Annotated in this window: 81 protein-coding genes and 1 tRNA gene; 47 read left to right on the top strand and 35 right to left on the bottom strand. The window is 52.9% G+C overall.

Annotated features, from left to right (window positions below):
* From QET40_RS03525 to QET40_RS03515, 3 genes are all read right to left on the bottom strand, one after another.
* A partial coding sequence (locus QET40_RS03525) for a hypothetical protein (RefSeq protein ID WP_280125798.1) occupies positions 1-198 on the bottom strand: 198 nt, incomplete at its 3' end.
* Between the two features lie 157 nt (positions 199-355).
* On the bottom strand, positions 356-1,663 hold the full coding sequence (gene hflX, locus QET40_RS03520) for a GTPase HflX (RefSeq protein WP_280125797.1): 1,308 nt from the start codon (positions 1,661-1,663) through the stop codon (positions 356-358).
* Between the two features lie 301 nt (positions 1,664-1,964).
* Complete coding sequence (locus tag QET40_RS03515; protein WP_280125796.1) at positions 1,965-5,474, bottom strand: DEAD/DEAH box helicase; 3,510 nt, start codon at positions 5,472-5,474, stop codon at positions 1,965-1,967.
* Between the two features lie 291 nt (positions 5,475-5,765).
* Here QET40_RS03515 and QET40_RS03510 point away from each other — a divergent pair, with 291 nt between their 5' ends.
* The 4 genes from QET40_RS03510 (at position 5,766) to QET40_RS03495 (ending at position 9,831) form a co-directional block, all read left to right on the top strand.
* Complete coding sequence (locus QET40_RS03510; RefSeq protein ID WP_280125795.1) at positions 5,766-6,251, top strand: Lrp/AsnC family transcriptional regulator; 486 nt, start codon at positions 5,766-5,768, stop codon at positions 6,249-6,251.
* A gap of 21 nt (positions 6,252-6,272) precedes the next feature.
* Positions 6,273-7,445, top strand: a complete 1,173-nt coding sequence (locus QET40_RS03505) for an aminotransferase class I/II-fold pyridoxal phosphate-dependent enzyme (protein ID WP_280125794.1) — start codon at positions 6,273-6,275, stop codon at positions 7,443-7,445.
* 74 nt (positions 7,446-7,519) lie between these two features.
* Entirely contained in the window at positions 7,520-8,173 is a 654-nt protein-coding gene (locus tag QET40_RS03500) for a YdcF family protein (RefSeq protein WP_280125793.1), read from the top strand.
* 80 nt (positions 8,174-8,253) lie between these two features.
* Positions 8,254-9,831, top strand: coding sequence for a glycine--tRNA ligase (locus QET40_RS03495; protein ID WP_280125792.1), 1,578 nt, complete (start codon positions 8,254-8,256; stop codon positions 9,829-9,831).
* A gap of 73 nt (positions 9,832-9,904) precedes the next feature.
* Here the strand turns inward: QET40_RS03495 and QET40_RS03490 are convergent, their stop codons facing one another.
* From QET40_RS03490 to QET40_RS03480, 3 genes are all read right to left on the bottom strand, one after another.
* Positions 9,905-12,082: a hypothetical protein gene (locus QET40_RS03490; RefSeq protein ID WP_280125791.1), complete on the bottom strand. Its 2,178-nt coding sequence runs from the start codon at positions 12,080-12,082 to the stop codon at positions 9,905-9,907.
* A gap of 110 nt (positions 12,083-12,192) precedes the next feature.
* Entirely contained in the window at positions 12,193-12,903 is a 711-nt protein-coding gene (locus QET40_RS03485) for a pirin family protein (RefSeq protein WP_280125790.1), read from the bottom strand.
* Between the two features lie 85 nt (positions 12,904-12,988).
* The gene (locus QET40_RS03480; RefSeq protein WP_280125789.1) at positions 12,989-13,807 is read right to left on the bottom strand and encodes a MerR family transcriptional regulator; all 819 of its coding nucleotides are present in this window, start codon (positions 13,805-13,807) and stop codon (positions 12,989-12,991) included.
* A 269-nt stretch (positions 13,808-14,076) separates the two neighbouring features.
* Between QET40_RS03480 and QET40_RS03475 the strand changes: the two genes are divergently transcribed.
* Complete coding sequence (locus QET40_RS03475; RefSeq protein WP_280125788.1) at positions 14,077-15,228, top strand: efflux RND transporter periplasmic adaptor subunit; 1,152 nt, start codon at positions 14,077-14,079, stop codon at positions 15,226-15,228.
* A 22-nt stretch (positions 15,229-15,250) separates the two neighbouring features.
* Positions 15,251-18,349, top strand: a complete 3,099-nt coding sequence (locus QET40_RS03470) for an efflux RND transporter permease subunit (RefSeq protein ID WP_280125787.1) — start codon at positions 15,251-15,253, stop codon at positions 18,347-18,349.
* A gap of 156 nt (positions 18,350-18,505) precedes the next feature.
* Here the strand turns inward: QET40_RS03470 and QET40_RS03465 are convergent, their stop codons facing one another.
* The 18 genes from QET40_RS03465 to ispE form a co-directional block, all read right to left on the bottom strand.
* Positions 18,506-19,291: a hypothetical protein gene (locus QET40_RS03465; protein ID WP_280125786.1), complete on the bottom strand. Its 786-nt coding sequence runs from the start codon at positions 19,289-19,291 to the stop codon at positions 18,506-18,508.
* Positions 19,292-19,446: 155 nt separating this feature from the next.
* Positions 19,447-21,657 (bottom strand): glycoside hydrolase family 3 C-terminal domain-containing protein, encoded by a 2,211-nt coding sequence (locus tag QET40_RS03460; RefSeq protein WP_280125785.1) that lies wholly within the window; start codon positions 21,655-21,657, stop codon positions 19,447-19,449.
* A 426-nt stretch (positions 21,658-22,083) separates the two neighbouring features.
* Positions 22,084-22,593: a flavin reductase gene (locus tag QET40_RS03455; protein ID WP_280125784.1), complete on the bottom strand. Its 510-nt coding sequence runs from the start codon at positions 22,591-22,593 to the stop codon at positions 22,084-22,086.
* Between the two features lie 29 nt (positions 22,594-22,622).
* Positions 22,623-23,954, bottom strand: a complete 1,332-nt coding sequence (locus QET40_RS03450) for an MFS transporter (protein ID WP_280125783.1) — start codon at positions 23,952-23,954, stop codon at positions 22,623-22,625.
* A 70-nt stretch (positions 23,955-24,024) separates the two neighbouring features.
* Positions 24,025-24,100: transfer RNA gene (locus QET40_RS03445), tRNA-Glu, on the bottom strand.
* A 203-nt stretch (positions 24,101-24,303) separates the two neighbouring features.
* Positions 24,304-26,283: a hypothetical protein gene (locus tag QET40_RS03440; RefSeq protein WP_280125782.1), complete on the bottom strand. Its 1,980-nt coding sequence runs from the start codon at positions 26,281-26,283 to the stop codon at positions 24,304-24,306.
* Entirely contained in the window at positions 26,280-28,283 is a 2,004-nt protein-coding gene (locus tag QET40_RS03435) for a hypothetical protein (RefSeq protein WP_280125781.1), read from the bottom strand. Before QET40_RS03435 ends, QET40_RS03440 begins: the two co-directional genes overlap by 4 nt.
* Positions 28,284-28,286: 3 nt before the next feature.
* On the bottom strand, positions 28,287-30,278 hold the full coding sequence (locus tag QET40_RS03430) for a hypothetical protein (protein ID WP_280125780.1): 1,992 nt from the start codon (positions 30,276-30,278) through the stop codon (positions 28,287-28,289).
* Positions 30,279-32,258: an SEL1-like repeat protein gene (locus QET40_RS03425; RefSeq protein ID WP_280125779.1), complete on the bottom strand. Its 1,980-nt coding sequence runs from the start codon at positions 32,256-32,258 to the stop codon at positions 30,279-30,281.
* 15 nt (positions 32,259-32,273) lie between these two features.
* Positions 32,274-34,250, bottom strand: a complete 1,977-nt coding sequence (locus QET40_RS03420; protein WP_280125778.1) for a hypothetical protein — start codon at positions 34,248-34,250, stop codon at positions 32,274-32,276.
* A 23-nt stretch (positions 34,251-34,273) separates the two neighbouring features.
* Positions 34,274-36,244: a hypothetical protein gene (locus tag QET40_RS03415; RefSeq protein ID WP_280125777.1), complete on the bottom strand. Its 1,971-nt coding sequence runs from the start codon at positions 36,242-36,244 to the stop codon at positions 34,274-34,276.
* 28 nt (positions 36,245-36,272) lie between these two features.
* Positions 36,273-38,264 (bottom strand): SEL1-like repeat protein, encoded by a 1,992-nt coding sequence (locus tag QET40_RS03410; RefSeq protein WP_280125776.1) that lies wholly within the window; start codon positions 38,262-38,264, stop codon positions 36,273-36,275.
* On the bottom strand, positions 38,264-39,115 hold the full coding sequence (locus tag QET40_RS03405; protein WP_280125775.1) for a hypothetical protein: 852 nt from the start codon (positions 39,113-39,115) through the stop codon (positions 38,264-38,266). Before QET40_RS03405 ends, QET40_RS03410 begins: the two co-directional genes overlap by 1 nt.
* Positions 39,116-40,272: 1,157 nt before the next feature.
* On the bottom strand, positions 40,273-40,548 hold the full coding sequence (locus QET40_RS03400) for an SEL1-like repeat protein (protein WP_280125774.1): 276 nt from the start codon (positions 40,546-40,548) through the stop codon (positions 40,273-40,275).
* A gap of 722 nt (positions 40,549-41,270) precedes the next feature.
* The gene (locus tag QET40_RS03395; RefSeq protein ID WP_280125773.1) at positions 41,271-42,200 is read right to left on the bottom strand and encodes an alpha-1,2-fucosyltransferase; all 930 of its coding nucleotides are present in this window, start codon (positions 42,198-42,200) and stop codon (positions 41,271-41,273) included.
* Between the two features lie 168 nt (positions 42,201-42,368).
* Positions 42,369-44,360, bottom strand: a complete 1,992-nt coding sequence (locus QET40_RS03390) for a helicase C-terminal domain-containing protein (RefSeq protein ID WP_280125772.1) — start codon at positions 44,358-44,360, stop codon at positions 42,369-42,371.
* 14 nt (positions 44,361-44,374) lie between these two features.
* Positions 44,375-44,911, bottom strand: a complete 537-nt coding sequence (locus QET40_RS03385) for a hypothetical protein (RefSeq protein ID WP_280125771.1) — start codon at positions 44,909-44,911, stop codon at positions 44,375-44,377.
* 23 nt (positions 44,912-44,934) lie between these two features.
* Positions 44,935-45,798: a 4-(cytidine 5'-diphospho)-2-C-methyl-D-erythritol kinase gene (ispE, locus tag QET40_RS03380; RefSeq protein WP_280125770.1), complete on the bottom strand. Its 864-nt coding sequence runs from the start codon at positions 45,796-45,798 to the stop codon at positions 44,935-44,937.
* 336 nt (positions 45,799-46,134) lie between these two features.
* Between ispE and gmd the strand changes: the two genes are divergently transcribed.
* The 18 genes from gmd (at position 46,135) to QET40_RS03290 (ending at position 62,207) form a co-directional block, all read left to right on the top strand.
* Complete coding sequence (gene gmd / locus QET40_RS03375) at positions 46,135-47,202, top strand: GDP-mannose 4,6-dehydratase (RefSeq protein WP_280125769.1); 1,068 nt, start codon at positions 46,135-46,137, stop codon at positions 47,200-47,202.
* A 12-nt stretch (positions 47,203-47,214) separates the two neighbouring features.
* Positions 47,215-48,285: a GDP-L-fucose synthase gene (locus QET40_RS03370; RefSeq protein ID WP_280125768.1), complete on the top strand. Its 1,071-nt coding sequence runs from the start codon at positions 47,215-47,217 to the stop codon at positions 48,283-48,285.
* Between the two features lie 128 nt (positions 48,286-48,413).
* Positions 48,414-50,255 carry a DNA topoisomerase IV subunit B gene (locus QET40_RS03365; protein ID WP_280125767.1) on the top strand — a complete coding sequence of 614 codons (1,842 nt, stop codon included), beginning with the start codon at positions 48,414-48,416 and terminating at the stop codon, positions 50,253-50,255.
* A gap of 38 nt (positions 50,256-50,293) precedes the next feature.
* Positions 50,294-51,016, top strand: coding sequence for an isoprenyl transferase (locus QET40_RS03360; RefSeq protein WP_280125766.1), 723 nt, complete (start codon positions 50,294-50,296; stop codon positions 51,014-51,016).
* A 27-nt stretch (positions 51,017-51,043) separates the two neighbouring features.
* Complete coding sequence (locus QET40_RS03355) at positions 51,044-52,105, top strand: sugar phosphate nucleotidyltransferase (protein ID WP_280125765.1); 1,062 nt, start codon at positions 51,044-51,046, stop codon at positions 52,103-52,105.
* Positions 52,106-52,114: 9 nt separating this feature from the next.
* Positions 52,115-52,525: a Holliday junction resolvase RuvX gene (gene ruvX, locus QET40_RS03350; protein ID WP_280125764.1), complete on the top strand. Its 411-nt coding sequence runs from the start codon at positions 52,115-52,117 to the stop codon at positions 52,523-52,525.
* 77 nt (positions 52,526-52,602) lie between these two features.
* Positions 52,603-52,959: an arsenate reductase family protein gene (locus QET40_RS03345; protein WP_280125763.1), complete on the top strand. Its 357-nt coding sequence runs from the start codon at positions 52,603-52,605 to the stop codon at positions 52,957-52,959.
* Between the two features lie 23 nt (positions 52,960-52,982).
* Positions 52,983-53,750, top strand: a complete 768-nt coding sequence (gene truA, locus QET40_RS03340; protein WP_280125762.1) for a tRNA pseudouridine(38-40) synthase TruA — start codon at positions 52,983-52,985, stop codon at positions 53,748-53,750.
* Between the two features lie 73 nt (positions 53,751-53,823).
* Complete coding sequence (locus QET40_RS03335) at positions 53,824-54,495, top strand: M23 family metallopeptidase (RefSeq protein WP_280125761.1); 672 nt, start codon at positions 53,824-53,826, stop codon at positions 54,493-54,495.
* A 12-nt stretch (positions 54,496-54,507) separates the two neighbouring features.
* On the top strand, positions 54,508-55,080 hold the full coding sequence (nadD, locus tag QET40_RS03330; protein WP_280125760.1) for a nicotinate (nicotinamide) nucleotide adenylyltransferase: 573 nt from the start codon (positions 54,508-54,510) through the stop codon (positions 55,078-55,080).
* Between the two features lie 55 nt (positions 55,081-55,135).
* Positions 55,136-55,909 (top strand): phosphoribosylformimino-5-aminoimidazole carboxamide ribotide isomerase, encoded by a 774-nt coding sequence (gene hisA / locus QET40_RS03325; protein WP_280125759.1) that lies wholly within the window; start codon positions 55,136-55,138, stop codon positions 55,907-55,909.
* Positions 55,906-56,181 carry a DUF167 domain-containing protein gene (locus QET40_RS03320; protein WP_280125758.1) on the top strand — a complete coding sequence of 92 codons (276 nt, stop codon included), beginning with the start codon at positions 55,906-55,908 and terminating at the stop codon, positions 56,179-56,181. The genes hisA and QET40_RS03320 overlap by 4 nt, the downstream gene beginning before the upstream one ends.
* Positions 56,182-56,249: 68 nt before the next feature.
* Positions 56,250-56,816 (top strand): nucleotide exchange factor GrpE, encoded by a 567-nt coding sequence (locus QET40_RS03315; RefSeq protein WP_280125757.1) that lies wholly within the window; start codon positions 56,250-56,252, stop codon positions 56,814-56,816.
* A 15-nt stretch (positions 56,817-56,831) separates the two neighbouring features.
* The gene (gene dnaJ / locus QET40_RS03310; protein ID WP_280125756.1) at positions 56,832-57,995 is read left to right on the top strand and encodes a molecular chaperone DnaJ; all 1,164 of its coding nucleotides are present in this window, start codon (positions 56,832-56,834) and stop codon (positions 57,993-57,995) included.
* Between the two features lie 31 nt (positions 57,996-58,026).
* On the top strand, positions 58,027-58,764 hold the full coding sequence (locus QET40_RS03305; RefSeq protein WP_280125755.1) for a 16S rRNA (uracil(1498)-N(3))-methyltransferase: 738 nt from the start codon (positions 58,027-58,029) through the stop codon (positions 58,762-58,764).
* 14 nt (positions 58,765-58,778) lie between these two features.
* Positions 58,779-59,768, top strand: a complete 990-nt coding sequence (locus QET40_RS03300; protein WP_280125754.1) for an HAD hydrolase-like protein — start codon at positions 58,779-58,781, stop codon at positions 59,766-59,768.
* A gap of 109 nt (positions 59,769-59,877) precedes the next feature.
* Positions 59,878-61,344 (top strand): Asp-tRNA(Asn)/Glu-tRNA(Gln) amidotransferase subunit GatB, encoded by a 1,467-nt coding sequence (gene gatB, locus QET40_RS03295; protein WP_280125753.1) that lies wholly within the window; start codon positions 59,878-59,880, stop codon positions 61,342-61,344.
* 89 nt (positions 61,345-61,433) lie between these two features.
* Positions 61,434-62,207: a class I SAM-dependent methyltransferase gene (locus QET40_RS03290; protein ID WP_280125752.1), complete on the top strand. Its 774-nt coding sequence runs from the start codon at positions 61,434-61,436 to the stop codon at positions 62,205-62,207.
* Positions 62,208-62,273: 66 nt separating this feature from the next.
* Here QET40_RS03290 and QET40_RS03285 read toward each other — a convergent pair whose 3' ends face one another.
* The 3 genes from QET40_RS03285 to QET40_RS03275 all read right to left on the bottom strand — a co-directional run bounded on the left by QET40_RS03285 (position 62,274) and on the right by QET40_RS03275 (position 65,367).
* Complete coding sequence (locus QET40_RS03285; protein ID WP_280125751.1) at positions 62,274-62,867, bottom strand: DUF417 family protein; 594 nt, start codon at positions 62,865-62,867, stop codon at positions 62,274-62,276.
* Between the two features lie 73 nt (positions 62,868-62,940).
* Entirely contained in the window at positions 62,941-63,969 is a 1,029-nt protein-coding gene (gene cydB / locus QET40_RS03280) for a cytochrome d ubiquinol oxidase subunit II (RefSeq protein ID WP_280125750.1), read from the bottom strand.
* A gap of 21 nt (positions 63,970-63,990) precedes the next feature.
* A complete protein-coding gene (locus QET40_RS03275; RefSeq protein ID WP_280125749.1) occupies positions 63,991-65,367 on the bottom strand; it encodes a cytochrome ubiquinol oxidase subunit I in 1,377 nt (458 codons plus the stop codon).
* Positions 65,368-65,551: 184 nt separating this feature from the next.
* On the opposite strand from QET40_RS03275, the gene QET40_RS03270 reads away from it, so the two are divergent.
* The 3 genes from QET40_RS03270 (at position 65,552) to QET40_RS03260 (ending at position 70,351) form a co-directional block, all read left to right on the top strand.
* Positions 65,552-66,436, top strand: a complete 885-nt coding sequence (locus QET40_RS03270; RefSeq protein ID WP_280125748.1) for an SDR family oxidoreductase — start codon at positions 65,552-65,554, stop codon at positions 66,434-66,436.
* Between the two features lie 33 nt (positions 66,437-66,469).
* On the top strand, positions 66,470-67,753 hold the full coding sequence (locus QET40_RS03265) for a class I SAM-dependent rRNA methyltransferase (RefSeq protein ID WP_280125747.1): 1,284 nt from the start codon (positions 66,470-66,472) through the stop codon (positions 67,751-67,753).
* 129 nt (positions 67,754-67,882) lie between these two features.
* Positions 67,883-70,351, top strand: coding sequence for a hypothetical protein (locus tag QET40_RS03260; RefSeq protein WP_280125746.1), 2,469 nt, complete (start codon positions 67,883-67,885; stop codon positions 70,349-70,351).
* Here the strand turns inward: QET40_RS03260 and QET40_RS03255 are convergent.
* The 7 genes from QET40_RS03255 to nspC all read right to left on the bottom strand — a co-directional run bounded on the left by QET40_RS03255 (position 70,348) and on the right by nspC (position 82,188).
* Positions 70,348-73,314 carry an ABC transporter permease gene (locus QET40_RS03255; RefSeq protein WP_280125745.1) on the bottom strand — a complete coding sequence of 989 codons (2,967 nt, stop codon included), beginning with the start codon at positions 73,312-73,314 and terminating at the stop codon, positions 70,348-70,350. The genes QET40_RS03260 and QET40_RS03255 overlap by 4 nt on opposite strands.
* Complete coding sequence (locus tag QET40_RS03250; RefSeq protein ID WP_280125744.1) at positions 73,311-74,069, bottom strand: ABC transporter ATP-binding protein; 759 nt, start codon at positions 74,067-74,069, stop codon at positions 73,311-73,313. The genes QET40_RS03255 and QET40_RS03250 overlap by 4 nt, the downstream gene beginning before the upstream one ends.
* Positions 74,070-74,086: 17 nt before the next feature.
* Complete coding sequence (locus tag QET40_RS03245; RefSeq protein WP_280125743.1) at positions 74,087-76,153, bottom strand: TonB-dependent receptor; 2,067 nt, start codon at positions 76,151-76,153, stop codon at positions 74,087-74,089.
* 292 nt (positions 76,154-76,445) lie between these two features.
* Positions 76,446-78,185, bottom strand: a complete 1,740-nt coding sequence (gene recJ, locus QET40_RS03240; protein WP_280125742.1) for a single-stranded-DNA-specific exonuclease RecJ — start codon at positions 78,183-78,185, stop codon at positions 76,446-76,448.
* A 127-nt stretch (positions 78,186-78,312) separates the two neighbouring features.
* Positions 78,313-78,699 (bottom strand): hypothetical protein, encoded by a 387-nt coding sequence (locus QET40_RS03235; RefSeq protein WP_280125741.1) that lies wholly within the window; start codon positions 78,697-78,699, stop codon positions 78,313-78,315.
* A gap of 297 nt (positions 78,700-78,996) precedes the next feature.
* Entirely contained in the window at positions 78,997-80,931 is a 1,935-nt protein-coding gene (speA, locus tag QET40_RS03230) for a biosynthetic arginine decarboxylase (protein WP_280125740.1), read from the bottom strand.
* 45 nt (positions 80,932-80,976) lie between these two features.
* Entirely contained in the window at positions 80,977-82,188 is a 1,212-nt protein-coding gene (nspC, locus tag QET40_RS03225) for a carboxynorspermidine decarboxylase (protein ID WP_280125739.1), read from the bottom strand.
* A 183-nt stretch (positions 82,189-82,371) separates the two neighbouring features.
* Here nspC and QET40_RS03220 point away from each other — a divergent pair, with 183 nt between their 5' ends.
* The gene (locus tag QET40_RS03220) at positions 82,372-83,229 is read left to right on the top strand and encodes a hypothetical protein (protein ID WP_280125738.1); all 858 of its coding nucleotides are present in this window, start codon (positions 82,372-82,374) and stop codon (positions 83,227-83,229) included.
* A 163-nt stretch (positions 83,230-83,392) separates the two neighbouring features.
* Here QET40_RS03220 and QET40_RS03215 read toward each other — a convergent pair whose 3' ends face one another.
* Positions 83,393-85,258 (bottom strand): 4-alpha-glucanotransferase, encoded by a 1,866-nt coding sequence (locus QET40_RS03215; RefSeq protein ID WP_280125737.1) that lies wholly within the window; start codon positions 85,256-85,258, stop codon positions 83,393-83,395.
* Between the two features lie 328 nt (positions 85,259-85,586).
* Between QET40_RS03215 and larC the strand changes: the two genes are divergently transcribed.
* The 19 genes from larC (at position 85,587) to QET40_RS03120 (ending at position 112,592) form a co-directional block, all read left to right on the top strand.
* Positions 85,587-86,813 carry a nickel pincer cofactor biosynthesis protein LarC gene (gene larC, locus QET40_RS03210; protein ID WP_280125736.1) on the top strand — a complete coding sequence of 409 codons (1,227 nt, stop codon included), beginning with the start codon at positions 85,587-85,589 and terminating at the stop codon, positions 86,811-86,813.
* Positions 86,803-87,621 (top strand): ATP-dependent sacrificial sulfur transferase LarE, encoded by an 819-nt coding sequence (gene larE / locus QET40_RS03205; protein WP_280125735.1) that lies wholly within the window; start codon positions 86,803-86,805, stop codon positions 87,619-87,621. Before larC ends, larE begins: the two co-directional genes overlap by 11 nt.
* Positions 87,618-88,361, top strand: a complete 744-nt coding sequence (larB, locus tag QET40_RS03200) for a nickel pincer cofactor biosynthesis protein LarB (RefSeq protein ID WP_280125734.1) — start codon at positions 87,618-87,620, stop codon at positions 88,359-88,361. The genes larE and larB overlap by 4 nt, the downstream gene beginning before the upstream one ends.
* Before the next feature lie 108 nt (positions 88,362-88,469).
* A complete protein-coding gene (locus tag QET40_RS03195; protein WP_345783051.1) occupies positions 88,470-89,441 on the top strand; it encodes a bifunctional helix-turn-helix transcriptional regulator/GNAT family N-acetyltransferase in 972 nt (323 codons plus the stop codon).
* A 124-nt stretch (positions 89,442-89,565) separates the two neighbouring features.
* A complete protein-coding gene (locus QET40_RS03190) occupies positions 89,566-90,516 on the top strand; it encodes a DUF362 domain-containing protein (RefSeq protein ID WP_280125732.1) in 951 nt (316 codons plus the stop codon).
* Positions 90,517-90,650: 134 nt separating this feature from the next.
* Positions 90,651-92,522, top strand: coding sequence for a 4Fe-4S dicluster domain-containing protein (locus tag QET40_RS03185; protein ID WP_280125731.1), 1,872 nt, complete (start codon positions 90,651-90,653; stop codon positions 92,520-92,522).
* A 12-nt stretch (positions 92,523-92,534) separates the two neighbouring features.
* Positions 92,535-92,873: a multidrug efflux SMR transporter gene (locus tag QET40_RS03180; protein ID WP_280125730.1), complete on the top strand. Its 339-nt coding sequence runs from the start codon at positions 92,535-92,537 to the stop codon at positions 92,871-92,873.
* A 305-nt stretch (positions 92,874-93,178) separates the two neighbouring features.
* The gene (locus tag QET40_RS03175) at positions 93,179-94,585 is read left to right on the top strand and encodes an anthranilate synthase component I family protein (RefSeq protein ID WP_280125729.1); all 1,407 of its coding nucleotides are present in this window, start codon (positions 93,179-93,181) and stop codon (positions 94,583-94,585) included.
* Positions 94,569-96,161 (top strand): anthranilate phosphoribosyltransferase, encoded by a 1,593-nt coding sequence (trpD, locus tag QET40_RS03170; protein ID WP_280125728.1) that lies wholly within the window; start codon positions 94,569-94,571, stop codon positions 96,159-96,161. Before QET40_RS03175 ends, trpD begins: the two co-directional genes overlap by 17 nt.
* Entirely contained in the window at positions 96,151-96,936 is a 786-nt protein-coding gene (locus QET40_RS03165) for an indole-3-glycerol-phosphate synthase (RefSeq protein WP_280125727.1), read from the top strand. The genes trpD and QET40_RS03165 overlap by 11 nt, the downstream gene beginning before the upstream one ends.
* A 7-nt stretch (positions 96,937-96,943) precedes the next feature.
* Positions 96,944-97,606, top strand: coding sequence for a phosphoribosylanthranilate isomerase (locus QET40_RS03160; RefSeq protein WP_280125726.1), 663 nt, complete (start codon positions 96,944-96,946; stop codon positions 97,604-97,606).
* Positions 97,599-98,771, top strand: coding sequence for a tryptophan synthase subunit beta (gene trpB / locus QET40_RS03155; protein WP_280125725.1), 1,173 nt, complete (start codon positions 97,599-97,601; stop codon positions 98,769-98,771). The genes QET40_RS03160 and trpB overlap by 8 nt, the downstream gene beginning before the upstream one ends.
* Positions 98,772-98,796: 25 nt before the next feature.
* A complete protein-coding gene (gene trpA / locus QET40_RS03150; RefSeq protein ID WP_280125724.1) occupies positions 98,797-99,579 on the top strand; it encodes a tryptophan synthase subunit alpha in 783 nt (260 codons plus the stop codon).
* Positions 99,580-99,790: 211 nt separating this feature from the next.
* On the top strand, positions 99,791-102,385 hold the full coding sequence (locus tag QET40_RS03145; protein WP_280125723.1) for a hypothetical protein: 2,595 nt from the start codon (positions 99,791-99,793) through the stop codon (positions 102,383-102,385).
* A 143-nt stretch (positions 102,386-102,528) separates the two neighbouring features.
* Positions 102,529-103,740 (top strand): efflux RND transporter periplasmic adaptor subunit, encoded by a 1,212-nt coding sequence (locus QET40_RS03140; RefSeq protein ID WP_280125722.1) that lies wholly within the window; start codon positions 102,529-102,531, stop codon positions 103,738-103,740.
* Positions 103,741-103,770: 30 nt separating this feature from the next.
* The gene (locus QET40_RS03135; protein ID WP_280125721.1) at positions 103,771-106,875 is read left to right on the top strand and encodes an MdtB/MuxB family multidrug efflux RND transporter permease subunit; all 3,105 of its coding nucleotides are present in this window, start codon (positions 103,771-103,773) and stop codon (positions 106,873-106,875) included.
* Positions 106,876-106,888: 13 nt separating this feature from the next.
* Positions 106,889-110,011, top strand: coding sequence for an efflux RND transporter permease subunit (locus QET40_RS03130; protein WP_280125720.1), 3,123 nt, complete (start codon positions 106,889-106,891; stop codon positions 110,009-110,011).
* Positions 110,008-111,399, top strand: coding sequence for an efflux transporter outer membrane subunit (locus QET40_RS03125; protein WP_280125719.1), 1,392 nt, complete (start codon positions 110,008-110,010; stop codon positions 111,397-111,399). Before QET40_RS03130 ends, QET40_RS03125 begins: the two co-directional genes overlap by 4 nt.
* Positions 111,400-111,491: 92 nt before the next feature.
* The gene (locus tag QET40_RS03120) at positions 111,492-112,592 is read left to right on the top strand and encodes a DNA alkylation repair protein (protein ID WP_280125718.1); all 1,101 of its coding nucleotides are present in this window, start codon (positions 111,492-111,494) and stop codon (positions 112,590-112,592) included.
* Positions 112,593-112,813: the final 221 nt, after the last annotated feature.

Below are 112,813 nucleotides of genomic sequence, written 5' to 3'. Positions count from 1 at the left end.
CCCCTTTTTCGGAACCTTTTCCTTCGCTCTCACCCGGCCGGCCAGCCCTCCGTCCCTCTCGCTTTCTTCAAGCTCCGGGTCGTTGCGGGTCTGCCCTTTCGGCGTGATCCCCTCGGTTGGGGTGCCGAGAAATCTACATGAATCCCGGAAAACGTCAACATCTTTTGAAAGTTTTTTCTCCACCAAATCTTCAATCACCGCAAAATACTCTCGATATCAATCAGATATAAAAAAATTATTTTTCTCCAACAACTCTACCGTTTATACGATTCAGGACGATCATGAACAGGCAACTCGCATACAAAAAAGGGAGAGGCATCCGCCCCCCTTTTTATCCATTGATTATCAATATTTATTAAACCTTCCAGTCATCCAGTTTACTATCCAGAGCTCTCGGCAAAATGGCCTGGACGATGATGTCGTTCTCCTCGTATTCCGTACTTAGGACCTTGCCTTCACGATGCATAACCGCCACAAGATCACTACGGTATTGAGGAATTTTATAAATGGAGGTATGAACGCGATGGGAAAGCATTTCCACACATGCCTCCATGAAGTCATCCATTCCCCAGGATTCACGTACGGACATGGATACCGTAGGCATCTGCATTTTCCGGGCCAGAGTTTCTGCGGTTTCGCAACGGACGGATTCCTCCAGCTTGTCCAGTTTGTTGAACACGACAACCATAGGTTTGTCCACAGCACCCAGCTCGGCAAGAACCTCAAGAGTCGTCTCAAAATGCCGGTAAGCATCCGGATCGGATACATCGACCACCTGAATCAGGAAATCCGCCAAAACGGCTTCTTCCAGAGTCGATTTGAAGGCTTCCACCAGCCGATGGGGAAGATTGCGGATAAATCCGACTGTATCGGTCAGCAAAAGAGCTTGCCCATCAGGCAGCGATATCTTTCTGGTCGTCGTATCCAGCGTTGCAAAGAGCATATCCTTCGCCATAACGTCCGCTCCGGATACAAAACTGAGCAAGGAAGACTTGCCCGCATTGGTGTAACCCACAATGGCAGCCGTCGGCATCCCCTGTCGTTCGCGATCCTTGCGCTGGGTTGCACGCTGGCGTCTGACATCTTCCAGTTCCTTTTGAATAGCCTCAATACGGGAACGAGCCAGCCGACGATCTACTTCGATCTGCTTTTCACCTTCGCCGCGAGCAGCGCCAGAGCCCCCCTTTCCTCCGCCGGAGCCACCGCCCTGTCTGTCCAGATGCGCCCACATGCGAGCCATTCTTGGCAGGGAATATTGCATCCTTGCCAAATCTACCTGCAGGGTCGCTTCGCGAGTGCGGGCACGCTGGGCAAAGATATCAAGAATCACTTCTTCACGGTCGATAACGCATACGTCGATGAGGCGTTCCCATTCGCGTTGCTGGGACGGAGCCAGCATATTGTCGAAAACTACACAGTCCACGTCAAGGGAATGAGCCAGATCACAGATTTCCTGAGCCTTGCCTGTACCACATAAAAACTTGGCATGGATTTCCCGTGAACGGACAAGCTCCTTGCCAACGACCTGAATATCCAGATTGGAAACAAGATCGTCCAATTCTTCCAGCATTGCCCGAGTTTCAGGCAAATCCTTCTCGTTGAAATAAATGGAAACAAGCAATGCTCGTTCCACTTTCTGCGGTTTTTCTCTAATTTCAAACATGCATACTCCTGGCGAAGTTCACTCCTTACTGGAACTTCTGGGTTGATGTAGGCTTATAATCGTTCAAAAGATCTTTGTTGATTTTATTACAGTTGCAAGAACAGGAGCTCAGCAGAGCAATCCCCAGGGAAGCGATCAGTAAAGATGTCAGTTTCATTATTTCCATTTGCTCCTGCAACCGGCTTTCAAGCAAGCAAAAAGCAAGCCATCCACCCATGGAAATAAAAGACAGGGCCGGTCCGGCATTTCTCCGGTCCGGCCCTTAGGAGGAAACTCAACGTTCGTTCGCAGAGCGCAAGGCTTAACCTTCTTCTTCGTCCCCGTGGTTAAGAATGAAGTTGAGGTCGTCTATACCCAGAGTAGAAGCAAATCCTTCGTCTCCCAGGACGTTGGCAACAAGCTGGTTCTTCTGGTGCTGGAGAATACGGATCTTCTCTTCAACGGAATCCTTCGTCAAAAGCCGGTAGGCGATAACCTTGTTCTTCTGGCCGATTCGGTGCGTACGGTCGATAGCCTGACTTTCCACGGCGGGATTCCACCACGGATCGTACAGGACAACATAGGACGCGGAAGTCAGGTTCAAACCGGCACCGCCAGCCTTGAGGGATAGGAGGAAAACGGAAGGTTCCTTGGAAGTCTGGAAGCGTTCGATTTCTCCCTTTCGGTCCTTAGTCTGACCGGTAAGATAGTTGAGAGGACGCGCTTCGGATTCGAGCCTGTTCTTGATGATTTCCAGCATGGAAACGAACTGGGAGAACACAAGCACCTTGTGCCCTTCCTCACGCAACTGATCCAGCAGGTAGAAAAGAGCGTTGAGTTTGGCGCTCTCTTCCTTGGCATACTTGGCATCTATCAAGCCCGGATGGCAGCAAATCTGACGAAGGCGCATTAATCCCTGGAGAATGGCAAAACTGTTCTTTTTAACCGATTCATCGGAGTCTATTCCCAGCAAGGCCTTCTGAATTCGGCGCAATTCCGCCTTGTAGAGCTGGTTCTGGATACCTTCCATCTTGGCAAACACTTCTTCTTCCGTTCTCGGCGGAAGATCTCGGGCAACCTGGGATTTGGTACGACGCAAGAGGAAAGGCTTCAAGCGTGCCGCCAGACGAGTCTGGCTTTGCGGATCCTTGCGTTTGTCAAAACGTTTCTTGAAGTAAGCGCGAGATCCGAGAACTCCCGGCATGGAGAAGGCCATAAGAGACCACATGTCAAGCAGGCGGTTTTCAATCGGCGTGCCGGAAAGAACCAAGCGATTGTACGACGTGATTTCCCTGGCAGCCTTGGCAGCCTTGGAGTCGGGATTCTTAATCTGCTGGCCTTCGTCAAGAATCACGGTAAGCCACTTGATGGAATTGAGATTTTCCCCGCATACGCGCAACTGAGCGTAGTTGACAACAACCATGTCGTAGTTGGCAAGAATGTCATCCACCACAGCCTGATCCTTGCTACGAATCACAAGGACGCGAATATTCGGAGCAAACTTCTGCGCTTCACCCGCCCACACATCTAGCACTGATTTCGGGCAAACAATCAAAACAGGTGGCAATTTAACTTTTTTACGTCCCTTCTGCCTGTCGACAAAGTCATGACGCAGCCACAGGATATAAGCAATCGACTGAATCGTCTTACCCAAGCCCATGTCGTCAGCAAGAATACCACCGAAGCCGTTGGTTGCCAAATAGGCCAGGAATTGGAACCCTTCCACCTGATAAGGACGCAAGGTTGCCTGAAGTTCAGAGGGGACATCAGGCTTCACATCGATTTTAATCTCGGCAGTACGGTCTTTGATTCGCTTCCAGGCACGGGGATCAAACACTTCCGCCGCCTTCGGATCGGCCAGCTGCATGGCATGCATGCGGTGGGTTTCTCCGGAAAGATCGAAAGGATCCAGACCAAGACGAGTCACTGCATCGCGCTGGTCGTTATCCAGCTTGATTTCCAGACGCATCCATCCCCCATCATCCATACGAACATAGCCGCCGCGAGCGGCAACAAGAGCTCTAATCTGTTCCTTGGATAATTCAACTCCTTCTACGTCAATAACAATACGAAGATCAAACCAGTCAATTTCCTGATTGACGACTTCAAAGCGAATCGCAGCCGCCACCGGATCAGCCAGCAGAGTCTTGAGCTTTTCATCCATTTCCACGGTAAGATCCGAGGGAAGCACTTTGGCCCATTCGGCAAATTTTTCCGGGAACTGCTTGGTTACACGAGCTTTGAAGGCATCCACCTGAGGATCGTAAGAGAAGCCCATTTCCTCCAGAAGACCAGGAATGGAATAAAGATGTTCCCGGATGAAACGAAGAAGCACCTTGTCTCTCATCGGTTCCTGGTGGGTGACCTCCCAACCGTCCTTGCCCATTTTTTCGACACGACGTCCCAGATTGTCGGACGCCGTCACTTCGCAAAGGACATGTTCCGTTTCTGCCGATGTCAACCCGCGGACAATCTTCATCTTGAAGCTTCCCATCATCTCAATGTCGACCACGCGTTCTTCCATGCTCTGTGGCAGGGAAGCTCCGATTTTCCGGAGAAATTCAACCCCTTCGAGACTGTCGATCACCTGTTTGGGGATAGAATAACGCGGTTCTACTTCCGTGGTTTCCAACCATCGGGGAGGACCGGGGAAAACAGTTTCGTCCGATTGGTACAACTCCTGAAGCCCCGGAAGCTGACGGACGGAGTGAGATACATTGATTCCGCCGGACGTCACCAGTTGCAAAGCAAAACAATCCGGATTAATCGGATCGTCATGGCATACCCACTGGAGAGGCTCCGTCACAACCTTGAAGTAATTTTCATCCAGATTGACGAGATACCCTTTCAGGGCGCTTTGATGGAAAAGCCTGTTCATCAGGCCACAGGCCGATTCCAAATCCAAATCCAGTACGAGGGAACCTTCCTGCTCCACATACTCAATCAGCATCTTCAGCAGCAATTCCGACTGAACATCCATTTTCAGGGCGGCACGCTGATACGCGTCGACGATATGATCCATGTCCGATTTTTCACGGAGAGGAATCCATTCCTGTTTCAAATTGTAGCGGTACTCGAAATGCCCTTCGTTAATCGTCGAGACAAGGCGCATGTAGAAATCTTCACGCGGAGGCTGCGGCGGGCGTTCGTTAATGGATTGGATACGATCATACCAAATTCCAACTTCGCGATCACGTTCCCAGGCATGGATTTTACTCTGCACCTTTTCCAGATTTGTCACGGCTTCCATGAAACTCGGGAACGGAAGCCGCCTCTTACTGAATGCATAGGCGATGTAGTTCCAGAATTCCAGAATGTTGGTAGGAGGCACCGGCCAGAGTTCCAACGGTTCGTAAGTCGTAATTTCCCAGCGGGGATTCAGACGCACCATGTCGTGATCATGGATTTCCTGCTCAATGGCGAACCGGCGGTAGCGCTTTTCGAGCTTGGTGACATATTCGGCTTCCTTGTCATCCAGTTCGCGTTTCAGCTTCTCTTCGAGAATATCCAGAAGAGGAACATCGTTAAGTTCATTTGGGGATTCGGGGAGATCCTGACCGCGGTACATACGCTCCATCATCGTCGCATACATCGCCGCTCCCGCTACGGAAGCATCGTCCGTCGAGCAGGATCCGAACCAACGGTTCCCCTGCAAACGAAGGCTTACACGGTGGATTCCATGTTCATCCTCCACGCGGCCTTGAATAAAGAGATGGTTTCCGAAAATTTGCGTTACGGCGCCATCTTTCTGTAATTTTTCGCCACGCGCCCGCACATCCTCTGGGAATGCATTCAGGAAATTGAGCGTCGCGCGGTCTGGATTAAGAGCCATGCTCATTGCAGTAATATATTGGGAAGTTGTTTACACATAAAGACAGTAGTCCCATGGACATACATTTTATGTTTGGCATAGTAGCACATAATCTGCCAGCTTTCAACATTTCTCTGAAAAAAATATGAGATAGAAACTCAGTTCACCAGAAGAGGGATGACACTGCCAGGCAGTTACCGAAATGGGATGTCTCCCATTTTTCGTGAAATATTTCCGTTCAAATTCACGGACGATGCGCCTCTTCCGGCTTGACAGACGCAGGAACACCCCCCCTTCTATACGGGTAACCCTATGTCTGCAGCATCCTTATTACAGCTTCTTTCCACCAATGCCCGCCTGAGCGACACCGAACTGGCAGAACGCCTCAACATGAGCGCCAGCGAAGTAACTGCCCTGAGGCAGGACTTGGAACAGGAACACCGTATCCTTGGCTACCAAGCCATTGTCAACGATGAGGATTTTCACGACGCCGGCGTCACCGCCTTTATTGAAGTGAAAGTAACTCCCGAACGAGAAGGAGGCTTCGACCATCTGGCCACGCGCATCGCGCGGTTTGACGAAGTGTCCTCCTGCTATCTGGCCAGCGGCGGCTTCGACCTGCTAGTCATAGTTGAGGGCAAGAGCATGCGCGATATTGCCAATTTCGTTTCCGGCAAGCTTTCCACATTGGAAGGGGTGCTTTCCACGGCTACTCACTTCCACCTTAAAACTTACAAGAAAAACGGATTTATCTTCGAGGCTCCTGCGGAAGACAACCGCCTGATCGTCTCCCCGTAATTCCGACCACCGATCAACACAATGGACTGGTCATCAAAAATAGCTAACCAAATTGCCGATATTCCCCGTTCGGGGATCCGGGAATTTTTCGATCTTGTCACCGGCCGCAAGGACATCATCTCCCTGGGCGTCGGCGAACCTGATTTCGTTACCCCCTGGCACATCCGCGAAGCCGCTATCTACTCTCTGGAAAAAGGGCACACCACTTACACATCCAACTACGGGTTGGAAAGCCTCCGCAAAAAGATTGTCCAATACGTCGAAAACTTTTTTCACGTCTCCTACGATCCCCTCCACGAAGTTCTCGTCACCGTCGGTGTCAGCGAGGCCCTGGATCTTGCCTTGAGAGCCATCCTCAATCCCGGAGACGAAGTCCTCTACCACGAGCCCTGCTACGTATCCTACTCCCCCAGCGTCACCATGGCGCACGGTACGGCCAAAGCCGTTCCTACGACCAAGGCCGACCTTTTCGCACTCAATCCAGAAGCACTGGAAGCCGCTATCGGCCCCAGGACAAAAGCGTTAATGCTGAATTTTCCGACGAACCCGACAGGAGCCGTTGCTCCGGTAGAAACGCTGGAAGCCATCGCACGCATCTGCATCAAGCACGATCTCATTGTCTTGACCGACGAAATCTACAGTGAACTCCGTTACGACGGCATTCCCCACGTCACTATCGCCTCCCTGCCCGGCATGCAGGAACGCACCGTTCTTCTGCACGGATTCTCCAAGGCATTCGCCATGACCGGTTTCCGCCTCGGATACGCTTGTGGACCGGAACCCATCATCTCTGCAATGATGAAAATCCACCAGTATTCCATGCTCTGTGCGCCGATCAGTTCCCAGGAAGCAGCCATCGAAGCACTCTCCCACGGTACGGACGCCATGCTTAAAATGAGGGACAGCTACCACCAGAGGCGCGACTACCTTGTCAATCGGCTCAACGACATGGGTATCGACTGCCACATGCCGGGCGGCGCTTTCTACGTATTCCCGGACATTTCCAAATTCGGATTCAGCAGCAAGGAATTCGCCACCCGCCTCCTGATGGAACACCAGGTAGCAGCCGTTCCCGGAGATGCTTTCGGACCAAGTGGAGAAGGCTATCTGCGCTGTTGCTACGCCACGGCCTTCGAGCAAATCAAGGAAGCATGCAACCGCATGGAAAGCTTCATCAAGGATCTAAAATCCTAAGAATCCCACAACACGTCCCCCTCCGGTTGTCCTTGCCGGTATCCGGAGGGGGCTCTTCCCTCTCTACCCATCTCATGACCGAAGACGCAGCCATCGACATTCTGTGGGATTTTCATCACGTCGGTCATATCCCGGCTCCCTGCGACTTGATGTTCGTTCTGGGCAGCAACGATGTCCGGGTTGCAGAATATGCAGCAGAACTTTACCACCGCGGACTAGCCCCCCTTATCGTCTTCTCCGGCGGAGCCGGACGCTTCACTCAGGGATGGGAATTGACCGAAGCGGAAATTTTTGCACGAGCAGCAAAAGCAAAAGGAGTCCCTGCCAGTGCCATCCTTCTGGAAAACAAGGCTACCAACACCGGGGAAAACATCATCTTCTCCCGCCAGATCATCAGCCAGGCAGGATTGCCGACCCCCACACGCATCCTCGCCCTGCAAAAACCCTACATGGAACGCCGAACCCTGGCCACACTGGAAGCCCAATGGCCCGGTCCCTCCTTCCTGGTATCCTCCCCCTCTTTTAGTTTTAAGGCGTATTTGACGGAAACGCTCACACGATCCTTCGTCATCAACGCCATGATGGGGGATTTCCAACGTATCATCGAATATCCCAAACAGGGCTTTTCCACTCGGCAACACATCCCTCAGGAAGCCCTGGAAGCCTTCCGTCTGCTGGTTCAAGCCGGTTACACCACACAGCTTCTTCCGGGAGTTCCCCTTCCCTGAACCGTCTGAAGTCAGTTTTTTTTCTTTTCCGGTCTTCATTCCGGATCCACAATCAAATCCACCAACAACCCAAGCTCATTATGGCTGACCGCAACAACACAGATCCCGCCCGTATGGAAAAAATCGTAAGCCTCTGCAAGAGGCGCGGTTTCATCTTCCAATCCGCCGAACTTTATGGAGGCTTGAACGGTTGCTGGGATTACGGTCCCCTCGGAGCAGAACTCAAGCGCAACGTCAAAGAATACTGGTGGCGTAAAAACGTTCAGGAACGCGACGATATCGTCGGCATGGACGGCTCCATCCTGACGCACAACTCCGTCCTTGTCGCCTCCGGCCACGTTGGAGGATTCACTGATCCAATGTGCGACTGCCTCCTCACCAAGGAACGCCTCCGCGCCGATCAGGTACCGGCCCAGAACGGTACGGTTTTCTGGTACACAGGTGCCTCCCGTCATGAAACAGCATGGTCCGTTGAAAAAACATTCGCCGTTCTCGTTCCCTCTGAAAAAAATGCCGACAAGGCGCGCAAAACAGCCTCCCAGTACTACGCCCAGCTCGCGGGCAAGGATGTCTCCCCCAAGGAAATCATCCTCACCGGAGAACGTACGGAAGAAGTCACCGGCACCACACGCTTCAATCCCGCCAACGGCTCCCTGTTGACTGAAGCACGCGAATTCAACCTGATGTTCAAGACAAAGATCGGTGCGACCTCCGACGATGACGATCCCGCCTCCACTGGATGGCTCCGTCCGGAAACCGCCCAATCCATCTTCTGCCAGTACAAAAATATTCTGGACAGCTCACGCGTCAAAATCCCCTTCGGCATCGCCCAGATCGGCAAGGCATTCCGCAACGAAATCAATCCGCGCAACTTCACATTCCGCTCCCGCGAATTCGAGCAAATGGAAATCGAATACTTCTGCCGTGAAGAAGACGGGATGAACCTGACCGAAGAATGGCTGGAACGCCGCCTCTGCTTCTACGATGAGATCGGTATCCCGCGAGAACACATCCACATCCTCGACGTACCTGCCGAAGAACGAGCTTTCTACTCCAAGAAAACCTATGACCTGGAATACGAATTCCCCTTCGGCATTCAGGAACTGGAAGGCATCGCCTATCGCACGTGCTACGACCTCTCCCGTCATCAGGAAGGCTCCGGAAAAACTCTGGAATACTTCGACGAAGAAACCAAGGAACGTTTCATTCCCCATGTCGTCGAACCCTCCTCCGGCTGCGATCGTACCATTCTGGCCCTCATCTGCGAAGCCTTCGAAGAAGAACAACTCGTCGATGACAAGGGCAAGCAGGATATCCGCACAGTCATGCACTTCCACCCGCGGATGGCTCCTATCAAGGCAGCCATTTTCCCCCTTCTCAAAAAGAACGAAGCCCAGGTCCGCATCGCACGCGACATTGAGAGAACTCTCCAACCCTGGATGAATGTCTTCTATGACGAAGCCGGAGCCGTCGGTCGTCGCTACCGCCGCCAGGACGAAGTCGGCACCCCCTTCTGCATCACTGTAGACTTTGAAACACTCGGCGAAAACGATCCGTCTCTTCAGGGCACGGTGACCATCCGCCACCGCGACTCCATGGAACAGGAACGCGTCGCCATCGACGACCTCCTTCACTGGCTCATCAAGAGAATCCGCTGAAGCGGGATCTCCGCGCTACCCTCATTTTCTACCCCGCAAGCTCTCCGGTCTCAATGCCGGAGAGCTTGTTGTTTTACTCGACATACCGATAATACATAGAGAGCACCAGCGTCCAAAACGCATGTGTCAAGGGAGGCATATCGTCACCGAAGGATACTTCCTCTCGTCCTTGAGCAGTCTTGCTTCTCTGCGTCTGACGCATAACATTGCCCATGACCCGACGCTCGAATCCCTGCCACTGGTTCCCTCCCTGCAGACGGGCAATCTGCCCGTGGTAATAGTTCACATACGCATTGGGAGGGATCGAATGGTAGTCCGATTTATTCACGTTGACCTCGGGAACGGATGCCACCAGCTTCTTCATGGTATTTTCCTCCGCCGGGGAATATTTCACCCCCAGCAGTTTTCCGCTGTAAACGCCGACGAAGGGAATGCTGCAATTCGTCGATCTTTCCTGGGTTCTGTAGTGGAAGGTTCCCCGTTTCGGTAGCCAGCAGGAACGTACGTAACCGGCAGCTTTCGCCATGGCCTCATCATACCCGTCCGGATCAATCCCCGCCCTTCTGAGAGCACACAGGGCCTGGATGTTCCAGCAGGAAATGGAAATATCCCCCGGAGTCATCCCATACTGATAATCCCAGGAGCCTTCCCGGTTCTGACATTTGAGGATGTACTCCGCAAATTGCAGCAAAATCTTTTCATCCAGGGGAAACTCCTCCCCTTTTTCATGACTGAGCCCATATGACTCCGCCAGAGCATAAACCGCCATCGCATATTCATACCCGGGCAAATAGACGCATGTCTTCCGGCTCGGATTCATACATGCCGTCGCCAGATAGGCAATAGCCCTGGCAACCGTCGTCCCGAATTCCTCAGACGTGACCGTTTCACAATGGGCGGAGAAAGCCAGCAGGCAAATTGCCGTCGTACCGACCGGATAGGCGGAATTGACAACAGAAGATCCCCCTTCGCCCCAGGCACCGGAATTCCCCTGTTTTCCCTTAAGCCACCGCAACATCCCAATAACCGTCTTCTCCACCGCTTCCGGATTCCCGCCTCCCTCGCGGATGCGAGCCATACGGCTCCCCGGAGAACAACGGCTTTCCACGATCGATGCAATCCCACCGGAAGAAGCCCCCCCTCCTAGCGATTCACCGAACATCATCTCCTCACTCCCGACCATGCCGGATACATCTACATCCAGATTCGGCAGAGAAACGTCCGCTGCCGCCTCCGCCGTCAACACGGGAGCAGAGGAAACCTCCGGCATGGAGACCGTTTCCTCCTGTGCTGCGTGGTTCACCCGGGTAGATGTCATTTCGGGAACCGCTTCGCTTTCATCCTCCGATACCATGTACACGGAAATTTCTACCGGAGGTAACGGCACGGGAAGAATTTTCACGACAGAAAACACAAACAGTAAGGCAGCGAGAATTCCCCCCGTCACATACAGAGTCGTCCGGCGCCTCTTCCAGACACTGGCGGCATTTTCTCCCGGCGGCGCCACCAGGCGTTCTACCGGACGAACGCTGGGCTGCAAGTCCTTGTGAGGTCTTGAAGAAGATCTTCGTTTCCGTTCCCGGGGGAGAATCTTCTCTCCCCGAGCATTCTTCACCCCCTGGAACGGACGCACCGGCAAGGGTACCTTTTCCCTTTCACCGGGAGAAGAATGGACAGACAGAGCCGAATCCGTCTGCACCCCGCCCTCTTCCTCCGGGGCATCCTCTCCGACCACCCGTCCCCGTTCATCCAGAAACAAGGTCCGACAGCTCCCATCCTCACCATACTGGCAGACGAAAGCCGCATACCCGTGGGAATTCCTGCACCTCTTGCCGTCCAGTCCGTAACAAACCTGTTTCTCCAGACGACCTTCATCGTCATAGGAAAATTTCATGCAGTAGTACCCGCTATCTCCTAGAGCGGGACTCCCATCGGAGGATACATACTTCCTCTCTCCGACCTCCCCCCGGGCATTCCTCTTCACAATGCGGATACGGCCATCGCTCAAATACTCCTCTCTCCGGATTTCCTCACCGTCCGGATCATAAGAAAAAGCTCTTTTGACAATCCCCGCCGCATCCACACATGGCAACCCCTCCCCGCTATAATACGATTCCGACGCCACACGCCCCTCGGCATCATACTCATAGACGACCTTATGCCACAAATCCGGTCCGGCGACGGCATCCCCCGCCTGGCTGCAGTAAAACGCAGAGGCAACCCTGCCGCTGTCGTCGTAGATCTTGCGCATAGTCGGGGTATCCATAGGGGAAACCCTCCCCCGGTCCAGGGAGGGCGCCCCTCTTTCTACCACACTTCCAAGCATTTACAATCATACATTGCGCTTGGAAACGATGCACATCATTCTTCGGGGGAATATGGGACCTCAATAAGAAGGACATCCGACGGCACCAAGGCGGAAATACTCAACGACGATGTGTCATAGATGCCCGCTCCATCACGGGCGTGAAGAACGGCGTCTCCGACTTTCACCTCTCCCTTGATGACGAATACATACACACCCGTACCATGCCCCTTCAACGAGTAGGAGGCCGACACTCCTTCATCAAGGACCCCCCAGGAAAACCACGCCTGCTGGTGCAAACGAATCCGGCTGTCAGGAGCAATAAACACGGAAATTTCATTCTTCTTCAAAAGCGGCCTGATATTGTAATCGGCATATTGCGGGTCGATATTCATCTCGTCGGGAATCACCCATATCTGGAGGAACTTCAAGATTTCATCCGGATCCGGATTGTATTCACTGTGGAAAATACCCGTTCCCGCACTCATGATCTGAATTTCTCCGGGCTGGATAACATGGTTGTTCTGCAAGCTGTCTCCATGGCTCAAACGTCCATGGAGAGGGATGGAAACAACCTCCATATTCTTGTGCGGATGACGGTCAAACCCACGCCCCGGAGCCACCGTGTCATCATTTAACACCCGGAGAGAGCCAAAGCCCATTCTGTCCGGATTGTAATAATCGGCAAAACTGAATGTATGCCATGTATCAAGCCAGCCATGATTGGCGTGCCCCCTTGTTGCAGAGCGATCAATGATCATTTTCATATTTGGTCCTTCTTTCTGGTAAATATTGGACAAATCTCCATCTGGAACAGTTCAGCATCATGACTGCATCATGCCTCTGGAATTGTCATAAGCCATTCCCTCCTCCAGGGAGCGAACATCTGATCTCGTACTGGGGATGGGAAAAATCGTAGTGATCGGTAAACAATTCCGTTTCCATCACCACTTTGTCGTAATCCTGAGAAAACAGATCGGGGAAAAGTCCGCGTGCGTGTTCAATGTCATTGACGTCCGTCTTCATGCACGCAAAGGAAGAGGCCGGAAGCCGGAGCACGTCTCTTGGAAGCGGGACGGGCGCGCCGTCTCCTTCGATAGCGATGTATAGAAACCTTTCTTCTGCATCTCCCCGGTACAGCATCATAATCCCGCCCTCAATGCACATCCCTAGCTCCTGTCTGATAATTTCGTCAATTCCCTTCGTAAATTTCAGGTGATACTCGGAACTGCGCAATGCCCCCTTGTACGGGATTGTCCACAACAGCATATCCGGGAAATCCACCTTGATCGGACCATTGTGAAAGCGGTAATTCTCCGCATACTGGATGTGCTCCCGGATTTCGTCGAGCATGCGGAGCCGGGCATTAATTGCCTTGATCTTCTCATCGGCCAGCATCGTGCCATATGTAATCAACTTGCCGATGCGGATATTTTTCCTGTCCTCCGTCATAAACTCCGGGAAGCGATTTAAGGGAATGTCCAGTTCCACACATAATTGAATGGCCTGAACCAACGGGATCTGGGAATAGTCGTAGTAACGGTAGCCCGTCTCCGAGTCGATGTATGCCGGAGTCAGAATACCGATCCTGTCGTAGTAACGGAGCGATTTGACGTGTACTCCCGTTTGCTGGGAAATGTTGCCGATTGTCAGTAATTGTCTTTTGTCCATATTCAGCAAAATACGTCAAAGGGAAAATCGGAAACAGTCCACAGCAAAAAAATTATAAACGATTCGCAATCAACACAATGAATATTCAAACCCAAATCTCATCTCAAGGTATCCTTCGTACTTGACGGAAGATTCACTGGCATGATTCCGATTTCCTATTGACTCTCCCATTATGGGATAGTAGCATGATATCTTATCGGCGCTCCAGAGGAATGAGAGGCAATGACACAAGACCTCACCCCGGTTTGCCCAACAATCCGTTTCACCGAATGAAAATAGCATCTATCCTGCCCGTCCTTTTCGCAACGGGAATCACTCTTTCCTCCTGCCGTCAAGAAGACCAGGCCACACCTCAAATGCCTCCGCCCGAAGTGACTGTCGTCACGGTGAAGGGAACACAGGAACCCGTTACCACCAACCTCCCCGGACGGATGGAAGCTTTTCTACAAGCCGAAGTCAGAGCCCGCGTCACGGGCATCATCCAGGAACGCTGCTACCAGGAAGGACAAAATGTCAACGAGGGGGATATCCTCTTCAAAATCGACCCTGCCCCTCTTCAAGCAGCCCTCGACGGCTGCCAGGCCGCACTCGACCGGGCCAAAGCCATCCTGGACGACGCCAAGGACAAAGTGGACCGCTACTCCGCCCTCGTCACCAAGGGTGCCGTCAGCGGACGGGAACACACGCTCGCCCTGGCCGAACAAGCCAAGGCAAAAGCCGATTACGACGCAGCCGCTGCAGCCCTCGAACAAGCCAAACTCGACTTGGGATACGCCAACGTCACCGCGCCGATCAACGGCCGTGTTCGCCGAGCCCTCGTCACCAAAGGTGCCCTGGCCAACAAAAACGAATTCACCCACTTGACGACCGTTGAACAGATCAATCCCATTTACGTCCGCTTCAGCCAGCCTTCCACTCAGCACAGCAAACTCCGGCGCGCCGTCCTGTCCGGAGAATGGGAGGGTATCCCCCTCGACCAGGTCAAAGTCAAACTCCGCCTTCCGGACGGAGACGAGTATCCCCTCCCCGGCAAGATACTCTTCAGCGACATGGCGGTAGATCCGAACACGGACACGATCGAAATGCGCGCCCTATTCCCCAACCCCGACCACGAACTCCTGCCTGGAGCATACGTCCGCGTCGTCTTCGACAAAGCCATCCGCAAAAACGTTTTCAGCATCCCGCGCGACTCGCTGATGCGAACATCGCAGGGAGCTTCCGTTTACGTCGTCGGACAAGATGACATGCTGGAAGTACGCCCCGTCACCGCTGAAACCATGAAAGGGAAAAACTGGCTCATCACCTCCGGACTCAAAGAAGGCGACCGGGTCGTCACCGGCAAACTCACCATGCTGCGCCCAGGGATCAAAACCATCGTCCGAGAAACATCCGCCCAGTCCCAGCAGCCGGACACCCACTAAACGCCCAGCCCCACATTAGGCTATGCCCGACTTTTTCATCCACCGCCCCATTTTCGCATGGGTTGTCGCCCTCCTGATCTCGCTGATCGGGACATTGGCCATCCCGATGCTGCCCGTCGCCCAGTATCCGGACATCGCGCCGCCCGTCATCAACATCCGTACGACCTATCCGGGCGCTTCCGCCCAGGTCACGGAAGAAGCCGTTACCGCCGTCATCGAAAAGGAAATCAACGGAGCCCCCGGCCTCCTTTACATGACAGCTACCAGCGATTCCAACGGCATGGTCGACATCGCCGTCACATTCAAGCAGGGCACCGATCCCGACATCGCCGCAGTCGAAGTTCAGAACCGTATCAAAATCGTCGAATCCCGCCTTCCCGAATCCGTCCGACGCGAAGGCGTATTCGTCGAAAAATCCTCCAACAACATCCAGGCCGTCATTTCCCTGTCTTCCACCGGGACATTGGACGGGACGGAACTCGGTGAACTGGCTTCATCACGCATCATCCCGGAACTCAAACGAGTCAAGGGTGTCGGTCGCGTCGATCAGTTCGACGCGGAGACATCCATGCGCATCTGGCCGGATCCCGAAAAACTGGAGGCTCTTAAGCTGACGCCCAACGACATCGTCACGGCCGTCGCCTCCCAGAGCGAACGCATCATCGTCGGAGACATCGGCGGAGCCGCCGTCAACAAAGACGCCCCGATCAACGCCAGCGTAGTAGCGGAAGAAGCCTTCAGTACCCCGGAACAATTCGAATCCATCGCACTCCGCACGCTCGAAGACGGTTCGTCCGTCAAACTCAAAGACGTGGCACGCGTCGAACTCGGAGCCAACAACTACTCCTTCTTCTCGCGGTGCAACGGGCAGGTCTCTTCCGGCATGGCCATCAAGATGGCGCCCGGTTCCAATGCCGTGGAAACCATGGGACTCCTTCAGGACAAAATGAACGAACTGTCGCGGGACTTTCCCGCCGGCGTCTCCTACCAGATCCCCTACGAAACCACCCACTTCGTCAAGATCTCAATCCAAAAGGTCATTTCAACTCTGCTGGAAGCCATCGCCCTGGTCTTCATCGTGATGTTCCTGTTTCTTCAGAACTTCCGGGCCACTCTCATCCCGACACTCGTCGTCCCCGTCGCCCTGCTCGGCACATTCGCCGTCATGTGGGTATCCGGATTCTCCGTCAACATGCTCACCATGTTCGGCATGGTGCTGAGTATCGGCATTCTGGTAGACGATGCCATCGTCGTTGTCGAAAATGTGGAACGCATCATGATGGAAGAAGGGCTGGATGCCCGCCGTGCCACCGTCAAAGCCATGAAACAGATTGGAGGAGCTATCGTCGGCATCACGGCAGTTCTCATTTCCGTTTTCATCCCGATGGCATTCTTCAGTGGCGCCGTCGGCAACATCTATCGTCAATTCTCACTGACGCTCATTGTGTCCATCGCCTTCTCGGCCTTCCTCGCCCTTTCCTTGACGCCGGCCCTCTGCGCCAGCCTCCTCAAACCTTCTTCCGTAGAACATCAGGAAAAGAAAGGCTTCTTCGGACTCTTTAACAGAACAGTCACCCGCGCTACCAACAGCTACGGCAAATCCGTAGGAGGCATCATCAAACGCCCCGTCCGCTCCCTCTTGATCTACCTGCTCGTCATCGCCGGAGCCGGCTACCTGTATGTCACCCTCCCCACCTCCTTCCTGCCGGAAGAAGACCAAGGCAACTTCCTCACCGTCATTTCCCTGCCCGCTGGAACTCTTCAGGAGGAAACCAGTGAACGCCTGCGCGAAGTGGAAGACTATCTGATCCGGAACGAACCCGTCGAATATACTTACTCCGTCGGAGGGTTCAGCTTCTTCGGCTCCGGAACCAACATGGCCATGCTCTTCATCGGCCTGAAGGACTGGGAACACCGGACGGAGCCCGGCATGGGCGTCAAGGACATCGTCGCCAGAGTCAATGCCCGGTTCGCGGCAGATCCTCAAATGAACGTCATGGCCATCAACATGCCCTCCCTGCCCGAACTCGGCAACACATCCGGGTTCGACTTCCGCCTTCAGGACAAGGGAGACATCGGATACGACCGCCTCGTCGAGGCACGCGACGAACTACTCGCCAAGGCCAACACCACAAGCCCCGACCTCAGCGGCGTATACTTTGCCGGTCAGCCCGACACCCCGCGCCTCCGCGTTGCCATCGACCGAGAAAAAGCATTCTCCATGGGAGTTCCCATCACGGAAATCAGCAATTCTCTGGCTGTCATGTTCGGTTCCAGCTACGTCGGTGACTTCATGCACGGCAACCAGGTTCGTCGCATTATCATCCAGTCCGATGCCAAAAGCCGCCTCGACGGAGATGACATCGAAGACCTGCATGTCCGCAACTCGGCCGGCAATCTCCTGCCCCTCTCATCCTTTGTCGATCTCGAATGGACGGCAGGCCCCCCTCAATTGACGCGCTACAACAACTATCCCGCGTTTACCATCAACGGCTCCGCCGCACCCGGCAAAAGCAGCGGCGACGCCATGAAAGCCATGGAGCAAATCGCCTCCACTCTGCCCCAGGGAATCGGGTTCGAATGGACCGGGCAATCCTATGAAGAACAACAGGCTGGTTCCCAGGCCACCATCCTGTTCTCCCTCTCCATCCTCATCGTCTTCCTTGTACTGGCAGCCTTGTATGAAAGCTGGTCCATTCCGTTCGCAGTCATCCTGGTCGTACCCCTCGGCCTCATCGGTGCCTTGCTGGCTGTCTTCTTGCGGGAAATGCCCAACGATATCTACTTCAAAGTCGGCCTCATCACCACCATCGGCCTCTCCGCCAAAAACGCTATCCTCATCGTCGAAGTCGCCAAAGACCTCTACCGGGACGGCATGGACGTCATGCAGGCCACCATCACCGCCGCCAAACTCCGCCTCCGCCCCATCCTGATGACATCCCTCGCCTTCGGCGCAGGCGTTATCCCCCTTGCGTTTGCCCATGGTGCAGGCGCAGGAGCCCAGAAAGCAGTCGGTACCGGCGTACTCGGCGGCATCATCACCGCCACCGTCCTCGCCATCTTCCTCGTACCCCTCTTCTTCCGCCTCACCGCAGGCAAGCGCAAGAAGATAGAGGAATAAGGCCTTCTTCCAAAAACAGGTTATCCACATCATCAAGCCTCACTCAGGAATTTCATCCCGGGTGAGGCTCTTTTCATCACTGGATATCAGTCCATCAAAAGGGTTGCCCCATACTGGATGAAGACAGCCCCATGTACGTTGATTGGTCAGATAGACTTATTTGTATTCTTCCATCATTTGACGGACTTTTTCCCGAATTGCATCATCGTTTGATTGCTCCATCTTTTTGTAAAGGTCAGTCACATCAAAATAGATTATCTGTGTATTCCCGGAAGACTTATCCCGTCCCACAATAAGCTGCAAATACAGCCCATACTGGTACATTTTATTTACACTATCGCTTTTCAAAAGATTAGGATAATTCTTCGCTATGTATTCATCTTGGGCTGCTTCAATTCCTTCCAAACTCGTCACATAGCTTAAATTAACTGCCTTGGACAACCGTCTGAATATCTCCTGCTCCGTTGAAACATTTGAGCTAACATTCGGAAATAGTATCAAGGAATCATCTGAAGCCATGGGTTTGCACCCCACACAGGAACAATCCGATTTCAGACAATTACAAGAAAATGACGCTTGCCCGCATTCCTCTCTTAGCATGCACATCGCTGCCAATTCGACAATGCGCCTGGCTTCCGCAATAGCTTGTTTTTTGCGTTCTTCCTCAGACAAACCTAATTTACCATCAATGGAAAAGACATCCACTACGATGGGAAATAACGATTTGGTATATTCCCTTTCAAGTCCGTATACTCCAGAATGGTGACGGCATTGCATCCGGCATGATGCATGAACCGTATACACACCAGCAGTCCCAGGCAACAGTACTGCTTCCATATGCAGATTTTTAACATCTACCGAACATTCTCCAGCGTTCATCTGTCCAGTCCAAGTCACAGATGCAAGCATCACGCCCAACAGTAATCGTAAAATTGATTTCATACCTTTTTCTCATCATAGCTACTGTCTTTCATCAGGGAAAGACCGGATAGTAAATACTTGATCTGTTGTACTACTGGTAGCACGGTATAACAAAAAAAGGGCTGTCCCAGAAAATTCCGGAACAGCCCCTGCATTCAATGAATATGCGGCAACCCTTATTTCCAGGAATACTGGACGGGAAGGTTGCGGGAAGAATTCCCAATCGAAACCTTGTATTCACCGGGCATCACATCCCAGGACTTTTTCGCTTCGCTCCAGTATTTCTTCTCTTCATCCGTCAGTTTGAAGGTAACGACTTCCGACTGACCGGGTTTAAGATTCACCTTCTTGAATCCGGCAAGTTCCCGAACGGGCATAGGCACTTCTTTTGATTCGGGTTTGGTGATGTAGCACTGCACGGTTTCAGCTCCTTCGCGGTCTCCCGTATTCGTCAGCTTCACGGAGAACTCACCTGCTCCGGGATTGGTACCGGCGGGGTCCATGGAAAACGTCGTGTACGACAAGCCGTAGCCGAAGGGGAAACGGGGTTCAATTCCTGCCTTGTCAAAGTGCCGGTAGCCTACCCATATATCATCGGAGTAGAATTGAACGGGATTGTCCTTGCTCCAGCGGATATCGCCCGGGTAGGAGAGGAATCCTTCCGAATGGCTCTTCCAATCGTTCAAGCGTTTGCCGAAGGTACAGGGCAGTTTACCCGAGGGGTTCACCTTGCCCGTAACCACTTCAGCAAGCGCCGTACCGGCATCCATGCCACCATACCATAATTCCAGAAGAGAAGGCACTCGGTCAATCCATTCCTCTACCTGGACAGGAGCGCCGTTGACAAGGGCTACCACCGTTTTCGGATTAGCGTCCAAAACCCTATCGAGCAAGGCTACCTGGTCTCCCTTGAGGTTCAGATCCGGCTTGTCACCGCCTTCCAAGACCCCCCAACCGGCACATTCGCGGTCATAGGTATGATCGGTGCCCCCCACAAAAATGACCACGTCCGCCTCCTTGGCAGCTTCGACGGGATCCCATTCTTTCATGTCCGGGAAACTCTTTTTCTTCGGATCTTCGAAGCGGAATCCGGGAGCAAACAGGACGCGATCCTTGCCGAAGAGCTCCACAATACCGGCCAGCGGCGTCTTCTCATAGGGGGGACGTCCTGCCGCAGCACCGCCACGCTGATGGACGCCGGAACCATCCACCATGGTCTGGTACTGGTCGGCATTAGGCCCGATCACGGCGATCTTGCCGATTTTTTGCGGATCCAGAGGAAGGAACTGCTTGTCATTTTTCAGCAAGACCACCGCTTCGCGGGCAACCTGGCGGGCAACCTCCTGATGTTCGGGAGCATTCAACCGGCCTTCCAGAGGCTCGGTAAACGCGCCGACACGCATCGCAAAACGGATATTGCGTTTGACGGCATCCTCAAAAAACTTGCGATCAATCTTCCCCTCATTGACCAGCTTGACAATATTCTTGTCCTTGTCCGCATTCTTTCCGCTGGGCATTTCCAGATAGCAGCCCCCGTTGACGGCATCCGCATCGCCATGCCATGCTCCCCAGTCGGACACCATAGTTCCATCCCACGTCCAATCGTCATAAAGAATATTGTTAAGACGATCTCTCTGGTGGCTCGCCCACTTGCCGCGCACCTTGTTGTAAGAGCACATGATCGTCCAGGGATTGGCCTCGCGTACGGCGATTTCAAACGGCTTGGCATAAATCTCGCGCAAAGCGCGTTCCGGAGCATCGACGTCGATAACCGTGCGGGACCATTCTTGATCATTGAAAAGCCAGTGTTTCAAAGATGTCGAAACACCATTGGCCTGTACGGCATTAATAAACGAAGCGGCTATCTTTCCGGCCAGGAAGGGATCTTCCCCGAAATATTCGAAGCTACGTCCGCCCAAAGGCGTACGCATCAGGTTGACTGCGGGGCCCAGAATAATGCGTGAGTTCGTCGCCTTGCACTCGCTGGCAATCACCTCGCCGACTTTTTTAATCAAATCCTGGTTCCATGTAGACGCCATGGCCGTCCCGCAAGGGAAATACGTTGAACGATTGTCTCCTCCGAGGCGTACTCCCAGCTGTGCATCCGACATAATGAACTTCGTGAGTCCGATGCGCGGCACATCACCGTATTCGTATCCGCTGCAGCCGTGAAGCAAGGAAGCCTTTTCCTCATCCGTCAACCGTTTGAAAAGATCCTCCACCCGCTGTTCCAGAGGCTGATTCTTGTCACGATACGGAGCATTGACCATGGAAACATCGGTCGGCGGTTCAATCTTACTCCGGACTACATCCTTGCTGCCCTCGGCATATTGCTCCGCCCAACCGGACGAACATACGGCACACAGCCCGAAGGCAGCAATTCTCATGAGGCTTCTTCCATTCATAAATCTATTGAAATGTATATGATTACCGTTGAGATACGTATACTCGCCAACCGTTCTTTCACAGAATACCTGTATTCGGGACAAAGGCGCGGCAACTTCGCCCCACGCCACTGAACATACCAAGCGGACGGGAAGAAAGGCCCCCCCTCGTTGGATCCATGCGATCCCCGCCATGCTACGATTTTCTGGAAGCACGCTTATCCTCCGAGGCGGAGCCGGAGTGACCACGATCATCCTTGAAAAGCCTGACGAGGAATTTGAACAAATAACGATTTCTCATCTCAATGAGATTTGGATACCTAAACCGCTTTCTGCTTAGGGAAGAAACCATTGCCATGAAGCGGCTTCAACTTTTGAGACTCATAACCGCTGCGAAATGTTCACGATACAGGAAAGAATGTCCATGTATCACTCCTTGATCCATGCATGCATGATTTCCACCACATACATGCGATGCAAGGGATTATCCTCTGCGTACCACTTCTCCAGACAGGACTTGTCCACGAATCCGGACTCCTTCAGGGCATCGCTGTACAGTTTGCGACATTCCAACACGAGATCGGCGCCTTCGACAGCCACATTGCCCATCTCCGTCACTATGGGCGACAATCCGGCAGCGGCCATCTTGTCTCCGTTGCGCCCGGATGTCGTCCCACACACGCGCAAGGCCGAACGGAACTCTTCCCCCATGAAGGAGAGGGTCAGGTACTCCTTCTTTTCGATGAACTCATACGTATAGCGGTTGGGGCGTACCACCACAAAAGCTACAGGCTTACCCCACATAAACCCGATACCACCCCAAGAGGCCGTCATCAGATTGAAGGATTCCTGCTCCCCCGCCGTAATCAGCATCCACTTGTGACCGATTAACTCAACGGCATTATCCGTAATGTTTACAGGATTTATTTCTTTCATCATCTTTTTTCTACAGAATTTGAATAATGAGATTATGACCGCATGGAACGGCCGATTTTCAACACGAAAAGAGTCATACCCAGGCTCATGACTCCCATGACAACAAACTGCCATGCCGGGGAAATCAACAGCATCATGACGTACTGGAACCCCACCGCCAGCAATCCCAGAAAGCAATCCACAAGATTCCCTGCCGCAATCACGTCGCCGCGCCTTCCGTTCTCCGCACGATCCTGAAGACAAGCATTCAACGGCACCAGATAAGCCGAGGCAAAAGCTCCCGCAAAAATCAGGAGTACCTGGAACAACCAGACATTCGGAGGCACGAGGCTCAATCCCAGGCATCCCAGCGTCATCCCCAGCCCTCCCCAAAAGGCTACTCCCATGCGAATGCCGTTGCGGCAAATGGAGGAAGCCACCACGCCACCCAGCACCATGCCGCCGCTCATCCAGGCCATGAGTTCAGCCCCCTGAGAGCCAAAATCATCTCCTGCACCCGATACCTCCTTGGCCAGCTGAATCGTCATCAAAATGATCGTTCCTCCGAAAAACCAGAAATATCCGATACCGGCCTCGCAACGCCGCAGGACTTCATGCCGCCATAAATACCCCAATTGCTTAAAATGTTCGTACAGCAAACTCCACGCAAACGGACGCGCCTCATACGGACGATAGGCAGGCAGAGTAAACGTCCCAATCGCCGTCACCACGGCCAGCAGGAAAAACATGAAACAAGGAAACGATGCCGCATACCACCCGTCATTGATCCCGTTCGGTTTGAAAACACCGTCAAACCAGGCAAAAAAACCATCCCCAAGCATTCGGTGCCAGATCGTATTCGTCCCCGGCTCCAGCAGATATGAAAACCAGACAAACACCCCCAACTGGCCGATCAGCAGAGCCAGCACAGAAGCCATCTCCACAATTCCGCTGGCAAAGCCGATTCGTTTCGTACCTACGATATCCTTGATAATCCCCTTTTTGGACGGACTGAACACCGTCGCCTGTACGGCAAACACGCAAAACCACCCCAGCGCGGCATCAAGGTTGTGCCCTCTCAAGCTAAAAAACATCCCCATCAACACCACCAGCTGAGTCACGGCCATGGCCCGGATAATATACGTCTTGCAAAACCTGTCCGACAACCAGCCAGCCAGAGGGGAAAACAAAATAAACGGCAGGACGATAATCGCCCCCAGGGGATACTCCAGATTACCCTCTTCACGGTACAACCATACCCCCAGAGGAATCAGCAAAAACTGGGCGCCTTTTTCACTGAAGGAGTTCTGCGCCTGGATCAACACGAGCTTCCAGAACGAGAACCAGTCGATACGCTGCGGATCCGCGGTATTTGCCTCCTGCATGCCGCGCATTGTAGCCGTCCTCAAACGGGATGCCAGCATTATTCCGGCAAAACCATCACCACAAGAGAAATGGCACTCCCAGCCGGAGTTGAACCGAGCCTTTGCCGTTGGAGAGACGGCCTTCCTATCCGCTAGAAGATGGGAGCATCAATCAGAAACTCAGGTCCGAAAACCTGATGTGGATTCATCAATACCACTTTCCCTCACGCAGTCAACTCCAAATTCGCCCATCAATTTTCGGGACAACATACCGTCATTTTCCTTTGCCATCATGGTCTTGAGAGAGTATTGCCAAGCTGTTTTTTGCTTCTGTGCCAACGGCATCTTTCCGTTGAAGAAGATCATCAGCTTACTTCTGCGACAAACGCTCCACTCCTTCCCCACAACCGGCATGATAGAAAAACCTGCTTTTTGCCCCACGTTTATAATACTCCAAGGCTTTATCACGATCCACAGGCGTCCCGATCCCGTCCTCATATACCTTTCCCAGAAAATAATTCAAACCGCCCGCCGTGTAGGACTGGGTATATTTGTCCAATTCTTGGGCTAAATCATACAGTTTTTTTTCATCCCTTCCCGGCAGGTCTGCATGCCGGAACGCAAGAGTTAACATGAAAACCGACGGAGCAATCTGCATATTGACATTGTTTCGTTTCCCTCCATTGAAAGGGTCGGAATAGAGAACCGAGCTACCTCCAAACACCCCCATGGCCTCCTTAGCTTCTGAATAACAATCCCAAGCCTTTTTCAAATCACGGGACACCCCCATACCATGCTCGTTGAGATAGCCCAGGACAAGTTTGCCGAGAGGATCACCTTCGCCTGCCAACTCCTTCACCTTATCCACATATACGCTGGTAACGCCAGGAGAAACATCCCAACAGGCAGGTTCTTCCAACAATTTGAGCAACAGACGATCAGCTCCGCACAGAGCAACCAGTTCATCCAACTGCCGGCGGGCTTTTTCAGCATTCTTCCCATCAATCAACTTCACAACGTCACACCAATACACCTCCTTTCTCCAATCCAGCTTTTCCAAAGCTTTGCTCATGGCTTGCCTCAAAAAACGGGGACGATAAAAACACTCCATCAACTTTGTTTCCATGGAGTCCAACTTGGAACGAAAAGCCATTCTCTCGATAAAAGGCACATACCTGCACTCCAGCAACGTGCGATAGTAACGAAACGCCTCTTCCCAGTCCTCACGGGTAAAATAATTCAAGCTCGACAACCCATGTGCAAGCCAGCAGTCCATACCGGCAAGGCTCCCCCTCCGGGCTGCCTTTCGGGCACAATCCACCCCCTCGTAGAATTCGTTCATCTCCTTCGCATCTTCGGCTTTCAGCCCCCCCATCCGGACAAGACCATTCCACGCCTGGTCACTCGCTTCGTCAGGAAGCATCAGGATAGCTCTGCCCCAAAACGTTTCCTCCATCCCTTCCAGTATTGCCCTCTGTCTATCGAAAGAATCTTTGGGAGGGGAAAAAGTCAGGGTTGCCATTTTTTCCATCGCCCTCACATCCCCGGCTTTCACCTGCTTCCTCAGGGCATCCTGCAACAGGGATCTCTCCTCGTTGGAAAGAATCAGGTGGCAGGCGATCCGGCACATCAGGTTATAAGCCATCAAATCACCTCCGCGAAGACCATTCAGAAATTCATGATAACCAGGAAGACCCGTATAATCAGGACACTTTTTTGGGGAAATAAAGAGTGAACTACTACCCGTAATTTTAACAACATTCCTGTTTTCCGGAAGAGTCAAATGCACAAATTCCCTTAAAAAGCGAGCCCCCGGATGCTTAAATTCCTCTGCTTTCCCCAGCCAGTAATCCACATCTCTAGCTTGCCTCCAGCTTAACATTTCAGGAAAATCTCCCTTTTCCCATCCAAGATGCAACGCCATCGCCAGGCAAGCCTCCGCATCTCCGCTGTTTGCCCGGTGCAAACATTCCTCAAGCAACACCTGATCCGCAGGAAGTTTCCCGTGGGAAGTTACCGGATCCAACGTCACTTCATAGGGTAGATTCTCCTTGTCCCGAAGCTTGGCCTGCATCTCAGCCAAAGTCTTCTCTCGCTCTTCCCTTCGCGCAAATTCCTCCTTCACCGATGTCGCGTCCTTACCCGTAATCCGGCTTAAATACTTGCCGCCATCATTGCATCCACGTGCGATCTCCCACGTCAACGGGAAAAGAGCACGGCGTTCGTTCCACAATTTCCGTTGCTGCTCGGAATAGCTATCCCCATACTCGGAAACCGCTGGCCACAGAAACACGCTCGTCACCACTGCCAGTAGGACGGCAGTTATTGAAATCCACACTTTCTTTTTCATGGGTTATTCTCCTTGGAAATTCCTTTTGTTTCTTCTTGCAACAAGCGTTCAACGCCATCCGTACATCCGATATGATTCTTGCCTTTTTCGTAAAACTTCAAAGCCTTTTCCTTGTCTACCGGAGTTCCGATACCGTCCTCATACACACGACCCAGAAGATAACTCACATTTCCAGGAAGTGAAGAAGATACCGAATCTTCCAATTCCTGAGCCAGCGCATACATCAATTTTTCATCCCTGCCCGGGAAATCCGTGTGCCGGATTCCGAGAGACAAGAGGAAAAGACCAGGAGCATCCTGCATACTCGCAGAGCAAATTTCCTCTCCATTGTCAGGATCCATATAACCATCGGGCAACCTTTTAACAAAAAAACCGACAGTATCTCTCGATTCGAGATAATACCTCCAGGCCTTGCCTAAATCGCGTGGCACCCCCAATCCGTGTTCATGACAATATCCCAGGACAAGTTTTCCAAAAGGGTCTCCTTCATCAGCCAATTCCTGCACCTTATCGGCATAAATGCGGGCAAGTTCAGGGGAAACATTCCAGAAGGATGAATCTGCCAGTAACTTGCTCAAAATGGCATCTGCCCCACTCACAGCAATCCATTCATCCAATTGGCGACGCACGGTATCTGCATCCCCGATATCCGTTCGTTTATTGATATTTTTAAACAGGTCTGCACCATCATATTCCTGTTGACCACGAATCTCTTTGATCGCATTTTCCAGTAATTTATAATCGTAAAAACCTATGACCAGATCCAGATCCGATCTATCCTGACAAAACAAGTCATACCTGAGAGGCTGAAAAGAAATATAGTTGCGTTCCAATAGCGTGTGATAGTAGCGGAACACCTCATCCCAATCTTCTCGAGTATAGTAATCCGAGCAGATGACACCATTCCACAGGCAACAATTCATACCTGCGAGGCTACCTCTTCGGGCAGCCTTACGGGCACAGTCCATGCCTTCTCTCAATTCTTTCATCGTCTCGGTATCTTCCACATCAAGCAACCCAATCCTGACAAGACCATTCCATAAACTCCCCTGAGCCTTGAACGGAAGGAAGCCGACAGCTCGCCCCCAAAACGAGTCTTTCATTTCCCGGATCATATCGAAATTGCATCGATAGGTATCCTGTGAAACAAAGAAAATCAAATCAGACAGCTTTTCCATCGCTCTCACATCTCCTGACTTGACCTGTCGCCGAAGAGATTCCAGCAATAACATCCTTTCCTTGTCAGGAAGAGTGAGATTCCAAGCCATTTTTACTATCAGGGAATACGCCACCAAATCGCCATTCCGCATACAATTCAGGAACCCTTCATAACCCGGCAGATCTTCATAATTCGGGCAAGCTTTTCGCACACAATATATCGTAGAACCCGAAATTTCAGTAATTGTTTTTCTGCTTTCCGGCAATGTCATTCGTAGGAATTCTTTTAAGAAACGCGCCCCCTGATGATTCAACTTCTCGGCCCTGTCCAACCAATAACCGACATCTCGAGCGCCTCTCCAGCCCAACTCTTCAGAATACTCTCTGTTACCCCACCCCAAGTGGCATGCCATCACCAAACAGGCCTCTGCATCGCCGCCATTTGCACGACGTAAACATTCCTGAATCGGTACTTGCTCTGCCGCCAAAGATGCCCAGTCTTCATGAATAACAGAAGGTACGGGATAGGCTAACTTCTCTTCCCATTTAATCTTAATCCTTTCATTATCGATCGATTTTATACATTCCTTTCGCCGTTTCCATTCATCCTTCACCCACATTTTATCCTTGCCCAACACACGACTTAAAAACTCAGCATCAACATCCGGGATACCATCTGCCAATGCCCAGATCCAAGGTAAAATAGCCCGACGCTCATTCCACAGCTTCCGCTGTTGCTCGGAATAGCTGTCCCCATACTCGGGAGCCGTCGGCCACAGGAACCAGCCTGCCACCGCTGCCAACAACACGGCAGCTATTGATATCCATACTTTCTTGTTCATGGCTTACTTTTCCCCGGAATTTCCTTTTGCCTCCCGTTGCAAACGTTCCGCCCCTTCTGAGCAACCGAGGTGACCACTTACGAGACATTGATAATACTTCAAGGCTTTTTCATGATCGACAGAAGTACCGATGCCCTCCTCATAGACTCTCCCCAAAAGGTAGCGCAAATGACCAGTATAGGGGGAATTATCAACGAATGGTTCCAATTCCTGAGCAAGCTCATACAATACGTGTCCATCTCGCCCCGGAAACTCCTTATGGTGGATCCCCAGAAACAGTATGAACACTGCCGGGGCATTCGGCATACATGTTGTACTCGATTTTCCTTCATTCGCGGAATCCTTGAAGCTAACAAACCCTCCTCCATAATTCACAGCAATCTCCCGGGCTTCCCGATAACAAGCCCAGGCTTTCCCCAAATCACAAGGGACGCCTGTTCCATGCTCATAGCAAAAACCCAGCACCAACTTGCCAAGGGGATCCCCCTCGGCAGCCCATTCCTTCACCTTGCCCACATAGGCATCGACCTCATCCGGAGAATCTTTCCATGAATCATACAAACGCAACATTTGCCGTAAAACAGCATCCGATCCTCTCTCAGCTATCTTTTCTTCCAATTCGCGCCGAATTCCCTCAGCATCCTCAGCATGCGTTAATTTCTTTTCGCCGCCATCTATCCACCAATACTCGCCGCTCATATAGAGTTTTACAAAATCAGAGCTCACCTTATTCAACGACTCCGGCTCGTAATAACATTCCAGCAAATTCCTGTCCAGGGTAGGAGACCACTTTCCCGACTCCCATCGATCAAAGGCAGGAACATACCCGCTCTCCCACAAGGTGCGATGAAATCGAAAAACCTCCTCCCAATCTTCTTTCGTATAATAATCCACGCTCGCCAATCCATTCGCAAGCCAACAATCCATACCAATCAAACTCCCTCGCCTTGCCGCCACTCGGGCACAATCCAAACCTTCGCGCCATTCGCGGTCTGCCACCGTATCGGTCGGATTGATCAATCCCATTTGTACCACCCTCTTGCCAAGAGGCAGGTGCATGGACCTTGGAAGTTTCTGAATCATCTCATACCAGAATGATGCCTGCATCTCCTTCCAAACATCACTTCGCCTCCTTCTGGTCTCTCTTGTACAAATAAGCTGAGCCATCTTCTCCATCGCAGCTACATCGCCGGCTTTCACTCCATTCCTCAGTGTTTCCATCAGCAAAGCTCTTTCTCCCGGCGGGAGATCATGAGTTCCAGAGACAAAACTCATCAGGCGGAATGCCATCAAATCCCCCTTGCGCAGGCAATCCTCAAATTCTTCGTAGCCGGGAAGCCCCGTATAATCCGGGCATGTAGCACTACGACTAGCACTTGTCGCGTATTCATCAAGACTGAGAGCCTTCCTGCTTTCCGGCTGCATCATCTGGAAAAAATGTTTGAGAAACAGGGCTCCCGGACGCCCCAAATCCGTTGCCTTGTTCAACCAATAGTCCACATCACGAACCTCACGCCAACTCCACACCCCGATGCCCAGAACAGAATTCTCACCAACTCTCCATGCCATTGCCATGCACGCGTCAGCATCACCATTCCGGGCTCGCCTCAGACATTCCCTGAATGGAACCAAATCAGCGGGAAGCGACGCAAAATCCGGTTGGGCAGGCAGATCCCCCTGGAAAATGAGTTCCTCCTGATTGCGAAGAACATTCTGGGCGCTGGCTAATTGTTCATCCTGTTCCTCCTTCTGCGATCGAAGTTGATCAACCTCTTTCCAATCCAGTCCTGTCATGAATCCCAAATATGCAAAACCGAACGCAATACTGTTCCCATCCATCCAATCCCACGGCAAACGCGCCCGCCGTTCATTCCACAGCTTCCTCTGCTGCTCGGAATAGCTGTCCCCATACTCCGGCGGAGATAACCACAGGAACCAGCCGGCAAACGCCGCCAACAACACGGCAGCTATTGATATCCATACTTTCTTGTTCATTCACTTTCCTTTTGACGATTCGTCATCCTCCAACTGCCGCAACAAGCGTTCTGCACCTTCGCTACACCCGGCGTGGTTTCCACCACGTTTGTAACAACTCAATGCTTTTTCCTTGTCCACGGGTGTACCAATACCATCCTCGTATATTCTTCCGAGCAGGTAACTCAAGTCAGACAATCTGGAACCCAAGGTCGGTTTATCCAGACTTTGAACGAGATCATACAATTCCTTCCCATCCTTCTTCAGTTCATCCGCATGCCGTATCCCCAGCGACAGCATGAAAATTGTCGGCGTAAACTGGAGATAGGAACTGGAATACTTCCCCCCATCCGTTGGGTCGGGATACGAAACCGATATACATCCATAAGAACCCACTGCATCCTTCGCGGCAGAATAACAGTTCCATGCCTTGTTCAAGTCGCGAGGCATACCCCGCCCGTATTCATTCAAGTATCCCAGAACGAGCAGAGCCAACGGGTCCCCCTCGTCTGCCAGCTCCTTCACTCGGCTGGCATACATACGGGCAATTTCCGGGGCAACATTCCAGCATCTTTCATCCTTAATCAACTTCAGCAAAACAAAATCAGCCCCCATCGTCGAGATCCGTTCATCAAGCTCGCGACGCGCCTGTTCCACATCGATTTCCGACGTCAATTTGTCGAAACAAAACCAGGAAGCCTCCTCCTTCAACTTCAGCTTTTCCAAGGCATCATCGTAGGACTTCCTCAGTGCAGCAGGTGGATAAAAGCAAGCAACCAGTTCGTCCCCGATGGGCTTCGGAAAAGATTCCCATAACTTTCTCCTAACAAAAGGTATATAGCCATGTTCCATCAAAATCCGATGGTAGCGAAGCGCATCTTCCCAATCTTCCCTGGTAAAATACCTCAGACTTGACATCCCCCATAAAAGCCACCAATTCATCGCGATCATGCTGCCAGACTGCGCCGCCTTCCGGGCATATTCCGCCCCTTCACGGAATTCTTTCATCGTCGCTGTCTGCTCAGCATCCCATACACCTAGCCAAATGAGAGCATTCCACAACTGAAGCTTCCTTTCTTGAGGGAGCTTGACCATAGCCTTGCTCCAAAATGAATTTTCAAGCTCACCAAACATCTTTTTGAGTCGATCCTCATTGTCCCTCGGGAAGGAAAATACCAGTTCCGCAATCTTTTCCATCGCCTTCGTATCTCCAGCCTGAGCCTTTGTCCTCAGCGCATCCAGCAACACAAGGCGTTCCCGGTCAGGAAGTGTCAGGTTTCCAGCCAATGCCACCAACAATCTGTAAGCCATCAGGTCCCCACTGCGAAGGCAGGTCATAAAATCCTCGTACCCCGGGAAACCGGTATAATCCGGACATGGGCTGTCTCGCAATACGGCAATATTTCCGACAAGTTTCATCGTGCTTCTACTTTCCGGCTGCATCTTCCGTGCAAAATACCTCAAAAAGTGTGCTCCCGGATGCTTCAGGTCTTCCGCCTTGCCTAGCCAATAATCCACATCTTGAGCTGCCCTCCAAGTCAATATGTTACCTTGTTGTAACACAATACAGACCATCGCCAAACAGGCATCCACATCGCCCGCCCGGGCTCGCCGCAGGCATTCCTTCCGAGACACATGGTATGCAGGAATATCCTCCTGCAATACATCTTCCGTCAGAATTGTCGGGCAAGGCCTGCTCTCCTGATTGGCAAGCTCAAGCTGTTGTTTTTCCAGGCCAGAATCCTGCTGTTTCTTCATCTCCATCGTCTTTTGCGTCCATCCTGCATCTTTCCCCAAAAAACGACTCAAAAACGTAATATCAACATCTCCGCGGACTCGAGCAAACTCCCACACACCGGGAAAAAGTGCCCTCCGCTCATTCCACAGCTTCCGTTGCTCCTCGGAATACCCCGTACCATACTCCGACGGAGAAGGCCACAGGAACCAGCCTGCCACCGCCGCCAACAACACGGCAAGCAACACGATCTTTTTCTTCTTCATCTCGACTCCACTTCATCAATTTTGTTCGGAAGAATCAAGTTCGTCTTCCCCCAATTTCTCCAATCGTTCCGCACAACCTGTATAACTGCTCCTGCCCCGTTTATAATACTCCCGTGCTCTCCCCTTATCAACAGGCGTACCAATCCCATCCTCGTACACACGCCCGAGAAGGTAATTCAATTTGCCCGCATGATCGGATTTCGAATACTGATCCAAATCCCGAGCCAGCGTATACAATTTTGCTTCATCCCTGCCCGGAAAATCCGCAAAACGCACCCCTAGGGAAAGCAAAAGCACTGAGGGGGCCAGTTGCATATAATAGAGTTGATATTTGTCGTCACTGGTTGGATCCCAATAAAGAACCAACTCTAATCCGAATATCCCCACGGCATCCCTGGCCTCCGAATAACAGTTCCACGCCAATACCAAATCGCGCGATACGCCCAGCCCATTCTCATAGAGATAGCCCAAAACGAGCTTTGCCAAAGGCCCCCCCTCTCCGGCAAGTTCCTTCACCTTCACCACATAAGCCTCTGCAACTTCGTGAGTCACGTTCCAACAGTTGGGATTTTTCAACATTTCATACAAGACAGCATCCGCCCCCATCAAAGCAATCTGTTCATCCAGCAATCGAAGAACTTCGTCCTTATGTTTTGTCTTCGGCAAAAGAACATCCGTCCTCCATGGTAGTTCATCTTTCAATCCAGACCGTGTCAAAGCCCAATTATGGACATCCAACAAGGTCTTGGGAGGATAATAGGATTCCAACAGCTCCCTCTCCAATGGATATTTATAACCTCTATCCCAATTCCAAATGAAAGGAATATAGCCACGTTCCAACATCATGCGATGGTAAAGAAAAACTTCTTCCCAATCATCTCGCGTATACGTATTCAGGCTCGCCTGCCCATATTGAAACCAATAGTACATGCCAGCGAGGCTTCCGCGCCGGGCCGCCTCATGCGCATACACAGCAGTTTCCCGGAACTCGCGCATCGTTTCGGTATCCTCCGCAGATACGATCCCCATACGCACAAAAGAAAGAAAGGTGCTTTCCCTCATGGAATCAGGAAGCATGCCAATCATCTTGCCAAGTCTCGTTTTAATCATTTCATCATCAATATACTGACTCCAGTCCATATCGAAATACTGATCAAAAACCAGAGAGCACATCTTCTCCATCGCCGAGACATCGCCTGATTTTGCCTTTTTCCGCAACGCCTCCATCAACAAGCTTTTCTCTCGTTTCGGAAGTACATGATCTGCCGCAAGCAATTTGAACAGATAGTACGCAAGCAAATCACCATTCCGAAGGCATTGCTGCCATTCAGCATAACCGGGAAGTCCCGTATAATCCGGGCAAGGATACTCAGTACTCTTACCTTTCCCAATGACCTCCCTCTTCCGGTTTTCCGGGAGAATCATCGTCATGAAATTTCTCAGGAAACGAGTCCCCGGACGCTTGAAGTCTTCCGCCCGCCCCAGCCAGAATGATACATCTCTCGCTCGCCCCCACGACAATAATTCCTGATTTGTCAGACCATTCCAACCCAGGTGGAAAGCCATCATCAGGCAGGCATCCGCATCACCTCCCCGAGTTCGTTTCAGACACTCCCGAACAGACACCTGACTCGCGGGAAGAGATGAAAAATCCAACGGTACATTCCGATCCAGCTGAAAATCCAGCTTCTCTGCGTCGCGAAGTTGCATCTGTTCCGCAGCCAATTCTTTATTCCTTATTGCCTTCTGCTTCGCGAAACTTTCGGCATCGTCTCTGTTCTTCCCCGTCAGGTAACTCACGGTCCAGTCTGATAAATCATAACCCCGCTCTTTTCCCCACGAAAGAGGATACAACGCCCGCCTCTCATTCCACAGCTTCCGTTGTTGCTCGGAATAACTATCCCCATACTCTGGTGCTGTCGCCCACCAGATCATAACCGCAGCCATGGCAAGCAAAGAGACAACGATAATCCGGACAATTTTCTTTCTCATCGCCAATTCTCATCATCCTACGATTATTTTGCAGAAATGGAAGCCTGCAATTTTTCCCAACGTTCGGCACAATGGGAATTATCATCCTTCCCTCGTTCATAATATTTCAAAGCTTGGGAAAGATCGACAGGTACCCCGATACCATCCTCATACACCCTCCCCATCAAATAACAAAGAGAACCTGAAGAATCATCTTTCGTAAAATCCTCCAGTTCATGAAGAAGGTCCGGCACCCGGCTCAAATCTCTGCCCGGAAATTCCGGATGTTCCAGCAACAAGGAAAGCATTGCCATCCTGATAGCTTCCGGGAGCATAACAAGGAAATTTCCACTTCTTCTTTTATTCGCCACATTAGGCACACATGTCATATCCTTGGGATCTACACGTTCCAATGCTCGTTCATAGCACCTCCATGCCTCTCCATGATCAACATGCAGCAATCGTTCCTGTTCAAGCAAATATCCCTGCACAAAAGCAGCACAGGGATCTCCCTTATCCGCCTGCTGCCGAACCTTTTCAATGTAGGCGCCGGCCAATTCCGGACGGATTTCCTCCGTTCTCATCATCAAGTAGCTCAACACCTGATCTGCTCCATATACGGCAACGGCATCATCCCACTGTTTTTCAATATCCTCAGCATTTTTTGCAACATACAAAGGAGAAAGATCATAGCCTGTCACCCGTTCCTGGAATAATTGTTGTCCTCTGGCAAATCTCTCATTCCAATTCTTTTGATCTATATAATAATAATTCAGGATTTTCCCATTATAGTTGTCCAAACATATCAGAACATTGAGCCGGCAGATATACGGAGCATACCCGTGTTCCACCAGCAAACGACTGTACCGGAATACATCTTCCCAATCCTCACGAGAAAAATAGTCCAAACCATTCAATCCATACCCCAGCCAAGAACTCATACACGCCAAACTTCCCCTCCGGGCTCCCAGCCTAGCGTATTCAGCCGCTTCACGGAAGTTGCGCATGGCAACCGTATCCTCGGCATCCAGCACCCCCATGCCAACACATGCGTGCCAAACGCTTTCCCTCGCAAATCCCGGCAACAACTTGATTATTCTGGAGCATAACGATGCTTTCATCTCTCTTTTGATCTCCCTGCTATACTCATCTATCTGTCCTCCTTCAAAAGCGATTGCCGCTAGATCCTCCATTGCCCTGAGATCACCTGATTTCGCTCGTTCCCGCAAAACATTCCATAAAATATCCCTCTCTTTTGGAAGAATTGAGGCAGAAAACACGATATCCCTCATCATCCTGTACGCCGACGCATCTCCGTTCCGTATACATTCCATGAAATCTCCATATCCGGGGAGCACCGTGTAATCGAAACCTGATGGAGTCGTGTAACTGCATCCGGACATTGACCGAGTAAGGTTCTTTCTGATTTCCTTTTGATAAATGGAAGAACAATTCTTCAAGAACTTTGCCTCCGGACGCCCCAATGACTCCGCTTTGTCCAGCCAGTAATGGATCGTCCGTGTCCGGTTCCAACTCCAAACTAATTCCGGAACCATGCCTCCCCCTCCCATTCTCCACGCCATCACCATGCACGCTTCCGCATCACCTCCTCGAGCTCGCTGCAGACATTCTCGGATACTGATCTCATCAAGACGCAAGGATTCTGTATCCGGCAGTTTTACCTCCATCTCCGGGTAGGGCACTTTCTCCCGGTCACGAAGGTCTTCCTGCTGTAACGCCAACGCATTATCTTCCTCTCTCTTCCGCCTCAGCACATGTTCCAGTACCTCTTTCCGCATGGGAGTAATCGTACAAATAGCATCTGCATACTCCGGCCTTACATCCCCTATCATTATATTCCAAGCAGCCGGATAAAGAGCTCGGCGCTCATTCCAGAGCTTCCGCTGCTGCTCGGAATAGCTGTCCCCATACTCGGGAACCGCAGGCCACAGCACCACGCCTGCAAGCATTGCCAGCAGAAGCAACAGGGAAATCAATATGGATTTCTTCTTCATTGATACTCTTTCATCATGAATGGGGTTTTCATTCGGACTTCGCCTGGGATTTTTGCAGGCGATCATAGCCATCGGAACTGTCGGCATACGAGCTGCCACGTGCATAATATTCCAGCGCTTTTTTCCTGTCGGGGGGCACTCCAATGCCATCTTCGTAGATACGTCCCAGAATGTAACATATCAACCCATCGGTTTTCGACAAATGCTTGTCACTCATATTCAAAGCAAACGCAGTAGCCACCTCCTCATCTCTCCCTGGAAAATCGGGATAACGCACAATCATCGACGCTTGCATCACAATGCCCATTCTTTCCAGCCAGCTACTGATATACTTATTCTTGTCCTCCGGATCCCAAAAACTTATTGGCTTAATCCCGAATGGTCCCAGATTCTTTTTCACCTTCCCATAACAACTCCAAGCCTTTCCCAAATCCCGAGTAACCCATCTCCCCTCCTCGTACAATTTTCCCAGCACAAGCCAAGCCAGTGGATCCCCTTCATCAGCCCATTCCTTCACCTTCTCGGCATAAATAGCAGCAACTTCGGGGGAGGCTTTCCAATAATGCCTATGGAGTAGCATTTGGTTGAGAACGGCATCGCTCCCATGAACCATCAATATATCATCCAATTCCCGTATGGCGGAATCAGGAGTCGTTCCATGCGTCAAATTCAAGACATCAACCGAAACATCTCCCCGTACCTTCAATGACTTTATGGCGCGCGTACAGGCATCATCCAAGACTGATGCAGAATAGTAAGAGGCCATCATTTCACCATCGAAACGCCTTGGCGAAGGATAATAATCACGCCCATACAAATACGGTGCATACCCGCGTTCCCTCAGAATGCGATCATAGCGAAACACATCTTCCCAGTCCTCTCTCGTCCAGAAATTCATGCACCACTGACCACACTGGAGCCAATAGTCCATCCCCATTAAACTCCCCTGTTTGGCAGCCATACGTGCATACTCGGTCGCTTCCCGGAACTCCTTCATCGCTTTCGTCGAATCGGCATCAATCAAGCCAATATCCATGAGAAGCACACGAACATTATTCTGCATGGTTTCCGGAAATGCCCCCACTACCCTCATTCCCCATGATTGCTTGAGATCTTCGCAAACATTTTCCCTTTGCGCGTACAGAGAACAATCAAAAAGCAACGATGCAATATTTTCCATACTCGTCACATCACCAGTCTTCGCACGAGATCGCAAAACCTCTCTGATCCGAGATTCCTCAAGATCGGGCATCTTAAAACTGCCCAACATCCCTCGCATCAACCTGTACACCATCAAATCCCCATTTTGAAGACATTGGCTGAATTCATTATACCCAGGGAGGTATTTATAGTCAGGGCACCGATTTGACCATACCAGAAATCCATTTCCAGGGGCTATGTCTAAATTTTTCCTGATCTCCTTCGCCATCATGGCACTGAAATGTCGCAGGAATTGAGTCCCAGGCCGTCCCAATGACTCCGCCTTCGCCAACCAGAAATCCATATCCCGCGCCTGACGCCAACTCCAACCATACTTACTCACATAACCATAGTCCCTCCAGTAGTTAAAACATATCTGATGCCACGCCATCACCAGGCAGGCATCGGCATCCCCGCCTTGAGCCCGTTGAAGACATTCGCGTACTGTCATGCAATCCACACGCAAAGAAGAAATATCATCCGGTATGCCAACAAGCAGATCACAAGGAGGCTTCTCCTTCTCGCAAAGAGATCTCTGCTGTTGTTTCAAGATAAGTTCCTGCTCCCCTTTCTTCTCCAGTACCTCATCCAGTCGGGCTTTATCCAAGGAGGAAATTGCTGCCAAATAATCATCATTCACAGGAGTCAGTCTACAAAATGTCCACGCCATCGGATACAACGCCCGGCGCTCATTCCAGAGCTTCCGCTGCTGCTCGGAATAACTGTCCCCGTACTCCGGCGAAGAAGTCCACCACAGCCCCACGCCTGCAAGCACCGCCAGCAGGAGGGCAAACACTGTGATGATCATTTTCCTGTTCATTATTCTTCCTTCTGGTCTGGAGGAGCAAACTCCGCCTGTAACTTTTCCCAGCGTTCACTACATGGAGCGTATGTTCTACCTTGGGAGTAACAATCCATCGCCTTCTTTTTATCCGGCTGGATACCAATGCCATCTTCATACACCCGCCCAATCAGGTACAACAAGACGCCAAGCTTATCCCATTTCACCAATGTTGACAAATCTTCCGTTACATCAAACACAAACGAAGGATTCCTGCCCGGAAACTCGGGATGTCTGATCGCCATAGAAATCAACGCCATTTTCGCGGCCTCCGGCAATCTGGCCATTGAAAGATGTCCATTTACACAAAAATCACGGTAAAAAAGATTCGTTAAATCTTTGTTTGAACTCCTGCGCGTCGCTTCCACATAGCAATCCCAGGCTTTCCCCAAATCGCGGGTTCTCCATATACCCTCCTCCAAAATGCAACCCAGAACATACAATCCGAAGGGGTCTCCCTCATCAGCCAAAGCCTGTACCTTATCCGCACAAACAGCAGATACATCTGCGGGAATAAATGAGGCGTTGTTCTGAATCAATTGAAGCAAAATCTGCCTCAATACGACGTCACTTCCCCGCCAGGAGCACCATTCCGCCAGCTTCTTTTTTGCATCACCGTTTTTCTTAACGTCTTCTAAAAAATCTTGAAACCAGATCTCTTCCCCTCGAATAAATGCATCCTGCTTCCCCAACAAGCTTTTCCCCACGGCATCGGAACCATAACAACACTCCAGTATCTCACGATCCAGCTTGGGACCTTGCATGACTCTGGATATTGTGAGATAAGGCATATAGCCCTTCTCTATCAACGTACGGTAATAACGGAACACATCCTCCCAATCCTCACGGGAATAGAAATTCCGGTTCCAAAGTCCATAACTCAGCCAATAGGACATCCCTGCCAAACTCCCCAATCGGGCAGCCCTCCGTGCATTTTCGACACCCTCACGGTAATTTTGCACCGTTGATGTGTCCGCAACATCCAACACCCCCATGCGAACGAGTATATTCCGCCCGTCTTCCTGCCACTTCCCCGGAATATTCCTCTCCAAAAACCTACTCCAGGTAGAATGATCAAGTTCCCATGAAATATCCTCCTCCCAATGAATATTGATCTGATCCAAGGCTAAAGCCGCCAAATCCTCCATCGCCTGTACATCACCCGTTTTCACTTTCCGTCTCAATCCCTCACGCAGGAGGTCGATATCCCGGTCGGGCAGTCTATGGCAAAACACAATGTCCCGCACCAAAAAGTAAGGCAGGATATCCCCCTGACGCATACTCTCCTCAAATTCCCCATAACCCGGCAAGCCCGTATAATCCGGGCAAGCCACATTCGAGTAACCATATCCGGTAAGAGAATCCTTTTCAATCAGTTTGCTGGATTCAACTTGAATCATTCGGCAAAAGTTCTTCAAGAACAACGCCCCGGGACGTTTCAATGCTTCCGCTCGGGAAAGCCAGGCATCCAAGTCTCGCATACTTCGCCAACTAAGCAGATTTTCTGAATTATTCGTGATAGACCTCCATGCCATCACCATGCAGGCATCAGCATCGCCCCCCTGCGCCCGTTGCCAACATTCCCTCCTGGAAAGTTCAAAAGCCCGTAGAGAAGCCAGATCCAACTCCTAGCTGGGAGTACATTGAAAGACGGGCTTCTCGCGATCCCGAAGCGCCACCTGCTCCTTCTTCAATCCCTCATCCTTTGCCTTCTTTTGATCTCGAATACCCGTCCATGAGGCATCATCCTTTGGGGCAATCATGTTCAGATAACGGGTTGAGTTCAGCTCAAGCGTCCACATTGACCAAAGAGCCGGAGAAAGCTGTCTCCTCTCGTTCCACAACCTCCGTTGTTGCTCGGAATAGCTATCCCCATACCTCAGGCTATCGGCATAAAACAGCCATCCCGCCGCCACGGCGACAAGTAACACTCCGCAGAGGATAAGAATGAATTTCTTCTTTGTGGAATACATTAATATTCACCCTATCACGATTTTCCCGAATGAACAGATTTTTGCAACCGTTTCCAGCCTTCTTCGCAACCGGTAGAGTTCCCCTGCCCCTTATCGTAATATTCAAGAGCCTTTTCCTTGTCCACGAGAACACCAATACCATTCTCATAGACACGGCCAAACAGAAAGTCCACATCGGATGGGCAGGAAGCCTCCTTCAATTGCTCCAAATCCCGCAATAGAGATGGAACGAGCTTCGGATCCCGTCCCGGGAATTCCTGGTGAAGGCAAAGCAAACGTAGCAATCCCATTCTGGCGGCATCCTGGAGCCTGCAATCAACTGTTTCAAAAAACAGGCTCCCGGCCTCCCCAATGACTCCGCTCTGGATAGCCAATACTCCCTATCGCGCGTTTGCCTCCAAGTCAATATATCAGCAAAAATCAACTTGGAAGACGAGACATTGGTAACCATGGCAAGACAGGAATCCGCATCTCCTCCCCTGGCCCGCTCCAAACATTCCAGGGACGATATCCTATCCGCAGGAAGAGAAGATAAGTCCGGTTCCCTTGTCAAATCGAACATAAAAGGCGTTTTTTCAGAATCCCTCAGATCGAGTTGTTTCTTTCTCAGCACTTTATCGCGCCTTATGGTTTGTTCAAATTCTTCTTTCTCGACAGGGAGGAAGCCGCCACTCCTCAGAATGTCAAGGAATACATACACCTCCGAACTTTTACCGTCGTATTGAGTATCTCTGCCATCGTATTGCCAGAATACCGGGAACAAAGCTCTCCTCTCGTTCCAAAGTTCCCTCTGCCTCTCCGAGTAGCCATCGCCGTATTGAGGCCGGCATAACCAGCACACCATACCCGATATCGCGCCCAGCAGAACGATCGATGCAAACAACACGGTCTTCTTCATTCCTTCTCTCCTTAACACCCACTCTACCATATCTTTTCGAATTGAATACATTTTAAAGTTCCTGACACGATCTTATCCATGAGTACCAATAGGGGAGAAAAAACAAAGGATCGCCTATTGATCGTCAATAATCAGTAATTCTCCCTTTGTCGCGGCACGGTAAAAGCCTTCTTCATTGCCGGATAAATGGCAGGAAGGATTGTAAAGCTGTTTCGGAAAACACACCGTATGACGGTCCGATACATAGCGGTGCAGGAACGATGCCCACCAACTGAAAGTACTGGGCGCCCCAACCAAATGGTCGTAGGCAGTCAAACGAACAAAATCATCCAGATCGCTGCCATCCCGAACAACTTGAATATCCATCCCCATCCCATGTAAGGCGCGATCGACAAGACAGCAAGCCATCTCCACGGAATCCCTGTCGGTAAACACATCCACCCTGCGTGAAGCTCCCCGTTTCAACTGAAAACTCACGGCACGCCGAATGTAATCCGGCGTCACCAGGTGAAAACGGTTCCTTAATTTGCAATAATCACCCAGCCGAAGATGGAGTCCGATCCTTTCTGTTTCCTGAGTATCCGCCGCAAGAGAAGCAAATTGCTCGGCCACGAAGTCAAGGTCACTCGAAAAGTATCCTACATTTTGCCAATACCCATCCATCAGAATCAGTTTTTCAGCACAGTCCGGGATGTCGATATATTGTTTAGAGTGTAACTGTACGATACGGCACGTACTCGTTTCTTTCCTGTTCCAAAGAATAAAACGGCTCCGGACGATACGCCGGACAGCCTCATCCGTACTGTGCTGGTGCGAGTGAAATATATTGCCGGGCTGGACAACAAACAGACGCTTTAATTTCAAGGCTGTCCCCAATCCGGAAGCAAGTTGGAAAAGCTGGTTGCCCAGACCGCAGTACAATTTGACAGTTAAAAGCTTTTCCGACAAACAAGACTCCGGGGCATGATCATCTTTCCTCTCTGAATTCAGACTTCCCGATATGGTCGGACATGCTGGCGTAGAATAAATTTCTTCTTTCATCATTCTTGATTCCGGTATAGCCCGTTCACGACCATACCCAATCACAACATGCCCCAATCGTCCGAACATTCAACACGTGTAACACGGTCAAAACCACCAGGACGAATAAGCGGCTTCTTCACAGATGGAACAAAAAAAAAATGCCACCCGGCAACATCGGATGATAAACCTTTACACAAATTCAACGGTAGCGTCGGGCAAGGCCTTGAGGAAACGGAGACCGTACCGGCGCGTCGAAACCCGGGAATCAAGAATCACGACCATCCCTTTGTCTTTTTTGGTACGAATCAGCCTTCCAACACCTTGCCGGAGTTTGAGAATGGCCTCCGGAACAGAATATTCCATGAAGGGATTGCCTCCGCGGGCAGTAATACGCTCGAACCGGGACTCCACCAAAGGGTGATCCGGTACTTCAAACGGCAGACGCGTCACGATCACGTTGGAAAGAGCTTCGCCAGGCACATCAACCCCTGTCCAAAAACTATCCGTACCAAACAGGATACTATGAACATCGCGACGGAACTCCTGCAATAAGGCATCGCGGCTCATTCCCTGCCCCTGCACCAGAAGGCGCCAGCCGCGGGATTCGCAAAACGCCGCGACCTTGTCCGCAATCTCGCGCATCAGCCTGTAACTCGTAAACAGGACAAATGCACGCCCCTGCGACTCATCCAGATAGCGGGTAATCCAACCGGGAAGTTGTTCGGCATATTCCGGACGGTCGGGCTCCGGCATCGAACGGGCAATAACCAGGCGCATTTGTTCTCGGTACTCAAAAGGACTGCCGATCTGCACGCTTTCCACATTTTCGGCGCCGACACGCCCGGCAAAATATTTCATCCCGGCATCGCCCGTACCGAGAGTCGCAGACGTCAGCACGACGCCTCTTCCCACGGAAAACAATTTCTCCTTCAGGATGGCAGCCACTTCAACGGGAGCGGAACTGACAATCGTATTCTTACCTTCCATCCCGGTCTTTTCAGCCCAATAGACGGAATCTTCGTCCCCTAGTTCCAGTAGGCTCTTCAACGCAACGCGGTACTCTTCCATCTTGATGGCGTAATCCTGAAGTTCAGCCTTTGAAATGTCGCTTTCCATCTCTTCCGACGCTTCTTTGAGGGCGACTACAAGTTCAGCCAGAGGCAGACTAAGGAGATCCTGGGACCAATCCGGCGTCATTAACCGCAAGGGACGGGACTTGTTTTCCAAACCCAGATCCTGCCGGACATTTTCAAAAAAGAGATCGCAGGCATCCAGCGTCTCCTGAATACAGGTGAACAGCCCCACATTGCCAGTCGGACGGAGCAGCCCCTTTCTGGTCTTAGGGTTGAAAAGACGCATCAACTCGTACTTCAATTGAGCCTGCGACACCTGGACGCCAAGTTGTCTGGCAGCAATATTTTCAATCGTATGGGCTTCATCCAGGATGACGAAATCTCCCGGATAGATGAATCCTCCCGGTCCGTCTTCCTCTTCATCGCCTTGTCCCAGAAGGCCGAAAAACAACGTATGGTTCAACACAACTACCTTTGCTTCCTGAACCATGCGGCGGGCAGCCTGATACGGACAATTCGGACCGCAATTACGCATCGTACAAAGATGGGGTTCGCTGCACACCATCGACCAAACTTTCGGGGAAGGCTTGAATTTAAAATCGCTCAGGCTTGTGTAATTTCCCTCACGGAACAATTCGTAGATACGGCGGACTTCTTCCGTTTCCGTAGATGAAAACAAGTCGTCCGTCTGCTGCAGGGCGCGTCTCAGGCGAGTATGGCACAGGTAATTCTGCCTCCCTTTCAGCAAAGCGGCGGAAAAATCCTCTCCCAAGGCATCCCTCAAAATAGGAATGTCTTTGCCGAACAGCTGTTCCTGCAAATTAATCGTATGGGTTGAAATAATGGCCTTCCGGTCATAGTCCAAAGCAAACCGAAGGGCAGGCAGCAAATACCCCAGCGATTTGCCTACGCCGGTACCGGCCTCTACAAGCAACGGAGAATCCGTAACCAGAGCCCGGGCGACAGCCTCCGCCATCCGCTGCTGCTCCGGGCGGTACTCAAAATCCTGAGCTGCGGAGAACAGCCCATTCGGAGAAAAGGCATCGTGAACGTATTTCTCCAATCCGGCAGTCGGCCCACCGCAAAAAACATCATGGATTCCGATCACCGGAAACGAAAAAATCAGGGAAGAATCTTCTGGGAAACCGGCGGCTGAACAATATTCAACGGAACATCGTAGATCAGATTCCGCAAGTCATTCAAATTAATCGTCGTACCATCGATAAACGACCAGGCATCAGTCCCGATTTTAGCAATGGCATACAGGAATCCTTTTTTTTCCACGCGTACCGTTTGTCCCGTCTGGGGGTTCTTGACGGAAACCACCGTGCGCGTCGGAAGAACAACCAGTTTCTCCGTATTCCCCTTCACGGAATATTCACCGACCGGAGACATGACATCGAAAGCCTCAAGCTTGATTCCCTGCTGCTTGATGGTCTCGCCCATCTTGCGGTAGGTATCCTCCAATTCCTTCATTCCTCCGTTGAGATTATGGGCCAGCTTGTTTTTCAACGCCGGATACATTTTCTCCACCATCCACATCATGTCACCTGTTTTCACGGCGCCCGACAACTCGCGGGCCGCTTTCTGAGCGGAAGCGGCATCCTGTGCCAGAGAGAGCCCGGCGAACATCAACATACAGAAAAAAACCTTGATCATAACCATGGGAACTACCCTGTTTCTCATTCGGAGTCAAGAACACAGCCCGCACCGCACATTCCGCACCATGTCCACAACGTAGGATCCAATTCTTCCAGAGCCTTCCCGGCGATCTCACATCCCCGCTCTACAGAATCCACCAAGGCGAACATTGTCGAGCCTGAACCGGACATCATCGCCACGCGCACACCCTCCCGAGCAAGCAGCCAACGCTTCACCTCGGCAAGGAATATAAACTTCTCAAAAACAGGACGTTCCAAATCATTAACAAACTCCACCCCCTGCCAATCCACAGGGCCATACGGTATCCCCGGCAAATATGAAGAAGACGCCCAGCGCCTGTATGCATCAGGAGTGGAAACTCCAAAGGACGGTTTCAACAAAAGAACGGGAGAGGAAAAACCGCACTCGGATGCCGATGCTTTTTCCACAATTTCCCCACGCCCTGTACAACGGCATATTGATTTCAGAACAAAAAATCCGACATCGGAGCCCAATTCCCCCGCCAGCCCGACGAGATGTTCATCGGACATTCCAGCGTTTTCCAAACGGTTCAACGCCATCAACACAGCAGCAGCATCACTGCTGCCTCCTCCCAATCCCGCACCGTGGGGAACGTTTTTCATGAGAGAAACCGTCCAATTCAGTGTTCTCCCCAATTCCTTTTCCATCATGCGGGCAGCCTTCATCACCAAGTTGGATTCATCCACCGGCACACCGGGCGTATCGCACACGAGCCGCATTCCCCCCAAAGAATGTTCGAACGCAAGTTCGTCAGCCAGTTGCAACGGTGCCATCAGCGTGTCAACAGCATGGAAACCGTCCCCTCGCTTACCCAGGACTCGCAGGGATAGATTGATTTTACAGGGGGCCTTGCAACGGAACATGCTTCTTGTTTGACCTCCCGCAACGCTTCCGTCAAGCCTGCAATGCACGCAGATTCTCCACAAAACGTCACCAAGACAATCTATTCCTCAACACGGAAACACCTATGTCATACGCTCACAATCAGAGTATTCCGCCTTTCCTAAACATGTACCGTACATGAAGCCTTATTCATACTTCCTCAGAAAAAACTACGAGAAAAATACCCGTAAGTCCAATTTTTCAAAAACAATAAGATTATTTCATAATATGCTTATTATTATGTTTTTATCAAAAAAAAAATATTTTTAACTTATTGACAATTTCAAACAAGAAAATAATCATCATCCCCATCAGTCATGCAAAAAGTAGCACTCATCTCCGGCATCACGGGTCAGGACGGATCGTTCCTGGCGGAATTTCTTCTTGAAAAAGGTTACGAAATCCATGGGATCATGCGACGTTCGTCCTCCTTCAACACGGGACGCATTGAGCATATGTATCTCAATGAATGGGTTCGGGACATGAAACGCCACCGTGCCATCAACCTTCATTACGGCGACATGACCGACTCCAGCTCCCTCATTCGCATCATCCAATCCATCCAGCCGGACGAAATCTACAACCTGGCCGCTCAAAGCCACGTAAAAGTCAGCTTTGACGTTCCGGAATACACCGCGGAAGCAGATGCCATCGGCACGCTCCGCATGCTGGAAGCTATCCGCATGCTCGGCATGGCAGACAAGACAAGAATCTACCAGGCATCCACCTCGGAACTCTTCGGCCTCGTCCAGGAAGTGCCGCAAAAGGAAACGACTCCCTTCTATCCCCGGTCCCCCTACGGCGTCGCCAAGCAATACGGCTTCTGGATCACAAAAAACTACCGGGAATCGTACAATATGTTCGCCGTCAACGGAATCCTCTTCAATCACGAAAGCGAACGTCGAGGGGAAACATTCGTCACCCGTAAAATCACACTCGCGGCAAGCCGTATTGCCCAGGGATTGCAGGAAAAACTCTACATGGGAAACCTGGATGCCAAACGCGACTGGGGTTACGCCAAAGATTACGTCGAATGCATGTGGCTAATGCTCCAGCACGATGACCCGGAGGACTTCGTCATCGCCACGGGAGAAATGCACAGCGTCCGGGAATTCTGTACACTCGCCTTCCGCGAAGCCGGTATCGACCTGGCGTGGATCGGGGAAGGAATCCCCGAACAGGGTATCGACCGGGCCACAGGAAGAATCCTCATCGAAGTCGATCCGAAGTATTTCCGACCGGCGGAAGTGGAACAACTCCTGGGAGACCCCACCAAGGCAAAAACGCTCTTGGGATGGAATCCCAGGAAGACCTCGTTTGAAGAATTGGTTCGCATCATGATGAATCACGACATGGATTTTGTCGCACGCCAGCAACGCGTCTAAGCCTCCGAAACCATGGACAAAGACAGTAAAATCTACGTTGCCGGGCATCGTGGCCTGGTCGGCTCCGCCATCTGGAATAACCTCCGGCAAAAAGGGTTCTCCAACCTGGTTGGAAAAAGCCACGCCGAATTGGATCTGATGGATGCCTCCGCCGTCAGGGAGTTTTTCCTCCGGGAGCGTCCCGAATACGTATTCCTGGCTGCCGCCTATGTCGGAGGGATCATGGCCAATAGCACCTACCGGGCGGATTTCATCTACAACAACCTGCAGATCCAGCAAAACGTCATCGGAGAAAGCTTCCGAACGAATGTCAAAAAGCTCCTTTTCCTAGGTAGTACCTGTATCTATCCCCGGCATGCGGAACAACCTATCCGCGAAGATGCCTTGCTCACGTCACCTCTGGAATACACCAACGAACCCTATGCCATCGCCAAAATCGCAGGGCTGAAAATGTGCGAAAGCTTCAATATCCAGTACGGTACCAACTACCTGGCAGTCATGCCGACCAACCTCTACGGGCCTCATGATAATTTCGATCTGGAACGAAGCCACGTTCTACCGGCAATGATACGTAAAATCCATCTTGCACGATGCCTGGACAAAGGCGACAGGGATGCAGTCAAGCATGATCTGGACAAACGCCCCGTCAACGGCGTTACCGGACAATCCTCCGAATCGGACATCCTCCAGGCTCTTGCCGCCCATGGTATCACTCCCGGAACACTCCAATTGTGGGGAACGGGTTCCCCCCTCCGCGAATTCCTCTGGAGCGAAGACATGGCGGACGCCTGCGTCTACATCATGGAGCATATCGATTTCCCCGATCTGGCTTCCGGTCGTACAGAAATCCGCAACTGCCACATCAACATTGGCTCCGGCCATGAAATCACTATTCAGCAACTCTCCGGTCTCATCTCCCAAACTCTCGGATACACAGGTGAAATCATTTTCGATTCATCCAAACCGGATGGCACCATGCGCAAGTTAACGGATGTTTCAAAACTCCATCATCTCGGGTGGTGCCATACTGTTGACATAGAGGAAGGCATCCGGAGACTTTGCCGATGGTATCTGGACAACTGATTCCTTCGTTTGTCGAAAGAGCAGGGAAACGGCTTGTTTTTTTTATTTCGTTCCATCCCGGCGGACAGTGATTTTGCTTCTCAATGCCAAGTCTTACAGATATATTCAGCCATCCCATTACGTAATTCATGGCCTATAACGAAGACAGCATTCGCACACTCGACTGGAAGGAACATATCCGGTTGCGCCCCGGCATGTACATCGGCAAACTGGGCGATGGTTCCTCCCCCGACGATGGCATTTACGTTCTTCTCAAGGAAGTTCTCGACAACTCCATCGACGAATTCGTCATGGGGTTCGGCAAGAAAATCACCATCGACATCTCTCCGGACGGCACCTGCGAAGTCCGGGACTTCGGACGCGGTATCCCTCTGGGCAAACTCTTCGACTGCGCCTCCCAAATCAACACCGGAGCCAAATACGACAGTGAAGCCTTCAAAAAATCAGTCGGCCTCAATGGTGTCGGCATCAAAGCAGTCAACGCTCTCTCCTCATTCTTCGAAATCCAGGCCTACCGGGACGGAGAAACGCGTTCCTTCCAGTTTTCTCTAGGAGAAGAAATCCCCGAAGCCAGTAAGGAAGGCCCCACAGACGAACCGGACGGTACACGCGTCGCCTTCCGCGTCGACACCACCACATTTCCCGTCGGCACCAACATCCGCATGGAATATGTGGAAAAAATGTGCCGCTACTACAGTTATCTCAATACTGGTTTATCCCTCATCCTCAACGGCAAAAAGTTCACATCCAAAAACGGCCTGCTCGACCTTTTGGAAGAAGCCATGAGCGACGAACCGCTCTACCCCATCATCCACCTGTCCGGCCCCGACATCGAAGTCGCCTTCACCCACGGAGGACAATATGGGGAAGAATACTACTCTTTCGTCAACGGTCAGCACACCACACAGGGAGGAACCCACCAGGCGGCCTTCCGCGAAGCCATCGTCAAAACCTTCCGGGACTTCTTCCACAAAAACTACGAAGCGAGCGATATCCGCTCGTCCATCGTTGCTGCTATCTCAATCAAAGTTACGGAACCCGTCTTCGAATCCCAGACGAAAACCAAACTCGGGTCCAACACCATCTCGCCGGGAGGCGAAACCATCCGGACCTTTGTCGGCAACTTCATCTCACACGAACTCGATAACTATCTCCATAAAAACCCGGATACGGCCAAGGCTATCGAAAACAAGATCAAAGATGCCGAACGAGAACGCAAGGATCTCTCCGGTATCCAGAAACTTGCTCGGGAACGTGCCAAAAAAGCGAAAATCCACAATAAAAAGTTGCGAGACTGCCGAGTCCACTACGATACCAAGCACAAAAGGGCGGAAGAGACAACTCTCTTCATTACGGAAGGCGACTCCGCATCCGGCTCCATCACCACCGCCCGCGATGCGGAAATCCAGGCCGTTTTCTCCCTGCGGGGCAAGCCTCTCAACTCCTTCGGACTGACCCGGAAAGTCGTATACGAAAACGAGGAATTCAACCTTCTCCAGCACGCGCTCAACATTGAGAACGGCTTGGATGACCTCCGCTACAACCGCGTCGTCATCGCTACCGACGCCGATGTAGACGGCATGCACATCCGTTTGCTGCTCATGACCTTCTTCATCCAGTTCTTCCCGGAACTCCTACGCGAAGGCCATCTCTATATCCTGCAGACTCCCTTGTTCCGCGTCCGCAACAAACAAACGACCCGCTATTGCTACACAGACGAAGAACGGGAAACAGCCATCGCACAGCTGGGCCGCAACCCGGAAATCACCCGGTTCAAGGGACTGGGGGAAATTTCGCCGTCAGAGTTCAAATATTTTATCGGAGAAGACATCCGGCTGGATAAAGTCCGGCTGGAAGACTCCCACTCCATCAAACAGACATTGTTGTTCTACATGGGCAAAAACACACAGGATAGACAGGACTTCATCGTCCGCAACCTGCGTGTAGAATCCGATCCCGTCGGTGCCTGATCTCCCCCTTCTTCCTAAGCCCCCTGTTCCTTACCCTCATGGACAACCGTCTTCCAATCCCTTCTCCCCTCCCCCGGCATGTCGCCTGTATTATGGATGGAAACGGACGATGGGCCAAAAGCAGAGGAATGATGCGTCATAAAGGTCACAGAGCCGGAGCGGATGCCGTCAATCGGATTCTTGATTCCTGCCTGGAAGCCGGGATCCCCTGGTTGACTTTGTACGCCTTTTCCTCAGAGAATTGGTGCCGGCCGCGCGTTGAAGTAGAAGCACTCATGCACCTTCTGCACGAATTCTTGAAAAAGGAAATCAAAACACTCATGTCCAAGGACATCCGCCTCCACGCCATCGGAGATTTGTCCCGCCTTCCAGAGAAAACCAGCATATTGCTTCAGAATACCATCGACCAGACAGCCGGCAATACATCTCTCAACCTCGTTCTGGCCCTCTCCTACGGTTCCCGCGCGGAAATCCTCCGAGCTGTTCGAAAAATCGCCGAAGAATCCCGGAACGGCAAGCTGGACCCATCCGACATCACCGAAGAACTTTTCTGCTCCCACCTCTACACGTCCGGCATGCCGGATCCCGACTTATTGATCCGTACATCCGGAGAAAACCGCATTTCCAATTTTCTCCTCTGGCAAATCAGCTATTCCGAGATTCACGTTACTGACACGCTCTGGCCGGATTTCACTAAAGAAGATTTTTTTGAAGCCCTCCGGGACTATGCCGGCAGGCAGCGCCGTTTCGGCGGCGTTTGATTCCCGACTGTATCCTACCAATATTCCATGAATAACTACGCCCTGATTCTGGCTGGCGGCAGCGGCACGCGCTTTTGGCCTCTCTCCCGTAATTCCCGCCCCAAACAACTCCTGAATCTACTCGAAGACACGAGCATGCTCCAACAGGCGGTCAACCGCCTCCAGGGACTCGTAGACCAGGACAAAATCTTCATCCTCACCAACGAGCTCCAGCTCGAAGAAGTCCGGAACCAGCTCCCCGGCATCCCTCAGGATCACATCATCGCCGAACCTTGCCGCCGCGATACGGCGCCGGCCATTGCCTTGGGCATCGGCCTCATTGCTTCCCGGGATCCGGAAGCCTGCATGATGGTTATTCCCTCCGACCAATTAATCCGTGACGAAGTTTCCTTCCGCGGGTTGATGAAAGAAGCCCTCATGATGGCCTCCCGCGAGCCCGTCCTGATCACCGTCGGCATCAAGCCGACATGGCCCTGCCCCTCGTACGGTTACATCGAAACCGGAGAACAGGCAACCGCGCCCTTCCTGACCAAAACATGCCGTACCGTCAAACAGTTCCGTGAAAAACCCGATGAAGAAACGGCACGCGACTACCTCGCCCGCGGGGGATTTCTTTGGAATGCCGGCATGTTTGTCTGGTCGGTTCCCACCATCCGGCAGGAACTGGCACGGCACTGTCCTCAGCTTGCAACGTTCATCGCCTCGTTAACGACGGCCAGTTCCAAAGAGAGACTGATCCAAGCCCAATTCCCCGGACTCGTCCCCATTTCCATTGATTTTGCCCTGATGGAAAAAGCGGAACGCGTGCTGACCTTTGAAGCCGCATTCGATTGGGATGACGTCGGTTCCTGGATATCCGTCGCTTCCTATCTGCCCCAAAAAACAGGTAATGCAACCAACGCCCCCATCATTCCCAGAAACAGTTCGGGCAACATCGTCTTCACCACGGACAAGGGTAAAACCGTCGCTCTTCTAGGCGTCAAAGACCTTATCGTTGTCGATACCGGAGATGCCATCCTCGTCGCTAACAAACACCAGGCGGATTCTATCAAAAAAATTGTGGAACAACTTCCCCAGCAACTTCTCTGATCCCCCTCCATGCAACACCCAGCCCTCGGAATTGATTACGGAGACGCCCGCATCGGCATTGCCGCCACGGATCCGGAAGGCATTCTCGCCTATCCGGTAGAAACCGTCCAGCAAACCCGGAGCAAACCGATGGAGCGCATTGCTGAACTCGCACGTATCAAACAGGCACGAACCCTCGTACTCGGACTTCCCGTCCGGATGGACGGCACAGAAGGAACCGCCGCCTCCAAAGTGAGAGCGTTCGGAGATCAGCTTCAATCTCTCATCCCAGACATCCCGCTTGTCTATGTCGATGAATGCTTGACTACCGTTGCCGCACAAACAAAACTGCGACAGGCGGGAAAAAAGGCGAAAAACCAGCGCCAAATCATCGACCAGGCCGCTGCCGTCGAAATCCTCAACGCCTGGATGGGTTACTAAATGAGAACCTTCATCATTGCGGCAACGAACCTTCTTTTCACTTTTCCCCGTATTCGCCCGCTGATAGCATGATGGACGTGAAACAGCTCCTTTTCATCGAATACCCCAAGTGCTCAACCTGCCAGAAAGCAAAACAGTGGCTGGATGACCACTGCATCGCTTACGAAGATCGCCATATCGTCGAAAACCGCCCGAAACGTGACGAACTTGCAGCCTGGTTCTTCCAAAGCGGCCTTCCCCTGAAAAAATTCTTCAATACGAGCGGGCTTCTTTACAAAAGTATGGGACTGAAAGACAAGCTCCCCTCCATGACGGAAGACGAACAGCTCGACCTCCTAAGCACCAACGGCATGCTTGTCAAACGCCCCCTGGTCGTCAGCAATTCCCGTATCCTCGTCGGCTTCAAGCCCAAGGAATGGGAAAGCCTCATCTAATCTCTCTTCCCCGGCCTTCCGACATGCCCCGCATCCGCTTCACCGTTGCTTACGATGGACGTCCCTACGCCGGCTGGCAAATTCAGCCCAATGCGCCTACCGTCCAGGCAACCCTGCAGCAGGCTCTAGCCATCGCTCTGGGCAGTCCGATCACCGTCCACGGTTCCGGCAGAACGGATGCAGGAGTCCACGCCTGGGGACAGGTCTTCCACATTGAGACGGAGCGAGCCTCCATCCCGGAAAACCGATGGCCTGCGGCACTCAATGCCCGCCTCCCGCATACCATTAGAATTCTGGACGCCCGGTATGTACCAGACGACTTCCATGCCCGGTTCAGCGCAACAAGCAAAACATACTGCTACAAGATACGGAGAACTCCCTTCCTGAATCCATTCGAGCCGGGCCTCATCTGGCATTGCCCGCGTCCCATGGACGAATCCGTTATGGAAGACTGCCTCGGCCTGTTGCAAGGAGAACACGACTTCCGCGCCTTCGCCGCCCTTCGGGGCAACGAACCGACTCCCCTGCCGGACAGCTACTTCGTCCGCACCATTTACAAAACATCCTTTTCCAAAGAGGAAGATTGCCTAACGCTGACATTCACAGGCAGTGGATTCCTGTACAAAATGGTGAGGCTTATGATCGGGGGACTCTACACTGCTGCAGTCGGAAAAATCACGCGACAAGAATTCAAACGTCTCCTCAACACTCCGGCCACAGGAGACAAAAGCCCGCTTTGCGCTCCGCCGGACGGCTTGTACCTCATGCAGGTTTACTACGGAGAAGAGTGAAATTGTGTCTGTTCGCGCCGATTGGACTTGATGATTACCAGGGTCTCTTTAGAATAATTTTCCATAGTCCTGCATGTCTCGGTTTCTACTCTATATCCTTATTCTGGTTTTCGGTGCCTTTTTCACACCGGAAGCGGAAGCCGTCTTCATGGCAAAAAGAACCAACGAATGGGCTTATGTCCCTCTTTGCGATGGCTTTGACTTCCCTGTCGGAAAACCCAATGCCGATGGATATTACCGTTCCCGCGGACTGCGTTTGAAAAGTCCCCGCCATCTCGGAGAAGATTGGAACGGAATAGGTAAAGGGGACAGTGACTTGGGAGATCCCGTCTATTCCGTCGGTCATGGAGTCGTCACCTATGCTGCAGATGCCAGAGGAGCCTGGGGTAAGGTCGTCATTGTCCGCCATGCCTTCCGCGATCCGAAATCAGGCAAGGTTCTTTGCTGTCAGACTCTTTACGCCCACCTTCAAGATATCAACGTCATTCTCGGGCAACTCGTCCTCCGTAGCACTCAAGTAGGCACAATCGGAAATAACCGAGGTATGTACGCAGCCCACCTCCACGCCGAACTCCATTTCAATATCAGTGTCAATTGCGGACAGCAGGGCATCCCGAAAACGGCTCAGAACTACGGGGATCTTTCAGCCTTCATTAAGCGGTTTCGTCGTCTGCCAGTCGAACGACGGATGGCTCGCGTTCCCATCGGCACCTTCCTTCCCTATAAAGGTACGGAAGGTATGTAAATTCTACCGGAGATGAATATCTGTCTTTTCGGAGGATCCTTCGATCCCGTTCATGCGGGGCATTTAGCCATTGCTGCCAAAGCCGTTGAAGCTTGTTCCCTGGACAAAGTCATTTTTCTGCCCTGCTCCCTCTCTCCTCTGAAAACAGACACCCCGGATGCCACCGGAGACCAGCGCATGGATATGCTCCGTCTGGCAACGGCATATCTCCCCTGGGCCGAAGTCGACGCAACGGATCTTTCCCTGCCCCCTCCGTCCTGGTCCTGGCGGCTCGCCGAACACTTCTCTCTCCAAAATCCGGGTGCCCGTCTTTTCTGGCTCATGGGGACGGATCAATGGACAGACCTTGAAAAATGGAACAACTGGCAACACTTTGTTTCTCTGGTCACCCCGATCGTTCACCACCGCGGAACAATCCCCCAACCCCGCTCACGCGTGCAGGCTGCCTTTATCGACGGTTACCATCCGGCATCCTCTACGAAAATCCGCCAGGATCTCGCCGGGCATCGGCTCCCGCCGGAGGGATGGCTCTCCCCTGATGTTCTGGAATACATCCTTCGCGAACACTTGTACGCCGTCTGTTAACACGTTCCCTTCAAGCTCGCTTGACGGAATCTCCCGAACATGTAGGATGCCTTACGTGACAAGATTCCGTCCCTGCATCGACCTCCACCGCGGCCAAGTCAAACAAATCGTCGGAGGAACACTCTCCGATTCCGGTCAATCCCTGAAAACCAACTTCGTCTCCGACCATAGCGCCGGATGGTTTGCCGAACTTTACCGCAAAGACAACCTCACCGGGGGACACGTTATCAAACTCGGCCCCGGCAACGACACCGCAGCCCGCGAAGCCCTCACTGCCTGGCCCGGAGGCCTCCAGATCGGAGGAGGCATCGACATCGGCAACGCGGGAGAATGGATCAACGCAGGAGCCAGCCACGTCATCGTTACCTCATGCCTTTTCTCCACTGACGGCATCTTCCGGGAACGAAAGCTCAGAGAGCTCGTCCAGGCCGTCGGCGCCGATAAACTCGTTCTGGATCTCAGCTGTCGCCGGCTCGGTTCCGGCTGGGCCGTCGCCATGAACCGCTGGCAAACCATCACATCGCTACGCATCACGCGCGACACTCTTGACTCCCTCGCCGAACACTGCTCCGAATTCCTCATTCATGCCGCAGATGTCGAAGGTCTCTGTCTGGGGATTGATGAAGAACTTGTCGCCTTCCTCGGCGAATGGAAAGGTCGCCCCATGACCTATGCGGGGGGCATCGCCTCCCTCAAAGATTTCGACCGAATCAATACCCTCAGTCAGGGTTCTATGGACGCCACCGTCGGCAGCGCGCTTGACATCTTCGGCGGAGAAAGCATCCGCTATGCCGACCTCGTCCAACGCCAGTCTGTTTCCGCCTCATGAAACTGGCCCTCAAAGTCACCCCCAACGCCAGGAAAAACGAATGCCTCGGCTGGGAAGACAATCCCCTTGCCGGCCGTGTCCTTAAGCTCCGCATCGCCGCTCCGCCGGTCGAAGGCAAAGCCAATAAGGAAATCATCTCCTACCTGTCCAAACTCCTGGGCATTCCGAAATCCAGTCTGGAATTCTTCCGGGGAGAAACAGGCCGCCTTAAAATCGTCGAAATCCCCGATACTGCCGGAAAAACACTCGAACACCTGGAATTTCCAAAGTAAGAGTCAGATATGTGCCATGTCTCAGGGAGCCATTGACTGCAATTGACGAGAATACTAAAAATCGGGGTATGAATAACGACCCGCAGAACCCCAATCTGGACGAGGAACTCCCCGCCGCCGAAACGGGAACGGAAACTCCCGAAACGCAGATGCCCGAAGAAGAAAGCATCCCCGGAATTGAAGAGGAGATGCTCAAGTGGCGCGATACAGCCCTGCGCACCGCTGCGGAATACGACAACTACCGCAAACGCATGGGCAAGGAACGCGAAGAATGCATCCGCTACGCCAACCAACGCCTCATGGAGGAACTCCTTCCCGTAATCGATAACTTTGAAATGGGCATGCAAGCCGCCAGTGCGGACACATCGTCCATGATCTACATCGGAATGAGCATGGTACAAAAACAACTCGACTCTTTCCTTGCCGACCAGGGTGTATCCCCCATCGACGCCGAACCCGGCACGGCATTCGACCACAACCTTCACGAAGCCATCCAACGCGAAACGTCCGACCAGCCGGAAGGCACAATTCTCCGAGTCATCCGCAAGGGATACCGCATCAAAGACCGCCTCCTTCGCCCGGCCAATGTCGTCGTCGCACATAACGAACAACAGGCCGGAGAACAAAACGCCTAATCCACACCTCGCGATATGGCTTCAAAAAAAGATTACTACGAAATCCTGGGCGTTGCCAAGGATGCCTCCGATTCCGATATCAAAAAGGCATATCGGAAACTCGCCCTTAAATACCACCCGGACCGCAACCCCAATGACCCCGGAGCCGAAGAAAAATTTAAAGAACTCGGAGAGGCCTATGATGTTCTCTCCGATGCCGACAAGCGTGCCGCTTACGACCACTATGGTCACGCTGCCTTCGAAGGTGGCGGTGCAGGCGGCCCGGGAGGATTCGGCGGAGGCGGATTCCAGGATCCGATGGACATTTTTGCCCAGATGTTCGGAGGCATGGGAGGATTCGCCGAAGCCTTTGGCGGCAGACAGGGCCAGCAACGCCGGAAAGCCTCCGGAAAACGCCCAGGTTCCGACCTCAGGTACGACCTTGACATTAGCCTCGACGAAGCAGCCGCCGGTTGTATCAAGGAACTTGAAATCGAACGCCTCGTCCCCTGTTCCACCTGTCATGGATCCGGCAGCAAATCCGGCAAGCCCGATTACAAAACCTGCCCCTCCTGCCAAGGGCGTGGTGTCATCACCCGCCAATCCGGCTTCTTTATCCAGCAGACGGAATGCTCCAACTGCCACGGTACCGGGGAAATCATCGCAGACCCCTGTCCTTCCTGCCACGGTGAAGGCCGCGTCCGGGAAGATTCCCACATTTCTATCCGCATCCCTGCCGGGGTTAACTCCGGTGACAAACTCCGCTCCTCGGGCAATGGAGATGCCGGCATCCATGGCGGCGCCACGGGCGACCTCTACGTTTTCATCGACGTCCTGCCCCATTCGATCTTCACGAGACAAGGTGGAGACTTGAACTGCACCGTCCCCATCCCGTTGACCACCGCCATCCTGGGCGGCAAACTGACAGTTCCCTCCCTATCCGGTTCTCAAACCATCAAGATTCCTTCCGGTACGCAATCCGGCATGATCTTCCGGCTCAAAGGCAAGGGAATGAAAACCCTCGGTAGCGACTCGACGGGAGACCTGCTGGTAGAAATCGAAGTTGAAATTCCCAGTAATCTCAGCAGCGACCAGCAATCCAAACTGGAATCCTTCAGCTCATCCATCGTTCCCGAAAAAAACCAGCCAGAATGCCAGGCCTTCAAGGAAAAGGCCAAGCGTTATATGTCCCCTCAATAATCAACTGCGCCGCCCTCACTCATTCCGAGCCATGCCACGCTTCTACCTGCCCAAAAACCGCTGGAACACTTCCATCTGGGAATTGGACGGAGACGAAGCGAAACATGCAGCCAAAGTACTGAGGATGAAAGAGGGAGACGCATGTACGGTCTTCGACGGAGAAGGGAGGGCCTCCCGCGCCATCATAGCGGCTCCTCCCTCCTCCTCATCCGTTCTCTTGAAACCCGACGGAGAATGTTCCGCCGCTCCGGGCATTGCTTCGCTTACCCTCTGCCAGTCCATTCCCAAAGGCAGCAACATGGATTTGATCATCCAAAAATCCGTGGAACTCGGAGTCGGTAGAATCATCCCGCTGATTACGGAACGCACCATCGTCCGACTTACGCCCAAAGATGCTGAAACTAAACAGGCCAAATGGCAAAGGACCGCTCTCGAAGCCTGTAAGCAATGCGGACAAAACACTCTTCCCTCCGTCGAACCTCCCCGCTCGTTCCGCGAATGGTTGAATGAAACGAAATTGCCGGAAGTCCCTATCATCGCCTCTCTGGCTCCGGGAGCTCTCCCCATTCGTAACGTCCTGGAAGAAGCTCGTTCCAAAGGCTGCCGTAGTGCGGCCGTCCTCGTTGGTCCGGAAGGAGATTTCACGGCCGGGGAAACGACTCTGGCCCTTGACGCGGGCTTCCGTCCCGTGACTCTCGGTCCTATCGTCCTGCGGGTCGAGACAGCCACCTTTTTTTGCCTTTCCGCTATGCGGTACGCGCTGGACTAACCCTCGATTCCATCATGTTCAAAAATCTCATTTTCGATTGGTCAGGTACCCTCGTCGACGACCTGGACCTGACGTTGGAAGCCTCCAATTACGTTTTCTCCCAGTACGGCAAGGCCAATATGGACCGCAATGAATTCCGCTCGGAATTCCAGCTTCCCTATCCGGATTACTACGCCCGCGTCCTCCCGGAGGCGGATCTCAATGAGCTGGAAGACCACTTCCGCCATGCCTTCAGAATCTCGCGGGAACCCGTCTGTGTCCTCCCCCATGCTCGTGAATTTATGGAATTTTGCCGGTCCCGAGGCATCCGCTGTTTCGCTCTAACCAGCGTCGATGCTAAGGAATTCGACATTCAATGCCGTTCCCTAGGCATGTTCGACTACTTCGAGGCCATCCATGCCGGCATCCGCCACAAAACGAGCCACATTCACAAGTTACTCGACCAACACGGCCTCATCCCCTCGGAAACGGCCTTTATCGGAGACATGCAGCACGACATGGAAACCGCCCACCACGGCGGCATTACCTCCATTGCCGTCCTCACCGGCTACAACGATGCCTCACAGCTGGAGAAATCCCAGCCGGACATGATGGTGCCCCATCTCGGAATCCTTCAGAATCTGTTGCGTAAATTCCCCTCCGCCACTGCCTGCGACCACCAGGATTCCATGAAGATTAAGGGACTCGTCCTGCTCTGCCGCATCGGCGTGCCGGACGAAGAACGGGCCGTCCCCCAGGAAGTACGCGCAGATATTACTCTGAAACTCTCTCATCCCCTTTCCGGGCTGCAAGAAGATCTTGCCGCCACAGTTAATTACGACACTCTCGCCCGAAACCTTACGGAAGAAGCCGCCCGCACTCCCCGGAAGCTCATCGAAACGCTTGCGGAAGACTTGGTTGCCGTCTGCATGGATACGCCTCATGTCTCCTGTGCCTCCGTCACCATCCGTAAATACATCCTTCCCCAGACGGAACATGTCTCCGTCACCGTCCATTCGCACTGACACAGCTTCGTCAATCCGCAAGTAACGGGCTTTTTGCTCGACACTCCGCTGGCTGCGGCCTAGGTTAACGTCATCGTTTTCAGGTATCCTCAAGCAGACCATTTTCCCCATGCCACTCTCCGATTACATTGTTACCATAGGTCTTGAAATCCATTGCCAGATCAAAACACAGAGCAAGATGTTCTGTTCCTGCAAGGCAGGAGCGGGCGACGAACCCAACACCAACATCTGCCCCGTCTGCATGGGACTCCCGGGAGCCCTGCCCGTCCTCAATAAATACGCCATCGAACGCACGGTATTGACCGGCCTGATGCTCGGCTGCCATTCTCCGGAAATTTCCAAGTGGGATCGCAAAAGTTACTTCTACCCGGACATGCCGAAGAACTACCAGACCACCCAGCTGGACCTTCCCCTTTGCATCGGAGGCGGCATCCCTCTCTATCCCTGGTGCTACCCCAGCGATATCGTTAAAAAAGGCTTGCCCGAACTTCGCACTGCCAAACTCGATCACATCCATCTGGAAGAAGACGCCGGCAAGCTCACCCACTTTTCAGGCTATTCGCTGATCGACTACAACCGCGCCGGGACGCCTTTGATGGAGATCGTCACTGCCCCGGACATGCATACGCCGGAGGAAGCGTACGCCTGCCTCAAATCACTTCAGCAAATCGTTATTTATGGCGGCGTCTCCGATGCCGACATGGAAAAAGGCCAGATGCGCTGCGACGTCAATGTCTCCATCCGTCCCAAGGGCCAGGAAGAACTTGGGGAACGCATTGAAATGAAGAACATCAATTCCACCGGAGCCGTCCGCCGTGCCTTGGAGTATGAAATCCGCCGTCAGTGCAAAGACCTCGATCGAGGCATCACCCAGGTACAATCCACTCGGCGCTGGGATGACGAACGCGGGGAAAGCATCCTCATGCGTACCAAGGAAAACGCACATGATTACCGTTACTTCACCTGTCCCGATCTCGTTCCCATCCATACGGCATCTACGGTGGAGGCTATGCGAAAAATCGTCCCCGAACTGCCCCTTGAAAAACAGCACCGCTTCGTCCATGAATTCGGTCTGAGCGACTACGACGCCAACGTACTCGTCTCCGATGTGAAACTCGCCCGCTACTTCGAAGAAGCCGCATCCGATCCCAAGCTCGGTAAAAAAGTCGCCAACTGGGTCATCAACACCATCCTCGGCATCCTCAACGAAAAAGGCATGACCCCGGACGAATGTCCGGTACAACCCCAGGCTATCACCGGATTGATTACGATCATCGAAGACGGTACGGTCTCCAACAACCAGGCCAAGGAGGTCTTTACGCTCCTCTGGGATCAACCGGAACTCTCGCCTGCCGAAGCAGCGAAAAAACTCGGTTTTGAAAAAGCCGACACATCCTTTCTCGACGCTATTGTCGAAGAAGTCGTCGCTGCCAACCCGGAGAAAGTTGCTGAAATCGTCGGAGGCAACGATAAGCTCCTCAACTGGCTTACCGGCCAAGTTATGAAAGCAGCCAAAGGCAAAGCCAATCCTAAAATCGTCACGGAAGCTCTACGCGGAAAGCTCGGACTTTCTTGACCCTTGTTTCTGCCACCTCGAATTTTCCACCATCAGCCATTCGGTGCCGTCTCGGGTCCGAATGGCTTTTTTGTCCCTCTACTCCCACCATGAACAACAATGGAAAAACAATGAAATGGGATTCCGCATTCTATCAGGACAAACACGGATTTGTCGCGGAATACGGAAAAGAACTCCTGAAATACATCTTCGATAGCGCTCCCGGGCATATCCTTGATATCGGATGCGGCACGGGTACCCTCACCGGCATCATGTCAGGCCTGGGGCACCAGGTAACCGGCATCGACGCCTCCCCGGATATGGTTCTCAATGCCCGGAACCATCACCCTGCCATCGACTTCTTGGTTATGGACGCTTGCGATATTCCTTGGGAAAACACTTTTGACATCGTTTTTTCCAATGCCGTCTTCCACTGGATCTCCAACCAGAAAAAATTACTGTCCAGCATTTACCGAGCATTGAAACCCGGAGGAAAACTCATCGCCGAAATGGGAGCCAGCGGAAACATCGAAAGTATCCAAAAAGCGTTCGAAGCTATCTCCAGGCAGTACGGCTATCAATATCAATCGCCTTTTTTCTTTCCTTCCTCCACAGAGTACGGTTCCATGCTTGAACATGCAGGATTCCATGTAATCTTCCTCGAAGAATTCGATCGCCCCACCCCATTGGAAGAAGCCGGAGATGGGCTGAAAAACTGGATACGGCAATTTTTTGCAAACGATCTGGAACACTTCACCCCCGAAATATGTAACGCCATCATCCGGGATGTCGAAGAAACATTGAAAGGCAAGCTCTGGAATGGTACCCGCTGGATTGCCGATTACAGGAGGCTTCGCATCATTGCGGAAAAGCCTGTTCCATAAGAATGCGGGGGCGGAAATCCATCTTTCATGGACTCCACTCCCTATGATTCACAAAAAGATGGCGATTTAGGCCTTATGCCCGCGTGCAGCCAGAATGCGGCCCGCATCCACGGACAACAGGATAAACGCTCCGGCCATCATCACGATATCCTTAATAACAAGACGTCCGGCTCCAGAAAGATACGGAAATCCATGATCCGGTCCACCCAGGTTCGGAACCCAGGTTTCCGGAGTTGTCACTAAAAACGACAATGTCCCCGCTGTCATGCCAATCACCAAAAGATCGCCGACAAGACCTATTTTCGAAGAAAAAAGCCCCAATAGAACAAGCGTACCGATTCCGACAATCAGTGTCCCCAGCCCATAGGCAAAACCATAAGTATTGTTTTTCTCGTGCCACTCGATATTGGTCGGAACAACCTCGCCTTCCTTGTTCATATGGCTCTTATAAGCCGGGGCTTTTTCCGTATAGAAAAAGCTCATGAAGGGGCTGTTGGCGACAAACGGAACGATACCGTCTGCTTCATATTGAGCTACTTTTAATCCTCCGATCCAGGCAAAAACGATGAAGATGGCAATACGGAGAAAACTCACTCCGAACCAACGGCATGATGCAGCTGTTTTTAAAAATACTTCCAGAAGTTGGGATGTTTTGGACATAAAGCCATGGAACACTCAACAGGAAAAATTGCAAGAACTTTTTATAATGATTTTAAATTTTATTCATTCAATCCTAGTAGCTCGATTCATTAATGTGGACTTTCCCGCGGAAAATCCAGTAAATCGCCGCAGAATAAGCCAGGACAAGCGGCACCCCGATCAAAGCTATAACCGTCATGATTTCCAGGGAAAACCTCGTTGAAGCCCCATTGTAAATGGTGAGGGAATACTGTGGATTCGGCATGGAATAGAGCAGATTCGGAAACATGGATGCCCCGAACATCGCCATCAGGCATGCCATCAGGGAACAGGAAGAAATAAACGCCCAGCCTTCGCGATGTTTCTTCAACAGAGGGGGAATGAACGCCACACTGGCAACTGCCAAAACGAGGACGGCAAACATCCAGGGCCTATTCTCCAGAGCAACACGCACATGGTCAATGTACAAGAGTGTCGCCGCAGCATGACAGATCAGCAGGAGGATAAAAAGCACCATCGTCGGTCTCAGGATGCGGCGCAGATGCATCTGCACATCACCTTCTGTCTTCATCACCAAGTAAATAGTACCGTGCATGGCGAACAAGGCGACCGTCGTCACCCCCAGCAACAGGGAATAAGGGTTCAGCAAACTCCAGAACGTCCCCGTAAAGTTGCCGTCGGCATCAATCGGAATCCCTCTGACAACATTGCCCATAGCAACTCCAATTAGCAAGGCGGACAAAAAACTGCCAACGGAGAAGCAAATATCCCACAAGGATCTCCACCACCCCATCGGCTGTTTACTACGGAATTCAATGGAAACGGCCCGCAAGATCAAAGCCAGCAACAAAAGCATGAACGCCAGATAAAATCCGGAAAAAACGGTCGCGTACACATACGGAAAGGCAGCAAAGAGAGCTCCGCCCCCGGTAATCAGCCATACTTCATTGCCGTCCCATACCGGGCCGACGGCATTAAGGAGGATACGACGATCCATGTCCTTCTTGAAGAAGAGATGGACGATGCCCGTTCCCAGGTCGAAGCCATCCAGAATGGCATATCCTGCAAACAGAACCCCCACGATGATGAACCAGAGAGCATTCAAGTCAATTCCTTCAAACATAATATATCGATGGGTTGGTAGTTATTCCTTGATGAATGGGATATGCAATCTTCCCTGCCCGGTGTCGTCGAATTCGTCCACACCGTCCGGCCCCTTGTGGATCTTATGGCTGATCTGGTAAATGAACAGGGCTAGAAGAAGGGCGTAAATCACGCCAAACATCGCCAGAGAAGCAATCGCCTGCCCGGAAGTCAGCGTCGGAGAAACGGCATCTTTCGTCCTCAGCATACCGTAAACAATCCAAGGCTGCCGGCCCAGTTCCGCCACGGCCCAGCCGACCTGATTGCCGATCTGAGGAGCCAGCACGGAGAACACAAAACACCACATCAACCACTTGCTCCGAAAGAGCCAGCCTTTCCACCACCCCAACAGCCCCAAGGCCATCAGACCGGCCAGCATGCAACCGATCAGGATCATGATATGGAACGAATAGAAAACAGGAGCGACAGGAGGTAAATCCTCTTGGGGGAAGGCATTCAACCCCTTGATCTCCGCATCTGCGCTTCCGTGTGTCAGGATACTCAGCATATCGGGCACGGAAAATCCCGTAAAATCATGGTTTGGTCCGTGAAGAATACCGAAAATATGGAGAGGAAGATGAGAGCCTGTCTCAAACACCCCTTCCATAGCAGCAAACTTGGTCGGCTGCTGGAGGGCCACTTCGCGGGCGCTGGAATCCCCTGTCAATCCCATGCCGGCAACTGCGATCATTCCGATCACCAAGGCTATCTTCATTCCGGCCTTCGCAAACGGAACAAAACGTCCGCGCAGAATGTACCAGGCGCTCACACTCAGGACGAGTGTCGCGCCAGCCAGCCAGCAGCCAGACAAAGCATGAGTCAGACGGTCGACCGTGGACGGATTGAGCACGACATCCACGAAACTCGTCATCTCGGCACGCGGTCCCGCCGCCGTCTCAACAATCTTGTAACCGTCCGGCGTCTGCATCCAGGAATTGGCAACGATAATCCAAATCGCACTGAAGTGAGCCCCCAGGCTGACCATGCAAGTCGAGAAAAAGTGCAGCTTCTTTCCCACCTTGTCCCATCCGAACAACAGCAACGCCAAAAAGCCCGATTCCAGGAAAAAGGCAAAGATCCCCTCCGCTGCCAAGGCACTCCCGAAAATGTCCCCCACGTACCGTGAATAATCGGCCCAGTTCGTCCCGAACTGGAACTCCATCACAATGCCGCTCGCCACCCCTAGGGCAAAAATAATCCCGAACATGCGCGTCCAGAACTTCGCGAGTTTATGATACAGGTCATTGCCTGTCTTCAACCACATGCCCTCCATGACTACCAGCAACACTCCCAGTCCAATTGTCAACGGGGGGAAAATGTAGTGGAACATGACCGTCAGGGCAAACTGCAACCGTGAGAGAATAACGGGATCGTCCATAATATGATTTACATTACTGCGCGCTCATTCGTTCAACGCAATCTAAAAATAAAAAAAATTTAATTGGTTCAATTATCGTCCCTATCAGGGAAACACACGTGAACGATTCTCTCACGATTTCAAATATCGTTCCGGGAGAAGGATAAGGCTCGCTTCCTCCCGGGCGAACCCCTATAACGTGCGCATGAACTTGTGCCTTGTTCTTGGCGCGCGCGGACGCGTCGGCAGTTACCTGGTCCGGATGTTGGAGGAAAATGACATTCCCTTCATTGCCTGGGGCAGAGCCGACTGCGATATGTACAACCCCGAAGCAGCCGGAGAACTCGTTGCCAACAGCCCGGCAGGTACAATCATCAACTGCGCCGCCGTCAGCGGAATTGAGGAATGCCTGGACGATCCCGTCTCCGCCCACTACATCAATGCCATGTCTCCCCAGCACATAGCACGGGCTTGCGCACGCCAAGGGAAAAAATTCATTCACCTGAGTACGGATTATGTCCTGGACGGTACCCGGCCCGGTCTTAAGAATGAATCCTCCATCTGCAAGCCTGCCAACACGTACGGGGAAAGCAAATGGGAAGCCGAAATGCGCATTGCCGACGAAATGCCCGATGCTTTGATTGCCCGAGTATCCTGGGTATTCGGTAACATGACCCGGCCTTCCTTTCCGGAAATGGTGTTGAAAAGAGCCATGGAAGGCTCCCCCCTGTCCATTATCGGAGACAAGGATTCCATGCCGACCTTCATAGACGATCTCTGCCAATGGCTCATCACGCTGGCCCAAGGAGACACTCCGCAGGGAATCCTCCATCTGTGCCAGTCGGGCACACCCGTCACTTGGGCGGATTATGCCCGGGAAACCATTCTGGCTGCCGATGAAGCCGGTCTCCCCCTCCGTTCGAAAGAAGTCACGGAAACCCGGCTCGACGATCAGGCCGGATTCCGGGAAACGCGTCCTCGCCATACTGCCATGGATTCCGGGCGCCTGGCCAGCCTTCTAGGCCATCCCGTACGCTCCTGGCAGGATACCCTCCGCCAGTACATCCGTACCTACGCCCAGAACTTGTAACTTTTCCCTAAATTTTTCACTACCTTTTTTATCATGTACAACGACAAAAAGCCCTTCCGCCGCGATTCCCGCCCCCCGCGCCGAGACAACACTCCGCCCGCCCGCAAGCGCCTTACCTACCGGGACGGTACACCACTTGGCAGCGAAGCCTGGATATCTCCCTGGGTGGAATTGAAATACTTTTCCTACAATCCGGCCGTCTTCCCCCGCATGATCGGCGCAATCAGTCCGGAAGCCGGTCCGGGAGAATTGGTACACGTATATGATAAAAACGGAGAACTCTTCGGAGCCGGATTCTGGAACGAACCCAGCCGGACACCGCTCCGCATGGTATATCACGGCAAAGACGCCTTTTCGGAAACCGGACTGGACAAGGCCATCGCCGCCGCCGTACGGCTCCGCCGAGAAGTCTTGAGACTGGATGAAACCACCAATGCCTACCGTGTCATCCACGGGGATTCCGACGGTATCGGCGGTCTGATCGTGGATCGCTACGCAGATGTTCTCAGCCTCGAAGTCAGTACGCTGGGTGCATGGCAACGCCTTGAACGCTGGCTGCCTATGCTCCACAAATTGTGCGGTACCAGCCGTCACGTCATCCAGGTAGACGAAGACATCGCCCGCATGGAAGGCATTGATGTCCGCAATCTCCCCTGCCCATCCGCCCCCGTCCGTATCGTTAAAATCCACGAAAACGGCATTACCTATGAGGTAGACTTCGCCCAAGGACATAAAACGGGATTCTTCTGCGACCAGCGTGACAACCGTTTGAAATTTTCCACGATGGTCAAAGGAGCCTCCGTTCTGGATCTTTGTTGTTACAGCGGAGGATTTTCCATTGCCGCCAAAATGCTTGGAGAAGCAGGAGACGTCACTGCCGTCGATCTGGATGAAAAGGCAATTGCCATGGCCAAACGCAACGCCAACATCAATAACCAGCGAATTAACTTCGTCCATGCGGATGCTTTCGTATACGCCCGCCAGATGGTGAGGAACGGCACTCTATTCGATGCCGTCCTGCTGGATCCTCCCAAATTCATCATCGGCCGCGACGGCTACGACGAAGGCATCAAAAAATACCATGACTTGAACATGCTGGGTCTGCAATGCCTGCGCCCGGGGGGCCTGTTCGTCACGTGTTCCTGTTCCGGCCTGCTGACTCCGTCCGACTTCGAGAGAGTCATCATCAAAGCAGCCCAGCGCCAGGGACGCAAGCTTCAGATTATGGCCATGACAGGGCCCGGTTGGGATCATCCCTTCCTCAGTACCTATCCGGAAGGACGCTATCTGAAAGTCCTCTGGGCAATTGCCCTGTAAGGCAGCAACCATCCTTCAGTCCCCGGTCCGGGCAGGAGTTTCTCCGTCCGGGCCGTTTGCTGCGGGCACATATTGCGCGCTCCGTTTATCCATTGCCCATTTCGGCAACCTTGCGGTAAACAGGCAGGAATGACTACGCAACCATTCCCGAGAATCAACTTTTCAGCGGGGGAACTGACACCCCGCCTCCAGGCCCGCCAGGACGTCGAAACTGTTTCCCACGGAGCCTCGCACCTGAAAAACATGATCGTTACTCCCTTCGGTGGACTGGAAAGGAGAAGAGGAACTCGACTTGTCTACCGGGCGGGCAAGGATACAGGCGGCATCCGTCTGATTCCTTTCATGTCGTCGGAAAACGACCAGCTCCTCCTTGAACTGGGGGCTGGCTACATGCGTTTTATCATGGAAAGCGGCCCTCTGCTGTCTCCGACCGGCACCCCTCTCTCCATCACCACGCCCTGGCTCACGGAAAAAGTACTTTCCGAACTCCAATACCAGCAGATCAACGATTACGTTTACTTCACACACCGCGATATCCCGCCCCAGCTTCTCGTCCGCAAAAACAACTACAACTGGGAATTGGGAGACCTTGTCCTCAACACTCCCCCCTGCGAATCCATGCTGGAAAGCGAAGCCCTGCTGACATTTTCTCCCGATACGGGAGCATCCGGTGCCTCCTATAAACTCCAGAGTTCCCTCCCTTTGTTTTCGTACGCCATGTTCGACCACGAGATCGTCAGAATCACCACCTTTCATGACGAACAGCTCGTCACTCCGACCTGCGGGGTCCCTCCCTGTTTCAGCACGCTGAACGCGGTTATCCTGGCCGATACCGCCTTTTGCGTCGAACGCGACGGATGGTCCTACTGCTACCGGGCTATCCGGCATTTCGTCCCCGGCAATTATACCGGATCGGACAACCCGGCGGACTATCCGGACTTTTTCCAGCCCGGAGTAATCGCCCATGATCCCATCACCGTACAAGGTAAATGGAGCCTGCAGACATTTGAGGAATGGACGGCGGAATGGGCCTTGCAAAAAACGCAGCTTTTCGGGTCGCAAGGTACCCCGGCCAATTGGAAAAGCGTTAAAAAATTGGTTCAGAATTCCGATCGGAGACAGAATTACTCCATTTCCGGGGAAGAAGAAGTACCTACGGCCCTACGCCTTCTCCTCATCTGTTGGAAAACCGGACAAAAAACCGGAGTTCCCGAACTCCGTGCCGAAGAATGTTCCCACGATCATTTCCTTAACATCGTCTTCATCTCCGATGATTACACCGCCTATGCCGCTCCCTGCCGGAAGCCGGAACTCTTCCCCCTGGGATCCGGCTCGACGACGAATTGGAGTTTCGGTGCTTTCGGCTTCCGCAATGGTTATCCCGGATGTGTGGAATTCCATCAAGGCAGGCTCTGGTTCGGGGGCACCCGCCGGCAACCGCAAACAGTATGGGGAAGTGCCGTAGACGACTTGCACAACTTCACACCCGGAACGGCTGACGATGCCCCCTTAACGTTGACTCTCGCTGCCTCACAGCAGAACAACATCACATGGATGCTCTCCATGAAGGGACTCCTCATCGGAACGAACGAAGGAGAATGGGTCCTGAAAACAACGGATTCAGCTCCCGTCAACCTGCGCAACTGCGCATTTGAACGACAGTCAGGGCTGGGATCGGCCTGCCGCGATTCCATCCAGGCGGAAAACTCGGCATTCTTCATCCAACGGGGCAGCAATAAAATCCGTGAATTCATCTACTCTCTGGAATCCGATGGCTACATGGCCCAGGATGCCAGCCTGCTGGCCGGGCACATGCTTGAGAAAGGCGTTACAGACTGGACCTCATGCCAGGCGGAATCCCTTCAAATATGGTGTCTTCTTCAAGATGGAACGCTGGCCTGCATGACCCATAACCGAAGTCAGAATATCGTCGCATGGCATCCCCATGAAATTGCCGGAGGCAAAGTTCTGGCTCTTGCCCGCCTTCATCAACAGGACTCGACTATGGATAACTTGTGGATGGCTGTCCTCCGGCAAATGGACGGACAGCCTCTCGTCTGTCTGGAACGCATTTCCCCGTCCTCTCTCTGGCTGGACTGTCACATGACGCTTGCGGCCGAACAAGGACAATTCTCCACGCTCAAACACCTGGCCGGTATGACCGCCAGAGCAATCCCCAGTTCCAACCTGCAGGAGTCCGTTGATATCACTGTCGATATCAACGGTCATGCGCTTCTTCCGACACCCTATGCCAATTCATCCGGCTACTGGACGGTAGGCATACCGTATTCATCGGAAATCGTCACGATGCCTCTGGAATCGGCGGAACTCGCCGGTATCCGCAAACATCAGGTCAAAGCCAATATCCTTCTACTGGAAAGTTGCCTGGATTTCTACTTCGGAACAGGAAACGACGATGACTGGCTGCCCTTCGAAGCAGAACGCCACAACATGACATCCCGGTTCTCCGGCTATGTCCCCGTGACACATGCCCACCCGGGCGGCAGGCAAATCAGGCTGGGATTGAAAACCGACTCCTCCGGCCCTTTCAACATTCTGGCCGTCGTACCCGACATGTCGCTGATCCTGGAAGGCTAACCGGGAATATCTTTCATCAGCTGATCCGGAGGCCGCCGGACAATCCGCACCGCGGCAACCGTCCCCGCAAGAAGACACAGGAACAGAGTCATCACAGACCCGAAAAGAATATGCAGCCAGGGAATATGCAACGGAGGAACAATCGTTCCGAAGACAAAACCGAAACGCTGAATCTCCAAAGCCCCCCACGACACCAGGGAAGCAAACGCAAAGCTCAGGAGAATAGCGGCTCCGCCCAGCAAAAGACTTTCGGCCCACACCATGCGCACCACCATGCCCCGCGTCACGCCCACGGCACGCATTACACCAATGGCATGACGACGGGATCTGACGGAGGCCATCACTGTGTTCATCACAGCCAGCATGGCAATTGCCAGGGCAATCAACGGCAAGCGACTCATGGCATCCAACACGCTGTCCGCTCGCGCTCCAACGCTTTGAGTCAACGTTTCACGCGAAGAAACTTTAACCATGGGTTTAATCTCAACACCTCTGCCAACAATCTCTCCGGCCTTCCCGTGGTTCCGTTTTTCCAAGACACCTTCCAGGGCAAAACGGAACATCTCCGCCGACATATCCTCCGGTGCATCCCCCCAGAAAAAACGGACGCGATCCACTCCATACGTTTCCCGGACGCGGGCCTCGTCGGCAATCAGCAAACCAGCAATGAAGCTCCCCGTCCGCACCCGGATACCACTCGTCTTGGTCAGCCAATGCCATCCCGGCATGGCTACAACTCCCGCCACTTCCCAGGGCTTGATCTCGCCGGGGGAAGAAGGATTATCCAGCATCAACATGTCCCCTACCTTCAAATGAGCCGTATCGGCAAAAGTATTCGGAATCAGGACAGCCCGGCCGGACTCCATTTTCTTGAGCGCCTCGTCCCTGCCACCCTGGATAAACTGCAGATTCAACGAGGCATCCGGGCCATCCATCATGTCGCGAAGCGGAACTCCGGCAACGACGACCGTCTTCTGCTTCACTGCGGCAAAAGCGGGAGACGCCAACTGGGCTTCGGCAATCGAAGGTTCCTCAACGTAAATGGGATATACCTTGTCCGGATCCATCCCTATTTCACGAATCACCTCCCGACACTCGTCAGATGCAAAATCCGCATGCAGTACGGAAACAAGCGTATTGGGCAAAGTCCGGTCGGGAGTAAACGGAACCAGCATGGAATATCCCCACATCTGAATCGCCATAAACAGCCCCAACCCTACCGTCATCGAAATGACCGTCCCCGCACTCTGCGCCAGATTACTCGTCAACTGCAAACGCAAAAACGCTCCAGGCAGACGAAGAAGATACGCCGTAAACGGAGCCAGCACTCGCTCCGCGACAATTGCAAACGCCGGGGCAAGACACAAAGCCCCCAAGATGAGGCAAGGATATCCCGCCAGCGTAAACACGGGTTTGACAATCTCCTCGCCCAAACCGGGAATAAGCAACACCACCGGCTGGACACTCCATGCCAAAATCCCGATGACGAATAAAAGCGGCAGGAAATTCCTTCCTGAGCGGGCGGCCGATTCAAAGGGAGACTCGCACATCTCCATCGGAGAAAGACGAGTCGACCTCCATGCCGGAATCACGGCAGCTATCAAGCCTCCGGCCAAGGCACACGCCAGTGCAAGCAGGACGGCATCCCACGACGGACAGGATGCCCACCATCCGTGGCGGGTATCCATAACGGCCAGCAATACCCACCCGGCCAAAAGGCCTCCGACCATGGCGGGAATACTCAGCATCAGGCTCTCTCCGAACACAAGTCCCGCTATTTGGCGCTTACTGACACCCAGGGCCCGCATCAAAGCCAGCTTCCGGGAACGCTCGCGGACACCCATGCTCAGAGTCGTAAAAATAATGAAGATACAAGAGAACAGAACGAGGCCGACTGCTGAATTGGCACTGCTCTTCATCATGGAAACGGAGCGGTTCCTTTCCATGGAACGACGAACTGCTTCCGTATCGGCAAAAGCCGCCCCGGATGATTCGAGAACAGGTTGCCATTTTCTCATGAACGCAGTCTTGTCCACGGATTCCCGAAGGCGCAGGTACACCAAATTGGGCTGCCATTCCTCCCCGGTAATTGCTTTGAACACAGGGCGGGGAATAAAGAAGGAAGCCAATGCCGGGCCAGCCGACCCCGTCCCGACTCCGACACTGCCCTGAGGTTGTTCGACAATGCCGACCACCTTCACATGACTCACCCTTTCTCCGGACCGGATGGACAGCATGTCCCCAACGTGAATATCGAACATCTTCGCACTGCCACTGCCAAGAACCCCTTCCATCGCATGAGACACCGCCATGTCCGGCCAACGCCCAGTCTCCATTTCAAATGGACACCAGGAAGCATCGGAAGCAACCAGCATGGGACTGGGGGAAGGAGTTCCCATCCTGGAACGGATAAAATCATCGAAAGTTTGTCCGGTACGGGTATCATTCTTGCCGATAGGCACACGCACCTGGCAGGCAAGATGCATGGTTTCTATGGAAGGTTCCTTCTTCAACTCTGCCACCAGACTGTCGGGCAACGTTCTGCCCAGAGACGGAGCTGACGAAAAAGCGGCGCTTTCCCTCCCCGGCTTACCTCCGGAGCGGCCAGATCTTTCCGGACGCCCTTGTCCCGGCATGCCGGAACCGGTCTTCCGGGCAGCCTCCTTGTCTTTCAATCCCGTACCCGTACCTAAAAAGCCGAATCCCAAGCCATCTCCATCCTCCCCTTTGGCGCGGCTACGATTGCTTCCGGGCATACCTCCTCGAGAAACCGGGCCGATACAAAGATCATACACCCCCATATAGGAATCCGCCTCTTCATCGAAGCTGCGAATCATGCTGTCGTAACTGCCGACAAGCCACACGATCAAACACACGGACACCAGCATGGCACCAATACCCGTCAACATGCGTCCGGGCTGATCCACAGACTCTGCTCTCAGGAGGCGTAGCAAGAATCTCATATCTGATCCTTCTGCAAAACCTGTTGGTAAAAAGCGGACAACTCGACCGGGGAACTGAATTGCCCGGATCCGACATCGGCAGCAATCCTGCCGTCCTTCAGGATGATAATGCGCTCTCCCCACAAGGCAACGGAAGGTTCGTGGGTCACCAGCATCATGGTAATACCGGTATCGTCATGCAGAGAACGGAAGATTTCCCCGATTGCCCCGGTAGTCTCCGAATCGAGGTTGCCGGTCGGTTCATCCGCCAGAACGAGGTGTGGCCGATGCAGGAGAGCCCTGGCGATAGCGACACGCTGCTGTTCCCCTCCGCTCAACTCACGTGGTCGACGCTTCTCTTTCCCTTCCAGACCGACACGGGTCAGAAGCCGGCTGCATGCCCTGCGTTCCTCATCGCCAAAGGATCCGCCGGCCGCCAGACCGGGAAGCATGACATTTTCCTCCACCGTCAGGCCGGGGACGAGGTTAAACATCTGGAAGACAAACCCCAGGTCATTCCGTCGAAACAAAGTCAGAGACCTGTCATCCAATCCCGTCAATTCCTTGCCGGCAACACGGACAAGTCCGGAATCGACCTGCAGCAGGCCTCCGATCAAATTCAACAAAGTCGTCTTACCGGAACCGCTGGCCCCCATGACCGACACAAACTCGCCGATTTCCACCCGGAGCTCCACATCGTTCAATACATGGGCTCTTCCTCGGCCTGACGGATACGATTTGCAAACATGCTCCAAGTGGATAACAGGATCGTTCATAGATGAAAAATAAAGGATTAAAATCTGGAACGGAAGCAGATTTCGAATGTCCGGGGATCCCCGACAAAACACTGTACGGCGTGACGGGATGACGCTACATACTTCTCATTAAAAATGTTGTACACGGCAAACCGGATACTCGACTCGGCAAACCAGCGCGTCGCGGGAAGAGGCACTTCCACGGAGCAGTCAAATACATTGTAGGAGGGAATCGTATAATTGTCGGCAATTTTCTCACCGCGAAGCGTCGCCAGGCTCGAATCGCGGAATCGGTAGCCGAGACCCAGCTTCGTTCCCGTCAGGAATCCGCCTTGAACTTCATACTGCTGCCACAGGGAAACGGCATGGGGAGCATAACGGTCGAACGACTGCCCGGCGTCGATGTCCTTATACTGCATGAAGGTATACGAAGCATAGGAGCTCCAGGCTTTCGTTATATTGCCAGTCAGGGAAATTTCCACCCCCTTGGAGCGGCTCTTGCCGTTGTCGTAGTAATGAGAACGATCACCGGGCAGGAGTTCCGGCGTATGGCTCTGTTCAATCATGAACCAGGAAGCATTTATCCAAAGAGATCCGAAAGGATTGAAACGAAGTCCCGATTCATACTGGTTGGCTTCCCAACTGCTCGTCATCTCCTTGTCGGACGCATCCTTGTAGTTGAAGTTGGGAGCTTCCGTACGGGCCAAATTGCCGAACCAGACGATATGATCCGTGATCTCTTTGGAAATCCCTGCCCTCGGACTTACGGAAAATCCCGTGTTGCCCTCGGCACTGAAATGGGCATCCACACGCATACCCGCCAGAAACTTCCAACCGTTCCACGAAGCCAGTTCCTGCAGGGTCAGGCCCGTTCTATGCAGCGTCCGGGAACTTTTGGTTCCCACTCCGTAATCACGACCGGTGGGAACAGGAGGTTCCGGATTCCACAGGTCAAAAAGCTGGTTCGTCGTACCAAAATACCCATGTCCGTTCGTGTTGCGGCCCGTATAATCCGCTCCCAGCAAAATCTCATGAGCCACGGTACCCGTACGAACCTTGGCAAGAGCCTGGCCGTACACGTTCCAGTTGGTCGAACGTGTATCCGACCATGCGTATTCATAGTACCCTTTCCCTGTTGCAATGACAGAATTGTAATACTCCAAGGCACTCACCTTCCTGTTGGGAGCCCCGGACGACAAGGCCCACAAATTATAATCAACATCACTATAGCCCAGTCCGGCCCCGGTACGGATCGTCCAGGTACTGTCCAGTTTCTTCTCCAGATTCACCTGCATCAACGCCCCTTTGTACTCGTCGCGCGACAGAGGGCCTCCGTACCATGCATTGTATGGACCGACAAACTGTCCGCCAAGAACCGGAATGCCCTGGTAGGCAGGCATATCGATGTATTGGAAACTCAAATTCAGGGAAATCTTCGTGCGGCTGTCGGGCTTCCATAAAAATGACGGAGAGATCACATACTTCTGCCCACCGTCAGCTCCGCCTTTCAGCCAGAACGGGTGTTCGTATTCTCCGACAAAAATCGTCCGCATGCCCAACTGTCCGTTTGTCCTGTTCCAAACACGGTTATTGTCTCCCACAAGACGGTACTTTTGACCGCCGCCTTCCGTCAGACGCGTATAGGCCATAATGTCCGTTACATTTTCCATCAACGGCTGTTTCAGATTAAGCACAATTGAACCACCCGCTCCGTAAGGCCCCATGGTCGAAGTTTGTCCGCCTTCCAGCGAACCGATGGGGCCTTTAACAACTTCCACTTGTTCAATCAGGGAAGAATCCAGCACGATCCCCATTCCATCCGGCAAAGGCATCCCCTGGAGAGTCACATCGCTGCCGCTATAACCGCGGATGGAATATTGACCTGCTGTCCGGGAGTACAAAGTCGAGCCCCCCGAGGAAACGGACGTATCGTACGCCAAAGCCTCATCCAAATTGTCCACGTTGGTAGCTTCCAGCAAATTGCGGGTCAACACATTAACCGTTTGAGGAGACAGTTCGGAAGCCAACTCCGTTCCCGTGGCTCCGGTTACCGTCTCTGCCCGGAAAGGATCGGGAGCCTTGTCGGCAACGACCATTTCAGTCATCGTCTGAACCGGAGCGGCATCACTTGCCCCAACCGATAAAATCCCACAAATAACAGCAAATGCATGTCCCGGATAAGATGTAAAGTGTCGCATCGGTTTCAATGCCTAACATCAAACCAAGGAGCTGTCGAATCCAAATAATCGCCAAATTCGATCTTTTCCGGTCTCTAATTCCTGACTTGCAGCAATGCTTCTGACGAATAAATACGCCGTTTGCCAAAGTTACGGCATACCTTTTCGGGAAGCAACTCCGACGGCCCGCCCCCCCGCTCACTCTCAAACGCACGCTGTCTTAAACCCAGGCCTGGTCATCCTCTCCGGGAGGGACGGAAGTGCGGATGTCCTGAATGGAAATAGACAGAGAAGTCCTCCCTCGGAACACATTGCGGTCAATGGTAAACGCAATGTCCCAGGGAGGTTCGGGAAGATCGAAGTCTGCTCCATTGAAGAAAATAGCGTCGCGTTCGACAAATCCTTGCCGCATAAACAATTTCAAATGATTATTTCCGGCACGCTTCGGTGGTTCCGTCGGAAAAATCCCGCGGGACATGAACACCGGCAGAGGATTCGCATTACCAAAAGGTTCCAGCAACTCGTAGCTATCCAGCAAATCCAGAGTCAACTCCGCAAACGTCACTTCGGCATCAATGAGCAGAATAGGCATCCTCTGCTGCGGCGTCGTTGTCTCTTCCACATAACGGTTGAACTTCTCACGGAACATGTCCAACTGTTTTTCCTCGATGACAAGACCGGCAGCCATGTCGTGGCCGCCTCCGGAAATCAGGCAATCCGAACAATAATTGATCGCCTGCACCAGCGAGACGCCGGGAATCGCCCGCCCGGAGCCTTTGCCGACTCCCGTGGAGTCAATCGCAATGACGAAAGTCGGCTTGTAATATCTTCGCATCAACTGGGACGCCACAATACCGACCACTCCAGGATGCCAGGAGCGTGAACCCAGCACAATCACATGATCCCGAGACGGATCGAAATCCTTCTGAAGCATGGCAATAGCCTCCGACCTTATCGTCTCCTCCTCCTCCTGACGCTTCTTGTTATGCCCGTCAAGCAACTGGGCAAGCTGCTGGGCACGGTCGGAATCCATCGTCAACAACAGTTCCAGGGCATCCATCGGCGCGTCCATGCGTCCTGCGGCATTAATGCGGGGACCGATGCGGAAACCAACATGGGCGGCGGTCGGCACGGCGGACAATCCCGCCAGCGTCGCCAGCATTTGCAACCCCATGTGACGGCTGCTTACCAGGCGTTTCAGGCCGTGGCGGACAAGAAGGCGGTTTTCATCTACCAGAGGAACAATATCCGCCACCGTTGCCACAGCGACGAGATCCATATATTGTTTCAGGTCGAAATCTTTCAGCTTGCGTTCCTTGAGAAGCGCGTGAGTCAGCTTGAACACCACCCCCGCACTGCATAGATAAGTATAAGGGCTGTTGTCTTCAACCTTGGGATTCACCACTGCGACTGCGGCAGGAAGCCCCTGAGGACCGGCTTCGTGATGATCCAGAATAATAACATCGATACCGCGGTCACGGAGTTCCTCCACTTCATCCACGGACGATGTGCCGCAATCCACAGTAATAATCAAAGTCGGATCGCAGTCGATTTCCTCCAGGCATCGTGCCACTCCCTGCTCGCTCAAACCGTAGCCTTCGCGAGAACGGACGGGGATAAAAAGGCGGGGTTCCAAATCGTATGCCCGCAAGATGGCTTGCAACAAGGCGACGGAGGTTACTCCGTCCACATCGTAGTCACCATAGATACATACGCTTTCGCCTGCATCCACAGCCTTGAAAATACGGTCCACGGCGGCACGCATGTCCGCAATCAGGTAAGGATCCGTCAAATCGGATAGCCGCGGATACAAAAACTGTTCCGTCTCAATGCCTCCGCCATGTCCCCTCCTCAGCAGCAAATGCCGGACAAGTTCCGGAATCCCTTCCGGGAAATCCGCATCTTTCCCGTGTTCATTCGCGCACGAAGGACGCATCTGCCAATGAAACCCGGAAATCATGCGCGCATATTCAGCCCATAACGCCAACGGGTCAAGGATGGAGTGCGATATTCTCTTCCTTGAACAAATTCCGGGTCACGAAAAGAAGTGCTCCGGGCCGCACGCTACAAGACATTTCAAATACCCGTCACATCTCATGGATGACTTCCAATAATGGATAGACAAGAAAGTAGACACATGTAAGAAACAAACAAACCTGTAGAACAAAAAGAGCAGCAATCAAACGGAAAGGAACTTCTTTCAGAATCAGGCACAATTCCACTACGGCTGTTGCCAGCATCAGAACGAGCAACACCATCCAGGTCATCACCGGCCATGCTTTGATCGTTTCGATCATGGGAACCAATCGCACGTAATGCGTGTAAAATGCATACCCCCCGAACAATACTGCCCCCAAGAGATTCAGCCAACCGCAAACGATCAAAATTTTGCGTCCCAAATTAACTAGGCTTTCCTCTGTTTGTTCATCCCCGGCTGCACGGTCAACGCCGGGATCTACCCTTTTCTTCATCATAGGATATCATCTATTCTGCATAGAATGACTTGTCAACATGAATACTGGAATTAACATAGATTTCCTGGATTTTATCCATTATCAAAAAAATATTTTGGATTAGTCATCAAATCCGAACAATATGAAAACTGTCCGGGGAACAGGAAAACCTGCAAGCATAGTCTCCGTCCAGGGAATATCGCCTTATCCGTCTTTTCGGAAACATTACAACGACCAATGACCGAAACCTGAAGAAGAATCATTCTTCAACGGTTTCGTCCATTGAGCGCAGCCGCTTCCATAAAGAAGCGCGCCGGTTCAGAGTTCGTAGTATGTATAGCCGTTCAAGCCTGAACGGAACACGTCCATCGCTTTACGGCGTTCTGCGGGAGTGATCCTTCCGGATGATACGGCGTTCTCCGCCAATGTCCGGAATTTGTCAATCAAAGCTTTGGGATCGTATTCGACATACGACAGGACATCAGCAACAGTATCTCCCTCTACCTCGTGAGTATAGACGGGACGTCCTTCTTCCAGATGGACGCCGACGACATTCGTATCTCCGAGCAAATTGTGCAGGTCTCCCAGGGTTTCCTGATAGGCTCCGACGAGGAAAACTCCGACATAGTAGTTTTCATCCGGAGCTACATCGTGCAGAGGAAGGGCCTTGGCAACGTCTTCCCGGTCGATAAAATGGTCGATCTTCCCGTCGCAATCGCAGGTAATGTCGGCAATGACGGCTTTGTTGGTGGGCCGTTCGTCGAGACGCTGCAAAGGCATCACTGGGAACAACTGGTCAATAGCCCAGGAGTCCGGTAGGGACTGGAACAGGGAAAAGTTGCCATAGTAGAAGTCTACCATAGAACAGGACAATTCGCGCAAATCCTCGGGAATCGTCTCCATCTCGGTCAACATCAAAGAAATACGTTTGAGGATGTGCCAGTAATAAGCTTCGCCCACACCGCGTTCGCGGAGCGTACTATTGCCGTAGAAAAACTGGGCGCGCAACTGGTCGCGGTAGTAGCAGGCATCGTTGTAGCATTCCTGCAGATTTTTGCGGGAAATGATGCGGTTCGTCTCTGCCAGGCATTTGAGCATTTCCGAAGCATTTTCAGGCATGGCCGGCGGTTCGTCAGTCCCGGGAGCGCTGGTCACATCCAGAATATTGAACACAAGTACGGAATAATAAGCCACGACGGCACGACCGGATTCCGTAACAAGCGTCGGATGCTCGACATCGTATTTGTTGCAGACTTCCCCGACTACTTCCACGACGTCACGGGCGAATTCCGCGATGGAGTAGTTACAGGACGAATGAAAGTTAGTCTTGGAACCATCGTAGTCCACGGCCAGCCCGCCGCCCATGTCGAGCACCTCCAACGGAGCTCCTTCCCGGACGAGATCCACATAGATGCGTGCGGCTTCCGTCAACCCCTCACGGATCACGGAAATATTCGGAATCTGGGATCCTTGATGGAAATGAAGAAGTTTCAGGCAATCCAGATACCCTTCCTTTTTCAATTTATCGACAGAGTCGATCACCTGGGCCGTATTCAAACCGAACACCGACTTGTCGCCGGCAGATTCCTGCCATAGGCCGGATCCCTTGGTCGCCAAACGGACGCGAATTCCCAGATTGGGGCGGATCTTCAATTTTTCAGCACGGCGAAGAATCACCTCCAATTCGGAGGGCATTTCCAAGACAATGAAGATGTTGATGCCCAGTTTTTGCGCCGTCAGGGCAAGGTCGATAAATTCGTCATCCTTGTAGCCGTTGCAAATCAGATAGGCATTCGGATTATGCATGTACGACAATGCGGCAATCAGTTCCGGTTTGGAACCGGCTTCCAGACCGTAATCGTAACGCGTGCCAAATTCGGTGATTTCTTCGATGACCTGTCGCTGCTGATTGACCTTGATCGGGTAAACTCCCTGATACTTACCCTGGTATTTCGCCTCCTTGATCGCATTGCGAAAACTCTCGTTGAGTTCCTTGATACGGCAGCGAAGCAAGTCGCGGAAACGGAACAGGACGGGAACCGTCGTTCCTCGTTCTGCGAGCCCCTCCACCAGATCGGTCAGGCAAACGTCCTTGCGAGAGTCATCCTTGTCCGTAAGGCGCACGGTCACTTCCCCGCTTTTATTAACGCGAAAATACCCGTTGCCCCAGTCGTCAATTCCATACAATTCTGCAGAATCGGAGTGATTCCAGCCCCGTACCTTTTGTTTGATTCCTTCCCTGCGTGTTCCCATGTTCGTAAAATTCAAAAATAATTAGAATGCCTCACCGGGCTTTTTTTATCCAAGTCGCGACCGGAAATCACCGTACGTGAACTCCCTCACCGTTTTCAGCCGCCCATCCCTATCCTGCAAGACAATATCGGGGTGGCGCACACCATTGAAAAATGTTGTTTTGACCATCGTATAATGAGACATATCGTCAAACACAAGCACGTCCCCCACGTCCAAGGCACGGCTGAATGAATAATCGCCGATCACATCCCCGGCCAGGCAGGTTGGAGAACCCAATCTGTATGTTTCCGCCTGCTCTCCAGCGCCTCCCGCCCGCAAATACGATTCATCCGATAAGCGGACAGCCGGAAAATACGCCGAACAACCGGAATCACGACCACTCCCCCTCTCGACGAGAAAAACATCCGGACGATACGGCATCTCCAGAACGTCTGGCATATGGGCTGACGCGGAGATATCCAGAATGGCGTGCCGGAATCCATCCGACTCAAACACGTCCAACACGTTGCAGCGCAACACGCCCGTATGGACAGCCACAGCCTCTCCGGGTTCCAGCCAGACTTCTACTCCATATTTGAGACGAAGCCCGCGCACCAGTTCAATGAGAAGCTCCCTATTGTAGTCCGGCTTGGTAATCCAATGCCCGCCGCCGAGATTCAACCACGTAATCTCCGGACGCGACAGCACGCTTCCAAAATCCTTTTCCAAAACTTCCAGCGTCAATGCCAAATCCTCCGCTCCCTGTTCGCAAAGCGTATGCATATGCAATCCGGAAATACCGGAAATATCCGTACCAAGCACATGCCCGGCCACCACCCCCAGGCGCGAACCGGGAGCACAGGGATCGTACAAAGCCGTATGTCCGGTCGAACACCGGGGATTGACGCGCAAGCCGCATTTCAATTCCCCCTTCTGGAAGCGGGGATGGGCCATAACGGTTGCCCGGAATTTCTCCCACTGGGTCATACTGTTAAAGTCCAAATGGTTCGAGATCTCCAGCAACTCCACCAAATCCTCGTCGCTGTATGCCGGAGCATACGTCAACACCTCTCCTCCGAATTCTTCACGGGCAAGACGAGCTTCCCATACGCCGGAAGCGCAACACCCGTCCAGATACGGACGAATGGACGGAAAAGATGCCCAGGAAGAAAACCCTTTCAAGGCCATGACGATCCTGCAGCCGGCGGCATCGGCGACTTGACGGAGGATACGGGCGTTGCGAACCAACGCCTCCAGATTCATAATGTAGGCTGGCATCAATGGACTGATCTCAAGCTATGCACAAAAACGCGTTTGGCGAGCAAAAATATCAATTCGGACAGTTAATAAGACCATATTGTCACACTTCTGTTCATTTTTTACCCGCACCTGACACATTTTCCCTTGAAAAAGCAGACGATTTCCAGTTTCATATAGAAACACATAAAACCTATGAGCACCATGAAGCCCCTTCGTTCCATCGCCATGCTTGCCATCGGCGTAACAGCAGGTCTGTTTGCCACCAGCTGCCATCACGTTGCGCCCAATTCCGCTTCGCAGAAACTTTACAACTCCTCAGTCACGGAAGTGTACGGATTTAATGGAAGCATGGCCCCTGCAAGTCGCCAGTTCCAAGCATACGGTCCCATCCCCGAAAAGGCGAAAGCCGCCATGGTGGAATACCTGAAGGACGCCAAATGGAAGACTGCAGACTATATCCATCCCCAGCAGTTCATCCAAGTGGATAATGCAGGCTGGATCCTCTGCACCAGCACCAACGGACAACTCGTCGGATTCCTCGTGCCAGAACGTGCCACAATCGAAAACGTTAAAAAATTCCCTACCTGCGGCAATTACAAACTGCTCGTCAACGAAACGCCCGAAGCTCCGGCCCTGGCTTATGAAATCCTGAAGGGACTTCAACATTCCGATGCCTACCGTCAGAGCATTCGCAAGAGACTCGGCCTTGAACCCACCGTGTTGACTGAGCCCGCTTCCGCAGCACTCCCCCAGAAAGAAGCCCCCAAGGCTCCGGCCAAACAGAGTGCCGCCCCCACGCCTAAGGCAGACTCAACAGCCAATGATGCTGACGAGACCGGAGCCGGCAAGGAAGAACCAGCGGCTGACGGAGCCTCCTCCGCGGATACGACAGACGCCACAGCCGGTTCCGACGACATTTTCGGAGAAGGCGCTACCGCTGACGACACGAAAGATCCTGCTGCAGCTGATGGCATCAAGGAACCCGCAGCTGACAACACATCTTCCAAGGACCCCGAACCTGCTGCCGATCCCGCTGCAGCCGGAGACGATCCCTTCTAAAAAATAATTCGAATCAGTTCAATCCATCAGGGAGCGGCACACACGAAATGTGGGCCGCTCCTTTTTCGTTCCCGCCACTTTCCAGAACAAAAAAACGCAGCATTCTCTCCACTCTGTTTTCCAAAGTAAGGGTCAAGGGCAAGAGTCTCCGACACTCCATCTATTAATGGTAATTCGTCTGCAACAAATACCGTTGCACTTCCTCCAAATCCGTCGCAAGGATTGGCACTTCAAAAAACTGGGAGGGAGCAATCTTATGCTGTTCCCACATATCGAGAGAAGCATCCGGCACGCGACCGGACTCCACGATGACATCCTTGATCCACGCGGACTGGGGAAGCCTTCGGGCTGCTCTTGCCGTAACCGGCAGCCTCCGTCTCCAGTTCGTTCCACCGACCGTTCCCGGCACATTGAGCCGCCAATCCAAATCGAACAACTCCGTCCACATCAAAGCCGCATAATCCGAGCGGGATTTCATCAACGCCAGGAACATGGCATTCTTTACCGCTTCATTCCACGGACAAATCATGGATTTGGCATCCACTCCGCAGTAATCGGCAAACCAGTTCAGCAGACGCAAAGAATTCGCGGCATCCCGGCGAATCCCCTCCTGTGCGGCACTGCTTGTATCAGCCAGAACTCCCCGTTTGAAAAGTCCGGCCTTCTTGGCAAGTTCCACTGCCCTGTACGCATCGTTCCACGTTTCCATGATCGTCGAAAAATCATGCGTCCCGTACGTAGCAAACGAACAGGGATTATACCTGTCTCCCTGAATAATCCTTCCATCGGAGTCGATCTCCCAATGCGGAATCTTGAACCCGGCAATGCCAAGCTGTCTCATGTTCGGGCGGACATAGTCCGGGACGCAACCCAGATCTTCACCGACTACGCGGACGCCGGACGCCGCCGCCAGCAAAACCCGCAAGTACAGATCCCCGGCAATCAAGTTCTGCTTCCTGTCCCAGGCATTGTCGTCCCCGCGGGGCTTGAAACCGGGCAGGCGCCCTCCCGTCCGGGCCGCCGCCTCTTCATAACTCAGAGGCAGGAACATTTCATTCTCCGTAGGCTTCCAAGGAAACGCGTAAATTCGATAAAACCCAAGGATATGATCAATCCGGTAAATTGTGAAAATAGCCGCCGTATAAGTCAGGCGCCTCCGCCACCAAGCGTAATTGTCATGAGCCATCACATCCCACCTGTACAGGGGAATTCCCCAATTCTGTCCCCATTTCGCTGTAAAAGGATCCTGTGAGAACGCTCCTTCGGCGGGAGCTCCGCCACACCAGTCCGTATCAAACAAATGCCTCTCAAAAAATACATCCGAACTCGCCATCGAAACGCCAATGGGAATATCTCCCATCAGGGCCACACCCCGGTAGTCGGCATACTTGCGCAACCGTCCGAACTGCCGGAAAGCCACCCACTGGAGCCATTTCTCGAATTCCTTTTCGTCCTCATATTCGGAGGCAATTCCGCGGGCATTATTCGGATCCTGCTCCGGCCAATGCCACCAGACATCCGTACCGAACAAACTGCTCAACACCTTGAAGCAGGCAAAATCATCCAGCCATTGATCCTGCTGATCCTTCCATTCCTCAAACTCATTCCTCAGGCCTTCCAACACCTTGTCTGTCTGAAATTCACTCCAGCACTTCCGAAACACACGATACTTGAACCGCCGCACTTTAGGATAATCGACCAGGCAATCCCCTGACGGATACTGGGAAGCCGGGGCATCATTCACATCAAAGGAAATCCTCTCCTTCATTCCCGGGAGAGACCAGGGCTCCATCGCGATATAAAGAGGCTCCAAGGCAATGGAGCTAATGGCCGAATACGGAGACGGCGTTTCATCGTTTCCCAAGGCATTCACCGGCAACAACTGGAGGAAGCCAACGTCATAATCAGCCGCCCAGTCGATCCATTCCCGCAGGGCAATCAAATCCCCAATGCCATGGTCGTTATTACGCCGAACGGAAAAGAGGGGAAGCACAATCCCGGCTAACCTGTGTGTGTTGGAACTGGACATGAAAAATGCGTTGGAATGAGAAAAACATCCGTCCGGTCACTTCCGCTTCGTAGCGAAGCCTCCCGACCCGATGCAGAAGAGATATTAATTGTTGTCAACATACCATGGCCCATGCATCTCAACAAGGGAAACATGTAAGGAAAGATGTCAGAATCGCCCCTTTCCCATTTTATGCAGGGATATCCGTAAAACACTGTCCTTCATCGTCATCACTGTTCCAGGGCGAAAGAGTACATGACACCGGAAAACGCGGCATCATGACGAAAGCGGAGCGCGACAGCCCCCCTTTTATCTTGAATCGGAGCACAGCTCACCTACTGTAGGCAATGTGAGTCTGGTGCTACATTACGACTGTCTTGCGGGCATTAGCGGCGACATGAATCTTGCCGCCCTTCTGAATCTTGGCGTCCCCTTCGACCATCTTGTCCGGGAATTGGCAAACCTGCCTCTGGAGGGCTATCATATCGATGTTTCCACGGATTCCAAAAGCGGAATCATGGGAACGCGTGTTGATGTCGTTCTTGATGAAAAGAAACACGACCACCATCACCATGGACATCACCACCATGAACACCGGACGCTGACCAATATTGAAAACCTCCTGGCTGCCAGTACGCTTTCAACAAATGTCATCGAAACTTCCCTTAAAATTTTCCGGCTTCTGGCAAATGCGGAAGGCAAGGTGCACGGCATGCCGCCCGAAGAAGTCCATTTCCACGAAGTAGGAGCCGTCGATTCCATTGTCGATATTGTTGGAGCCGCCATCTGCCTGGATTATTTGAAACCGGATTCCATCACCTCGTCTCTCGTGGAGCTGGGTTCCGGAACTATCCGCTGCCAGCACGGAGTCATGACCGTCCCAGCGCCGGCCACAGCGTTGCTTGCCACCGGTTTCCCTCATGGGATCGGCGGTACGGATCACGAAGCGACTACTCCGACAGGCGCCGCCTACATTGCCGCCATGGTCGGAACCTTTTCCCCCCGTATCCAAGGTATTTGCCGGGCCGCGGGCATAGGCATCGGCCACCGGGATTCCAAATGCCTGCCGAATATCCTCCGCGTCTTCCTCTACGAAACGGAAACGAACAATGCCTCCAGAGAATCCCTCCTCATTCAGGAAGAAAACCTGGAAATCCATGCCAACATCGACGACATGACGCCGGAACACCTCGCCTTTCTCGCTGAGAGCCTCTTCGAAGCTGGTGCCTGCGACGTCTGGCAGGAACCCATTGTCATGAAAAAAGGGAGGCTCGCCACCAAAGTCTGTTCCCTGCTTCCCCCTTCCCGCCTGGACAATGTCCGCGACGCCTTTTTCCGGCATAGCACAACACTGGGCATACGCATCCGCACTGTCGTTAAATCCGCACTTCCTCGCAAGAAAATTACTGTAACAACCCCATGGGGGACACTTCCTGCCAAGTTGGCGGAATCACCGGACGGCGCCATCCGCCTCAAACCGGAATACGATGCCTGCCGGGACATGGCGCAGGACTACCACATCACCCTCGAACAAATACGAAAGGAAATCTCCCGTAACGAAAGCCATGATGACTAGACGCGAATCAGATCTGGAAGAAATCCTCAAGCACCACGGACGCATTGCCGTCGCCCTCTCCGGAGGCGTAGACAGCTCGGTTCTGCTCGGTTTTGCAGCTAATGTCCTCGGCAGCGACCATTGTATCGCTTTCACCATCCAATCACCCTACATGATGGAGGAAGAAGTCGAGGATGCACGAGAATTGTGCTCCCACCTCCATGTCCGCCACCGCGTTCTGGAAGTCGGCATCCCGGAAGATATCGCCACGAATCCGCCCGATCGTTGCTACCTGTGCAAAAAAAGACTTTTTAACGTCTTGCGCGAAGAAGCATCCCGGGAAGGATTCCGCTATCTGGCGGACGGTACCAATGCCGATGACTCCCCGGAAGACCGCCCGGGCATGCGAGCCCTTGTCGAAGCGGGTATCGCCAGCCCGCTCCGCGAAGCAAGGATCGGAAAGGCCGACATCCGCGAACTCGGGCGCAAACTGGGCATCCAGGCAAAAATTACCGAAAAACCTGCATATTCCTGCCTGCTGACCAGACTGGAACACAACCGCCCCGTCCAAGAGACCCTCCTCACCAATGTGGATCGGGCGGAACAATTCCTGCGCGACGCCGGATTCCTCTCCTGCCGGGTCCGCGTCCACGGAACACTGGCACGCATTGAACTCAGCCGCGACTCATGGCCCGCATTCTTCACTCGGGATATGCCTCCTGCCGTTTTCGAACGCTTTTCCCAGTTGGGTTTTGCCTTCGTCACTCTCGACCTGCGGGATTACACCATGGGCAATATGACTCCCCCGACGCCTCCCTCCACCCCATGAACCCGGACGAACAAATCCTCCGCGATTTCAAATGCGGAGCCCTGACTCTCGAAGAAACGCTCGCCAACCTGAAAGCCAACCGTCTCGCCAATCTGGGCCATACGCGGCTTGATCTCGCCCGCAAGGAACGGACGGGAATCTCAGAAGTGATCTATGGCGAAGGAAAAACACCCGCCCAGATTCTGGAAATCGCAGAACGCCTGCTCAATGCCGGTCATAATGTCCTTGCCACACGCTTGACACCCGAAGGACTCGACGCCTTCGGATCCCGCTTCCCCGAAGCGGCGCTCTCCCCGACAGCCCGGCTCGTTTCTATCGTCAGGACGCCTGTACCCGTTTCCGGCGGAACAGTCGGCATCGTCAGTGCGGGGACATCGGACATGCCGGTCGCGGAAGAAGCGGCGCTCACCGCCACATTCCTCGGCAGCCGTGTCGAACGCTTTTACGACTGTGGAGTTGCAGGATTGCACCGCCTGCTGGATGAATTGGAGAATATTCGCCGAGCTAAAGTCCTGATTGCCGTCGCCGGAATGGAAGGTGCCCTCCCAACCGTTCTGGCCGGACTCGTCCGAGTCCCGGTCATTGCCGTACCTACCAGCATCGGTTACGGCACAGGATTCAAGGGACTCTCCGCTTTGCTCTCCATGCTTAATTCGTGCGCTAACGGCGTCAGTGTCGTCAACATCGACAACGGATTTGGCGCCGGATTCAACGCCCATTTAATCAATACCCTCGCCTAAAAATTCTGGGAAAATTCCCGATTCCTTCCATGAACTCTCTTGACTCCCGAAAATGATTCGCGTAATTATGTAACAAGTTACGTAATCAATTACACAATTATGCCAGCCATTGATTTTTTTAAGCGGACGGGGCAGATGGCCATCGGAAGCCGGCTACGAATGCTCACCGACAAGATCACCGAAGATGCCGGTCGGATTTTCACTCTGTACGGCGTATCCATCAAGCCGAAGTGGTTTCCGGTCTTCTTCGTTCTATCTCAGGGAAAAACAGGCACAGTAACGGACATAGCCAAGGAAATAGGGCATTCTCATCCGTCCGTCAGTAAAATCGTCAGGGAAATGCTTACCGGCGGTCTTGTTCAGGAAATCCGGGATGAGACCGACAAGAGGAGGAATGTCATTATGCTGTCTTCCCAAGGACAACTCATGGCGGAAGCCATCAAGGCCCCGTATGCCGATGTCACCGAAGCCATCGAAAGAATTTCCGAAGAAACGCAGCACGACCTGTGGGAAGCGCTTGGCGAATGGGAGCAACTTCTAGAAAAACAGCCACTCATTCAACGCGTTCGGGAAGTCAAAAAAGCGAGGGAGAGTAAATCCATTGCTATCGTTCCCTACGAACCACGGTATCAACCCGTATTCCGTTCCCTCAATGAAGAATGGATTACCGCACATTGGCAAATGGAAAAATCGGACTACAAGGCACTGGATCATCCCCAGGAGTACATTCTAGACAAAGGAGGGTACATCTTCGTCGCCCTGGACGCGGGAGAACCGGTCGGAGTCTGCGCCCTGTGTAAACTGGATGATCCGGATTATGATTATGAACTCGCCAAACTGGCGGTTAGTCCGAAGGCGCAGGGCAAAGGCATCGGTATTCTACTGGGGGAAACAGTCATCCGAAAAGCTATGGAATTGGGAGCTCAAAAAATATTTCTGGAAAGCAACACCATTCTGGAGCCAGCCATCCATCTCTACCGGAAACTGGGATTCCAGGAATTAAAAGGCCATCATTTATCCTATGCAAGAGGCAACATCCAAATGAAATTGACGCTGGTTCCATTCCGAAACAAAGAATAGGACACAATTTGCATACAGACACAAATAGGTAAGACTCAATGCTTGCCTCCAACTAAAAATAACTTAGGATAGGGATGCTCTTCAAGGAGAGAAGCGCATTTCACCCCCGATCCCCCCCAATTTTATGAACGCTGATTTGCAAAGGAGAGAATTCCTTAAAAAGGGATTTGCCGTAGGTGCGGCATTTTCCCTGATCGATCTCGGCGGCCTGTTCGCCGCAGAAACTCCGGCTTCCCCTTCCGCTCCGGCAGGGAAGTCCTCCGGCACGCCGGATCTCGTCGCCGTTCGCGGCGAAGACCGCGTCGCCATGCTGGATGCCGCCCTTGAGGCCCTCGGCGGCATTACCGCCTTCGTCAAACCGGGACAAACGGTCGTTATCAAACCTAACGCTGCATGGGATAAACCTGCCGATCTGGCAGCCAACACCCACCCCAGCCTCGTCAGCCACATGGTTGAACTTTGCAAAAAAGCCGGGGCCAAGGAAGTTTGCGTCTTCGACCACACATGCGATGCATGGCAGCGTTCCTACGCCAATAGCGGCATTCAGGAAGCTGTCGAAAAAGCAGGCGGTCAGATGGTTCCCGGCAATGACGAAAGCATGTACGTGGATCGCGAAGCCCCCAATGCCGTCAAACTCAAGCAGGCCAAGATCCACAAGCTTATCGCAGAATCCGACGTCTACATCAACATGCCCGTTCTCAAGCATCACGGCGGAGCCGTCATGACAGGGTGTCTCAAAAACGTCATGGGGCTCGTTTGGGATCGCGGATTCTTCCACAAAAACGACCTCCAGCAATGCATCAGCGATGGAGTCCTGCTCCGTAAGCCGGACCTGAACATCCTGGATGCTTTTACCCCGATGATGCGCAACGGTCCCAAGGGCAAGGATGCTACAGACCTCCTGTCTACCAAGACCCTGATCGTCTCCCGCGATCCCGTCGCTTGCGATGCGGCTGGCGCCATGATCCTGGGACATAAGGCAAACGGCATCAAGCACGTTGAACTAGCCGCGGCCGCCGGACATGGCCGTTGCGACATTGACCAACTCAATATCAAACGCATCAAACAGGCCTAACGTCCGTTGAACAGTCTTGCACAGGATATCCGGCCCTCCCGGCTCGGGTATACCGGATATCCTGTCGCATTTTGGCAAACAAATTCTATACCGTGGCAACCCAAGTTCCGTTCCGGTGTTTGATCTCTTAGAGCATGAACGATATTCCCCCAGCCAATTCCCCATCACAGTCCCGACGGAAGAAGCCAGCCCCCGCCGGCAAACACTTCTATCTCCTGCGAGTATTGAGGATCATCATCGCCGCCATCGTTCTAGGACTCTTCACAATTGCCTTCGCAAACATTTTCCAGCTTCTGCCTAACTCCTGGGGTCATACGCTGGCCGAGTTCCAATTCACCCCTGCCCTGCAAAGCACACTTTCCGGTGTCATCGTACCATCCGCTATCATTCTGGCAGGATTGCTGGCAGCCACTCTTCTTTTCGGACGAGTATACTGCTCGTTCCTCTGTCCGCTGGGGATTTTCCAGGATGTACTGATTCGCATTTCCCGGATGCTTAAAACAGGCAAGGCAAAAGCATTCCGCTACGCTCCTCCCGTCCGCTGGATTCGGGGAACCGTCCTCGCTCTGGTTATCCTCTCCATGTTAACCGGCATCGGCAATCTGCTCATGTGGCTGGATCCATACAGCCAGTTCGGACGCATGATGAGCATGGTCTTCCGCCCGACACTGGCTGAAATCAACAACGTATTCGCCGGACTCAGCGACACCTTTTATCATATCCCTCCGGACTGGATCTATGTCGGAGCCGTCACATTCATCCCGTTGGCCTTGCTGGCTGTCATCTGGATCATGGCTCTGCGCAAAGGCCGCCTCTATTGCAACACCTTGTGCCCCGTCGGCGCCTTTCTCGGCCTGATTTCCCGGTACTCCGCCTTCCGTCCGACCATCGACAAATCGGCATGTATCAAATGCGGCATGTGCATGAAGTCCTGCAAATCCCAATGTATCGACTTGAAAAAGGGAGACATCGATTACAGCCGTTGCGTCAACTGTTTTGACTGTTCTTCCTCCTGCAATGAACGCGGCATCCACTACCGCTTCACCTGGCGTACCCGCAAAGAAGGTTCTCCGAAGGACAGGTCTGAAAAATCCGGCGGACGCACCGGAAAGAAAACCGAAAAGCCCCAAGCTCCATCCGCGGAACAAGTCATGAACGCCCTGCCCTCCGGTAACAGGCGAGCCTTCCTGGGAGCTACATTGCTCGGTGCCGCTGCGACCATCAACACCAAAACCGGGAACAAATTCACCCGTACCGCCTCTTCTCCGGCAGCTCCGTCCGCCCATGCCATCTCGCCTCCGGGCAGTAAAAGCGTCCGGCACTTCCTCGATTTCTGCACAGCCTGCCACCTCTGTCTGGAAGCCTGCCCGACCAAATGTCTTCGTCCCGCCTACATGGAATACGGTTTGAACGGCATCCTCAAACCACACATGGACTTTTCGGAAGGCTTCTGCAACTTCGACTGTACTTCCTGCGCCGATGTCTGTCCGGCCGGAGCCATCCGCCCGATTGATCTTGCCGAAAAGAAACATACGCGCATCGCCAAAGCGGAACTACACCTGCCCGAATGCATTGCGGCCTGCGACAAAACAGACTGCGGAGCCTGCTCGGAACACTGCCCGACCAAGGCACTGGACATGGTAGACATCCAGCAACCCACCTGGGACGCAGACAGCTGCATTCTCTGCGGAGACTGCACCCATACCTGCAAGGTAAAGGCTGTCTCCATCGTCAAAGACCGCATCGTCATCGACTACGACAAATGCACCGGCTGCGGAGATTGTATCAAAACCTGCCAGGGTTCTGCCCTGGAAATGAAAAAATCCCGCTGGAACATCCGTATCCCGAAACTTTCCGTCCAATACTGCATCGGCTGCGGTGCCTGTGAATTTGCCTGTCCCGTCAAAGCGGTACGCATTCATGCCATCCCCGTCCACGAACAAGCGGAGGTACTCGTCCAAAAACAGGTCGAAGACCCTAATGCCGGTAAAGATTTCGCATTCTGATGTTCATTCACCATGTCCTGGATCTACCTCATTCTGGCCGGATTGTTTGAAATAGGTTGGCCCCTCGGGTTCAAACTGTCGCAAACAGGCCCTCAGTCGGGCAGCAAAATGCTGGCATGGATATCCTTTTCCGTTGCCAGCATGGCCGCCAGCGGTTTTTTCCTCTGGTTGGCCCAGCGTTCCATCCCTATCGGTACAGCCTATGCCGTCTGGACGGGTATCGGTGCTCTCGGTACATTCACCATAGGCATCGCTTTCTTCGGTGATTCCAACAATGTCTGGCGCATGATGGCTGCCACATGCCTCCTTATCGGGATTATCGGACTTAAACTGGCACCCGCGCATTCGTGAATGTTCCAAGCGGGTCCAAAAAATTCTGTATGACACAGGAGTTCTTTGCACATCGATCCGATGAGCAGTAGTAATTCTCGCGAATGCAACCCTGCACGCCAACCATCAACATAACGACAACCAAAGGATTTACCTTTGGCTACTATTGGTGGCGTACCTTTTCTTCGGAACGGGGGAATCCCGCTGTGCAGGCGTAACATTATCATGCCAATAAAGTTTTTCTGAAAACTGCTTTGATTCCCCCGCAAGAATCAAAGCAGTTTTTTTATTGTCCCTATCCAACCCTCCACCCCAAACATCCCTCTATGGAACCCACTCCAACAATCACCCTGGAACAAAAAAGCAGACGGCTAAATGCCGACCTGGAAACCCCGATCAGTCTGTTCCTGAACGTCACCCGAAACGGAGACAAGGCCCTGCTCTTTGAAAGCGCCGAAGTGGACGGCAAATGGGGCCGTTTCAGCGTTATTGCCTGCGATTTCCTTCTGACGGCATCCTGCGCTAACGGAAAGCTTGACGTGAAAACGGAAGACAAAAGGCTTAGCACCCTGACCTCCCTAACCGGCATGCCCTACCCGGATGGCATCCGGCGGATAATGCAAGCCATCACCCTCATTCCCGACGACAAAAAACAGCCCCCGATTACTCGTGCCCTCTACGGCTACTTCGGTTACGAAACAGCCGCCCTCTTCCTGCCCAAGCTGCAAAACTCCATCCATGTCTCCGACGCGGAAGCCTGCCTGGTTCTGCCCGGCACCGTCATCGTCTTCGATCACCTTTACAACCGACTCACGCAAATAAGCCTGGGCGATCACCGAGACCTCTCCTTCCGCCACCCGGGGAAAACGGCCGCTCCCGTCATCGGTCCGGTCACTCGTACCCCCGATCAACAGGGATATATGGACGGCGTCCGCAAAGTGCGGGAACTTCTCCACGACGGAGAAGGCATCCAGGTCGTCCTCGCTACCCAGGCTTCGGCCGATTTCCAGGGAGATCCCTTTACCCTGTACCGCCGGATGCGCAGCATCAATCCCTCCCCTTACATGTTCTACATGGATCTTCCCGGCCTGCGTCTTTTCGGTTCCTCTCCGGAACTCCTTGTTCGCTGTACCGGAGGCACCCTCCAGCTTTCCCCCATTGCCGGAACGCGCAAGCGTGGTGCCACGGAAGTGGAAGACTCCGAACTCGCCGCCGACCTCCTGCAGGATCCCAAGGAACGAGCTGAACACGTCATGCTCGTCGATCTCGGCAGAAACGACCTCGGCCGTCTTGCCACACCCGGCTCCGTCAAAGTGGAAAGACTCATGGAAATCGAACGCTTTTCCCACGTTATGCACATGACGTCCCGAGTCATGGCCCGCCTCCAGCCTGATCTGGAACCCATCGACATCCTTGCGGCAACCTTCCCCGCCGGTACCGTCAGCGGCGCCCCCAAAGTCCGGGCCATGGAAATCATCGCCGACACCGAACCCCTCCCTCGCGGGCCCTACGCCGGATGTATCGGATGGCTCGGACTCGATAAGGATACCGTCCACATGGACGCCGGCATCACCATCCGCAGCATGTGGGAACGCAACGGAAAGATCTACTGGCAGGCAGGCGCCGGCCTCGTATACGACTCCAAGCCGGAGAACGAATGGCAGGAATGCTTGAACAAAGGGAAAATTATTGACGTCATTTTAACCGGAGAAGACCATGTTTCTACTCATTGATAACTACGATTCATTCACTTACAACCTCGTCCAGGCATTCTACACGCTGGGCCGAAACCCCGTTGTCCTCACCAACGACGACCCCCGTATCCTAGAACTCGCGACGGACCCCGAACTGACAGAAGTCTGTCTTTCTCCGGGGCCCAGCCATCCCGCCAACGCCGGATTATGCTTGGAATTCCTCAAGAGATTGCCGGCACACATCCCGGTACTCGGAGTCTGCCTCGGACACCAGCTTCTGGGGCATTTTGCCGGAGCGGAAGTCAGCCGCGCCCCCTATGTGATGCACGGTAAATGTTCCGACATCGACCACGATGAACAGGGCTTGTTCGAGGGAATCTCCAATCCGATGAAAGTGGGCAGGTACCACTCTCTTGTCGTCCAATCTCCGGAAAACGCACCCAATCCCCGTTTCACCGTCACCGCCCGAGGCCCGGAAAACGAAGTGATGGCTCTCCGCTATAATGACCGCCCGTGGGTTGGCGTCCAGTTCCACCCGGAATCCATCCTGACTCCGGAAGGTCTTACCCTCCTGGCCAACTTCCCCAACACAATCCTCCCCGATCAGCACCGGGAACGCCGTGTCTCGAACATCCTTGATACACTGGCCGAAGGCAACGACCTGAGCGCGGAAATAGCCGCCTCCGCCTTTGCCAGCCTGATGGACGGACACATGACCTCCTCGCAGGCAGGCTCCTTCCTGATGGGGCTGCGCATGAAAGGAGAAACACCTCTGGAACTAGCCTGCGCCATGAACATCGGCCTCAACCGTGCCGTCCGCGTCAACGGTATCGAAGGTAAAGCCATCGACATCGTCGGCACAGGCGGCGACGGCCGTTCGTCCTTCAACTGCTCCACCGTCACTGCCTTGACAATGGCAGGTATGGGTTACAAAGTCATCAAGCACGGTAACCGAGCCGTCTCGTCTACATGCGGTTCCGCCGATGCTATTGAAGCTCTGGGGCTTCCCCTTGACACCGCGCCGGATCAAGTCAAAGACATGCTCTCCCAGCGTAACTTCACTTTCCTCTTCGCTCCGAACTACCACCCGGCCTTCCGCAATGTCGGTCTCATTCGGAGGGAACTGGGAGTCCGCACCATATTCAATCTCCTGGGTCCTCTGCTCAATCCGGCCCGTCCATCCCACATCCTGCTGGGAGTCGCACGGCCGGAACTTGTCGGTCTCATCGCCGAAGCCCTCAAAAAGTCGCACTTCGAAAAAGCCGCCGTTGTCCACGGGGCCGGAGGCTATGACGAACTCACTCCCATCGGTCCGGCCATGGTAGCCATCGTCCGCAACGGCAAACGCGAAGACATCACGGTCGAACCCTCCTCCTTCGGTATCGCACCATGTACTCCTGAGGAACTCACCGTCCGAACCAAGGACGCCGCCGTCCGCGTCCTCCACGAGCTGCTCGAAGGCAGAGGTACCCGCCCCATGCAAGACATGGTAGCCCTCAATCTCGGACTGGCCATCTACCTGATGGAGGACGACCAGTCCCTGCCCCTCTGCATAGCTCGTGCCAGGGAAGCCGTTACAGCCGGCGTAGGAAGGAAACCGCTCCATGTTGCTTGATAACTTCAAAAAAGCCAAGGAACCGGAAATCCGGGAACTCCGCCGTCTGGAACGGGCGGGCCTTTTGCCGGTTCCTCGGCAGGGCCGCCGTCCGGATTTTCTCCAGGCCTTGCAGGCTCCTCCTTCCGACCAGTCCCTGGCTATCATCGCGGAGTTCAAGCAGGCTTCTCCTTCCCGCGGAATCATCGCCGAAGGGTTAAGTCCGGAACTCGTCGCCGAACAATACGCTCACGCCGGAGCTTCATGTATTTCGGTATTGACGGAAGAACAATTCTTCAAAGGAGAACTGGGATTCCTGGATCGCATGGCAGCTCCCGGAGTTCCACTCCTGCGCAAAGACTTCATCATGGATCCTCTGCAAGTGACGGCCACAGCCGCCACAGCTGCCTCGGCTATGCTCCTGATCGTCCGTTTTACTCCGGATGCCGGGTTGTTGCGGACCCTCCGGGAACAAGCTGAAAGCTTCGGCATCCATGCCGTCGTCGAAATCTTCGATGAAGCAGACTTGATACTTGCCCGCCAATCCGGAGCGCGCATCATCCAAGTCAATGCCCGCGACCTCGACACGTTGAAAACCGACCGGCAAATCTGCCTTAATCTCGTCCGGTTCCGCCAGGATGGAGAAATATGGATCGCCGCCTCGGCCATGGAACAACCATCCCACCTCACCGCCGCCGCACAAGCCGGTTACCACGCAGCCCTCATCGGTACGGCCCTCATGCAAAACGGCAAACCGGGAGACAACCTCTCCTCCCTCATCGCCAACCTTCACTAATTTTATCATGAACCAATCACTTCGCATCAAAGTATGCGGCATCACCCACCAGAGCAATCTGGACACCTGCATGGGCATGGGCGCCCAATTCTGCGGTTTCATCTTCCACAGTAGCAGTTCCAGATATATCTCCCCCAACCGGGCAGCAGGGCTTCAAAGCGCCCATCTCAAACGAGTCGGTGTTTTCGTCAAACAAGACGAACAGGAAATCAAACGCATCATGGACATCGCACGCCTGGACTTTGCACAGCTTCACGGTCCCCAGTCCATCGCCTGTGCCAAAGGCATTGGAGCAGACAAAATCATCCGTGTCCTCTGGCCGCAGCAATACGCCTCCGTACGGGAACTCCAAGCCGACATGGAACGCCATGCCGACTCCTGCTCATGGTTCCTCCTGGACGCTGGTTCCCACGGGGGAGGTAGCGGGAAACCACTTGACTGGAATGCTTTGAACACGCTGCAATCTCCCCGTCCCTGGTTCCTTGCAGGCGGACTTTCCTCCGCCTCCCTCGCCCAGGCTTTGACCTCCTGCAAACCGGATGGAGTCGACCTCAACTCGGGTGTCGAATGGGCACCCGGCCACAAATCAGCCTCTTCGATTCTTTCCGCCATGCGGGCTATCGACCCCTATCGTCACCGTCAACTTACCCCCATCACAACACATGAATAAAAAAGGATACTTCGGCAACTTCGGCGGCCAATTCGTCCCGGAAGCACTCATGCCCCTTCTCACCGAATTGGAACGCGCCATGGGGACCATCATGCAAAGCCCCGAGTATAAAACGGCCTACCAGGACTTGCTCGTCAACTATGTCGGCAGGGAATCCCCTCTGACTTTCTGTCCCAATCTTTCGGAAAAACTAGGCATCCGCCTATGGCTCAAACGGGAAGACCTCAACCACACGGGAGCCCACAAAATCAATAATGCCCTTGGACAGGCCCTCCTCGCCAAGATGATGGGTAAAACCCACCTCATCGCCGAAACAGGTGCCGGTCAGCATGGTGTCGCCACCGCCACTGCGGCAGCGCGCCTCAACATGCGCTGCACCATTTTCATGGGAGCTGAAGATGTTGAACGGCAGGCAACCAATGTCATGCGCATGAAGCTCCTCGGAGCAGAAGTATTTCCCGTGGAAACAGGATCCCGCACACTCAAGGATGCTATCAATGAAGCTCTGCGCTACTGGATCGCCCACCAGCACGATACCCTGTACTGTTTCGGTACGGCAGCCGGGCCCCATCCTTTCCCGATTCTCGTTCGTGAACTCCAATCCATTATAGGCAAGGAAGCCCGTGCCCAAATGCTGAGACGGGCGGGCAAACTGCCGGATTATGTCGTCGCCTGCGTCGGCGGCGGTTCTAACGCTATCGGTATTCTACACCCCTTCATCAAAGACACGGATGTCAAACTCATCGGTGTCGAAGCAGGGGGCACCGGAGAACCCGGATGCCAAAACTCCGCCCCGATCAACCTGGGGTCCCCCGGAGTCCTGCACGGTCACATCACCATGCTTCTGCAAACCGGAGACGGGCAGATCATGCCCTCAAGCTCCATTTCCGCCGGACTAGACTACCCGGGCGTCGGACCGGAACACGCCCACCTCGCAGAAACGGGACGCGTCCACTACGGTATCGTGTACGACCAGGATGCGCTTGAGGCATTTTCATCCCTTTGCCGGGAAGAAGGCATCATCCCGGCTCTGGAATCCTCCCATGCCCTGGCCTGGGTTCTCAAAAATGCCGAGACTCTCCCCGAAGGATGCGACGTACTCGTCAACCTCTCCGGACGCGGAGACAAAGACCTAGGCATTGTCAGCCAATATATCCAATTCTGATCTGCTACCACTTCACTCATTTATCATGAATACGATTCATCCGCTTCACCAAGCCATTCTGGATGCCCATGAACAGAAAAGGAAAGCAGTCATTCCTTTCCTGACAGCCGGATTCCCTACCCCGGACACCTTCTGGTCCGTTATGGAGAATATGGACCAAGCCGGTGTTGACATCATCGAAATCGGAGTTCCCTTTTCCGATCCCGTCGCCGACGGCCCCGTTATCGAGAACGCCTCCCGCAATGCTCTTGAAAACGGCATCTCGCTCCGCTGGATCATCGATGGGCTCAAGCAAAGGCGCGGCAAGTTCCACGCTAAAATCGTTCTGATGGGATATGCCAACCCCTTCCTCCAATACGGGCCGGACAAACTGGCTCTCGATGCTGCCATCGCGGGTATTTCCGGTTTCATCGTTCCCGATATGCCTCTGGAGGAAAGCGGCATCTTCCGCAAACCATTCGATGCCCACAACCTGGCTCTAATCACGCTCGTCGCTCCCAACACGACGGAAGAACGCATGCGTGAATATGCTGCCATATCCAAAGGATTCGTGTATGTCGTCTCTGTCCTTGGCATTACAGGAGGCAAAACCAGCCTGACAGACACCGTTATCGAAACCATGCGCCGTGCCCGAGCCTGTTTCGACATCCCGCTCGCTCTCGGATTCGGTCTCCAAAATCCGGAGCAACTTGAAGAACTCCCCTTCGACGCCCAGCCCAACGCCGCCGTTCTCGGCAGTGCCCTGATCCGCCACATTGAGGCAGGGCATTTAGCTGGCGACTTCCTGCGCCCCTGGGTAAAACGCTAAAAAGAACCTTCCTTCTTCTTTCTCCCATCGCCGCCCGTTGCCTTTGTAGCAGAGGGCGGCGATTGCATTCCTGAAAGAAAGACCTCTTCTCACGCGTAGTTTCTTACGAGTGAATAGGAAAACCATACATCAGCCATTCTTCGTTTCGGCATGGATCGTCCTGACATGCAGCTTCGCTGCCTTATGCCCGGCAAAAATACCTCAGGAACACATGGAGCACATCCCGGGTCTCCTCTCCGAAGGAGTCCCTTCCTCCAAGTCTCCCGAGCAGGACTGGGAAGAAGAATTTTCTTACCTCGAACAGGAAATTACCAGGATCGGCAGCAATCATTTCAATTTGGAAAGGCTAACTCGGGAAGCCCTACGCCCCGACTCCGTTTACCGAACTACGGATAAAACGCCATCCGACATCGTACTTAGACGGACAAAAGCCCTGCTGAAATACCTGCAACAACATCAAGGTAAAACCGACTCCGACGATCTCAGCAAAATCCAACAGAAACTAGAAGACTGGGAGCGACGTCAAACAGCCACACCACCTGTTGAACGAACAGGCAGGCTGCAATCCTTCAAAGAACTTTGTGCCATCAGAAGGGCCTTGTCCTTCCGTAATCCCTTGCTCGCAGAATTAGACGCCATCGTCTTCCTGACCCATTACAGTCAACGCCAGGGACAAGGAGAAATCCATATCGTCGACCAATACTTCGGATTCAATGCCAAGCCCGGAGGATCTCCTTTCATCCTGCAGCAGCCATTTTCCTCCCATCCCGTTGCCCGCCCCCTGATACGGGAAACACCGGTCTCTCATGGAAAAAACAAAGGGAAACCCTTAAAAAACGGTTCTTTCCTCTCACTGGAATTGAACTACGATGCGGACAAACTTTATTTTGCCTGGACCCAGGCCGTCCATACCCCAGTTACAGGCAAAGAAGACTGGTCGCACAATTTCGGAACCTACGACGACCTGATGCGGCGTCCCCCAGACTACCACCATTACTTCTGGGAACCGGACAGGGTATACCACATCTACAGCCTGGATTTGAAAAACGGAGAACTCCGGCAACTCACCGACGGCAACTTCAATACGATTGATCCATGCGAACTCCCCAATGGCCGCATCGTTTATATTTCCGACGAACAAGGAGCCAATCAAAGGTGCGGAGCCAGGTGGATCGGAGCAGGTGTCTTGCACTCCATGAAACCGGACGGTACCGACGCCTACCCCCTTAGTTTCCACGAAACCAACGAATGGCAGCCCAGCGTCACCAATGAAGGCATGATCGCCTATACCCGATGGGACTATGTCGATCGTGACGATGACGGGGCTCATCACCTGTGGCAATGCTATCCGGATGGAAGAGACCCGAGAGCCCTCCATGGCAACTATGCCGAAAAACGGGAAAACCGCCCCTGGGCGGAATTGGGGTATCGCTCCGTCCCCGACAGTCATAAACTCGTCGCCGTTGCCGCACCTCATCACGGTATTGCCTATGGATCGCTGATTCTCGTCGATCCCTCGATTCCCGATGATGGAGCTATGTCACAGGTCAAAAGAATCACTCCGGAAATTCATTTTCCGGAAGCCGAAAGAAGCCCCGGATACCCATTCGACAGAGGCCAGGCTTCCGGAGGCGAACATTTCGGGACTCCATGGCCATTGAGCGAAGACTTCTACCTCTGCGTCTATGACCGAGACGGTCATGACTACGGACTATACCTCGTTGACAGTTTTGGCAACAAGGAACTTCTTTGGCAGGATGCCCAGGTTCCCTGCCTCGATCCCATCCCTTTCACTCCCCGCAAACGCCCGGGAATCATCCCCGACATGACCACTCAGTCAGCAGATGCCCGTAAGCCGGAAGAAGCTCCGTCGAATATTGCAGAAACATTTATCCTCAACGTTTACGATACGGAACGCCCTCTACCTCCCGGAGTCAAGGTAAAATGGATCCGCATCGTCAACCTGTTTCCAAAATCCAATGTCTTCGCCAATGAACCGAACATTGGTATGGGAGATCAAAGCCTGGCGCGCGGAAGCCTCGGCATCGCTCCCGTGGAAAAAGACGGAAGCGCCTTCTTCCTCATGCCTACCAATGTCAACGTTTACTTCCAGCTTCTGGATGAAAACAAACAGGCTATCCACTCCATGAGGTCATCCACCTACGCCCATTCCGGAGAAAGGTTATCCTGCATGGGGTGCCATGAAAACCGGTTCACCGCACCAAAAAGCCTGCGACAGGGGACTGCACTGGCACTTCGGAGAAAGCCCTCTCTCCTGTCTCCCGAGCCGGACGGTTCCTATCCCATGACATTCGCAAGGCTCGTCCAACCGGTACTGGATAAAAATTGCGTCCGATGCCACAGCAAACATGTCTCCAAGGCCCCGCGTCTCGACGGGGACACATTCTACATCACCCAAAATGCCCAGGGAGAACCCCAACGTACCGACATCAGACACGGGTGGAGCAATGGATACGAGACTCTCCACAGATGGGCATGGACCCGGCATGGAGGCAATGGCATCTATTGGAACCAAAACAAGTTCACCTACTCAGTACCCGGCGAAGTTGGAGCTCAGGCCTCTAAATTGCTGCCCTTCCTGCAACAAGGGCACAAAAACCTGAAGCTCGCTCCAACAGACCTTTACCGGATTACTCTGTGGATGGATTTGAATTCCAACTTTTACGGCGACTACAAAGACGAAAAGGCTCAGGCGCGCGGCGAAATCGTCACACCGAAATTCGGAGTCCCAAAGCCCCCCTACCTTTTTCTGGAACAAGGTCTCTCGTATGGGAATGAATTTTGACGTTCTATCACTTACCTCCTGTCTCGATCCATTTCCGTCACTAACATCCGCACATTTCAAAATGTCACGGAGTTTCGGAAAAATGGTTGATAGACGATACACGAAATGTCTTATTTGATTGCGTTTTTCCCCCTTCTCCATCCATGTCTGCTACACCATCAAGACGTTCCGCTTTGAAAAAAACCATTTCCTTCGTATTGCTGGCCTGTGTCGCCGGATTCGCACTCACGACGGGAGGCAGGCAAACCATTGCAGGGTTCATCCAAATGACACCCATTGAAAAACCGAAAATCGCCAAACCGCAAACACCGACTGGTTATCTCACCGTCAAAAATGCCAATGTCGATATCTTCATTGATGCCTTGGGAACGGTCACTCCCCTGCAAACAGTCACCGTCCGAAGCCGGGTGGAAGGCGAACTCATGAAACTAAACTTCAAAGAAGGTTCAATAGTCCGGCAAGGTCAGATCATAGCCGAACTCGACCCGAGACCGTACGAGGCGGCGCTCATGCAGGTTGAAGGCCAGCTTGCCAAAAACAAAGCTTTGCTCGACAATGCCCAAAGAGATTTGGAACGCTATCAGTCTCTGCTCCGGGAGAACGCTATCGCCAGCCAGGAAGTCGATACCCAGGCAGCCCTGAAGAATCAGTATGAGGCTGCTATCATCTCCGATAGAGGCAATGTCGATGCAGCCAAACTGGAACTCGGCTATACCAAGATCACATCTCCCCTGACCGGACGCGTCGGTTTGCGGCAGGTGGACATCGGCAACATCATCCGTCCGTCCGATGCGGAAGGAATCGTGACCATCACACAAGAAGATCCCATCTCCGTCCTCTTCTCTGTTCCATCACAATACCTCTCGGATATCACAGCTCCGGTACGCGCCGGCCAAAAATTGGAAGTTGAAGCCTGGGACCGGGACAACAGAAACAAGATCGCAGACGGGTTCCTAAAAACAATCGACAATGCGGTCGATCCCGGCAGCGATATGCTAAAGCTCCGCGCCGTTTTTGACAATCCCGAGGGAATTCTCTTCCCCAACCAGTTCGTCAACATCAAACTGAAGATCGACACACTGGAAAATATCCCCCTCGTCCGTGACATTGCCATCAGAAGGGGGACCTCGGGGGAGTTCGTCTATATCATCACCGACGAAAACAAGGTGAAAATGCGCCCCGTCACCACAGGTCCCGCCAAGAATAACATGATTGCCATCATCAACGGCATCAAGGCAGGAGAACGCGTTGCCATCGACGGGCTTGACCGCCTGAGAGACGGAACGGATATCATCCCCATCGATCGAGAAGCCCAGGCACGGGAAGAAACACCCCGGACTGATTCCGTCCAGTAACCGGAAATCCCGCATTTCTTCACCGAAACCATGAACTTCTCACGGCTGTTCATTCTGCGCCCCATCGCAACAACGCTGCTCATGGTAGCGTTGCTACTGTCCGGCCTGATCGCTTATAAACAACTCCCTGTATCCGCTCTCCCTCAGGTGGATTACCCCACGATCCAGGTCCTGACGATGTATCCCGGAGCAAGCCCGGACGTCATGAACGCCGCAGTCACAGCCCCCCTAGAACGCCAGTTCGGACAAATGCCCGGATTGACGCGCATGACATCCTCCAGTTCAGGAGGAACCAGCACCGTCACCTTGCGATTCGGGCTGGATATCCCCATGGACGTCGCCGAACAGCAGGTACAGGCCGCCATCAATGCGGCGGACTCCATGTTGCCCAAGGACCTGCCCTATCCTCCCATTTACAATAAGGTCAACCCTGCCGATGCCCCTATCCTGACTCTGGCCATTACCTCCGAATCCCTTCCTCTCCCTAAAATGAGGGACTTCGTCGATACCCGCCTCGCGCAGAAACTCTCCCAAATCAGCGGAGTCGGTCTCGTTACCCTCAGTGGCGGACAACGCCAGGCCATACGCATCCAAGTCAATCCTACCGTCCTCGCATCCAAAGGGTTGACGTTGGAAGACGTCCGTACCACCATCGACAACAACAATCTCAACCAGGCAAAAGGCAGCTTCGACGGACCAACCATGAGTTCAACGATCAACGCCAACGACCAGCTCCGCAATGCGGAAGAATACATGGAGCTGATCATTGCTTATAAAAATGGAGCCCCCATCCGTATCCGCGATGTCGCGACCGTCGTTGAAGGTCCGGAGAATGAATTCCAGGCGGGATGGGCCAATGCGACTCCGGCTATTATCGTTAACATCCAGCGACAACCCGAGGCAAACGTCATTGAAGTAGTGGACAAAATACATGCCTTGCTCCCCACTCTCCAACAGAATCTTCCGGGAGATATCGACGTCACCGAGCTAAGTGACCGGACAGTCACCATCCGGGCCTCGGTCCATGATGTCCAGAAGGAACTGATCATGTCGGTCATCCTCGTCGTTCTGGTCGTTTTCCTTTTCCTGAGGAATATTTCCGCAACGTTGATTCCCGGATTTGCCGTACCCCTTTCCCTGATAGGAACCTTCGGCGTTATGTACCTTCTGGACTACAGCCTGAACAATTTGACGTTGATGGCCCTGACCATTGCCACCGGTTTCGTCGTGGACGATGCCATCGTTGTCGTAGAAAACATCGCCCGATACCTGGAAAAAGGGGAATCCCCCCTGCAGGCAGCCTTAAAAGGAGCCAAACAAATCGGATTTACCATCATCTCGCTTACGGTCTCCCTCATTGCCGTTCTGATTCCTCTGCTCTTCATGCAGGATGTCGTCGGCCGCCTCTTCCGGGAATTCTCCGTCACCCTCGCCATCGCCATTCTCATCTCCGGCTTTATTTCCCTGACGCTGACGCCGATGATGTCTGCCAAACTCCTGAAACCCGCCTCGGAACAACGGAACCAAAACCGTCTCTATCGGGCTACGGGAGCTATGTTCGACGGTATGATTTCCCTGTACGGGAAAATCCTGGAAGTCGTTCTCAGGCACAAAACAGCCACCATGGCTGTCGCCGCCATCACCCTGTTAATGACCGTCTGGCTCTATGTAATCATTCCCAAAGGATTCTTCCCCACACAGGATACGGGAATCATCCAAGCCATTACCGAAGCACCCGAAGACATTTCCTTCTCGGCGATGGCAAAAAAACAACAGGAACTGGCTGCCATCATTCTGGAAGATCCCGATGTCCAAAGCCTATCGTCCTTCATCGGAGTTGACGGAGACAATAACGCTCTGAACACGGGGCGCATGCTCATCACCTTGAAACCTCTTGAAAAGCGCCATTCGCGAGCCCCCGGTATCATTCAGCGCATTCAGAAAAAAACGGAGGGCATTACAGACATGTCCCTCTTCATGCAGCCGGTTCAGGACCTCTCCGTAGAAGACCGTGTCAGCAGTACGCAGTTTCAAATGACTCTCGACTGCCCGCAGTCCGAAATCTTGGAAGAATGGGTTCCCAAACTCATCGACAGTCTCAATGCCCTGCCCGAGTTATCGGACGTAGCGGATGACTTCCACAATGATGGCAGACAAGTCTTCGTCGAAATCAACAGCGATCAGGCCGCACGCCTAGGCATCACGACGGCAGATGTCGACAACGCCCTTTACGATGCTTTCGGACAACGTCTCGTCTCGACAATCTTCACGCAGACCAACCAATACAGAGTCGTTCTGGAAGTCGGGAAAAACTTCAGGATGTCGCCAAGCTCTCTCAACAACATCTACGTCACGTCATCTTCCGGGCAACCTGTTCCCTTGAACAACATTGCCAGGATCACCGAGAAAAAAGCGTCCCTTGCCATCCATCGCAAAGGTCAATTCCCCTGTGCGACCGTCTCGTTCAATCTCGCTCCCGGCTACGCCTTGGGAGAAGCGGTTGAAGCGATCAAAAAGGCTGAAAACGATATCGGTCTTCCGGCATCCATCCGTTCCGAATTCGAAGGCTCCGCCCAGGCTTTCCAGGCTTCCCTAAGCAACACCCTGTGGCTCATCATCGCCGCCGTCGTCACGATGTACATTGTCCTGGGCGTGCTCTATGAAAGTTACATCCATCCCATTACCATCCTCTCCACCCTGCCTTCTGCCGGAGTCGGAGCCTTGTTTGCCCTGTTCATCAGCGGAAGCGGCCTGGATATCATCGGTATTATCGGCATTATCCTCTTGATCGGCATCGTCAAAAAGAACGCCATCATGATGATCGACTTTGCCCTGGATGCTGAACGAAGACATGGACTTTCTCCCCGGGATGCCATTTTCCAAGCCTGCATCCTGCGTTTTCGTCCCATTCTCATGACAACCATGGCCGCCCTGTTCGCCGCTATTCCTCTGATGATGTCCAGTGGCGTCGGGGCGGAACTGAGAAGCCCCCTCGGTATCGCCATGGTCGGAGGACTGCTCGTCAGCCAGTTGCTGACACTGTTCACCACCCCCGTCATCTATCTGTTCTTCGACCGCTTCACTGGTTCCCGCCACAACCGTCCCGCCCCGCAGGAGCAGGAAACTATCCAATAGTCATCCCCGCGCCATGGAGTTCCTGGAAATCTTTATCAAAAGGCCCGTTGCAACAACCCTGCTTTCGCTGGGACTGGCTCTCCTCGGACTCGTTGCATTCAATCTCCTGCCCATCGCTCCGCTGCCGGAAGTAGACTACCCTACTATCAATGTACGAGCCAACTTCCCCGGAGCCAGTCCGGAAACCATGGCAGCAACCGTCGCCACTCCGCTGGAACGTTCTTTAGGGCGCATCTCCGGTATCTCGGAAATGACCTCCTACAGTTCTCTTGGACGTTCGAACATCACCATCCAATTCGACCTCGACAAAAACATCGACCAAGCCGCCCGGGAAGTCCAGGCTGCCATCAACTCTTCCCGTGCCATGCTGCCGTCGGGTATGCCTAACAACCCGACCTACCGAAAGGTCAACCCGTCCGACGCCCCCATCCTCATCCTCGCTCTCACTTCCGATACTCAGTCCAGAGCCAGGATGTACGATGTTGCCTCCACTCTCCTTTCCCAAAAACTCTCCCAGATCGAAGGCATAGGCGAAGTCACTATCGGAGGAGGTTCCCTGCCTGCCGTACGGGTTCGAGTCAACCCTGCCTCACTCGCTAAATACGACCTGAACTTCGAAGACATCAGGAAAGCCCTGACAACTGCAAATCTCACCATTCCCAAGGGGTTCATCCATGGAGAAGATCTTTCATGGAGCATTTACACCAACGACAAACTCAGTACCGCCGATGAATTCGCCCCTCTCATCGTGGCCTACAAGGACGGAGTACCCATCCGTCTCTGCGACATCGCATCCGTCACCGATGCGATGGAAAACGACCGTAACTACGGCCTTTGCAACGGACGCGAATCAATCATCCTCATACTCTTCCGAGAGAGTAACGCCAATATCATCGAAACGATCAAACGCGTTTACGACACTCTCCCGGCACTCAAAGCCCTCATCCCGGCAGAAATGAACATTGAGCCGACCCTGGACCGGACCCCTTCCATCAAAGGAGCCCTTCATGAAGTGGAACGGTCATTGATCCTCTCCGTCTCTCTGGTCATCCTGGTCGTCTTCCTTTTCCTGAGAAAGATCAAGGCCACCCTCGTCCCGGCCGTTACCGTTCCCCTGTCGCTGCTGGGAACCTTTGCCGTCATGTATGCCTGTGGATACAGCATCAACCAAATATCCATGATGGCCCTCATTGTCGCAACGGGGTTTGTCGTAGACGATGCTATCGTCGTTTTGGAAAATATCTCCCGTCACCTCGAAACCGGACTCACTCCTCTGCAAGCTTCGCTTAAAGGTGTCCGGGAAGTCGGATTCACCGTCATCTCCATCAGTCTCTCCCTCGTGGCCGTTTTCATTCCCCTCCTGCTGATGCAAGGTATTATCGGACGGTTATTCCGGGAATTTTCCATCACACTGGCCGCAGCCGTTCTAATCTCGATGGTCATATCCCTTACAACAACTCCCATGATGTGCGCCCGCCTCCTGAGCGGGAAAAAGAATAAGCCAACCCGGCAAGAGCCGCAGAAAAACACCCTGGCTCGAACGGCAGCCACATTCAGCAATACCCTGACCTCGCTCTACGAAGCTTCCCTCAAACTGGCCCTGGCTCACAAGCGAATCATGATGACGATCTTCTTCCTCGTTATCGGACTGAACGGCTACCTCTACTACATCATCCCCAAAGGCTTCTTCCCCGAACAAGATCTGGGACGCCTGCGAGCATCCATCCGTCCTGACCAGAATACCTCTTTCCAAACGGCCAAAGACCATCTGATCCGCTTTGGCGAAATTCTCTATAACGATCCCGATGTCACCACAGTCTCCGGTCACACCACAGGATCCGGAGGAGCAAGCTTCTTCGTTGCCCTCAAACCCTTGGACGAACGCCGGAACCGGGCTTCTTCGCGCGACATCGCCACCCGTATCCGGAACAGCACGATCAATCTCCCCGGAGGCCCGATCTACGTCAACGTCCCCCAGGAAATCCGCATCGGAGGTCGCTCCAGCGACTCACTCTACCAATACACCTTGCTCTCCGACAATGTCGATGACCTCCGGGAATGGGTGCCCCGTCTTGAAGATGCCTTCAAATCCGTTGAAGGCATCACAGACGTCATCAGCGACCAGCAAATCCAAGGCAAGGAAGTATTCCTCGACGTCAACCGGGATGCCTCCACCCGATGGGGAATCGACTTCCGCTCCATCAACTCCGCTCTCAACAGTGCCTTCGGGCAAAGACAAGTCGCCACCATTTACAATCCTCTTAACCAGTATAGGGTCGTCCTGGAGGCGGAAGGAAACTATCTTGAATACCCCACATCGTTAAAATCCATCTACGTCCGCAATAAAGCCGGGCAATCCGTCTCCCTCAGCAGCATCTCGGAAACCGTTTCATCCGTTACTCCTCTTTCGGTCAACCATCAGTCCCAATTTGCAGCAGGCACCATCTCCTTCAACCTGAAACCCGGCTACGCTCTCAGCGATGTCTCGCCCATTATCGAAAACCTCGTTCAAACCATGAATCCTCCCGATACCATGAGAGGTAGCTTCCAGGGCACCGCCAAAGCCTACAAGGATCTCACCTCTAGTCAGATCATTCTGGTTATCTCCGCCATCCTGGCCGTCTACATCGTTTTGGGCATCCTTTACGAAAGCTACATCCACCCCCTGACCATACTCTCCACATTGCCGTCCGCCGGTGTCGGGGCTTTGCTGGCCCTGCTTCTGTTCAAGACAGAATTCACAGTCATGGCTCTCATCGGAGTCGTCCTCCTGATTGGCATCGTCAAAAAAAACGCTATCATGATGGTAGACTTTGCCCTGGCAGCCGAACGCAATGAGGGCTTGTCTTCCCGTGAAGCGATCCTCAAAGCATGTATGCTGCGTATCCGTCCCATTCTCATGACCACCATGGCCGCTATCTTCGGAGCTGTTCCCCTGGTTATCAGCCGGGGAGATGGAGCCGAAACGCGCCAACCCCTCGGAATGGCCATCATCGGAGGACTTATTCTCAGCCAGCTCCTGACCCTCTATACAACGCCCGTCGTCTACCTGTACATGGAACATTTCCAGAGATGGTGGAACACCCGGCGCCATCCTTATTCCCCGGCATCCGCCCAACCACAGATACACCCGTGAACACCTGCCTCCTTATTACCATTCTCTGCGGAATCCTGCTTCTCTACCCTTCCTGCAGCGTGGCTCCTCCCTATCGTATCCCGGAAGTATCCATGCCGGTACATTATAAAAACATCGGACAATGGCACGCCCCCGCTCCCAGCGACCATGTCCAACGCGGGAATTGGTGGAAAATCTTCAAGGATCCCGTCCTCAGCAAACTCATGGACGAACTCAACACCGGAAATCTGGATATAGTCATGGCCGAAGCCCGCTATCGACAGTCGGAAGCCCTCCTTCGCCAGACAGCCGGTTCCTTTCTGCCGCAGATAGATGCCGGCCTCACCACACAATCCTCGCACAGTACTTCCGCTAAAAACTCTGGTAACATCAGCAATAACTATGACCTGCAAGCCGCCGCTTCTTGGGATGCAGACCTCTGGGGAAAAATCCGCAGCCGCATCGCGGGAGCGGCAGCCAATACCGATGCCAGCAAAGCAGAGCTCGAATCCGTCCGATTGAGCATGCAAACCCAGCTTGCCATAGCGTATTTTGAAATCCGCATCCTTGACACCCAACGCGATTTCTACGCTAAAACCATCGAGAGCTACAGACAGGCCCTCCACGTTACAAGCGTACGATTCAAACAAGGAGTCGACAGCCCGGCTGCCGTCATGCAGGCTGAAACCCAACTGAAATCCACCGAAGCCCAGGCGATCGAACTCGATATTACCCGAAACCGGCTTGAAAACAGCATTGCCGTCCTCCTCGGCAAATCAGCTTCATCCTTCTCCCTGCCCCAGCAGTCAAACTGGGATGCAATCCTTCCCAACATCCCCGCAGGCATACCCACCACCCTCCTTCAAAGACGACCGGATGTCGCTGCTGCGGAACGCGCCGTCGCCTCGGCAAATGCCAGAATAGGAGAAACGCGCGCAGCCCTCTACCCATCCTTCATCATTTCCTCCAATGCCCGCTTGCAGCAAACCAGCTTCGGGAACTGGCTAAGCTCACCCAATACCGGATGGTCCATCGGAGCCGACTTCATCGGTCCCGTCTTTGACGGAGGAACACGTCGCGCCGCTGTCAGCGAAGCGGAAGCCGCCTATGACGAAGCCGTCGCCAACTACAAAAATACAGTTCTCAACAGCATTCGCGAAGTAGAAGACTCCCTCGCCGCTCTGAATCTCCTAGACGACAAAGCCGCTGCCCAAGAAGCCGCCCTCAAAGCCGCCATCCAATCAGAAGACACAACAAGCAAACAATACCGTGCCGGTAAAATCAACTACCTCGACGTCGTCACAGTCCAAGCCATCACCCTCACTAACGAGCGCAATGCCGCAGAAGTACGAAACACACGCTATATCGCTCTGATTCAGCTCATTCGAGCTCTCGGAGGCACTTGGTAGGAAACTTGTAATCTTCCGGAAACGGAATGGGCAATTCCATTAATCGTGGATAACTCTCCCGGTGAAACACCATTTGAAGAAGGAAAGCATATATGCCGGAATTACTAAAAAACAAATATAATTACGAGTCTCTTCACGAGTTGGCCCTGCGCATTCAAACCGTATATCATTCGTTTCAAGTGAACGATTTTATCGACGCCACTATGGATAAAACATGGGATGCGTTGGAACTAAAAGCCCGAATGCGTCAAATCGCCATCAATTTAGGAAAGTATTTGCCAACCGATTATGAACAGGCGCTTGGTATCATTGATAAAGTCGTTGAGAGTTATCCTGCAGGATGTAATGATTTCACTTTAATATGCTTTCCGGATTTTGTTGAAGTCTATGGTCAAGATGAGAGTCATTGGGATTTGTCAATAGCTGCATTGGAAAGGTATACCTCATCCTCATCTTCCGAATTTGCCGTAAGGCCATTTATCATCAACCATGAAAAACGAATGATGCAGCAGATGGCCGTTTGGGCCAGGCATGGCAATGAGCACGTCCGGAGGCTTGCCAGCGAGGGTTGCCGGCCCCAACTCCCCTGGGGACAAGCATTAGCCAGCTTTAAAAAAGATCCGTCTCCTATTCTTGGTATTTTAGAGAAGCTTAAAGCCGATCCTTCACTGTATGTCCGTAAAAGCGTGGCCAACAACCTGAACGATATTTCCAAAACACACCCTGATCTGGTCGTAAAAATAGCAAAGGATTGGTACGGTCAAAACAAGCATACAGATTGGATTGTCAAGCACGGGTGCAGAACACTCCTAAAAAAGGGCAACAGGGATGTGCTGGATATTCTGGGGTTTGCAGATGCCGCTTGTGTGAATGTTGACGACTTTGTGTTGGATGTTGCTCCTGTCTTCATTGGGGGACATATGACCTTTTCCTTTACGATTGGCGCAAAAAAAGCAGCTAGGATACGGCTGGAATATGGCATTGATTACGTGAAAGCAAATGCTAGACGAAATCGAAAGATATTCCAAATATCCGAAATCTCTTTAAATGAAAACGGGAAGAAATTTTATACAAAAAACCATTCCTTTGCAGATGCAAGCACAAGAAAGCATTATCCCGGTACTCATTCGGTTACTCTTATTGTGAACGGTACCGAGCGAGGTACATTGGATTTTGAGGTATTTACCAAATAACCTCTTGGAAAAATATCAGCAACCTTTTTTTGCTGTACACATCAGCCTTAGCAAGCCAGGAGAGCCTCCACGATAATCCTCCGTCAATATTCCTTTTCCGAGATCATTTCGATTTTTCTGCATTCGTCACATTTCGCGGGGATGAGGATTCGAGTATAAACAGAGAAGCCCCGCCTTGCATGGTGACAAGGCGGGGCTTCATGATCAATCCCGGCGACGAC

It is taken from the genome of Akkermansia sp. N21169 (genome assembly GCF_029854675.1).
Taxonomy (GTDB): domain Bacteria; phylum Verrucomicrobiota; class Verrucomicrobiia; order Verrucomicrobiales; family Akkermansiaceae; genus Akkermansia.
Note: the sequence above shows the minus strand (reverse complement) of the source record. Positions and strands in the feature narration are given on the sequence as shown.

Excerpts from the sequence above, each read along its gene's own strand:
- trpD (WP_280125728.1), top strand. The coding sequence starts at position 94,569 with ATGTTTCTACTCATTGATAACTACGATTCATTCACTTACAACCTCGTC.
- QET40_RS03440 (WP_280125782.1), bottom strand. The coding sequence starts at position 26,283 with ATGAAAAAGAAAGTGTGGATTTCAATAACTGCCGTCCTACTGGCAGTG.
- truA (WP_280125762.1), top strand. The coding sequence starts at position 52,983 with ATGCCCCGCATCCGCTTCACCGTTGCTTACGATGGACGTCCCTACGCC.
- QET40_RS03455 (WP_280125784.1), bottom strand. The coding sequence starts at position 22,593 with ATGATGAAAGAAATAAATCCTGTAAACATTACGGATAATGCCGTTGAG.
- QET40_RS03320 (WP_280125758.1), top strand. The coding sequence starts at position 55,906 with ATGAAACTGGCCCTCAAAGTCACCCCCAACGCCAGGAAAAACGAATGC.
- QET40_RS03485 (WP_280125790.1), bottom strand. The coding sequence starts at position 12,903 with ATGAAAATGATCATTGATCGCTCTGCAACAAGGGGGCACGCCAATCAT.
- QET40_RS03515 (WP_280125796.1), bottom strand. The coding sequence starts at position 5,474 with ATGGCTCTTAATCCAGACCGCGCGACGCTCAATTTCCTGAATGCATTC.
- QET40_RS03365 (WP_280125767.1), top strand. The coding sequence starts at position 48,414 with ATGGCCTATAACGAAGACAGCATTCGCACACTCGACTGGAAGGAACAT.
- trpB (WP_280125725.1), top strand. The coding sequence starts at position 97,599 with ATGAATAAAAAAGGATACTTCGGCAACTTCGGCGGCCAATTCGTCCCG.
- QET40_RS03495 (WP_280125792.1), top strand. The coding sequence starts at position 8,254 with ATGGCTGACCGCAACAACACAGATCCCGCCCGTATGGAAAAAATCGTA.
- QET40_RS03290 (WP_280125752.1), top strand. The coding sequence starts at position 61,434 with ATGAACAACAATGGAAAAACAATGAAATGGGATTCCGCATTCTATCAG.
- larB (WP_280125734.1), top strand. The coding sequence starts at position 87,618 with ATGAACCCGGACGAACAAATCCTCCGCGATTTCAAATGCGGAGCCCTG.
- QET40_RS03235 (WP_280125741.1), bottom strand. The coding sequence starts at position 78,699 with ATGATGAAGAAAAGGGTAGATCCCGGCGTTGACCGTGCAGCCGGGGAT.
- QET40_RS03500 (WP_280125793.1), top strand. The coding sequence starts at position 7,520 with ATGACCGAAGACGCAGCCATCGACATTCTGTGGGATTTTCATCACGTC.
- QET40_RS03250 (WP_280125744.1), bottom strand. The coding sequence starts at position 74,069 with ATGAACGATCCTGTTATCCACTTGGAGCATGTTTGCAAATCGTATCCG.
- QET40_RS03410 (WP_280125776.1), bottom strand. The coding sequence starts at position 38,264 with ATGAACAGGAAAATGATCATCACAGTGTTTGCCCTCCTGCTGGCGGTG.
- QET40_RS03415 (WP_280125777.1), bottom strand. The coding sequence starts at position 36,244 with ATGAAGAAGAAATCCATATTGATTTCCCTGTTGCTTCTGCTGGCAATG.
- QET40_RS03315 (WP_280125757.1), top strand. The coding sequence starts at position 56,250 with ATGAATAACGACCCGCAGAACCCCAATCTGGACGAGGAACTCCCCGCC.
- gatB (WP_280125753.1), top strand. The coding sequence starts at position 59,878 with ATGCCACTCTCCGATTACATTGTTACCATAGGTCTTGAAATCCATTGC.
- QET40_RS03265 (WP_280125747.1), top strand. The coding sequence starts at position 66,470 with ATGTACAACGACAAAAAGCCCTTCCGCCGCGATTCCCGCCCCCCGCGC.
- nspC (WP_280125739.1), bottom strand. The coding sequence starts at position 82,188 with ATGCCAGCCTACATTATGAATCTGGAGGCGTTGGTTCGCAACGCCCGT.
- QET40_RS03355 (WP_280125765.1), top strand. The coding sequence starts at position 51,044 with ATGAATAACTACGCCCTGATTCTGGCTGGCGGCAGCGGCACGCGCTTT.
- gmd (WP_280125769.1), top strand. The coding sequence starts at position 46,135 with ATGCAAAAAGTAGCACTCATCTCCGGCATCACGGGTCAGGACGGATCG.
- speA (WP_280125740.1), bottom strand. The coding sequence starts at position 80,931 with ATGGGAACACGCAGGGAAGGAATCAAACAAAAGGTACGGGGCTGGAAT.
- QET40_RS03490 (WP_280125791.1), bottom strand. The coding sequence starts at position 12,082 with ATGCGCAAGATCTACGACGACAGCGGCAGGGTTGCCTCTGCGTTTTAC.
- QET40_RS03465 (WP_280125786.1), bottom strand. The coding sequence starts at position 19,291 with ATGAAATCAATTTTACGATTACTGTTGGGCGTGATGCTTGCATCTGTG.
- ruvX (WP_280125764.1), top strand. The coding sequence starts at position 52,115 with ATGCAACACCCAGCCCTCGGAATTGATTACGGAGACGCCCGCATCGGC.
- recJ (WP_280125742.1), bottom strand. The coding sequence starts at position 78,185 with ATGATTTCCGGGTTTCATTGGCAGATGCGTCCTTCGTGCGCGAATGAA.
- QET40_RS03450 (WP_280125783.1), bottom strand. The coding sequence starts at position 23,954 with ATGCAGGAGGCAAATACCGCGGATCCGCAGCGTATCGACTGGTTCTCG.
- QET40_RS03285 (WP_280125751.1), bottom strand. The coding sequence starts at position 62,867 with ATGTCCAAAACATCCCAACTTCTGGAAGTATTTTTAAAAACAGCTGCA.
- QET40_RS03215 (WP_280125737.1), bottom strand. The coding sequence starts at position 85,258 with ATGTCCAGTTCCAACACACACAGGTTAGCCGGGATTGTGCTTCCCCTC.
- QET40_RS03270 (WP_280125748.1), top strand. The coding sequence starts at position 65,552 with ATGAACTTGTGCCTTGTTCTTGGCGCGCGCGGACGCGTCGGCAGTTAC.
- QET40_RS03395 (WP_280125773.1), bottom strand. The coding sequence starts at position 42,200 with ATGATGAAAGAAGAAATTTATTCTACGCCAGCATGTCCGACCATATCG.
- QET40_RS03510 (WP_280125795.1), top strand. The coding sequence starts at position 5,766 with ATGTCTGCAGCATCCTTATTACAGCTTCTTTCCACCAATGCCCGCCTG.
- dnaJ (WP_280125756.1), top strand. The coding sequence starts at position 56,832 with ATGGCTTCAAAAAAAGATTACTACGAAATCCTGGGCGTTGCCAAGGAT.
- QET40_RS03470 (WP_280125787.1), top strand. The coding sequence starts at position 15,251 with ATGCCCGACTTTTTCATCCACCGCCCCATTTTCGCATGGGTTGTCGCC.
- QET40_RS03120 (WP_280125718.1), top strand. The coding sequence starts at position 111,492 with ATGCCGGAATTACTAAAAAACAAATATAATTACGAGTCTCTTCACGAG.
- cydB (WP_280125750.1), bottom strand. The coding sequence starts at position 63,969 with ATGTTTGAAGGAATTGACTTGAATGCTCTCTGGTTCATCATCGTGGGG.
- QET40_RS03275 (WP_280125749.1), bottom strand. The coding sequence starts at position 65,367 with ATGGACGATCCCGTTATTCTCTCACGGTTGCAGTTTGCCCTGACGGTC.
- QET40_RS03385 (WP_280125771.1), bottom strand. The coding sequence starts at position 44,911 with ATGATCAAGGTTTTTTTCTGTATGTTGATGTTCGCCGGGCTCTCTCTG.
- QET40_RS03370 (WP_280125768.1), top strand. The coding sequence starts at position 47,215 with ATGGACAAAGACAGTAAAATCTACGTTGCCGGGCATCGTGGCCTGGTC.
- QET40_RS03420 (WP_280125778.1), bottom strand. The coding sequence starts at position 34,250 with ATGAGAAAGAAAATTGTCCGGATTATCGTTGTCTCTTTGCTTGCCATG.
- QET40_RS03475 (WP_280125788.1), top strand. The coding sequence starts at position 14,077 with ATGAAAATAGCATCTATCCTGCCCGTCCTTTTCGCAACGGGAATCACT.
- QET40_RS03300 (WP_280125754.1), top strand. The coding sequence starts at position 58,779 with ATGTTCAAAAATCTCATTTTCGATTGGTCAGGTACCCTCGTCGACGAC.
- QET40_RS03245 (WP_280125743.1), bottom strand. The coding sequence starts at position 76,153 with ATGACTGAAATGGTCGTTGCCGACAAGGCTCCCGATCCTTTCCGGGCA.
- QET40_RS03255 (WP_280125745.1), bottom strand. The coding sequence starts at position 73,314 with ATGAGATTCTTGCTACGCCTCCTGAGAGCAGAGTCTGTGGATCAGCCC.
- QET40_RS03185 (WP_280125731.1), top strand. The coding sequence starts at position 90,651 with ATGAACGATATTCCCCCAGCCAATTCCCCATCACAGTCCCGACGGAAG.
- QET40_RS03435 (WP_280125781.1), bottom strand. The coding sequence starts at position 28,283 with ATGAACAAGAAAGTATGGATATCAATAGCTGCCGTGTTGTTGGCAGCG.
- hflX (WP_280125797.1), bottom strand. The coding sequence starts at position 1,663 with ATGTTTGAAATTAGAGAAAAACCGCAGAAAGTGGAACGAGCATTGCTT.
- QET40_RS03165 (WP_280125727.1), top strand. The coding sequence starts at position 96,151 with ATGTTGCTTGATAACTTCAAAAAAGCCAAGGAACCGGAAATCCGGGAA.
- ispE (WP_280125770.1), bottom strand. The coding sequence starts at position 45,798 with ATGTTCCGTTGCAAGGCCCCCTGTAAAATCAATCTATCCCTGCGAGTC.
- larE (WP_280125735.1), top strand. The coding sequence starts at position 86,803 with ATGATGACTAGACGCGAATCAGATCTGGAAGAAATCCTCAAGCACCAC.
- QET40_RS03190 (WP_280125732.1), top strand. The coding sequence starts at position 89,566 with ATGAACGCTGATTTGCAAAGGAGAGAATTCCTTAAAAAGGGATTTGCC.
- QET40_RS03260 (WP_280125746.1), top strand. The coding sequence starts at position 67,883 with ATGACTACGCAACCATTCCCGAGAATCAACTTTTCAGCGGGGGAACTG.
- QET40_RS03305 (WP_280125755.1), top strand. The coding sequence starts at position 58,027 with ATGCCACGCTTCTACCTGCCCAAAAACCGCTGGAACACTTCCATCTGG.
- QET40_RS03175 (WP_280125729.1), top strand. The coding sequence starts at position 93,179 with ATGGAACCCACTCCAACAATCACCCTGGAACAAAAAAGCAGACGGCTA.
- QET40_RS03180 (WP_280125730.1), top strand. The coding sequence starts at position 92,535 with ATGTCCTGGATCTACCTCATTCTGGCCGGATTGTTTGAAATAGGTTGG.
- QET40_RS03480 (WP_280125789.1), bottom strand. The coding sequence starts at position 13,807 with ATGGACAAAAGACAATTACTGACAATCGGCAACATTTCCCAGCAAACG.
- QET40_RS03360 (WP_280125766.1), top strand. The coding sequence starts at position 50,294 with ATGGACAACCGTCTTCCAATCCCTTCTCCCCTCCCCCGGCATGTCGCC.
- QET40_RS03505 (WP_280125794.1), top strand. The coding sequence starts at position 6,273 with ATGGACTGGTCATCAAAAATAGCTAACCAAATTGCCGATATTCCCCGT.
- QET40_RS03160 (WP_280125726.1), top strand. The coding sequence starts at position 96,944 with ATGAACCAATCACTTCGCATCAAAGTATGCGGCATCACCCACCAGAGC.
- QET40_RS03430 (WP_280125780.1), bottom strand. The coding sequence starts at position 30,278 with ATGAACAAGAAAGTATGGATATCAATAGCTGCCGTGTTGTTGGCGGCG.
- QET40_RS03425 (WP_280125779.1), bottom strand. The coding sequence starts at position 32,258 with ATGAAGAAGAAAAAGATCGTGTTGCTTGCCGTGTTGTTGGCGGCGGTG.
- QET40_RS03220 (WP_280125738.1), top strand. The coding sequence starts at position 82,372 with ATGAAGCCCCTTCGTTCCATCGCCATGCTTGCCATCGGCGTAACAGCA.
- QET40_RS03335 (WP_280125761.1), top strand. The coding sequence starts at position 53,824 with ATGTCTCGGTTTCTACTCTATATCCTTATTCTGGTTTTCGGTGCCTTT.
- QET40_RS03135 (WP_280125721.1), top strand. The coding sequence starts at position 103,771 with ATGAACTTCTCACGGCTGTTCATTCTGCGCCCCATCGCAACAACGCTG.
- trpA (WP_280125724.1), top strand. The coding sequence starts at position 98,797 with ATGAATACGATTCATCCGCTTCACCAAGCCATTCTGGATGCCCATGAA.
- QET40_RS03460 (WP_280125785.1), bottom strand. The coding sequence starts at position 21,657 with ATGAGAATTGCTGCCTTCGGGCTGTGTGCCGTATGTTCGTCCGGTTGG.
- QET40_RS03140 (WP_280125722.1), top strand. The coding sequence starts at position 102,529 with ATGTCTGCTACACCATCAAGACGTTCCGCTTTGAAAAAAACCATTTCC.
- QET40_RS03145 (WP_280125723.1), top strand. The coding sequence starts at position 99,791 with ATGGAGCACATCCCGGGTCTCCTCTCCGAAGGAGTCCCTTCCTCCAAG.
- nadD (WP_280125760.1), top strand. The coding sequence starts at position 54,508 with ATGAATATCTGTCTTTTCGGAGGATCCTTCGATCCCGTTCATGCGGGG.
- QET40_RS03400 (WP_280125774.1), bottom strand. The coding sequence starts at position 40,548 with ATGGGATTGCTACGTTTGCTTTGCCTTCACCAGGAATTCCCGGGACGG.
- QET40_RS03130 (WP_280125720.1), top strand. The coding sequence starts at position 106,889 with ATGGAGTTCCTGGAAATCTTTATCAAAAGGCCCGTTGCAACAACCCTG.